The sequence below is a fragment of the Bradyrhizobium sp. genome (genome assembly GCF_035652035.1).
GTDB lineage: Bacteria > Pseudomonadota > Alphaproteobacteria > Rhizobiales > Xanthobacteraceae > Bradyrhizobium.
This window is the reverse complement of the sequence record NZ_DASREO010000015.1, coordinates 115,343-196,772: the sequence shown is the minus strand read 5'-3', so window position 1 is coordinate 196,772 and position 81,430 is coordinate 115,343. Positions and strand designations below refer to the sequence as shown.

At 63.9% G+C, this 81,430-nt stretch carries 75 protein-coding genes; 40 read left to right on the top strand and 35 right to left on the bottom strand.

Going from position 1 to position 81,430, the window contains the following annotated elements:
• The 4 genes from VFB05_RS05830 to phnG form a co-directional block, all read right to left on the bottom strand.
• Nucleotides 1–904: alpha-D-ribose 1-methylphosphonate 5-phosphate C-P-lyase PhnJ (locus VFB05_RS05830; protein WP_325009789.1), on the bottom strand; the 904-nt coding region annotated here is incomplete at its 3' end.
• Nucleotides 901–2,016, bottom strand: a complete 1,116-nt coding sequence (locus VFB05_RS05825; protein ID WP_325009786.1) for a carbon-phosphorus lyase complex subunit PhnI — start codon at nt 2,014–2,016, stop codon at nt 901–903. The genes VFB05_RS05830 and VFB05_RS05825, both read right to left, overlap by 4 nt.
• 3 nt (nt 2,017–2,019) lie before the next feature.
• Nucleotides 2,020–2,628, bottom strand: coding sequence for a phosphonate C-P lyase system protein PhnH (gene phnH / locus VFB05_RS05820; RefSeq protein WP_325009784.1), 609 nt, complete (start codon nt 2,626–2,628; stop codon nt 2,020–2,022).
• 5 nt (nt 2,629–2,633) lie between these two features.
• Nucleotides 2,634–3,110 (bottom strand): phosphonate C-P lyase system protein PhnG, encoded by a 477-nt coding sequence (phnG, locus tag VFB05_RS05815; protein ID WP_325009782.1) that lies wholly within the window; start codon nt 3,108–3,110, stop codon nt 2,634–2,636.
• A gap of 134 nt (nt 3,111–3,244) precedes the next feature.
• Between phnG and phnF the strand changes: the two genes are divergently transcribed.
• Nucleotides 3,245–3,970: a phosphonate metabolism transcriptional regulator PhnF gene (gene phnF / locus VFB05_RS05810; RefSeq protein WP_325009780.1), complete on the top strand. Its 726-nt coding sequence runs from the start codon at nt 3,245–3,247 to the stop codon at nt 3,968–3,970.
• A 656-nt stretch (nt 3,971–4,626) separates the two neighbouring features.
• On the opposite strand, the gene phnE (VFB05_RS05805) is transcribed toward phnF, so the two are convergent.
• The 4 genes from phnE (VFB05_RS05805) to phnC form a co-directional block, all read right to left on the bottom strand.
• Nucleotides 4,627–5,484 (bottom strand): phosphonate ABC transporter, permease protein PhnE, encoded by an 858-nt coding sequence (phnE, locus tag VFB05_RS05805; protein ID WP_325009778.1) that lies wholly within the window; start codon nt 5,482–5,484, stop codon nt 4,627–4,629.
• A complete protein-coding gene (phnE, locus tag VFB05_RS05800) occupies nt 5,481–6,365 on the bottom strand; it encodes a phosphonate ABC transporter, permease protein PhnE (RefSeq protein WP_325009776.1) in 885 nt (294 codons plus the stop codon). The genes phnE (VFB05_RS05805) and phnE (VFB05_RS05800) overlap by 4 nt, the downstream gene beginning before the upstream one ends.
• 64 nt (nt 6,366–6,429) lie before the next feature.
• Complete coding sequence (phnD, locus tag VFB05_RS05795; protein ID WP_325009774.1) at nt 6,430–7,341, bottom strand: phosphonate ABC transporter substrate-binding protein; 912 nt, start codon at nt 7,339–7,341, stop codon at nt 6,430–6,432.
• Between the two features lie 73 nt (nt 7,342–7,414).
• Nucleotides 7,415–8,230: a phosphonate ABC transporter ATP-binding protein gene (gene phnC, locus VFB05_RS05790; protein WP_414643153.1), complete on the bottom strand. Its 816-nt coding sequence runs from the start codon at nt 8,228–8,230 to the stop codon at nt 7,415–7,417.
• Nucleotides 8,231–8,419: 189 nt separating this feature from the next.
• Here phnC and VFB05_RS05785 point away from each other — a divergent pair, with 189 nt between their 5' ends.
• The 5 genes from VFB05_RS05785 to VFB05_RS05765 all read left to right on the top strand — a co-directional run bounded on the left by VFB05_RS05785 (nt 8,420) and on the right by VFB05_RS05765 (nt 15,972).
• Complete coding sequence (locus tag VFB05_RS05785; protein ID WP_325009772.1) at nt 8,420–9,070, top strand: chloramphenicol acetyltransferase; 651 nt, start codon at nt 8,420–8,422, stop codon at nt 9,068–9,070.
• A gap of 2 nt (nt 9,071–9,072) precedes the next feature.
• Nucleotides 9,073–10,266, top strand: coding sequence for an alpha-D-ribose 1-methylphosphonate 5-triphosphate diphosphatase (locus VFB05_RS05780; RefSeq protein WP_325009769.1), 1,194 nt, complete (start codon nt 9,073–9,075; stop codon nt 10,264–10,266).
• A 20-nt stretch (nt 10,267–10,286) separates the two neighbouring features.
• Nucleotides 10,287–10,991: a DUF1045 domain-containing protein gene (locus VFB05_RS05775; RefSeq protein ID WP_325009767.1), complete on the top strand. Its 705-nt coding sequence runs from the start codon at nt 10,287–10,289 to the stop codon at nt 10,989–10,991.
• Nucleotides 10,992–11,143: 152 nt separating this feature from the next.
• Nucleotides 11,144–12,466: a dicarboxylate/amino acid:cation symporter gene (locus VFB05_RS05770; protein ID WP_325009765.1), complete on the top strand. Its 1,323-nt coding sequence runs from the start codon at nt 11,144–11,146 to the stop codon at nt 12,464–12,466.
• 107 nt (nt 12,467–12,573) lie between these two features.
• Nucleotides 12,574–15,972 (top strand): Hint domain-containing protein, encoded by a 3,399-nt coding sequence (locus tag VFB05_RS05765; RefSeq protein WP_325009763.1) that lies wholly within the window; start codon nt 12,574–12,576, stop codon nt 15,970–15,972.
• A gap of 90 nt (nt 15,973–16,062) precedes the next feature.
• Here VFB05_RS05765 and VFB05_RS05760 read toward each other — a convergent pair whose 3' ends face one another.
• Entirely contained in the window at nt 16,063–17,343 is a 1,281-nt protein-coding gene (locus VFB05_RS05760; RefSeq protein WP_325009761.1) for an allantoate amidohydrolase, read from the bottom strand.
• A 390-nt stretch (nt 17,344–17,733) separates the two neighbouring features.
• Here VFB05_RS05760 and VFB05_RS05755 point away from each other — a divergent pair, with 390 nt between their 5' ends.
• The 9 genes from VFB05_RS05755 (at nt 17,734) to VFB05_RS05715 (ending at nt 27,294) form a co-directional block, all read left to right on the top strand.
• A complete protein-coding gene (locus VFB05_RS05755; protein ID WP_325009759.1) occupies nt 17,734–18,843 on the top strand; it encodes a BMP family ABC transporter substrate-binding protein in 1,110 nt (369 codons plus the stop codon).
• Nucleotides 18,840–19,949, top strand: coding sequence for an ABC transporter permease (locus tag VFB05_RS05750; RefSeq protein WP_325009757.1), 1,110 nt, complete (start codon nt 18,840–18,842; stop codon nt 19,947–19,949). The genes VFB05_RS05755 and VFB05_RS05750 overlap by 4 nt, the downstream gene beginning before the upstream one ends.
• A 2-nt stretch (nt 19,950–19,951) precedes the next feature.
• Nucleotides 19,952–20,878 carry an ABC transporter permease gene (locus VFB05_RS05745; protein WP_325009755.1) on the top strand — a complete coding sequence of 309 codons (927 nt, stop codon included), beginning with the start codon at nt 19,952–19,954 and terminating at the stop codon, nt 20,876–20,878.
• A gap of 28 nt (nt 20,879–20,906) precedes the next feature.
• Entirely contained in the window at nt 20,907–21,590 is a 684-nt protein-coding gene (locus VFB05_RS05740; protein ID WP_325009753.1) for an isochorismatase family cysteine hydrolase, read from the top strand.
• On the top strand, nt 21,587–23,119 hold the full coding sequence (locus tag VFB05_RS05735) for an ABC transporter ATP-binding protein (protein ID WP_325009751.1): 1,533 nt from the start codon (nt 21,587–21,589) through the stop codon (nt 23,117–23,119). The genes VFB05_RS05740 and VFB05_RS05735 overlap by 4 nt, the downstream gene beginning before the upstream one ends.
• Entirely contained in the window at nt 23,119–23,604 is a 486-nt protein-coding gene (locus tag VFB05_RS05730; RefSeq protein ID WP_325009749.1) for a nucleoside deaminase, read from the top strand. The genes VFB05_RS05735 and VFB05_RS05730 overlap by 1 nt, the downstream gene beginning before the upstream one ends.
• A gap of 382 nt (nt 23,605–23,986) precedes the next feature.
• The gene (locus tag VFB05_RS05725) at nt 23,987–25,489 is read left to right on the top strand and encodes a hypothetical protein (RefSeq protein WP_325009747.1); all 1,503 of its coding nucleotides are present in this window, start codon (nt 23,987–23,989) and stop codon (nt 25,487–25,489) included.
• 120 nt (nt 25,490–25,609) lie between these two features.
• The gene (locus VFB05_RS05720) at nt 25,610–26,599 is read left to right on the top strand and encodes a glycosyltransferase family 2 protein (RefSeq protein ID WP_325009745.1); all 990 of its coding nucleotides are present in this window, start codon (nt 25,610–25,612) and stop codon (nt 26,597–26,599) included.
• Nucleotides 26,600–26,610: 11 nt separating this feature from the next.
• Nucleotides 26,611–27,294: a class I SAM-dependent methyltransferase gene (locus VFB05_RS05715; protein ID WP_325009743.1), complete on the top strand. Its 684-nt coding sequence runs from the start codon at nt 26,611–26,613 to the stop codon at nt 27,292–27,294.
• Nucleotides 27,295–27,296: 2 nt separating this feature from the next.
• Here VFB05_RS05715 and VFB05_RS05710 read toward each other — a convergent pair whose 3' ends face one another.
• Nucleotides 27,297–28,796: a hypothetical protein gene (locus VFB05_RS05710; RefSeq protein WP_325009741.1), complete on the bottom strand. Its 1,500-nt coding sequence runs from the start codon at nt 28,794–28,796 to the stop codon at nt 27,297–27,299.
• A 124-nt stretch (nt 28,797–28,920) separates the two neighbouring features.
• Nucleotides 28,921–30,030: a hypothetical protein gene (locus VFB05_RS05705; RefSeq protein WP_325009739.1), complete on the bottom strand. Its 1,110-nt coding sequence runs from the start codon at nt 30,028–30,030 to the stop codon at nt 28,921–28,923.
• A 552-nt stretch (nt 30,031–30,582) separates the two neighbouring features.
• Between VFB05_RS05705 and VFB05_RS05700 the strand changes: the two genes are divergently transcribed.
• From VFB05_RS05700 to VFB05_RS05685, 4 genes are all read left to right on the top strand, one after another.
• Nucleotides 30,583–32,154 (top strand): ABC transporter ATP-binding protein, encoded by a 1,572-nt coding sequence (locus VFB05_RS05700; RefSeq protein WP_325009736.1) that lies wholly within the window; start codon nt 30,583–30,585, stop codon nt 32,152–32,154.
• A complete protein-coding gene (locus VFB05_RS05695) occupies nt 32,138–33,229 on the top strand; it encodes an ABC transporter permease (protein WP_325009734.1) in 1,092 nt (363 codons plus the stop codon). The genes VFB05_RS05700 and VFB05_RS05695 overlap by 17 nt, the downstream gene beginning before the upstream one ends.
• Complete coding sequence (locus VFB05_RS05690) at nt 33,216–34,133, top strand: ABC transporter permease (RefSeq protein WP_325009731.1); 918 nt, start codon at nt 33,216–33,218, stop codon at nt 34,131–34,133. Before VFB05_RS05695 ends, VFB05_RS05690 begins: the two co-directional genes overlap by 14 nt.
• A 79-nt stretch (nt 34,134–34,212) precedes the next feature.
• A complete protein-coding gene (locus VFB05_RS05685; RefSeq protein WP_325009729.1) occupies nt 34,213–35,289 on the top strand; it encodes a BMP family ABC transporter substrate-binding protein in 1,077 nt (358 codons plus the stop codon).
• Nucleotides 35,290–35,373: 84 nt separating this feature from the next.
• Here VFB05_RS05685 and VFB05_RS05680 read toward each other — a convergent pair whose 3' ends face one another.
• A complete protein-coding gene (locus VFB05_RS05680; RefSeq protein WP_325009727.1) occupies nt 35,374–36,723 on the bottom strand; it encodes an 8-oxoguanine deaminase in 1,350 nt (449 codons plus the stop codon).
• Nucleotides 36,724–36,955: 232 nt separating this feature from the next.
• Here VFB05_RS05680 and VFB05_RS05675 point away from each other — a divergent pair, with 232 nt between their 5' ends.
• The gene (locus tag VFB05_RS05675) at nt 36,956–37,786 is read left to right on the top strand and encodes an FAD binding domain-containing protein (RefSeq protein ID WP_325009725.1); all 831 of its coding nucleotides are present in this window, start codon (nt 36,956–36,958) and stop codon (nt 37,784–37,786) included.
• A complete protein-coding gene (locus VFB05_RS05670) occupies nt 37,783–40,512 on the top strand; it encodes a molybdopterin-dependent oxidoreductase (protein WP_325009723.1) in 2,730 nt (909 codons plus the stop codon). The genes VFB05_RS05675 and VFB05_RS05670 overlap by 4 nt, the downstream gene beginning before the upstream one ends.
• A gap of 177 nt (nt 40,513–40,689) precedes the next feature.
• Here the strand turns inward: VFB05_RS05670 and uraD are convergent, their stop codons facing one another.
• The 4 genes from uraD to VFB05_RS05650 all read right to left on the bottom strand — a co-directional run bounded on the left by uraD (nt 40,690) and on the right by VFB05_RS05650 (nt 43,308).
• On the bottom strand, nt 40,690–41,577 hold the full coding sequence (uraD, locus tag VFB05_RS05665) for a 2-oxo-4-hydroxy-4-carboxy-5-ureidoimidazoline decarboxylase (RefSeq protein ID WP_325009720.1): 888 nt from the start codon (nt 41,575–41,577) through the stop codon (nt 40,690–40,692).
• Between the two features lie 3 nt (nt 41,578–41,580).
• Nucleotides 41,581–42,516, bottom strand: a complete 936-nt coding sequence (puuE, locus tag VFB05_RS05660) for an allantoinase PuuE (RefSeq protein WP_325009718.1) — start codon at nt 42,514–42,516, stop codon at nt 41,581–41,583.
• Nucleotides 42,516–42,929: a DUF3830 family protein gene (locus tag VFB05_RS05655; RefSeq protein ID WP_325009716.1), complete on the bottom strand. Its 414-nt coding sequence runs from the start codon at nt 42,927–42,929 to the stop codon at nt 42,516–42,518. The genes puuE and VFB05_RS05655 overlap by 1 nt, the downstream gene beginning before the upstream one ends.
• A gap of 112 nt (nt 42,930–43,041) precedes the next feature.
• Complete coding sequence (locus VFB05_RS05650; RefSeq protein WP_325009714.1) at nt 43,042–43,308, bottom strand: hypothetical protein; 267 nt, start codon at nt 43,306–43,308, stop codon at nt 43,042–43,044.
• Between VFB05_RS05650 and VFB05_RS05645 the strand changes: the two genes are divergently transcribed.
• The 3 genes from VFB05_RS05645 to VFB05_RS05635 all read left to right on the top strand — a co-directional run bounded on the left by VFB05_RS05645 (nt 43,307) and on the right by VFB05_RS05635 (nt 45,549).
• Nucleotides 43,307–43,462, top strand: a complete 156-nt coding sequence (locus tag VFB05_RS05645) for a hypothetical protein (protein WP_325009712.1) — start codon at nt 43,307–43,309, stop codon at nt 43,460–43,462. The genes VFB05_RS05650 and VFB05_RS05645 overlap by 2 nt on opposite strands.
• Before the next feature lie 143 nt (nt 43,463–43,605).
• A complete protein-coding gene (locus VFB05_RS05640) occupies nt 43,606–43,854 on the top strand; it encodes a hypothetical protein (RefSeq protein ID WP_325009710.1) in 249 nt (82 codons plus the stop codon).
• A 189-nt stretch (nt 43,855–44,043) separates the two neighbouring features.
• Nucleotides 44,044–45,549 (top strand): ATP-binding protein, encoded by a 1,506-nt coding sequence (locus VFB05_RS05635; protein WP_325009708.1) that lies wholly within the window; start codon nt 44,044–44,046, stop codon nt 45,547–45,549.
• A gap of 129 nt (nt 45,550–45,678) precedes the next feature.
• On the opposite strand, the gene VFB05_RS05630 is transcribed toward VFB05_RS05635, so the two are convergent.
• Together VFB05_RS05630 and bluB are read right to left on the bottom strand one after the other, a co-directional pair.
• The gene (locus VFB05_RS05630; protein WP_325009706.1) at nt 45,679–47,259 is read right to left on the bottom strand and encodes an alkaline phosphatase family protein; all 1,581 of its coding nucleotides are present in this window, start codon (nt 47,257–47,259) and stop codon (nt 45,679–45,681) included.
• A gap of 190 nt (nt 47,260–47,449) precedes the next feature.
• A complete protein-coding gene (bluB, locus tag VFB05_RS05625) occupies nt 47,450–48,106 on the bottom strand; it encodes a 5,6-dimethylbenzimidazole synthase (RefSeq protein WP_325009704.1) in 657 nt (218 codons plus the stop codon).
• Between the two features lie 211 nt (nt 48,107–48,317).
• Between bluB and VFB05_RS05620 the strand changes: the two genes are divergently transcribed.
• From VFB05_RS05620 to VFB05_RS05605, 4 genes are read left to right on the top strand one after another with little or no spacing between them, the layout of a single operon-like run.
• Nucleotides 48,318–49,934, top strand: coding sequence for an ABC transporter substrate-binding protein (locus VFB05_RS05620; RefSeq protein ID WP_325009702.1), 1,617 nt, complete (start codon nt 48,318–48,320; stop codon nt 49,932–49,934).
• A 24-nt stretch (nt 49,935–49,958) separates the two neighbouring features.
• Complete coding sequence (locus VFB05_RS05615) at nt 49,959–50,936, top strand: ABC transporter permease (protein ID WP_325009700.1); 978 nt, start codon at nt 49,959–49,961, stop codon at nt 50,934–50,936.
• Nucleotides 50,937–50,940: 4 nt separating this feature from the next.
• Nucleotides 50,941–51,771 (top strand): ABC transporter permease, encoded by an 831-nt coding sequence (locus VFB05_RS05610; RefSeq protein WP_325009698.1) that lies wholly within the window; start codon nt 50,941–50,943, stop codon nt 51,769–51,771.
• Nucleotides 51,768–53,399, top strand: a complete 1,632-nt coding sequence (locus VFB05_RS05605; protein ID WP_325009696.1) for an ABC transporter ATP-binding protein — start codon at nt 51,768–51,770, stop codon at nt 53,397–53,399. The genes VFB05_RS05610 and VFB05_RS05605 overlap by 4 nt, the downstream gene beginning before the upstream one ends.
• Here VFB05_RS05605 and VFB05_RS05600 read toward each other — a convergent pair.
• Complete coding sequence (locus VFB05_RS05600; RefSeq protein ID WP_325009693.1) at nt 53,396–54,700, bottom strand: FAD-dependent oxidoreductase; 1,305 nt, start codon at nt 54,698–54,700, stop codon at nt 53,396–53,398. The two genes, VFB05_RS05605 and VFB05_RS05600, sit on opposite strands and share 4 nt — an antisense overlap.
• Before the next feature lie 118 nt (nt 54,701–54,818).
• Between VFB05_RS05600 and VFB05_RS05595 the strand changes: the two genes are divergently transcribed.
• Nucleotides 54,819–55,670, top strand: coding sequence for a VOC family protein (locus VFB05_RS05595; RefSeq protein WP_325009691.1), 852 nt, complete (start codon nt 54,819–54,821; stop codon nt 55,668–55,670).
• Between the two features lie 9 nt (nt 55,671–55,679).
• On the opposite strand, the gene VFB05_RS05590 is transcribed toward VFB05_RS05595, so the two are convergent.
• Nucleotides 55,680–57,152 carry a GH1 family beta-glucosidase gene (locus VFB05_RS05590; RefSeq protein WP_325009689.1) on the bottom strand — a complete coding sequence of 491 codons (1,473 nt, stop codon included), beginning with the start codon at nt 57,150–57,152 and terminating at the stop codon, nt 55,680–55,682.
• Nucleotides 57,153–57,381: 229 nt separating this feature from the next.
• On the opposite strand from VFB05_RS05590, the gene VFB05_RS05585 reads away from it, so the two are divergent.
• The 3 genes from VFB05_RS05585 to VFB05_RS05575 all read left to right on the top strand — a co-directional run bounded on the left by VFB05_RS05585 (nt 57,382) and on the right by VFB05_RS05575 (nt 61,832).
• Nucleotides 57,382–58,056, top strand: a complete 675-nt coding sequence (locus VFB05_RS05585) for an RraA family protein (RefSeq protein ID WP_325009687.1) — start codon at nt 57,382–57,384, stop codon at nt 58,054–58,056.
• A gap of 153 nt (nt 58,057–58,209) precedes the next feature.
• Entirely contained in the window at nt 58,210–59,265 is a 1,056-nt protein-coding gene (locus tag VFB05_RS05580; RefSeq protein WP_325009803.1) for an amidohydrolase family protein, read from the top strand.
• Nucleotides 59,266–59,519: 254 nt separating this feature from the next.
• The gene (locus tag VFB05_RS05575; protein ID WP_325009685.1) at nt 59,520–61,832 is read left to right on the top strand and encodes a molybdopterin-dependent oxidoreductase; all 2,313 of its coding nucleotides are present in this window, start codon (nt 59,520–59,522) and stop codon (nt 61,830–61,832) included.
• 12 nt (nt 61,833–61,844) lie between these two features.
• Here VFB05_RS05575 and VFB05_RS05570 read toward each other — a convergent pair whose 3' ends face one another.
• Complete coding sequence (locus tag VFB05_RS05570) at nt 61,845–62,048, bottom strand: hypothetical protein (protein ID WP_325009683.1); 204 nt, start codon at nt 62,046–62,048, stop codon at nt 61,845–61,847.
• 246 nt (nt 62,049–62,294) lie between these two features.
• On the opposite strand from VFB05_RS05570, the gene VFB05_RS05565 reads away from it, so the two are divergent.
• Nucleotides 62,295–62,465 (top strand): hypothetical protein, encoded by a 171-nt coding sequence (locus tag VFB05_RS05565; RefSeq protein WP_325009681.1) that lies wholly within the window; start codon nt 62,295–62,297, stop codon nt 62,463–62,465.
• 116 nt (nt 62,466–62,581) lie between these two features.
• Nucleotides 62,582–62,833, top strand: coding sequence for a hypothetical protein (locus tag VFB05_RS05560; protein ID WP_325009679.1), 252 nt, complete (start codon nt 62,582–62,584; stop codon nt 62,831–62,833).
• A gap of 55 nt (nt 62,834–62,888) precedes the next feature.
• Here the strand turns inward: VFB05_RS05560 and VFB05_RS05555 are convergent, their stop codons facing one another.
• Nucleotides 62,889–63,251, bottom strand: a complete 363-nt coding sequence (locus VFB05_RS05555; protein WP_325009677.1) for a PRC-barrel domain-containing protein — start codon at nt 63,249–63,251, stop codon at nt 62,889–62,891.
• A gap of 148 nt (nt 63,252–63,399) precedes the next feature.
• On the opposite strand from VFB05_RS05555, the gene VFB05_RS05550 reads away from it, so the two are divergent.
• The gene (locus tag VFB05_RS05550) at nt 63,400–63,657 is read left to right on the top strand and encodes a hypothetical protein (RefSeq protein ID WP_325009675.1); all 258 of its coding nucleotides are present in this window, start codon (nt 63,400–63,402) and stop codon (nt 63,655–63,657) included.
• Between the two features lie 17 nt (nt 63,658–63,674).
• Here VFB05_RS05550 and VFB05_RS05545 read toward each other — a convergent pair whose 3' ends face one another.
• From VFB05_RS05545 to VFB05_RS05535, 3 genes are all read right to left on the bottom strand, one after another.
• Nucleotides 63,675–63,893, bottom strand: coding sequence for a DUF6894 family protein (locus VFB05_RS05545; protein ID WP_325009673.1), 219 nt, complete (start codon nt 63,891–63,893; stop codon nt 63,675–63,677).
• 32 nt (nt 63,894–63,925) lie between these two features.
• Complete coding sequence (locus VFB05_RS05540) at nt 63,926–64,231, bottom strand: hypothetical protein (protein WP_325009671.1); 306 nt, start codon at nt 64,229–64,231, stop codon at nt 63,926–63,928.
• A gap of 77 nt (nt 64,232–64,308) precedes the next feature.
• A complete protein-coding gene (locus VFB05_RS05535; RefSeq protein ID WP_325009669.1) occupies nt 64,309–64,515 on the bottom strand; it encodes a hypothetical protein in 207 nt (68 codons plus the stop codon).
• A gap of 158 nt (nt 64,516–64,673) precedes the next feature.
• On the opposite strand from VFB05_RS05535, the gene VFB05_RS05530 reads away from it, so the two are divergent.
• Nucleotides 64,674–64,925: a hypothetical protein gene (locus VFB05_RS05530; RefSeq protein WP_325009667.1), complete on the top strand. Its 252-nt coding sequence runs from the start codon at nt 64,674–64,676 to the stop codon at nt 64,923–64,925.
• Between the two features lie 205 nt (nt 64,926–65,130).
• Here the strand turns inward: VFB05_RS05530 and VFB05_RS05525 are convergent, their stop codons facing one another.
• The 8 genes from VFB05_RS05525 to VFB05_RS05490 all read right to left on the bottom strand — a co-directional run bounded on the left by VFB05_RS05525 (nt 65,131) and on the right by VFB05_RS05490 (nt 72,416).
• Complete coding sequence (locus VFB05_RS05525) at nt 65,131–65,319, bottom strand: hypothetical protein (RefSeq protein ID WP_325009665.1); 189 nt, start codon at nt 65,317–65,319, stop codon at nt 65,131–65,133.
• 81 nt (nt 65,320–65,400) lie between these two features.
• A complete protein-coding gene (locus VFB05_RS05520) occupies nt 65,401–66,510 on the bottom strand; it encodes a hypothetical protein (RefSeq protein ID WP_325009663.1) in 1,110 nt (369 codons plus the stop codon).
• Nucleotides 66,511–66,524: 14 nt separating this feature from the next.
• Entirely contained in the window at nt 66,525–67,532 is a 1,008-nt protein-coding gene (locus tag VFB05_RS05515) for a hypothetical protein (RefSeq protein ID WP_325009661.1), read from the bottom strand.
• Between the two features lie 6 nt (nt 67,533–67,538).
• Nucleotides 67,539–68,375 (bottom strand): hypothetical protein, encoded by an 837-nt coding sequence (locus VFB05_RS05510; RefSeq protein WP_325009659.1) that lies wholly within the window; start codon nt 68,373–68,375, stop codon nt 67,539–67,541.
• Nucleotides 68,368–69,858, bottom strand: coding sequence for a hypothetical protein (locus tag VFB05_RS05505; RefSeq protein ID WP_325009657.1), 1,491 nt, complete (start codon nt 69,856–69,858; stop codon nt 68,368–68,370). Before VFB05_RS05505 ends, VFB05_RS05510 begins: the two co-directional genes overlap by 8 nt.
• A 263-nt stretch (nt 69,859–70,121) precedes the next feature.
• Nucleotides 70,122–70,655, bottom strand: a complete 534-nt coding sequence (locus VFB05_RS05500) for a DUF3617 domain-containing protein (RefSeq protein WP_325009655.1) — start codon at nt 70,653–70,655, stop codon at nt 70,122–70,124.
• Nucleotides 70,656–70,664: 9 nt separating this feature from the next.
• Nucleotides 70,665–70,925: a hypothetical protein gene (locus tag VFB05_RS05495; protein ID WP_325009652.1), complete on the bottom strand. Its 261-nt coding sequence runs from the start codon at nt 70,923–70,925 to the stop codon at nt 70,665–70,667.
• A 120-nt stretch (nt 70,926–71,045) separates the two neighbouring features.
• The gene (locus tag VFB05_RS05490; protein ID WP_325009650.1) at nt 71,046–72,416 is read right to left on the bottom strand and encodes a globin-coupled sensor protein; all 1,371 of its coding nucleotides are present in this window, start codon (nt 72,414–72,416) and stop codon (nt 71,046–71,048) included.
• Between the two features lie 581 nt (nt 72,417–72,997).
• Here VFB05_RS05490 and VFB05_RS05485 point away from each other — a divergent pair.
• Entirely contained in the window at nt 72,998–73,711 is a 714-nt protein-coding gene (locus tag VFB05_RS05485) for a Crp/Fnr family transcriptional regulator (RefSeq protein WP_325009648.1), read from the top strand.
• 13 nt (nt 73,712–73,724) lie between these two features.
• On the opposite strand, the gene VFB05_RS05480 is transcribed toward VFB05_RS05485, so the two are convergent.
• Nucleotides 73,725–75,983 carry a putative bifunctional diguanylate cyclase/phosphodiesterase gene (locus VFB05_RS05480; protein WP_325009646.1) on the bottom strand — a complete coding sequence of 753 codons (2,259 nt, stop codon included), beginning with the start codon at nt 75,981–75,983 and terminating at the stop codon, nt 73,725–73,727.
• A gap of 360 nt (nt 75,984–76,343) precedes the next feature.
• On the opposite strand from VFB05_RS05480, the gene pgm reads away from it, so the two are divergent.
• On the top strand, nt 76,344–77,984 hold the full coding sequence (gene pgm, locus VFB05_RS05475; RefSeq protein ID WP_325009644.1) for a phosphoglucomutase (alpha-D-glucose-1,6-bisphosphate-dependent): 1,641 nt from the start codon (nt 76,344–76,346) through the stop codon (nt 77,982–77,984).
• A gap of 46 nt (nt 77,985–78,030) precedes the next feature.
• On the opposite strand, the gene ccoG is transcribed toward pgm, so the two are convergent.
• Complete coding sequence (gene ccoG / locus VFB05_RS05470; RefSeq protein WP_325009643.1) at nt 78,031–79,458, bottom strand: cytochrome c oxidase accessory protein CcoG; 1,428 nt, start codon at nt 79,456–79,458, stop codon at nt 78,031–78,033.
• Nucleotides 79,459–79,685: 227 nt separating this feature from the next.
• Between ccoG and VFB05_RS05465 the strand changes: the two genes are divergently transcribed.
• Nucleotides 79,686–79,883: a hypothetical protein gene (locus tag VFB05_RS05465; RefSeq protein WP_325009641.1), complete on the top strand. Its 198-nt coding sequence runs from the start codon at nt 79,686–79,688 to the stop codon at nt 79,881–79,883.
• 15 nt (nt 79,884–79,898) lie between these two features.
• A complete protein-coding gene (gene hemN, locus VFB05_RS05460; RefSeq protein ID WP_325009639.1) occupies nt 79,899–81,254 on the top strand; it encodes an oxygen-independent coproporphyrinogen III oxidase in 1,356 nt (451 codons plus the stop codon).
• Nucleotides 81,255–81,430 lie beyond the last annotated feature (176 nt).

Genomic DNA, 81,430 nt, shown 5'->3' with positions numbered 1-81,430 from the left:
CTTGGGCTTCTGCTTGTGCCTCTCCTTGCGCCTTGTCCTTGTACGGCGCAGCACTCAGGGCGCCGTGATGGCCGGAGGCCTGACGGCCCTCGCAATAATCGGTGTCCGAACAGACGAACATGCGGCTGCCCTTGTCGTCGGTGACGATCTCGTCGAGGTAGGAATTTTCGGCGCCGCACAGCGCGCAAGGCGCGTTGAAACGATAAGGCTCGAACGGGTGATCCTCGAAATCGAGCGAGACGACCTGGGTATAGGGCGGGATCGCATAGATGCGCTTCTCGCGGCCGGCGCCGAACAATTGCAGTGCCGGGCAATTGTCCATCTTGGGATTATCGAATTTCGGCGTCGGCGACGGATCCATCACGTAGCGCCCGTTCACCTTCACGGGATAGGCGTAGGCGGTCGCGATATGGCCGAAGCGGGCAATGTCCTCATAGAGCTTCACATGCATCAGCCCGTATTCGGCGAGCGCATGCATGCGCCGCGTCTCGGTCTCGCGCGGCTCCAGATAACGCAAGGGCTCGGGGATCGGCACCTGATAGACCAGCACCTGCCCGGCATGGAGCGCGGTTTCGGGAATGCGGTGACGCGTCTGGATCACGGTCGCGTCCGCAGTCGAGGTCGTGGCCGAGACGCCCGCGGTCTTTTCGAAGAATTTCCGGATCGAGATTGCGTTGGTGGTGTCGTCGGAGCCCTGGTCGATCACCTTCAGGACGTCGTCGGGGCCGAGGATCGCGGCGGTCACCTGCACGCCGCCGGTGCCCCAGCCATAGGGCATCGGCATTTCGCGGCTGGCGAACGGCACCTGATAGCCGGGAATGGCGATCGCCTTCAGGATGGCGCGCCGGATCATCCGCTTGGTCTGCTCGTCGAGATAGGCGAAGTTGTATCCGGCCGCACTCATTCCGCGGCCTCCCGCAATTCGACCTCGCCTGCGGCTTGCGCGAACTCCTTGCGGAGCTTGCGCAAGAGGCCAAGCTCGGACTGGAAGTCGACATAATGCGGTAGCTTCAGATGCTCCACAAAGCCGGTCGCCTGCACATTGTCCGAGTGCGACATCACGAACTCCTCGTCCTGCGCCGGCGCGCGCACCTCCTCGCAGAGCTCGCGCGCGCGAAGTGCGCGGTCGACCAGCGCCATCGACATGCTCTTGCGCTCGCTCTGCCCGAAGGCAAGGCCATAGCCGCGGGTGAAGCACGGCGCTTCCGTGGCCGATCCCTTGAACTGGTTGACCATCTGGCATTCCGTCAGCTCGATTGATCCCAGTGGGACCGCAAAGCCTGTGTCCTCGGCGAAAAATTCGACCTCGACTTCTCCGAACCGGATCTCGCCGACAAAGGGATGGTTGCGGCCATAGCCGCGCTGGGTGGAATAGCCGAGCGCAAGCAGGAAGCCTTCGTCGGCACGTGCGAGATTCTGCAGCCGCAGATCGCGATCCGCCGGGAAGCTCAGGGGCTCGCGGGTGAGATCGCCGACCACTTGATCGGCTTCGGCCTGCGGGGAGGATTCGATCAGTCCGTCCTGCCTGAGGATATCCGTCACACGCGGCATCGCGCCGTCTGATACTGCAGCCGCCGCTACAGCATTCTTGGGCTCCTCGGGAACGAACCCCTCGGCAAGTTGCGGATCGAGCAGACGATGGGTGTAGTCGAAGGTGGGCCCGAGAATCTGGCCGCCGGGAATGTCCTTGAAGGTCGCGGAGATCCGCCGTTGCACGGCCATCCGTCCGGTATCGACCGGCTCGGTCGCGCCGAACCGCGGCAGCGTCGCGCGGAAGGCGCGCACCAGGAAGATCGCCTCGATCATGTCGCCGCGCGCCTGCTTGATGGCGAGCGCCGCGAGTTCGCGGTCATAGAGCGAGCCTTCGCTCATGACGCGATCGACGGCGAGCGCCATCTGCTCGGAGATCTGCGGCAGCGTGACCTCGGGCACATCCTTGTCGCCCCGCCGCTCATGCGCTAGCAGGCGATGAGCGTTCTCGATCGCACGCTCGCCTCCCTTGACGGCAACATACATTCCCTAACCTCCGTAACCGACACAGCGCGTCGTGCGCGGGATCGCGACAATCGCATCATCGGCGACCAGCACGACATCGATGCCGCGCGGAAACAGCGCGGCATTGATGGCGAGCCGTTCGAACAGATCATTCGGCTTGAACGAAGCCTGCAGGATCGCGTGGCCGTCGATCCCGGGCCCGCTCAATTCGTATTGTGCGCCTCTCGCGAGGCTGTCCACCTGCAGGATGACGGTGGTCGACCGATCGGGATATTCGCTGCTGCCGAACGCGAAGCGGTCGAGCTCCGGCAGCATGTCGCCTTCACTGACCAGCGCGAAACTTGCAATGGACGAGTCGGTCACGACCGGCGCGCCGCTGTGGAACTTGAGCCACTTCTTCACTTCGGTGGTTTCGGCGAGCAGCGGGTCGAGCCAGACCGGCGTGTCGTGATCGAACAGCGTCAGCGCAATCGCCGCCGTGCCGCGCATCAGATGCGGCGGCGTGCCGACGGAGGCGATCACGCGCTGCACGGAGCCGGGCCGCGCCATCGCCTCCATCACCGAGCGGAACGTCGTCTGCGCCGACAACACCTTGTCGGCAAAGCCTGCGGGCAGTTCGGCGATCGTCGTCATCACACTCACCCCTCACCGCGAACCATTGTGTAAAAATCGACCTTGGTGGCCGCCGTCCGCGCGGCCTGTTGCTGCCGATCGGCTGTCAGCGCCGCACGCAACGGCGCGATCACCCTGTCCTCGACGACCTCGGCGAGCTCGCTCGACTGCACAAGCGCGTCGCACAGCGCAATCATCAGCGCCTTCTCGCTGTCACGGCCGAGCGCGTAGCCGAAGCCGACCTCGCCGGTCGCGAGCCGCACCGCCGCCCGCGACACCGTGGCCTCGCCGAGGTTGAAGGGCGCACCGTCGCCGCCGACGCGGCCGCGCACCATGACCAGGCCGCTCTCCGCCTCGCGCAATTTCTCATAGGCCGGCAACGCGACACCTTCGAGACAGGCCCGGATCTCAGCCGCTGCGGCATGCGCCAGCACGGCCATGGCGGCCTTGCGCCGGGCAATATCGCGGGTTTCGTCGCGCTGCATGTGATCCTGAACGCTCATCATCGGTCCCGATGCCTGTCTACCCCGGCCGGCCTCAAGTTGTCTATCATACTAGACAACTTGATAATGAAACGCCATGACTGTTCGGTGACAAAAGCGTGATTTTCGCGACACAGCGTGATAGACCTCGCGCCATGAGCTTGCAGGACATGGCGTCCGGCGTCGCCCTGTGGCGCCAGGTCGCAGACGGGATCGAACGCGGCATTGCCGAGGGCCGTTATGCGGCCGGCGAACGGCTGCCGGGCGAGACCGAGATCGCCGAAATCTATCGGGTCAACCGCCACACCGTGCGGCGGGCGCTGGCTGCGCTGGCCGAGCGCGGGCTGGTGCGCGCCGAGCGCGGCAGCGGCACCTATGTCGAGGCGCCGCGGCTTGCCTATCCGTTGCGCTCGCGAACGCGGTTCTCCGAGATCGTCGGCGCCGGCGGCCGCGAGCCGCGTGGGCAGTTCATCGAGGCCGCTGAGGAGCCGGCCACGCGCGAGCTGGCGCGCCAGCTCGGCCTGAAGACCGGCGCGCCCCTTATCCGCATCGAATCGGTGCGGCTCGCCGACCGCGCGCCGATCTGCGTCAGCACCACCTGGCTTTCGGCCGAGCAGTTCCCGGACGCGGGCCGCGTGTTTGCCAATGTGCGTTCCATGACCAAGCTGCTCGACCATTACGGTGTGCGCGACTATCGCCGCGGCTGGACCAGGATCACGGCGGCGATCGCGGAGGCGACCGACGCCGCGCGGCTTGACCTTGCGCTCGGCCGCCCGGTGCTGGTGGTGGATGCGACCGATGTCGACGCTGACGGCAAACCGCTGGTGACCAAACGCTCGCGGTTTGCGGCGGAACGGGTGGAGTTCGTGGTGGAGAGCTGAGGCGCATTCACCTTCGCCAACCATTCCGCTGTCATCGTCCGGCTTGACCGGACGATCCAGTATTCCAGAGACGTCCATGCTCTGCCGAAGCCTCTGGAAGACTGGATGCCCGCCTTCGCGGGGCATGACACCGAGTGAATATACGTTCGCCTTCTCGCGACGGAGTTCGCCCGAGCTATGCCTCGTTCGTCGCCCTCGAGAAGTCACAAGGGCGCAGGGAAGACCGGGTGGCCGCATGCACCCGGGGCTCTCGCGCAAAAAATTGCGCAAAGAGCGCGAAAACCTAGGGTACAGGCGGTGATCACACCGGCCTTCCCTGCGCGATGGTTTTACGGCTTATAGCGCGCTCTCCTCGGTGAACCTTCTCGTTTGCCACCGTCGCAGCCCACGATGCGCCAGCACCGTCGGCAACTTGACGCCAAAGCTTTGGGGCGCCAGGACCACACGATTTCGCCGTACGCAAATAGTCGCCGCTCGTCGGGCAGCGCCTTCACGTCCACCGCATCCCCGCCTCACGTGTCGTGACGACCGCGATACGTCCCTCTGTAAGCGAGGCGGGATAGCGGGAAAGCTACTTCTGATTTGCCGAACATGACAAGCCAGGCAGGCTGCGACAGATTAACGCGACGGGCAGTCACGCTCGCGTCACGCTTTGCTCACCCCACCGCCCGGCGGCCGATGATGGCAAAGCGCAGCTTGCCCGAGATCACATCGATGACGGCGACCGTGACCAGGATCATGATGACCGCGAAGGCGACCTGATCGAAATCATAGGTCCTGATCTGCTCTGACAGCTGCAGCCCGATGCCGCCGGCGCCGACGATGCCGATGATCGTCGCCGAACGGACGTTGGACTCGAAGTAGTAGAGGATCTGGCCGGCAATGATCGGCAGCACCTGGGGCAGCAGGCCGAAGCGGACCGCCAGCAGCTGCGTTCCGCCGCTGGCCAGCACCGACTCGCGGCCGCGGGCGTCGGTCGATTCGATCGCCTCGGAGAACAATTTGCCGAGCGCGCCGGTGTCGGATACCGCAATCGCCAGGATGCCGGCAAACGGCCCCAGGCCCACCACGCCGACGAAGACCAGCGCCCAGATCAGGGCGTCGACGCTTCGGATCGTATCCAGCGCGCGGCGGACCAGAAAGCGGACCAGCGGATGGGGCGTGGTGTTGCTGGCGGCGAAAAAGCTGATCGGAAAGGCCATCACGGTCGCGATCAGCGTTCCCAGGAAGGCGATCGCCAGCGTCTCCTCCATGGCCTTGACCAGCAGTGCAAGATGGCCCCCTGTCGACGGCGGGAACATCAGCGCGACGAATTTCGCCAGCGAGGACAATCCGGTGAGGATCTGGCTGAATGGAATCTCCAGCCACCAGATTGCGAAGGCCGTCAGGAGCGCAAGGGCGACCGGAATTGCGAGAGACGACGCACGCTGCAGCGGCGAGCGCTGCAGCAGGGTTTGGTGACGCGCGAGCACCTCGCCCGGGTCGGTTGGACAAAGCGAGGGACGGCCGCTCATCGATTCTCGCTCCCGCCGGACAGCTTGTGCCGAATCTGCTCGGTCAGGAGATCGATCGCAGCGACGCAAACGATGATCATCAGCAGGATCGCGCTGACGTCGGTGTAGTAGAATTTGCGGATCGCGACGAACAGGTCCTGGCCGATGCCGCCGGCGCCGACCATGCCGACCACCGAACCCGACCTCACATTGATCTCGAAGCGCAGCAAGGTGTAACTCGCAAAGGTCGAGATCACCTGCGGCAGCGCGGCGAAACGCACGATATCGACGAAGCGGCTGCCGGTAGAGCGCACGCCTTCCACCGGCTTCATGTCGATATTCTCGATCGCCTCGGTGAACAGCTTGCCGAGCGTGCCGAAGGTGTGAATGGAAATCGCGAGAATCCCTGCAAGCGGCCCGAGACCAAAGGCGCTCACGAACATTAGCGCGAACACGAGGTCGGGCACGGTGCGGCAGAACTCGAACAGCCGCTTGATGCACCATCGCAGCCAGCTCGAGGGCGCCAGATTCGCAGCCGCCAGAAACGACATCACGAACGCGCCGCCGGCGCCGATCAGCGTCGCCAGATAGGCGATCAGCACGGTGTCGAGCAACAGCTTGAGCCAGCCGGTGATGTTCCAGTACCAATCGGCGACATCGGCGCCAAACGTCTCGGTCCTGATCCTGGGAAGGATGCGGCTGAAATAGCTCGTGAAGTTCGAGATATTGTCGATCAGATTGGCCGGGCTGACCTCGCCGACCTTGCCGGCGACCGCGATCAGGACGGCGAGAATGGCGAGCGCCAGCAGCGATTGCCAGCGCCTGCGCGCAATCTTGCGTTGATAGTCTGATACCAGAACCTCGAGCCGCGCCGGGGATAAGCTCAGGATGCGTGAGGTCATGATCTCTTCGGTCAAAAGCGGAAAGGGAGCTGCGACACCATCGCAGCTCCCCCGCACGGAACGATCAGGAGCGCTTCTTGCGCATGTCGTTGACGAACTGGATCATCTCGACGGTGGTCTCGTAATCCTTGTGGGTGACCGGAACAAACTCTAGGTCCTTGCCATCGGAGAGGCGGTCAAACGCCGCCTTGTCCTTGGTTGGCGCCTCGACGAAGGCTTTTTGAATGGCCTGCTTCAATTCAGGCGGAAGGTCGGACAGGTAGGCGTAGGGCGAGCCGGCGAGCAGTCCCGACTTGAAGATGACCCGGAAGTCCTCCTTCTTGACCATGCCCTTGTTGACCATGCGGGTCAGGTTGGAGTCGGTGTCGGAATTCCACCAGTCGGCGGCGCAGTCGACCGTGCCCTTGTCGAGCGCGATCACGCCGTTCTCGTGGCTGCCGGTGATGACCGACTTGCCGAAGAAGCTGTCGGCATCGAGGCCGATCTTGTGCAGGAAGAAGCGCGGCGCGTTGTAGCCGGAAGTCGAGTTCGGGTCGACAAAGCCGATGGTCTTGCCCTTGAGGTCGTGGATGTCCTTGTAGGGACTGTCGGCCTTCACATAGATCACCGAGTAATAGCCGACGGAGCCGTCATGGTTACGGGTGGTGACGAAGGGCTCGAGCTTGACGCCAGTCATGTAGGCCGTGGAGTACGAGGCCGGTCCGTAATAGGCGATCTGGATGTTGCCGGCGCGCTGGCCCTCGATCACGGCTGCGTAGTCGTTGGCGATGCGCAGCTTGACGGGAACGCCGAGCTCCTTGCTCAGATAATCCATGAAGGGCGCATAGCGATCGGACACGCCGGAGGCGTTTTCCGCCGGGATCACGGCGAAGGTCAGCTCCTTGTATTTCGATTTCCAGTCGTCGGCATGGGCTGCGGTCGCGCTCATGGCGAGCACCGCAACGGTGGCAGACAAGAAATAACGGCGATTGAGCATTGAGATCTCTCCTGGCAGGTTGAGGTTTTTTTTGGCGGCAAAGGCCGCAAGGATGATGATATTCGCCGCCGGCTTAGGCGACGGCAGCCACGCCGAGCACGGACGCGTCGACAACCGTGCCGTTCAGATTGGCCGGTTGCCCGGCCCTTCCATCGGCATCGAGGCCGTAGAGGCGTCCCGATTCCGAATTCGTCAGCTGCTCCGGCGTGCCCTCGAACACGATCTTGCCTGCGGCCATGCCGATCAGGCGGTCGCAATAGCCCTTCGCCAGTTCGAGAGAATGCAGGTTGCACAGCACAGTAATGCCGAAATCCCTGTTGATGCGCTTGAGAGAGTCCATCACCACGCGCGTGTTGTGCGGATCGAGCGAGGCGATCGGCTCATCGGCCAGAATGAGCTCGGGTTCCTGAACCAGCGCGCGTGCGATCGCGACACGCTGCTGCTGGCCGCCCGACAGCTGGTCGGCCCGCTGCGCCGCGAGCGGGGCGATTTCGAACTGCTCGAGTGCGGACAAGGCGATCGCCTTGTCGGTATCCGGCCACAGCTTGATCAGTGCGCGCAGCTGCGAGACGCTCGCGAGCCGTCCCATCAGCACATTGGTCAGGACGTCGAGCCGGCCGACCAGGTTGAACTGCTGGAAGATCATGGCCGAGCGCGCCCGCCACTGCCGCAGCTCCTTGCCGCGCAGCGCCGTGACGTCGACGCCGTCATAAAGAATGCGGCCTTCGGTCGCGGGCGCGAGGCGGTTGATGGTTCGCAACAGGGTGGACTTGCCGGCGCCGGAGCGGCCGATCACGCCGACGAAGCTACCAGGGGCGACCGAAAAGGACGCGTTGTCGACTGCGGCTTTTGCGCCGAAACGGCACGTCAAACCTTCCACCACCAACATGCGCTGCTGCTCCGGTCCGCATCCGTTGGGCCACCGCTAGCGCTCGTGTTCTACAGTTTTGTGACAGGCGCCGCGGCGCGAGGCGCGCGGCGCACATGCCGCGAGACGACCGTCACGAAATTGTCATTCGTCCGTCAAGTTGTCTAATACTATAGACAACTTGATTTCGGCCAAAGCGGGATTTTTCGGATGGCAGGCAAGGCACTCTCGATCGAACCGACCATCGATCCTACTGCTAAAGTCCAAGAGGGAAAATTCGGCATCTATTGCGAGGTCGGCGCGCGCACGATGCTGCTCGACGTCGAGATGGGCGACTATTCCTATGTCGTGAACGATTCGCAGATGACCTACACCACGGTCGGCAAGTTCTGCTCCATCGCCGCGATGACGCGGATCAATCCGGGCAATCATCCCATGCAGCGCGCGACGCAGGCGCATTTCACCTATCGCGCCAGCGCATATTTCGCAGGCGAGGCTGACGATGCCGAGTTCTTCGCCTGGCGCAAAAGCCATCGCGTCCATATCGGCCACGATGTCTGGATCGGCCACGGCGCGATCGTGCTGCCAGGACGGCGCATCGGCAACGGCGCGGTGATCGCAGGGGGCGCCGTCGTCACCAAGGATGTGCCCGATTATACCATCGTGGCAGGCAATCCGGCGCGACCGATCCGGCGGCGGTTTTCGGAAAGCATCGCCGAGCGCCTGGTGCGGCTCACCTGGTGGGACTGGGAGCACGAGCGCCTGCGCATGGCGCTACCCGATTTCCGGAAATTGACCATCGAGGACTTTCTCGACAAATACGAGGCGCAACTTTCGTCTCTGCAAAAGCAAAGTGCCTGACCGTGAAAGACATCCTGATTGAGGGCGGCCGCGCCCTTGTGGACGGCGACATCACCGAGACCTCGCTGCGCATCGGCGGCGGCAAGATCCGCGAGGTCGGCGCTTCGCCCGGCCGCAGCGCGATGACCATCGATGCGCGCGATCTGCTGGTGCTGCCGGGCATCGTCGACTTGCATGGCGATGCCTTCGAGCGGCAGATGATGCCGCGCGCCGGCGTCGACTTCCCGATCGACGTGGCGCTGTTCGATTCGGATCACCAGGCGATCGCCAACGGCATCACCACGGTGTTTCACGCCACCACCTGGTCTTGGGAGCCGGGCCTGCGCTCCGGCGCCAACGCCGCGCGGTTGTGCGCGGCGATCGAGAGCCTGCGGCCACGGCTCAAGGCGGATACGCGCTTCCACCTGCGCCACGAGACTTACAATCTCGATGCAGAAGAGGAGATCATGCAATGGCTGCGCGACGGCCGCGTCGACCTCTTGGCGTTCAATGACCACATGGACGGCACGGTCGCCGACCTCGCCAAGCCACGCAAGCGCAACCGCATGGTCGAGCGCACCGGGCTTGCAAGCGAGGAGTTTGATCGCCTGGTCGCGCGCATCATCGCGCGCGCCGAGGCGGTGCCGGGCTCGATTGCGCGGCTCGCCGAGGCGGCGAGACAGGCCGGCGTGCGCATGCTCTCGCATGACGACAACAGCCCGGCGATGCGGCAGGACTATCGTGCAAAGGGCGTCGCGATCGCCGAATTTCCGGTGAACGAGGAGACCGCGCGCGAGGCTGCGACCGGTGGCGATGCCATCGTCTTTGGCGCGCCCAATGTCGTGCGCGGCGGCAGCCACACCGGCTGGACCAAGGCCTCCGACATGATCGAGAAAGGCCTCTGCTCGGTGCTGGCGTCCGACTACTACTATCCCGCGCCGCTGCTCGCCGCGTTCCGGCTCGCGGCGGATGGCATACGGCCGCTGCCGCAGGCCTGGGAGCTGATCTCGGCCGCGCCTGCGCGCGCCACCGGGCTTGTCGATCGCGGCGAGATCGCGGTAAGCGCCCGCGCCGATCTTCTCCTGGTGGACGACGCGGATGCTTTGCGGCCGCGCATCGTCGCCGTGATCGCCGCCGGCCGGCCGGTTCACCTGACGGAAGCGGATCGCATCAGCACATTGTCCACCGTCGCGCACCAAGCGGTTGCGGCCGAGTAAGACGACCCTATGCTCAACGCATGACCGGATTTCCCCGCTACGCCATCTACTACGCAGCCGAGCGCGGCTCGACGCTGGACCGCTTCGGCGCGGAGCTATTGGGCTATGACGCCTGGACCGGCGAAGACCTGCCGTTTCCGCAAGGCGCAACGGAAGCGGTGCCGGACTGGCGCGAGCTGACCAGCGATCCCCGCAAATACGGCTTCCATGCCACGCTGAAAGCCCCCTTTGCGCTTGCCGATGGAAAACCCGAAGCGGAGCTCCTCGCGGCTTGCGCCGCCTTCGCGGCCGAGCCGCGCGCGATCCCCGCATTCCGGCCGGTGGTCGATTCCATCAGCGGCTTCATCGCCGTGATCCCGGGGCAGCGATCGGAGCCGCTTGAACGGCTCGCCGCCGACTGCGTCGCCGCGTTCGATTCGTTCCGTGCCGAATTGACCGCGCGTGATCGCGCGCGGCGCAACCCGGACAGGCTGAGCGCGCGGCAGCGCGCTCATCTCGACCGCTGGGGCTATCCCTATGTGATGGAGGAATTCCGCTTTCACATGACCCTGACTGGCCGTCTGGAGGACGCGCGCCGCCGGGACGTGCTCGCCATGCTGCGCCAGCGCTTTGCAGCCACCGGCATTGATAGCCTCTCCGTCGACCGGATCGCGCTGTTTCGGCAGGACGCAGCCGAGGCACGCTTCCGCATCATCGGCGACTGGGCGCTGCGGCCGGCGAGCTAAACCCGGACCCGCCGGGCGCCGCCTGCCCCCGAAAGGCCGGCCGAAATCCAGCCGATCCCCTGATTTCAGCATCCGATGGATCGCGCCGCGGCCCAAAAACTGGCACGCTTGTTGCTGCTAGGGAGGGGATCAACCCCCGGGGAAAGCGAGCTATGGCAACCATCACAACCACCACCACGACATCCGAGCGAAAGCCGCTCTACACCTCCCTCTTCGTCCAGGTGCTGGCGGCGCTGGTGCTCGGGATCGTGCTCGGCATGGCCACGCCCGATTTCGCCGTGAGCCTGAAGATCCTCAGCGACGCCTTCCTGAAGCTGATTTCCATGATCGTCGCGCCGATCGTGTTCTGCGTCGTGGTGCACGGCATTGCCGGCGCCGGCGACCTCAAGAAGGTCGGCCGCGTCGGCGTCAAGGCGCTGGTCTATTTCGAGGTGATGACCACCGTCGCCCTGGTCGTGGGCCTGCTGCTCGCCTTCGCCTTCGGGCCCGGCCATGGCATGAACATCGACCCCTCGACACTCGATGCCAAGGCGCTCTCGACTTATGCCGGCAATGCCCAGAAGCTGAAGGGCGAAGGCATCGGCACTTTCCTCCTCAACATCATCCCGACCACCTCCTTCGACGCGCTCTCGCGCAACGACGTGCTGCAGGTGCTGTTCTTCGCGATCCTGTTCGGCGTCAGCCTCGCGCTGGTCGGCGGGGAGAAGGGCGAGAAGGTCGCCGGCATGATCGATGCGGTCTCGACCGTGCTGTTCCGGACCATGGGCCTGATCGTGCGCGTGGCGCCGCTCGGCGTGCTCGGCGCGGTCGCCTATACGGTCGGCAAATATGGCGTCGGCTCCTTGAAGCAGCTGGTCTCGCTGGTGATGCTGTTCTACGTCTCGGTCGCGATCTTCGTGCTCGGCGTGCTCGGCGGCGTGATGGCGCTGGCCGGATTGAACATCCTCAAATTCCTCTCTTACCTTCGCGAGGAGCTGACCATCGTGCTGGCGACCGCCTCGTCGGACGCGGTGCTGCCGCAGATCATGCGAAAGCTCGAGCGGATGGGCGTAAAGGACTCCGTGGTCGGCCTCGTGATCCCCACCGGCTATTCCTTCAATCTCGACGCCTTCTCGATCTATCTCACGCTCGCTGTGGTGTTCATCGCGCAGGCCACCAACACCCCGCTCTCGCTCGGCGACCTCTTGCTGGTGCTCGGCGTTTCACTGATCACGTCAAAAGGCGCGCACGGCGTGCCCGGCTCGGCGATCGTGATCCTGGCCGCGACCTTGAACGCAGTGCCAAGCATCCCGGCCATCGGCCTCGTGCTGGTGCTGTCGGTCGACTGGTTCATCGGCATGGCCCGCGCGGTCGGCAACCTCATCGGCAATTGCGTGGCGACGGTGGTGGTTGCGTCCTGGGAGGGCGATCTCGATCGGGCCAAGGCGCAGAAGGTGCTGGATGGCGGGGAGGTTGTCGACGTGACGGCGGGATGAAAGGCGATCCCTCCCTGGTTGCTCTTCATTTATGTTCAACTTGGCCGGTTGACTGAAGCTTAGCTTTCAGCAAAGTTCCAGGGTCGAATGTATGTGGAGTTGCACGCATGACCACCTTCACCTGGAAGGATGGCGCAAAGGGTAACTGGTACGACGCCGGCAATTGGTCCGGCGTAAGTGGCAACCAACCCTATCCGGTGCCAGGTGATAGCGCGACGATCGGCTCCGGCACGGTGACGCTCGATCCGGCGGATTATGTCTCAGTCAACGGCAGCACGCCGTCTGAAAACGGCATTTTCGATGGCTTGAGCATTGTTCTTGGCGACAGCGCCAACGATCCGGCAGAACTGATCCTCCGCGGCACTGGCAGTCCGGACGGAGGATTGGCCAATGCCGATATCGGCTCGTTCACCTCCATTACAACCGCTGGTTCGGCGTCGATCATCTCGGATGGGCTATCCACGATCTATGGTGGAATTGTCGACGAGGTGGCGGGCTCGACGCTGACCGTCGGGAGCGATATTGCAGATGATCCAAACAGCAGGCTGGAGTTTCGCAGCTCCGGCTTCAAGTTCGCCAACACCAGCGAGACGGTTGTCCTCACCGGCAACATCACATTCCTCGCCGCGCCCTTCCGTTCAGGGGCGAATGTCTCTGTTGTCAACGATGCCCAGGTCGACGTCATCGGTCAGACCAGCGGCGGGAGTTCGCTGCCGAGCGTGAATATTGCCGGTCCCGTGACCGGCACGGGTTCGTGGAATCTTGGGCCCACCATCGTCGAATTCCAGGGCAGTGTCGCTGCAACGCAGACTGTTCATTTCAGCAGTCCGATTGCCAATTCGGTGCTTGAAATCCAAAGCCCGTCCAGCTTCCACGCTGCCATCACAGGGTTCGGGCTGGGTGATGCGATCGACTTCACCGCGCTGAATTATGTCGCCTCCGACACGGTCTCCCTCACCAACGGCGAGCTCACGCTCGCGACCTCGACCGGCACCGTCCTCGCCACGCTGCAAAATGTCGGCGAGGCGTCCAACATTGTTGCGGGCCAGAACGACACGCTCGAGCTCGTCTCGGACAGCAGCACCGGAACAGATGTGGTGTTTGCCGCGGCGCAGAACGCCAATGCCGCCAGCGCCAGTTCCGTGATTGCCGCCGCCGACCTTACCTATAGTGACGAACGCGCAGCCGATCCTGCTACCTATCAGTTGATCACCGCCGGCGCCGTCGCGATTGGGGCAACGGTTGCGAAACTTGCACCGCTGCAGGGCAGTCTTCACGGGCCGATCGATGGGGCCGGCGTCAAGGTCGGCATCATCTCCGACTCTTTCGATGTCAATGACGCCACTGGCTCGGAGCTCCAGGCCGCCATTGCACAGGGCTATCTGCCTGCCGACTTCACCGCGAACAACATTCTGCGGGAAGGTCCAGCGGGGGCAGAGAATGAAGGCCAGGCGATGGCCGAGTTGGTGCATGCGGTCGCACCCGGGGCCGACATCTATTTCGCGTCCGCCGAGCAAGGAGGCACGTCAAACCAGGCGGACTATGCGGCGGCGATCCAGACGCTGCAGGCCGAGGGCTGTCAGGTCATCGTTTCGGACTGGACCGTTTCAGCCATGCCGATGTATGCCGACGATGGTCCGGTGGATGCCGCTGTCACCAATGCGTTGAATGCGAATACCAACATATTCGTGGCCGCAAGCAATTTCGGCGAAGCGTTCCTGCAGCAGAGCTTCAGCGGCGCACCGACGGTCAGTTATACGCCGCATAACGCCACCCAATCGGTGGCCGCCCATGTCTGGAGCAACGGCACCGACGAAGAGGCGTTCGTCATCAAGGCGGGGCTTGTCGGCTCGATCCATGTGCAATGGACTGCGCCCTATGAAGGGGTCAACAATGCCGGCGCACCGGACGCGCTCAGCTTTCAGGTCTACACCAGCACGGGCGCCTATGTCGGGACATCGTCACAGACCGATGTCCTCCAGAGCACCGCACCTGGTGCACCTTCGATTTTTGCGGCCGATGCCAGCCTGTCGATCGCCAACCGGGGATCGACCGACGCCACCTACGAGATCGTTGTCTATCTGAACAATGGCCAGGTCGCGCCCGCGGATTTCAATATTGTCATCGGTGGTTCGCCCGCGGCCGCCGAAGACCCGCCGGGCTATATCATCGATCCAGAAACGGGAACCGGGCCCGGCAATCTGCGGGGGGACGAGTTGGTCCCGGGTGTCAACACCGTGGGCGGCACGTTCTATGGAGACAGTAACGCCTACGGCCAGCCCCCGGACCAGACTGAATATTATTCGGACTCCGGCCCTGGCGAGATTCTTTACGACAGCAATGGAGATCCCTACACCGGCGCGCAGCCCGGCGGTGTTGCCTTCACCGCACCCACCGGAGTGCAGACGGATGTTTCGGGATTCAACCCGTTCTTCGGTACCTCCTCCGCCTCGCCTGAGGCCGGTGCCGCCGCGGCACTGATGCTGCAGGTGGACCCGCATCTCACCAACACGCAGATAACCGATATTCTCGAGAAGACCGCAACGCCGCTCTCAGGCGTGTCCAGCAACCAGGGTGGTGCGGGCGAGATCAACGTTGCCGCGGCGATCCAGTACATCGAGAACGACATCGCCTGCTATTGCCGCGGAACACTGATCCTGACCGACCAGGGCGAGGTCGCGGTCGAGGACCTCATGATCGGAGACAAGATCACGACGCTGTCGGGTGAACTCAGGCCGATCAAATGGATTGGGCGCCGCAGCTACGCCGGCCGCTTCATCATGGGGCGCAGCGACATCTTGCCGATCTGCTTCAAAGCCGGCGCTCTCGCCGACGACGTTCCCCGACGCGATCTCTGGATCTCTCCACATCATGCCATGTATCTGGAGGGCGTGCTGATCGAAGCCAGGTACCTGGTCAACGGTGCATCCGTCACCCAGGCAGATGCAGCCGAGATGGTCGAGTACTTCCATATCGAACTCGACAGCCACGACATTGTCGTCGCGGAAGGCGCTTGGTCGGAGACCTTCGTCGATGACGATGGCCGCAACATGTTTCACAATGCACATGAGTATGCCGAACTTTACCCGGAGACCGAGCGCGTTCCGGCCATTTATTGCAGACCTCGCCTCGATTGCGGTTATGAGGTCGAGGCGGCAAGACGCGTCATCGACACGCGGGCCGGCCTGCGATCACGACGGGCGGACCAGCCTCTGTGCGGCTTCGTCGATGTTGTTTCCCCAACCCAGATCCTCGGCTGGGCACAAAATCCGGATCGTCCGGAAGTGCCGGTCTGCCTGGACATTCTGGTCGATGGAAAGATGATCGGCCGGACGCTCGCCAACATCTATCGCGAAGACCTGGCCCATGCGGGCCTTGGCAGTGGCTGCCACAGCTTCGCCTTCACCATGCAAACCGCGATCGACCCGAAGCGCCAGAGCGTCAGCGTACAGCGATCACTGGATGGCGTTGCGCTGCAGACGAGCGGCTGGTCTTGCGCAGCATGAGGCTAGCGGACACGGCATTCGACCCCTGGCTGGACTGACAGCGCCTGTCTCCGCAGGCAAGGATCGTGGGTTTCGCTTCGCTCTAGCCCCCTACGTCTTCGCTGTTTCTGCCGCCTTGAAATTCTCCACCACCCGCAGCAGCACCCGGGCGCCGGCGTCGGCATCGGCCAGCTCCACATGCTCGTCCGGGTGATGGCTGATGCCGCGGCGGCAGCGGACGAAGATCATGCCGACGTCGGCGATGTCGATCATGGCCATGCCGTCATGGCCCGCCCCGCTCGGCAACTCGAACACGCGGAAACCTTCCGCAGCGATGGCGTCGGCGATCTGTGCCTTCAGCCAGGGCGCGCAGGGTGCGGTGCGGTTCTCATGGGTGACGTCGATCTGCAAGGCAAGCTCGCGTCGCCCGGCGATGGCTTCGATCTGCCGGACGACGTCGGCAACGGCGCGCCGGCGGTGCATGTCGGTCGGCGCGCGCATGTCGATGGTGAAGGAGACCTGGCCCGGAATGACATTGGTCGCGCCGGGCCTGGCATCGATATAGCCGACCGTGCCGACCAGACCGGCCTCATCGGAACGGCAAAACTGCTCGATCGCGCCGATGCATTCGGCTGCGCCCGTGAGTGCATCGTGCCGCAGCCGCATCGGTACGGTGCCGGCATGTCCGGCCATTCCGGTCAGCCGCGCCGCAAGCCGCGTCGCGCCGGCAATCGCGGTGACCACGCCTACGGCGAGATTCTCCTGCTCGAGCACAGGGCCCTGTTCGATATGCAGTTCGATATAGCCCAAAAGTTCGCCGCGGATGCGCGCCGCCTTGCCGATATGATCGGGATCGAGCCCGAACGTGGTGATCGCCTCGCGCAGCGACACGCCATCGCGATCGCGCGCGCCGAGCACGCTCTCGTCAAAGGTACCGGCAATCGCGCGGCTGCCGAGCAGAGTTGAGGCAAAGCGTACACCCTCCTCATCGGCAAAGCCGACGACCTCGATCGCAAACGGCAATCTGAGGCCGCGCCTGTTCAGATCGGCGACGCAGGCGATCGCGGTGATCACCCCGAGCGGTCCGTCCCAGCGGCCGGCATCGCGCACGGTGTCGTAATGCGAGCCCAGCATCAGCGCCGGCAGGCCTGGGCGGTCGCCCTCGTAGCGGCCGCAGACATTCCCAATCGCGTCCATCTGCGCGGCCATCCCGGCCTGTCGCATCCAGCCGAGGATCAGGTCGGCCGCCGTGCGATGCTGAGGCGTGAGAAAAAGGCGGGTGATGTTGGCGGGGTCTTCCGAGATGCCGGCAAGCGCGTTGATCCGCTCGACGATCTCGCGCCCCAGCGACAGATCTTCACGCCCAGCGGCGCCAGCGTCCAATTTGCTCATCTTTGAATTCGCGTCCCGCCATCGATACAAATTCGGTGCCGGCTGAAGCGAAATCGAATCCGAAAGGTCCGCCGCGACACCTGCCCGACTGGTAGCAGCCTGAATGGCATTGGCCAGCGCTAATTGCCGCAGGCCGCGCCCGGCGCCTTCGGCCACCCCCTCGGGGCTGCTCAACTCGCTTGCATACAATTCAAAAATATCGCCTATTTTTTAGTCGGAAAGCATCTGCTCAAGATTTGTACGAGGAACAAAGCTAATTAGTTTCAGATAGTTACCTCATCGGCCCAGCAAAGCGGCCGTGGCACGAAGCTTGCGACATCCGCCTCGGGCTCCGCCGATCCGGCGAAGCGGCGAGATAAGCGGCGGTTTGGCCGCCAGAGGGAGCAGGCAATGGATTTTGGCAGGATTTCACGACGTCATCTTTTGCAGGGGAGCGCGGCACTCACTCTTGGCTCGGCGCTGGGCGTGCGATCGGCTTTTGCCGCCGACACCACCATCGGCTTCATCTATGTCGGCTCGCGCGATGACTACGGCTACAACCAGGCCCATGCGCAAGGTGCCGCGGCCTTGAAGAAGCTGCCGGGCATCAAGGTGGTCGAGGAGGAGAAAGTCCCCGAGACCGACGCAGTCGAGAAGACCATGGAGTCCATGATCAATCTCGATGGCGCGACGCTGCTGTTCCCGACCTCGTTCGGCTACTACAACCCGCACATGATCAAGATGGCGCAGAAGTACCCGAAGCTCCACTTCGAGCACTGCGGCGGCCTCTGGACTGACAAGGACCCGAAGAACGCCGGCAGCTATTTCGGCTATATCGACGAGGCGCAGTACATCTCCGGCATCGTCGCCGGCTATACGACCAAGAGCGGCAAGCTCGGTTTTGTCGCGGCAAAACCGATCCCGCAGGTCTTGCGCAACATCAACGCCTTCACCCTCGGCGCCAGGCTCGCCAACCCGAAGGCGACCACGCAGGTGATCTTCACCGGCGACTGGTCGATGCCGGTCAAGGAAGCCGAGGCCACCAACAGCCTGATCGACCAGGGCGTGGATGTGCTGACCTGCCATGTCGACGGTCCGAAGACGGTGGTGGAGAACGCCGCACGGCGCGGCGCCTTCGTCTGCGGCTACCATGTCAACCAGTCGCCGCTCGCGCCGAAGGCCTATCTGACCGGCGCCGAGTGGAATTGGGAGGCGCTCTATCCGAAATTCGTCAAGATGATTACCTCCGGCGAAGGCATCCCGAACTTCTATCGCGGCGGCCTGAAGGAGGAGATCGTCAAGGTCTCGCCTTACGGTGAAGCGGTCTCGGCCGAAGCCCGCAAGCACGCCGACGACATCAAGGCCAAGCTCACCGAGGGCAGCTACACCATTTTCAAGGGCCCGATCAGCGACAACAAGGGCAAGGTGGTGATTGCCTCCGGCGTCGAGCGCGGCCAGAAGGATCCCGAGCTCGAGAAGATGGATTACCTGGTCGAGGGCGTGATCGGAGCCACTTCATGACCACGGACGTGGCGGACGGCGCAGAGGCGGTCGCCGTTGCGCCGGCCGCCGATCCGGGCTTTCTGCAGCGCCACGGCGGCACCATCGAGTATGTCTTGATCCCGGGCGCGGCGCTGGTCGGCGCGCTCATCGTCTTCGGCGCCTTCGTCGCGGTGTCGGGCAAGAATCCGCTCGATCTGTATTTCTACATGTACTACGGCGCGTTCGGCACCTGGTTCTCCTGGCAGAACACGCTGACACGCGCCGCGCCGCTGATCCTGACCGCGCTGTGTACGGCGTTGCCGGCGCAGCTCGGCATGGTCATCATCGGCGGCGAAGGCGCGCTTCTGATCGGCGCGCTGACGGCGACGTCCGCCGCGCTCGCGCTGCAGTCGATGCCGCCGCTGGTGGTGCAGCTCGCCATGGCCGCAGCCGGCATGATCGGCGGCGGATTGTGGATCTCGCTCTCGGGCGGCTTGCGGCAGTACCGCGGCGTCAACGAGACCATCTCCAGCCTGCTCCTGGTCTACATCGCGCTTGCCATCCTCAACCATCTGGTCGAGGGCCCGATGCGCGATCCCGCGAGCCTCAACAAGCCTTCGACGCGCGAGATCGGTGCCGCCAACATGATCGGCAGCATACCCGGCACGGAGGTGCATTGGGGCCTGGTGTTCGGGCTGATCGCCGCTGTTGCCTCCTACATCCTGATCTATCACACCACCTTCGGCTTTGCCGCGCGGGTCGCGGGCGGCAACATTCGCGCCGCGAAAATCGTCGGCCTCTCCGTCGGCAAGCTGATCATGACCATCTGCTTCCTCGCCGGCAGCTGCGCCGGCCTTGCGGGCATGGTCGAGGTCGCCGCCGTGCAGGGCCGCACCAATGCCAACCTCGCCGCCGGCTATGGCTTCACCGGCATTCTCGTGGCGTTCCTGGCGCGGCAGAACCCGCTCGCCATCATTCCCGTGGCGATCCTGCTTGGCGGCATCAGTGCGAGCGGCGGGCTGTTGCAGCGCCGGCTTGGCCTGCCCGATGCGTCGGTGCTGGTGCTGCAGGGGATCATCTTCGTGTTCGTGCTGGCGAGCGACGCGCTCTATGGGCGGATCGGCTTTCTGAAAGGGAAATCTTAGGGATGGCGGACGCTGGAATCGGACTCTGGACCGTGCCGCTCGCCGTGTTCGGCGGGGCCATTCGCGTCTCCACGCCCTTCCTGTTCGTGAGCCTGGGCGAATGCATCACCGAGCGCTCGGGGCGCATCAATCTCGGCCTCGAGGGCACGCTGGTGATGGGGGCGATGAGCGCCTATGGCATCTCCTATCTCACGGGCTCGCCCTGGCTCGGCGTGCTCGCGGCCGGCATCACCGGCGCCTTGATGGGCGCGCTGCATGCCGGCATCTGCTCGCTGCCGCGGGTCAACGACATCGCGGTCGGCATTGCGCTGATGCTTTTCGGCACCGGGCTCGCCTTCTATCTCGGCAAGCCGTTGATCGAGCCGACCGCGGCGCGATTGCCCGCGATCGACTTCGGCTGGTGGAGCGGTATCCCGCAGCTGCAGGCGGCGCTGCGCATCAATGTCCTGTTCCTGATCGGCGTGGCGCTGGCGCCCCTGCTGCATTGGGCGTTCCGCACCACGCGCTGGGGCCTCCTGATCCGCACCGCAGGCGAGAGCGCAGACGCCGCGCGCGCCATGGGCCATTCGGTGCTCGCAATCCGCCTGCGCGCCACCATGGTCGGCGGCTTCCTCGCCGGCATCGGCGGCTCGTTCCTGTCGCTGTTCTATCCCGGCAGCTGGAACGAGGGCCTCTCTTCCGGCCAGGGCATCACCGCAGTTGCGCTCGTGATCTTCGCGCGCTGGGACCCGATGCTGTGCCTGTGGGCCTCGCTCGCCTTCGGCGGCGCCGCCGCGCTGGGCCCGGCGCTGCAGTCTGTCGGCGTGACCTCGGGCTATCATCTGTTCAACGCCGCGCCCTACATCCTGACGCTTCTGATCATGATCATCACCTGCTCGCCCAAGCGCACGCTATCAGGTGCGCCGGCCGAGCTATCGATCACACGATGACGACAGTGCCAATAAAAGCGAGACGCACATGAGCGAGCGCTATATCAAGTCCGAGCCCTATGCCTGGCCCTATAATGGCGACCTGCGGCCTGAGAACACGGCGCTGATCATCATCGACATGCAGACCGATTTCTGCGGCATCGGCGGCTATGTCGACAAGATGGGCTACGACATTTCGATGACCCGGGCGCCGATCGAGCCGATCAAGCGGCTGCTCGCGACCATGCGCGACAAGGGCTATCACATCATCCACACCCGCGAGGGCCATCGCCCCGATCTCACTGATCTTCCCGCCAACAAGCGCTGGCGCTCGCGCCAGATCGGCGCCGGGATCGGCGACCCCGGCCCATGCGGGCGCGTCCTGGTGCGCGGCGAGCCCGGCTGGGAGATCATTCCGGAGCTGGCCCCCCTTCCCGGCGAGCCGATCATCGACAAGCCCGGCAAGGGCTCGTTCTGCGCCACCGACCTTGAATTGATGCTGCGGCTGCGGGCTATCCAGAACATCGTGCTGACGGGCATCACCACCGATGTCTGCGTCCACACCACCATGCGCGAGGCCAATGACCGCGGCTTTGAATGCGTGCTGGTCGCGGACTGCTGCGCGGCGACCGACAAGGATAATCACGATCATGCGCTGAAGATGATCAAGATGCAGGGCGGCGTGTTCGGCGCGGTCACGACATCAGGCGACCTGATCGGGGCCATCGCGTGATCATCGGCGAGATACCGCATCCCGAAGGCACCTTCGGTGTCGACGCCATCGCCATGACCATGCGCTTTGGCGACTTCCTGGCGCTCGACAATGTCGAGCTCAAGGTCCGTCCCGCCACCTTCCATGCGCTGCTAGGGGAGAACGGCGCGGGCAAGTCGACGCTGGTCAAATGCATCATGGGCTATTACCACGCCACCCAAGGCGACGTGCTGGTCGCAGGGCGCGAGCAGATCATCGCCAACCCGAAACAGGCGCACGCGCTCGGGCTCGGCATGGTCTACCAGCATTTTACGCTGGTCCCGGCCATGACGGTCGCCGAGAATCTGGTGCTGGCGCGTGATGACGTGCCGGCGGTTGTCGACTGGGGCAAGGAGACAAGGGAGCTCGAGGCGTTCCTGTCGCGGATGCCGTTCCGCGTGCCGCTTAACGCCAAGGTCTCGGGCATCTCCGCCGGCGAGCGGCAGAAATGCGAGATTCTCAAGCAGCTCTATCTCAAGCGACGCTTCCTCATCCTGGACGAGCCGACCTCGGTGCTGACGCCAGGCGAGGCCGACGAAGTCCTCGGCATGCTGCGCGCCATGGTGGTCAAGGGCGAGCTGACCATCCTGATGATCACCCACAAATTCCGCGAGGTGATGGCCTTCGCCGACGAGGTGACGATCCTGCGGCGAGGCAAGCTCGCAGGCAAGGGCAAGGTCTCCGAGCTCACGCCCGACGACATGGCGCGCACCATGATCGGCGCGGAGGAATTGACCATCCAGCCCGCGCGCACCGGCGAGGTCGGCGCTGCGCGGCTCGAATTGGACGGACTGGTCGCCCTTGATGATGCCGGCGCCATTGCCGTCAACAACGTCTCGCTCGCGGTCCGCGCAGGCGAGATCGTCGGCATTGCCGGCGTGTCCGGCAACGGCCAGCGCCAGCTGGTCGAGGTGCTCGCCGGCCAGCGCGAGGCGGAAAGCGGCGACGTCCGTGTCGCGGGCGATCCCTACCACGCGGCGCGCGAGGAGATGCGGCGGCACCGGATGTCGCTGCTGCCGGAGGAGCCGCTGAAGAACGCCTGCGTCGGCGGCATGAGCGTCGCCGACAACATCGCGTTCCGCGAGTTCGACCGCGCGCCCTTTGCCAGCGGCGGCTGGTGGCTGAAGAAGTCGGCCTTTCGCGAGGATGCCAAGAAGAAGATCGCGCGATATAAAATCAAAACCCGAACGCCCGACACGCCGATCGCGGCATTGTCGGGCGGCAATGTGCAGCGCGCGGTGCTGGCGCGCGAGCTTGGCGGCGATGTCGAGGTGCTGATCGCCGCCAATCCCTGCTTCGGTCTTGATTTCGCGGCGGTTGCGCAGATCCATGCTGAGATCATGGCCGCGCGAAACCGCGGCGCTGCCGTGCTCTTGGTCAGCGAGGATCTGGACGAGCTCTTGGAATTGTCGGATCGTCTGGTCGTGATGTTCCACGGCCAGTTGGTCTATGAGGCGCGCGCCAGCGAAGCCGATTTGACCGAGATTGGCCGCCATATGGCAGGCCATTGATGTCCGAGCTGAGCGAGCGCGACGCGCATTTCTTGAGGCGGTCCTTCGACGTCGCCCGCCGCTCCATGACCCATGGCAACCATCCATTCGGCGCCATCCTCGTCGACAGCGACGGCAAGGTGCTGCTGGAGAGCGAGAACGGCTATATGCCCGCGCACGACGGCACCGCGCATGCGGAGCGGCTGCTGGCCACGGAAGCCTGCCGGACCTTGTCAAAGGACGTGCTGGCTCAGTCGACACTCTATTCCTCCGCCGAACCCTGCGCGATGTGCGCGGGCGCCATGTACTGGGCCGGCATCGGCCGCCTGGTCTATGGCCTGAGCGAGCATCGGCTGCGCGGCATCACCGGCAACCATCCGGAAAACCCGACGCTCGACCTGCCATGCCGGGAGGTCTTCAAGAGCGGACAGCGGCCGACGGAGGTGGTGGGGCCGTTGCTGGAGGATGAAGCGGCGGCGTTGCATGACGGGGTGTGGAAGAAATAACGCTGTGAGTTCGACGCGGGACATCTCACCACCGCTCTGTCCAGCGTCCCGACAAAGCCAGAGTCGGGCTCGTAACACGCCATACCGCCGTTGCGCGATTGCCGACGATAGCCGCCTTGCCTGCCGGTCGATTCCGACCATGAGCGTCGGGCTGATACCGCCGCGGGCAGTCAAGAGCCGATAGCCCGCTTCTCCGAATCGTGAGAAAGTGTACCGCTGCCGACTCCCCGGCATTCTCGTGCAGGTGGAGCAGCCGCTCCGCAGCATCCGAAGCGACATGGAATCGCTTCGGCAATAACGCCCAAAATCAACCGTCCATGAGATGAATTCCCCTGATTTGCAGATCAAAGCAGCCTGGAAGCCGTCTGGCTCAGATCGGTCGATGGCGATTGCTGTTTTTGCATTGCTGACGGCTGCCTCGCTACTCCCGGTTTTTCTCACCCCCATTCCGGCGATGGTAGATTATCCGAACCATCTCGCCCGCATGTATATTCTCAGCCATGCCGGTGCTGCCGATGCCAACCCGTATTACGAGGTGACCTGGGCGCTCTATCCCAATCTGGCGATGGATTTGCTGGTCCCGCAGCTGGCGCGACTGACGGGCGTGGAAGATGCCACCCGGCTGTTTCTGCTATTCAGTCAGCTCCTGATCGTCGGCGGCGCACTTGCGCTTGAACGAGTCATCAAGGGGCGTGTCCATATCGCCGGCTTCGCGGCACTCATGTTCCTCTACAGTTTGCCGTTCAGCTGGGGCTTTGTGAATTTTGAATTTGGTCTGGGCCTGGCGCTCTGGGGCATCGCAACCAACCTGCTGGTTAAGGAACGTGCATGGCCGATTCGTCTCGTCGTCAACGCGGTTTTCGTTACGGCGCTGTTTGCTGCGCACTTCTTTTCGCTCGGCATCTATGGCGCGACGCTTGGACTGTATGAGCTCTGGCGTGCCTACGATCGAGGCGCGCCGTACCGCGACGCCATCTTGCGGCTCGTACTGCTCGCGGTACCGGCCGTAGCGCTGCTCGAACTCATGCGACTGACCGCTGGCTCAATCGGAAGTGAGGGCACGACCTGGTTCTTCGCATTGAAGCCGCTCTGGCTGTTTCGCATCATGAACGGCTACAATTTGACCGTTTCGGCAGCAAGTGCGTTGGCGCTGGCGGCCTCATTGTATGTTGCAGTCAAGCGTGACGTTCTGAAGTTCGAGCCGGCGGGGATCTGGCTCGCGATCGGCTTTGGGCTTTTATATCTTGCAATCCCCTCGAAGCTGCTCGGCACGTCATTTGTCGACCTCCGCGTGATCCCCGCGGCGGCTTTGATCCTGCCGGCCTTCTGCTCACTGTCGCTGCCCAGCAGGCGATGGACCGTTGCGGCACTCACCGCTGTCACCGGCATCACGGTTGCCAACCTGGCGATCACATACGTGGTCTGGCTCCCCCATCGCGCGGACTATGCGGCCATCATCTCGTCATTCCGCAAGATCGAGCGCGGTTCGCGGGTGCTCGTCGGCGGCACCGGCAAAGGAGAGGACCCGCCATTTAACGACCTCACGCAGTATCCGATGTTCTACGCGCCGACTCTGGCGGTTCACTACGCCGGCGCCTTTGTGCCGAACCTGTTCACTGCGGTAGGAAAGCAACCCGTGCAGGCGCGCGCCGCTGTCCGGCGCCTCGCGATCCCCTATGGCGGGCCGATGCCGATAGGCGTGCTTGCCGAAATCGCCACGGGCCAGGCGCCGCCCGACGCTCCGCCTTTCATCCGCACCTGGTATCGGGATTACGACTACCTCTACGTGCTTGGCCCCCATGTGGCGAACCCGCTGCCGGACCTGCTGGAGGAATTGGACACGTCCACGCGCTTTGTTCTGTATAAAATCCGGCGCACGCACTAGCTCGCCATCATAGAAACCGGCGAAAAAGCGAAGAACCCGAACGTCCTTAACGGTTGCCGCAAGGCCGCCTTAACTATCCCTGTCTAGACTTCCGCCCATTCAATGGGTGGCACCTCTCAGATGTCCGAGCCGATCAGCTACAGCATCGTTATACCCGTGTTCAACGAGGAAGCTGTGCTGCCGGTGCTGCTGCGCCGCCTCGAGCAACTGCTCAGCCGATTCCAGCGGCCGGCGGAGGTGATTTTTGTCGATGATGGCAGTCGCGATTCCGGGCCTATCGTGCTGCAAGCACTCGCCAAGCGCGACCCGCGCTTCCGTTATATCGGCCTGTCGCGCAATTTCGGCCACCAGATCGCCATTACAGCCGGCATGGACGCGGCGCAAGGCAAGGCGATCATCGTCATGGACGCCGACCTGCAGGATCCCCCTGAGGTCGTCGAGCAAATGATTGCAAAATGGCAGGAAGGTTACGACGTCGTCTATGCGCGCCGTCTGTCTCGGGCCGGCGAAAGCCGGTTCAAGCGCTCCACCGCCCATTTGTTCTATCGGCTGCTCGGCATCATGACCTCGGTCGCAATCCCGGTCGACGTCGGTGACTTCCGGCTCATCGACCGCAAGGTACTCGACGTGCTCCGCCGCATGCCGGAGCAGGACCGCTTCGTGCGCGGCATGATCGCCTGGCTGGGCTTCCGGCAAACCGAAGTGGCCTTCCATCGCCTCGAACGCGCCGCCGGCGAAACCAAATATCCGCTGTTCAAGATGACACGGCTGGCTGTGAACGGCGTGCTCGGCTTTTCTGACGCGCCGTTACGCCTGGCGATCTGGTGCGGCCTCGCGGTGAGCGGCCTGGCAGTCCTCTACGGTTGCTGGGTGCTGGTGTTGTGGATGAGCAATGACAGCCGTCTTGTCGCCGGCTGGTCCTCGACCATTGTCATCATTTCGCTGCTCTGCGGCATGAATATGCTGATGACCGGCATCGTCGGACTTTATGTCGGCCGCATCCACGCCGAGGCGAAGCGCCGTCCGCTCTATGTCGTGCAGCAGCGGGAAGGCTTTGAGCGCGACCAAGCAGTGGTACCGCACGGCGCGCTTCATGCCTTGCACGAATAAGGTACGACGGCATGGCTGAATTGTTCGACAACTACCGCGACAACTACCGGGACGTGGTCCAGTCCTCGATCGATTTCTCCGGCCTGTCGCACAGTTTCTTCATGCGCGCCAAGGCCGACCTGTTGCGCGAGTTGATCGCGGGGCGTCTCGGAGCGGAAAAGCCTGCAATGCTCGACGTCGGCTGCGGCGTCGGCAGCCTGCATCCCATGCTGCGCGGCATCGTCGGCCGCCTGAGCGGGATTGATGTCTCCCTGGAAAGCATTCTGCAGGCGCGCGCCGACAACCCCGACGGCGACTACCGCGCCTTCGACGGCAACAGCTTTCCTTTCGACGACGCCAGCTTCGATCTGGTGACGGCGATCTGCGTGCTGCACCATGTCGCCCCCACAGCACGGGGGCGTCTCGTCAATGAGATGCGGCGCGTTGCGCGGCCCGGAGGGCTCGTCTGCATCATTGAGCACAATCCGTTCAATCCGCTGACGCGTCTTGCCGTTGCGCGATGCGAATTTGACCGCGATGCCATCCTGCTCGGCGCCGGCAATGCGCGGAGATTGCTGGCGGGCAGCGGCTTGCGCGAGACCGGCGCAAGCCACTTCCTGTTGCTGCCCTGGGCGACGAAGCCCGCGCGCCGCATCGAAGGCGCCTTGAGCAAGATCCCGCTCGGGGCGCAATACGCCGCTTTCGGGACCGCCTGAGCTTAGTGCTTCGGAGCAGCCAGCCGCTTGTGCACGACGGCCACGTCATCGCCGTAGACGCGCTGCCAGTCAGGCAGGCGATCGAGCAGCGCCACCGCCGGCGTGCTTGGCTGAAGCAGCGTCGCCTCGATCTTGTACTGGTCCAGCAGCCGAAGAAAATCGTTCAGGTCGGCCAGCGATACGTCGAGATTGTAGCGCTCGATGAACGGTCCGCCAAAGAGTTCACCGCGGCCGTCAATGAATGTCGGAATACCGGCGAAGATCAGATAGCCGCCGAACGTATAATCGTTGAGCACGGGTCCCGCATTGGCAAGACCGGCAGCGGCGATCGCCGTCTCCGGGGTATTGCGCCGGTCAGGGCGCATATCGCGCACCTGCGCCAAAGCGGTCGCCGCGATCATCACGGCCAACACGGCCAGCTTCAATCCGCGCGCCGGGCCGGCAGCGTCATCCCTGGTCGCAGCGCCGAACTGCCGCGCCAGCGGCGCCGCCAGGTAAAGCGGCGCCAGCATCGCCAGCAGATCAATATTGCGCGCCTGGGCCAGCGCAAAATGCAGCAGCCCGAGCACCACCAGCACCCGCACCGCCGGTAACCTCACCCCGCGTGACAAGCCGAGCAGGCCCGCCAACAGCAGCAACTCGAAGGCGCTGACATGGCTGAAGTCCTGCGGCCGCCATTCCTGGATCCAGTTGAGCCCACGGCCAAGACCGAGCGTCGTAAACGGCATCAGCAACGTCTCCGCCCCGTAGGGCGTCAGGCAACACGCTGCAATTGCCAAAGCCGTGAACGGCAGCCAGCGCATCAGCACGCGGGGCCATTCGTTGCGGGTTTCGGCCAGCACCTGTTCGAGGACGGCCGGTCCGATCAGCCCGAGTCCCAACACAACGCTGCCGTGCAGATTGGCCCATAGCACCAGCAGCGGGAGCGCCCAATAGGGCGGCGGCGCACGCCGGTCCATGCAGTCCACAAGCGCGGCCGTCCAGATGACCATGACCGGTAATGTCAACACGTGCGGCCGCGCCAGCATGTGCGGCGCCAATAGAACGATTGCCGCTACGACAATGAGCAGTGCCGGCATCGGCGGGAGTTTTCGCAGCAGGACATGCATCTGCAGACCGAGCGCAAGCGCGATCATCGCCGACGCCAGCGTCACGGTACCGCCCCAGCCGGACAACGCATACACCGCCGCGTAGATGACTTCCGACAGCCATTCGAAGGCGATCCAGGGCGCGCCGTGCATGGAGAAGGAAAACAGGTCGCTGGTCGGCAGGCTGCCGTGCGCCAATATCCAGCTGCCGACCGCGACGTGAGAATAACTGTCCGGATCGTTTAATAGACGCGGCCCGAGTGTCAGCAGCAGGCCATAGACCGCCGCGCCCACGAGCCAAGGCAGCAACGCTTGCGCCGGAAACGGCTTGGCCGCGCTATCGATGGCCTCATCGCTCATGGCAGCAAAGTAAGGCGGCAGGATTAAACCTTTGTTACCATTCGCGGTGCCCATACGGAGGGACTCGGTGTTGGAATCGCAATGACTTGGTTGCGTCGGCGAGTTGATTGCCTCGCGCATCATCCCAAAAAAATGGCGCCGCGATTGCTCGCGGCGCCATCACTGATGGTCCAACCGATCAGAACTTCACGGTGACGCCGGTGTAGACCGTCGACTCGGTACAGGTGTGGTTGCTCACGCCGGGCGCAACGTTGCAGGCGGTGCTGGCGGAATGATCGAGGCCGAACTTGTTCTGCCAGTAACGATAGGCGACCCAGACGTCGACGAAGTGGGTGAACTTCGGACCCCAGATCGCCTTTGAGGCATCGAAGGTCAGGCGGATCGGCTCGGAGTTGAACTCCACGGCGGTGGACGTGCTCGGAAGCGGAGCGTTCTCGCCACCCTTCTTGCCGTACCAGGCCGCGCGGCCGCTGATCGACCAGAACTGCATGTTCTCGGGCAGGAAGCCGAGGTCCATGTAGTAGTTGGTTTCGACCGCCCAGGTCGGGTCGAATCTGCGGTTGCCGTCGACCAGGCAGTTCACGCCGGGCACGGCTGCTGCGGGCAATTGCCAGCCGGCGCCGCACTGGGTGAAGGCGTTGCGATTGGCGAACTCGTAGTACATCAAAGGCGCGACGTTGAAGAAGCCCTTGTACGGCAGGTCGAACTGGAACTGCAGACCGGCGACGAAGTCACGCTTGGCCGGCGACAAATAATTGTTCTCGGTGTTGCCGTCCATGCCGACTTCGAACGAAATGTTGTGCAGCGGACCCATGGTGAACTGCTTGGTGCCGAACAGTTCGTTCCAGCCGAAGGTCGAGCGGAACAGGCCGTAGATCTCGGTTGCGCCTTCGCAGGACGCCGAGACCGTGGCGAAGCCGGCCAGCGGCGAGGTGATCGAGCCGGCGTTGGTGCACGGATTGGCCGGATCGTTGTGATCCGACTTGAACATCGAGATGGTGAAGAAGTTGGTGCCGTACTGCCAGATATCGAAGTGCGTGAACGAGTAGACCTGCTTTGCGGTCGCACCGTTGATCGAGCCGTCCGGACGCACCGAGAAGACACCGGGATCGGTGCCCTTCGGCATCCAGGAGAAGCTGACGCGGTCATCGATCAGGATGAACCAGGGAAGATCGGGCGCCTTCTTCACCGCCTTGACCGGCAAGTCCGCGGCCTTGGCGAGCCCGGTGGAAGCAAGCGCCGCCAGTGACAGCGCCGCGGCTGCAATGGCTGTTTTAACGAAAGACATAAGAGATACCCCCAAGTTGACGAGCGGACGATCACGGCCCTGAATGTGACACTTGCGCCGTTCGTCGCACTGGAGAAGCCTGATCTTTCTCCAGCCGCTGCCACGAGTTTCAGCAAAGACACGGCCTCGTATACGCGTGCGGGCTTGGCGGGGCCCGGTTTGCGGCAGCGAATTCAAGCCGGGTGCGAAACATTGCCGGCTGGAAATATTCTGATTTTGCTCAACATTTTTCTCGGACCCATTCTGGGGCGAGCGCGAAGGCGGATCGAAAAATCACTTTTCGATGGGTTCGCGAACAATTGAAAACTGTTGCTCAGGTGTTGAGCAGCGCTGATTTGGCGGTTCCGATTTGCGCCGAACGTCACAATTCTGCAACAGCCGGTGCAGTGGCGAGGAGCCGCCAAGTACCCTCAGAGCACACCAGCGCCTCCCTTCGAATTGGCCGGTGAACGCTGCCAAAGATTTGGGCAACGCTGGCGCTTTTTCGTTAGTTACAGCACGCTCCAAACTAGCCCAGTATTCGGGCACTCATCTCTCGTTCATGTGATCGCGATGCTCGATTCCACGTCCGGCCGGCTTGATTCAGGCGAAATTCCGCTGCTGCAAACCAAGCGGCTGACCAAGCGCTACGGCGATTTTCTCGCCAATGACGCCGTCGATATCGAGATCCGCCCGCACGAGATTCACGCCCTTCTCGGCGAGAACGGCGCCGGCAAGTCGACGCTGGTGAAAATGATCTACGGGCTGATCCAGCCGAGCGATGGCGAGATGCTCTGGCAGGGCGACAAGATGATACTGGCGGGCCCGTCGGACGCCCGCAGGCGCGGCATCGGCATGGTGTTCCAGCACTTCTCGCTGTTCGAGAATCTGACTGTTGCGGAGAACGTGGCGCTCGGTCTCGACGGCCGGGAATCGTTCAAGGAGATGTCGAAACGACTGACGCAGGTATCCGCCGATTACGGACTGCCGCTCGATCCGAGGCGCGAGGTCTGGCAGCTCTCAGTCGGCGAACGCCAGCGCATCGAGATCGTGCGCGCACTGATGCAGAACCCGAAATTCCTGATCCTGGACGAGCCGACCGCGGTGCTGACGCCGCAGGAGGCCGATCAGCTGTTCGTCGTGCTCAACCGGTTGAAGGAGGAAGGCCGCGCCATCCTCTATATCAGCCACAAGCTCGAGGAGGTGAAGCGGCTGTGCGACACCGCGACCATCCTGCGCGGCGGCAGGAAGATCGCGACCTGCAACCCGAAGCTCGAGACGGCATCTTCGCTGGCGCGCATGATGGTCGGCAGCGAGATCAAGGAGGTCAAGGCGCCGGCGGGACGGAAGACCACCATCCCGCGCCTTGTCGCCATGGACCTCAATCTCGAGCCGGACGATCCCCACGGTGTGCGGCTGAAGAACATCTCGTTCGAGCTGAAGGGCGGCGAGATCCTCGGCATCGCCGGCGTCGCCGGCAACGGGCAGGATGAGCTGTTCGCCGCCCTGTCGGGCGAGCGGCGAGCCAGGGATCCCGGCAATGTCGTGATCGAGGGCATTGCCGCGGGGCATATGACGATCACCCAGCGCCGCAAGCTCGGCGCGGCCTTCGTGCCGGAGGAGCGGCTCGGCCACGGCACCGCGCCGCGCATGAAGCTGTCGGAAAATGCCCTCCTCACGGGCCACGCGGCCAGCGGCATGGTCAAGCGCGGTTTCGTCAACACCGCAGCGACGCTTGCAACCGTGGACCGCGCTACCGAGACCTTCGATGTGCGCAAAGCCAAGCGCGATCCGGAGGCTGCGAGCCTCTCCGGCGGCAATTTGCAGAAATTCGTCGTGGGACGTGAGATCCTGCGCAATCCGGGCGTGCTGGTGGTGAGCCAGCCGACCTGGGGCGTCGACGCCGGCGCCGCCGCCGTAATCCGCCAGGCGCTGCTCGATCTCGCAGCTCAAGGGGCCGCGGTGCTGGTCACGAGCCAGGACCTCGACGAACTCACCGAGATCGCCGACCGCATCGCCGTGATGTTTCACGGCACACTGTCGGCCCCACTCGCGACGCGTGAGGCCACGCGCGAAAAACTCGGCCTTCTAATGGGCGGCAGCAGCCTGGAACAAAAGGACTCCGCGCATGCACTTGGTGCTTGAGAAGCGCGCCGAGCGATCGAGGACGATCGCGCTGGTCTCGCCCCTGATCGCGATCGGGCTTACCATCGTCACCATGAGCATCCTGTTCGCGATGCTCGGCAAGAACCCGCTGTCCGCGCTTGCGGTCTACTTCATCGATCCCCTGACCGACAGCTATTCGCTGCAGGAAATCGCGGTGAAGGCAACCCCGCTGGTGATGATCGCGATCGGCTTGGCGCTGTGTTATCTCGCCAATGCCTGGAACATCGGCGCCGAGGGCCAGTTCCTGATCGGCGCCGTCGCCGGCAGCTGGATCGCGGTGAAAACCCAAGGCACCGACGCGGGCGCCTGGGTATTACCAGCGATGCTGCTACTCGGCGCGGGCGCGGGCGCGCTCTATGCGCTGATCCCCGCGATCTGCAAGGTGAGGTTCGGCGCGAGCGAGATCCTGACCAGCCTGATGCTCGTCTATGTCGCCGACCTCTTCCTTGACTATCTCGTCCGCGGCCCCTGGCGCGATCCGAACGGCTTCAATTTTCCGACCACCGCCGACTTCGACTCCGTCGCAACCGTGCCGGTGCTGATCCAGGGCGGGCGCCTGCATCTCGGCGCTATCATTGCCCTCGTCGTCGTCGCAGCAGCCGCCGTGCTGCTCGGGCGCACCATCAAGGGCTTCGAGATCCGCGTGGTTGGCGCGGCCCCGCGCGCAGCGCGGTTCGGCGGCTTCAATGCCAATCAGCTGATCCTTTTGACCTTCGCCGTGTCGGGCGCGCTCGCGGGGCTTGCAGGGATCATCGAGGTGGCGGGACCGGTCGGCCATCTGCAGCCGGGCATCTCGCCGGGCTACGGATTTACCGCAATCATTGTTGCATTCCTCGGCCGGCTCAACCCGATTGGAATATTAATTGCAGGGCTTTTCCTCGCACTCACTTTCATCGGCGGCGAACAGGCCCAGATTGCAATGAAGATCCCGCTGGATGTCACCAAGGTATTTCAGGGCATTCTGCTGTTCTACGTACTCGCCTGCGACAGCCTCATTCTCTACCGCTTCCGGCTCGTCTCCACATCGCGACAGGTGGCAAGTGGAACTCGTTGAGGCCATCATCCTGTCGGTGCTGGCAGCATCGACGCCGCTATTGATCGCGGCCACCGGCGAATTGGTGACCGAGCGCTCCGGCGTGCTCAATCTCGGGGTCGAGGGCATGATGATCATGGGCGCGGCCTGCGGCTTCGCCGGCGCCTGGCTCTCCGGCTCCATCATCATCGGCGCGCTCTGCGGCATCATCGCCGGCGTTTTGATGTCGCTGATCTTTGCCGCGATGACGCTTGGGCTCGCCGTCAACCAGGTCGCAACGGGGCTTGCACTCACCATTCTCGGCGTCGGACTATCAGGCCTGATCGGCGCCGGCTTTGTTGGCGAGCGGATCACGCCCGCACCGCACCTCTATCTCCCCATGCTGACAGATATGCCCCTGATCGGGCGCATCCTGTTCGGCGAGGATGGATTCGTGTATCTCTCGCTCGCGCTGGTCCTTGGCGTATCCTGGTTCCTGTACCGGACTCGCGCGGGGCTCGTGCTGCGCGCCTGCGGCGACAATCACATCTCGGCGCATGCGCTCGGCTATCCCGTGCTGCGCATCCGCCTGCTCGCGGTGATGTTTGGTGGCGCCTGCGCAGGCCTTGCCGGCGCCTATCTGCCGCTTGCGTACACACCCTTCTTCATTCCCGGGATGACCGCGGGCCGCGGCTGGATCGCGCTCGCGCTTGTCGTGTTCGCGTCCTGGCTGCCGGGGCGGCTGGTGATCGGCGCCTATCTGTTCGGCGCGGTTTCGATCCTGCAATTGCATGCGCAGGGGGCCGGCATCGGCATCCCCTCGCAATTCATGTCGGCGCTGCCCTATCTGGCGACCGTCATCGTGCTGGTGCTGCTTTCGCGCGCCCGCACCGGCGGCTCGACCGCGCCCGCCGCGCTCGGGACCGTTTTCGTGCCGGACCGCTGACCACCGTTTTCCGGACCTGCGCGATGGGGGCGCCATGTCCGGAGCTAAAAGGTTCACCCCGAACGTTTGGAGATTGATCATGAGGAAAACAATTTTTGCGGCCGCAGCTGCGCTTCTGCTTGCGGGCAGTATTGGCGCGGCTCACGCCGCCGACAAGCTGAAGGTCGGCTTCATCTATCTCGGCCCGGTCGGCGATCTCGGCTGGACCTACCAGCACGAGCTGGCGCGGCAGGCGCTGGTGAAGGAGCTCGGCGACAAGATCGAAACCACGTATCTGGAAAACGTGCCCGAAGGTCCCGACGCCGAACGCGCCATCGAGCAGCTCGTCCGCGCCGGCAACAAGCTGATCTTCACGACGTCGTTCGGCTACATGGATCCGACGCTGAAGGTGGCGAAGAAATATCCCAACGTGCATTTCGAGCACGCCACCGGCTATAAGCGCGAAGCCAACATGGCGACCTATTCGTCGAAATGGTACCAGGGCCGCTACATCCAGGGCATCATCGCGGCGAAGATGTCCAAGACCGGCGTGCTCGGCTATATCGGCTCGTTCCCGATCCCGGAAGTGATCTCCGGCATCAACGCCACCATGCTGGGCGCACAGACGATCAACCCGAACATCAAGGTGAAGATCATCTGGGCGAACTCCTGGTTCGACCCGGGCAAGGAAGCGGATGCGGCCAAGGCGCTGCTTGATCAGGGCGCCGACATCATCATGCAGCACACCGACTCACCGGCGCCGATGCAGGTCGCAGCCGAGCGCGGCAAGCTCGCCTTCGGCCAGGACTCGGAGATGATCAAGTTCGGCCCGAAAGCGCAGCTGACGTCGATCATGGACACCTGGGCCCCCTACTACATCGCCCGCGTCAAGGCCGAGCTCGACGGCACCTGGAAATCAACGGACACCTGGGGCGGGCTCGACAGCAAGATGTTCGAGATGGCGCCCTATACCAACATGCCCGACGACGTGAAGAAGCTCGCCGAGGACACCCAGGCCGCGATCACCGCCGGCAAGCTCAATCCCTTCAAGTGCCCGATCAAGGCGCAGGACGGCTCGGATGTGGAATGCAAGGGCGGCGATCATCTGGCCGATGGTCAGATCCTCGGCATGAATTTCTATGTCAAGGGTATCGACGACAAGATTCCGGGCAAGTAAGCTGGACCATCAGCGCGGTTCTCCTCCAAGAGCAAAGGCCCGGACGGCAACGTCCGGGCCTTTCGCTTGTGCCGCTCCTCGCCGTCAGCCCGCCTGCATCGCCCGCGCCGCGGCGCTGTGGCGACGGATCAGCTCGGGGACATCGAGCCCGGGAATGGCGCCGTCGATCACGGCCCATTTGCCCGCCACCATCACCCGGTCGGCGCGATGCGCGCCGCACAGCACCACCGCGGCTACGGGATCGCCATGGCCGGAGAACCGCAAATCGTCGAGCTTGTAGAGCGCGAGGTCCGCGGCCTTGCCGACGGCGATCTCGCCAAGTTCGGGTCGGCCGACGCAGGCCGCCGAGCCGCGGGTCACCCAGCGCAGCGCGTCCTTGTGGCTGACCTTGAGCACGCCGTAACGCGCCCGCTGCAGCAGGAAGGCCGCGCGCACCTCCTGCATCAGATTGGACGCGTCGTTTGAGGCGGAGCCGTCGACACCAAGCCCGATGCCGACGCCCGCCTCCTCCATCTCACAGACCGGGCAGCAGCCGGACGCCAGCAGCTGGTTGCTGCAGGCGCAATGACTGATGGTCGTCCCCGCCCGCCCAAGCCGCTTCATCTCCGCGGCATTGAAGAAGATGCCATGCGCGAGCCAAGTGCGGGAATTGAGCCAGCCGCATTGCTCGAGATAATCGAGCGGCCGGCAATTGTGGATCTGCTCACAGAATTTGTTCTCGTCCTCGGTCTCCGCGAGATGGGTATGCAGCCGGACGTCGAGCTTTTCGGCAAGCTCGGCGGTCTTGCGCATCAACGAGGTCGTCACCGAAAATGGCGAGCATGGCGCCAGCGCGATCTGCACCATTGCCTCCTCGCCGCGCTGGTGATGTTTTGCTACGACACGCGCACTATCGGCGAGGATGGTATCTTCGTCCTGCACGACACTGTCAGGCGGCAAGCCGCCGTCCCGCTGCGAGCGGTTCATCGAGCCGCGCGTCAACAAGACGCGCATGCCGAGCCGTTTTGCTACCGCAACCTCGATGTCGACGGCATCCTCGAGGCCGGACGGGAAGACATAGTGATGATCGGTCGTGGTGGTGCAGCCGGACAGGAGCAATTCGGACATGGCCACGGTGACGCCAAGCTCCAGCCGTTCCGGCGTCAGCCGCGCCCAAACCGGATAGAGCGCCTGCAGCCAGGGAAACAATTCGCGATCCATCGCCGCCGGCAGCGCGCGCGTCAGCGTCTGGTAGAAGTGGTGATGGGTGTTGATGAGCCCGGGCAGCACCACATGCTGGCTGGCGTCAAATGTCGCCATGCCCGCAGCTGTGGGCGTGCCGCCGGCCGGGACCAGCTCGACGATCTTGCCGCCCTTCACCACAACGCCGCGCTCGGCGCCGTCGGCAAAAATGCCGACGGGGTCCTTGATCCAGATCGCTTGCGTTTGGTTCATCACGCGAGATCCTTTTTCCTCAAGCCCAACCAGCACCGTCATTCCGGGGCGGTCCGAAGGACCGAACCCGGAATCTCGAGAGTCCGGGTTCGCCTCTTCGAGGCGCCCCGGAATGACGGCGCTGCTCGCTATGGTTCGTTACACCTGCAATTCAAGGACCAGCCTCGAATTGGCGCCGGTCTTGCAAGACTGTTACAAGCAGAAGCATCAGGTTGAAAGCACTGAACTATCCATGGATTTGAACACGATCAAGGCGGTCGCGCGACCGCGGGCGCGGGGCGAGCTGCCCGTTTGGACGGCAGGCGACGCGTGGCTGGCCGGCGGGACCTGGCTGTTCTCGGAGCCACAGGCCCATTTGACCCGGCTGATCGACCTCGCCGACCTGAAATGGCCGCCGCTTTCGATCACCGCCGAGGGCCTGTCGATCGCCGCAACCTGCACCATCGCGCAGCTCGATGCGCTGGCCTGCCCGCCTGATTGGCTGGCGGCCCCGCTGATCAACCAATGCTGCCGGGCCTTCCTCGCCTCCTTCAAGATCTGGAAGACGGCAACCGTCGGGGGCAATCTCTGCATGTCGCTGCCGGCCGGCCCGATGATCTCGCTGACATCGGCGCTCGACGGCGTCTGCACCATCTGGGGCACTGACGGCAGCGAGCGCAAGGTCGCCGTGCTCGACTTCGTCACCGGCAACCAGCGCAATGTGCTCGCGAGAGGCGAGCTGCTGAGGCAGATCGACATCCCGCTCGCCGCATTGAAGCGGCGCTCGGCGTTCCGCCAGATCTCGCTCACGCCGGTCGGCCGCTCGGCCGCGCTGTTGATCGGCAGCGTCACCGCCGAGGGCGGCCTGCTGCTGACGGTGACCGCATCCACCAAGCGGCCGGTGCGCCTCGCATTCGGCACGATGCCCGGACCGCACGAATTGCGCGAGGCGATCCTGCAAGGGATTGGCGAGGCCGACTACCACGACGACATCCATGGCAAGCCGTTCTGGCGCAAGCATATGACGCTGCGGCTCGCCGAAGAGATCCGGTCCGAGATCTCCAGCGCGGGAGCGCGGCCATGAGTTTTGAGATCAACGGCAAGGCGTTTTCGCAAACACCGCGCGCGGGCCAATGCCTGCGCACCTTCCTGCGCGAACTCGGCCATTTCGGCGTGAAGAAGGGCTGCGACGCCGGCGATTGCGGCGCCTGCACCGTGCTGCTCGATGGCGAGCCGGTGCACAGCTGTCTCATTCCGGCGTTTCGCGCCGAAGGGCATGCGGTGACGACCATCGAGGGCCTTGGCTCCGATGGCAAAGTGCATCCGATGCAGCAGGCGTTCCTCGACGCGCAGGGCTTCCAGTGCGGCTTCTGCACGGCCGGCATGATCCTGACCTGCGCGTCGCTGAACCAGGCGCAGCGCCAGGATCTCGGCGCAGCGCTGAAGGGCAACATCTGCCGCTGCACCGGCTATCGCGCGATCGAGGATGCGCTCGACGGCAAGACCAATATCGAGGAGGTCGCAGCCGGCGAAGCATTCGGCCGCAGCCTCCCCGCGCCTGCCGGCCCGCTGGTGGTGCGAGGGGCAGCGCGCTACACCTTCGACACCGATATCGATGGCCTGCTTCATATCAAGCTCGCGCGCTCGCCGCATCCGCATGCCAGGATCAAGTCGATCGACAAGACGGCCGCGCTGAGCGTCCCCGGTGTCGTCGCGGTGCTGACTTACGAGGACTCCCCTAGCCGTCTGTTCTCCACCGCGCGACATGAGAAGGCCTGGATGGACCCGGACGATACGCTCGTGCTGGATCGCGTCGTCCGCTTCATCGGGCAGCGGATCGCGGCCGTGCTCGCGGAGACCGAAGCGGCAGCGGAGGAAGCCGTCCGCAAGCTGGACATCGATTACGAGATCCTGCCTGCCGTATTCGATCCTGCGCAGGCTGTCGCGCCGGGCGCGCCGGTGATCCATCCCGCCCGGACCACGGAGCAACGTGTCGCCAACGCGGCGCGCAACATCGTGGCCGAAGCGCATGGCGAGTTCGGCGACGTCGCGACGGCGCTCGCCAATTCCGCGGCGACGTTCGAGGGCACCTTCACCACCCAGCGCGTCCAGCACGCCGCGCTGGAGACGCATGGCGGCCTCGCCTGGGTCGGCGACGACGGCGTCCTGACCGTGCGCTCGAGCACGCAGGTCCCGTTCCTGACCCGGCGCGCGCTCACCGAAATCTTTGGTCTCGCGCCCGAAAAAGTGCGCGTATTCTGCGAGCGCGTCGGCGGCGGGTTCGGCGGCAAGCAGGAGATGTTCGTCGAGGACATTCTGGCGCTGGCCGCGCTGAAGACGGGCCGACCGGTGAAGCTCGAATTGACCCGCGAAGAGCAGTTCATCGCGACCTCGACGCGGCATCCGATGCGCGTCACCGTCAAGGCCGGTGCCGACAAGGACGGCAAGCTAACCGCGCTCCATCTCGACGTGCTCTCCAATACCGGCGCGTACGGCAATCATGCCGGCCCCGTGCTGTTCCACGCCTGCGGCGAAAGCATCGGCGTGTACAACTGCCCGAACAAGAAGGTCGATGCCGTCGTCGCCTACACCAACACGGTGCCGTCAGGCGCCTTCCGCGGCTACGGGCTGCCGCAAACCTTGTTCGCGGTCGAAGCTGCGATCGACGAACTGGCGAAACAGCTCGGCATCAGCCCTTATGACATGCGCCGGCGCAACGTGGTGAAGCCCGGCGATGCCATGCTGTCGCCGCAAGGCTATGGCGAGAGCGATGTGCTCTACGGCTCCTATGGCCTCGACCAGTGCCTCGACCTGGTCGAGCGCGCGATGCAGGCGGAGACGCCGAATGCCGATCTCCCGCCGGACTGGCTGATCGGCGAAGGCATTGCGCTCACCATGATCGACACCGTGCCGCCGGACGGACATATCGCGGACACGACCATAGCACTCAACGACGACGGCACCTTCGATCTCGTGGTCGGCACGGCGGAGTTCGGCAATGGCACCAGCACGGTGCATCGCCAGATCGCGGCGTCGGCGCTGGCGACGACCGTCGATCACATCCGCCTGCGGCAGTCCGACACGGCCAATGGCGGCCATGACACCGGCGCCTACGGCTCGACCGGCACTTTCGTCGCTGGGCTTGCGACCCAGCACGCGGCGGAGATGCTGGCTAGCGAATTGAAGGCGTTTGCTGCGGCAGCAGTGGGAGCCGATGTTGCGACCTGCAAGCTCGAGACCGAATCCGCGGTCTGCGGCGCCAAGCGGCTCACCTATGCTGCGCTGGCGGCAATCGCACGCCAGCAGGGCGTGAGGCTTGCGGCCACCGGCAATTCCGGCGGCACGCCGCGTTCGGTTGCCTTCAATGTGCAGGGGTTTCGCGTCGCGGTGAACAAGGGCACCGGACAGCTCAGGATTCTCAAGAGCGTGCAGGCGGCCGATGCCGGCCGCGTCGCCAATCCCATGCAGTGCCGCGGCCAGGTCGAGGGCGGCGTGGCGCAGTCGCTTGGGGCTGCGCTGTACGAGGAGATGATCGTCGACCAGGGCGGCCGGATCATCAACCCGCGCTTCCGCGACTATCACCTGCCGCAATTTGCCGACGTGCCGCGCACCGAGGTGCTGTTCGCCGACACCTACGATACGATCGGGCCGATGGGCGCGAAGTCGATGAGCGAGAGCCCGTACAATCCGGTTGCTGCCGCACTCGGCAATGCCATCGCCAATGCCACCGGCATTCGCTTCACAGAGGTGCCGTTCAAGCCGGACCGGCTGTTTCCGCAGCTCAAGGAGAAGTTCGGCGAGACGACGTGATCATGACGGTCGTGGCCGCATGTTTCACCTCTCCCGAAGGGAGAGGTGGGAGCGCATCGAAAGATGCGATCCGGGTGAGGGGTTATGGTCCCTCGTGAGACCTGCAGCCCCTCACCCGGATTGCGCTCCGCGCAATCCGACCTCTCCCCGCTGGGGAGAGGTGTAGGAAGCACGATCTCAGCTCCCCCGATATGTCGCGTAGCTCCAGGGGGTGACGAGCAGCGGCACATGGAGATGGCCTTCCGGCTCGCTCACGGCAAAGCGCAGCGGGATGTCGTCGAGGAAAGGTGGATCGGCCATCGGCACGCCGCGGGACGCGAAGTACTTGCCGACGGAAAATCTCAGCTCATAGCGGCCGATCGGCACTGGCCGGCCGCCGATCAGGGGCGCATCGGTGCGGCCGTCGGAATTGGTGATCGCGCGCGTGACCACGCGGGAAAGGCCGAGCTCGGACAATTCCGTCAGGACGAGCTCGATGCCGGGCGCCGGCTTGCCGTTGTGATTGTCGAGCACATGGGTCGAGAGCCGGCCGTGCACCTTCAAGCGGTCGTCGGCGCCCACCAGCTGGTCGAGGCGCAGCGCGGCAATGCGGAAGATCTCGTCGATCGAGCGCTGCATCTCGGTCCCGGTATCGTTCGGCAGGCGGAGCTCGAAATCGCGCAGGATGGATTCCTTGGTCTGGCGGCGCACGCAGACAATATAGGGGAAGCCGAACTTGGCGCGGTAGGCATTGTTGACGCGCTCGAACGCCTCATACTCGGCGTCCGACAGGCGATCGAGGCCTGCGCTGTTCTGCTCGGCGCTGGATTCCGCAGTGAGCCCCGCCGCGCGCTGGGTCTTGTCGGCGAGATCGGGATGGGCCTTGATCAGTGCGAGCTTGAGCTCCGGCGGCGCGTGATCAACGGCTGCCTTCATAGCATCGAACAGCTGCACGATGCCGGCAAACGGCCTGAAGGAGGCGGCCTGCTCGGCAATCCACGGCGAATATTCGAAGACGTTGGCTAGCTTCGCGACGAAATCGGTCTTGCCGGCGGCGTTCAATTCCGAAAGCGGGATCTGCGACATGAGCTATCCGATATCGAATGCGCCTTCGGCAAGATGGGCGAGCTTTGCGTGCCAGTGCTCGGCGATTTGTAGCCGCGTCGGCACCCAGACCCGGTCGTGCTTGCCGATGTAATCGAGAAAGCGCATCAGCGATGCGGCACGGCCGGGTCGGCCGACCACGCGGCAATGCAGACCGACCGACATCATCTTGGGCTGGGTCTCGCCCTCGGCGTAGAGCACGTCAAAGCTGTCCTTCAGATAGGTGAAGAACTCGTCGCCCCCGCCGAACCCTTGTGCGTTGATGAAGCGCATGTCGTTGGCATCGAGCGTATAGGGGATGATCAGCTGCGGCGCGGTCGGGCCCTTGATCCAGTAGGGCAGATCGTCGGCATAGGAATCGCAGAGATACATCAGACCGCCGGCCTCCATCAGCAGGCGATTGGTGTTGATAGTGGAACGGCCGGTGTACCAGCCGCGCGGGCGCTCGCCGGTCGCCTCGGTGTGGACGCGGATGGCCTCGGCAATCTCCGCGCGCTCGCGCGCTTCCGACATGTCCTTGTGCTCGATCCATTTCAGGCCGTGGCTGGCGATGTCCCAGGAAGCCTCCTTCATCGCGGCCACGACTTCGGGATTGCGCTTCAGCGCGGTCGCCACACCAAACACGGTCGTCGGAAGCCCGCGCTCGGTGAAGATCCGCCACAATCGCCAGAAGCCTGCGCGCGAGCCGTATTCGAACATCGACTCGATATTGGCATGGCGCTTTCCCGGCCAAGGCTGCGTGCCCAGCACGTCGGACAGGAAGGCCTCCGACGCCGCATCGCCATGCAGGATGTTGTTCTCGCCGCCTTCCTCGAAATTCACCACGAACTGCACGGCGACGCGGGCGCTGCCGGGCCAGTGCGGATGCGGCGGATTGCGGCCGTAGCCGCGCAGGTCGCGAGGATACGGGGCGTCCGCCATCACACCATCTCGAAGCGGATCTTCTGCGCGCCCTGCCACAGCACGGTCTTGCCCAGCGCGGGAAGATTCTCCAGCCCCGAGGTCAGCGTGATGAAATGATTGCCGGCGAGCTGGCCCATCTTGCTGGCGAAATGCACGCCGCCATAGGCGAGCAGGATCTCGGTCTCACTGATGCCGCCGGGATAGAGGATGATCTGGCCCGGCGCGGGATAGCTGGTGTGGTTCTCGTAGGTGACGCCGAAATCGAGGTCGCCGAGCGGCATCCACACGCCCTCGCCGCTCCAGCGCACATGGATCACCTGGCTCTCGAACGGCATGTGCTTCTTGAAAGCGGCGCAGGTCTTGGGCGCCAGCTGCTCCTCAAAGCGGGCATCGAAGGTGAAATCGCCGGCGCGGATAATCATTTGGCTCATGGATCGCTCTGTTAGCTCGTTCTCGTGGTCGACAATGTCAACTGCGGTATCCATTGCAGCGCTTCCTCAGCGGACGCAAGGACCCATTCCGGGCAGTCTCTGTTGGCAGCTCCTATTGATCCTGCCGTCGGTCGAAGGACCAGCCGAAAAGCCCGGTGCGCTGGGTCTCCTGCTCCGGCGGGGGTGCCGCCGGCGCGGGCTTGGCTTCGGCCTGCGGAGGTGTGGCTGCCGGTGGCGGTGGCGCGGGGATGTTGTCGCACTTCATGGAATAGACAAGCTCGCCATTGGCGGTGCGGCCGATCGGCGCGCAATTGTCGACGCGGGCAGCCGTGGCTGCTTTGGGCGTCAATCTCGTCTGCGCCGAGGCTGGAACGGCCATGGTCAAAGATGTCATCAGCAGCAGTGCCAGCGGCAATTTCTTCATTGATTTCGCCCACAAATCCAAGTTCCCGGCATTGAACCGGATCGCGCCAGCGAAGTCCATCAGCAGGCGCGCCCTGAATGCCGAATATTTAACCGAAATGGGTGCCTGACCAACAAATTTGCTCGCCGCTTCGTGATGCAGGATGGCGTGAGATTCGTCAGTGCGTGTCCCCATCTCCCACTCAAGCGCATGCTCATCCGCGCCCGTCTTCCAGACCCGCGGATCGCGCGCGCGAATCCGGGAGAACACACAATGAAGAAGACCGTACTGACAGTTCTGGCCTCTGTCGTGCTGGCCGGCGCGACCACAGCTGCGGCAACCGCACATGAGCGGTATCATGTCCGCACGTATCGCACCGCGCCGGTCGCGACCGAGCCGTTTGCCGATCCTTACGCCTATCGTGCCCTTGACTCCTATGCCTGGTCCTCCCCGTACCAGGACTACAGCTATTGGGCCTCGCGCCTCGAAGGCGGCGCGATCTCCGCACCGGCGGGGCAATAGACTGAGCGCGGCCTCAGCCGCTGTCGGCAATGTCGTCCCGGCCGCAGAGCCGGGACGACGGGATGTTTCGATGGAACTGCAGCCGTGGACAGGGCCGTGGATAATCCGCAATTCCTTCTCCGGCGCGTAGATTGGCTGCGATCAGATTGCTAAGCCCTGCCCCGCAAAGTGAGAAGTTTGAGTCGGGCGATGGCCGTTGCGATCGAGATGGGACACACGACGGCAGGCGGCCCGGCGGTTCTCGACCTTGAGGAATTGCTGGCAACCCGCTTGCTCGTGCAGGGCAATTCGGGAAGCGGCAAATCCCATTTGTTGCGGCGACTGCTGGAGCAGAGCGCCAGTTGGGTGCAGCAGGCGATCATCGATCCCGAGGGCGACTTCGTCACCCTGGCCGAGCGTTTCGGCCATCTTGTCATTGATGCCGAGGACCACACCGAGCGTAGCCTGCAGGTCGCGGGCGAGCGGGCGCGCATCCATCGCGTCTCCACGGTGCTTAATCTCGAGGGGCTCGACGCCGAGAACCAGATGCGGCGGGCGGCCGCCTTCCTGGGCGGCTTGTTCGAGGTCGGCCGCGACCACTGGTATCCGATGCTGGTGGTGGTGGACGAGGCGCAGCTGTTCGCGCCGGCGGTCGCGGGCGACGTTTCCGACGAGGCACGCAAGCTCTCACTTGGCGCCATGACCAACCTGATGTGCCGCGGCCGCAAGCGTGGCCTTGCGGGCGTGATCGCAACCCAGCGGCTGGCGAAGCTCGCCAAGAATGTCGCCGCCGAGGCGTCGAACTTCCTGATGGGCCGCACCTTCCTGGATATCGACATGGCCCGCGCCGCCGATCTGCTCGGCATGGAGCGGCGCCAGGCGGATGCCTTCCGCGACCTGGAACGGGGGCAATTCATGGCGCTGGGCCCTGCTCTCTCCCGCCGTCCGCTCGGCTTGCGCATCGGTCCGACCGATACCACTCCGCGCAATGCGATCCCACGACTTCTGCCGTTGCCGGAAGCAAGCCCGGAGGACGCCCGCGCCATCATCCTGGCAGCGCCGCCACCCGAGACGCCGCGCCCTGCCCGCCGGCCGTCGCCTGATCTCCTCAACCAGCTCATGGCGGCGAAGTCGGCGGCGCTGGAGACCGGCCCTGATCCGGCCGAGCCGCCGCCGAGCGCCGAGCAGCTCGCGGAGCGGCGTGAGCGCATGGACCGTGTGCTGCGCGCCGTCATGGCAGAACCCGACGCGAGCTTCCGCGCCATCGGCGTGCTCTATCAGGAGTTCGTGGTCCGCTGCCGCATCGAAGGTTTTGGCGCGGCGGTGCCTGATCTCGGCGAGTTCCGTCGCATGCTGACGCACGCCCGCGCCGGGCTTGGCTCGGATCTCGCGGTGGATGACGCCTGGCAGGAGGTCTCCGTCCGTGCCTCGATCCTGCCTGAGGATATGCAGGGCGTCTTCATGATGATCGCGCGTGCGGCCAAGGAAGGCTGGCCGTGCCCGGGCGATGCGGCGATCGCCCGCGCCTATGGCTCACATTCGCTTCGCCGTGCGCAGCGTCTGCTCAACTATATCGAGGAGCAGGGCCTGATCGTATGCCAGCTCGACCGCGCGGGCCGCAGGATCGTGACCTTGGTCGAACTCGCCTGGGCGACCGCGCCGGGCGATCCCAATGCCGAGGACCTGGGCGCCGAGCAAAGTCAGGGCGCAGCCTAGAGTCGATTCTTGATTTGGCGCGTTTTCTTCACGCGAACTGGCCTCCGCTTCGCTCGAAAACGCTCAAAAGAAACGGCGCCCGGATGGATCCGGGCGCCGTCGGCAAGTTTCTTCGTGAGCGCTGCGAGCTTAGTGCTCGAAACCGGGCAGCGGCATGGTGCCTTCGGCCTGAGCGCCCTTCAGCTTGGTGGCGTCAAGGCCGAGTGCGCGCAGGATCGTCGGCGCGACCTGCTTGTTCTGCACCTCATCGCTGATCACGCCGCCTTCGATGCCAGGGTTGGAGGCGACCAGCAGGACGTGGGTGTCGTCGTTGCTGAAGCCGCCATGCTCTGCGACCTTGCTGGAGCTCTTGCTGTAGATCGTGCCATGGATCGGCTGGATGATGATGTCAGGCGTGCGGCCCTGGGCCGGGTTGCCGAACTGCTGCTTCAGCGCGGCGCCGGAGTAGATCGTCTGGATCCGGGCCTGGTTGTTGAGAACCTTGTCGTTCTCGAGGATGATGACGGCCTTCTGGACCTGGGTCTGATCCGCAAGCCAGATCAGCGAAACGTCGTCGGCAGTTTCCTGCGCCACGGTGACGCCGCCGGCGGTCAACAGATCGACCGGATCGACAACATCGGCATGGCCGGGCAACAGCCGCGGATTGGTGCTGCCCTTCAGCATGTGGAGCTGGCTCACGTCGATCGGCGACTGGCCATGCTTGGCGCCGACGATGACCAGCGTGCTGTGCAACAGACCGTGCTTTTGCAGCTCGGTCAGCATCTTGCCAAGGGAGTTGTCGACGAAGTCGAGCGACTTCTCCAGCTCCGCGCTCGGCGTGGCGTTGGCATCCGTATAGCCGTCCGCCGTGACCTTCTCTCCGACGCTGACGGCCTGGAAGTTCATGCCGAAGATCGCGGGCACGCCGACCGTCGTCGTGCCGGTGTGATCAAAGCCGTCGATCCAGTTCAGGACAGCGGTGACCTTGAGATTGTCATAGAAGCGCGTGTAGACCGGATTCACGGTCCAATCGTCGCCCGCCTGGGGCGTCGGGACCAGTTGAGGCGCGACCGATAGCACAGTGGTGGAATTGATCTCGGGCGCATAGAGCTCATCGAGACCCTTGCCGGAGGGGCCGCTGATGATCTCATAGGCCGGGTGCTTGTCAGACCACGCCGTGCGCATGCCGGCCGCATGGATGACTTCCATGATGCTCGTGGTGTCGTTCTTCAGGTATTGGTGCGGATACACCACATCGCAGCGGCCGTTGGTCAGGCGCATCGGCAGGTTCGCGGGATCGATGTGATCGGAGCCGGCAGGTCCGCCGCCGTCGAGCTTGTTCAGATCATAATCGAGCGCCTCGAAATAGGTCGCCTCGGTGCCGGGGTTGCCGACGCAGTTGCTGCCGGGCGGAAACAGGGTGTGGTCGTAGGTATCGTCATAGAACACGCCATGCGTCTTCGGCGAAGCGCCGGTCATGAACGCCAGCAGCCCTGGAAAGGAATCGGAGGGGAGAGAGGTATGAGCATTGGTGTAATTCAAACCGTGCTTGACCAGGTAGGCGAAGGTCGAGCTCGGGTGGCCCTTGACATAACGCTGCAGGTCGACCTCATGCATGCCGTCGACGCTGATCAGAAGGACGTGCTTGAAAACTTCCTTCGCCTGCGCCGCGGGGTTGAGCGCAGTCGAGGCCAGCAGCGCTGCGATTGCGAGTTTGCCAAATTTTATCATTATCGAAGCCCTCCAAATTGAAACAGGGCCTCTCCCATACCGCGGCCAGCGCGACGGTCATGTGAACGCGCGATGATGCTGCGATGATGGTGTCATGACCGCCCCGGCCCGCTCAGGACATCGTCGATTTGACGAGGCGACAACAGGAGCTTGCTGCAAACAAGATAAGCCTTGCGCAAATGGAGGCCGTCTATCGCTTGAGCGGCTCCACGGGACCTTCACAACGCTCCTGCCAGCCATGACGCTCGAGCTCGGGATCGTCGTGCTCCTCTTCCGGCCAGCCCAGGCAGAGATAGGCAATGAAGGTCCACTCCGGCGGCAGGTCGAGGGCTGATCTCACTGCGTCAGGATCGAGGATCGAAATCCACCCCAAACCGAGCCCCTCGGCACGCGCGGCAAGCCACAAGGTCTGGATGGCGGCGACCACCGAATAGCGGATCGTTTCCGGCATGGTCTGCCGCCCGAGGCCGTGTCCTTGCCCCGTGGTCTCGTCCGCGCAGACCGCGAGATGGATCGGCGCCTGCGCCAATCCCTCCAGCTTGAGCTTGGCATAGCGCGCCTGCCGCTCGCTGCCATAACCTTCGAGCGCCGCTTTATTGGCTTGCGAAAAGTTGTCGCGGATCGCAAGCCGTCGCGCCGGGCTTTCGACCAGCACGAAGCGCCAGGGCTCGCTCAAGCCGACCGATGGCGCACAAGCAGCGAGCGCGAGCAGCCTCTCCAGCAACGTCGAGTCGACCGGGTCGGCGCGAAACCGACGCACGTCGCGCCGCCAGCGTACGAGCTCGGCGAATTGCGCCCGGAAGGCCGCATCGAACTCCGGCGGCCGCGATTTGCTTTGGCGCGTCATGGCCTGCGTATTAGCACAATGGACTTGGCACCCAACAGCAAAAGCGCCCTCCAACCGGCCGATTGGAAGCAAATTTTGGCGCCTTGCCGAGAATAAGAAAATGACTCGATTTTCTGTCCATCGTACATTGCGCCGGACGACCTGCGCGAAGGCCCGCTGCCGGCCGCACGTTGCTGTCCACACGCCCTGCCAAGAGAGGTTACAAAACTCCATGGATTTGACGCGCCTCGAAATCAGCCGCCGCACGGCGCTCCTCACCTCGGCCGCGATTGCCGCCAACGTCGTCAATCCCATGCGCGCGTTCGCGCAGGAAGCGCCGCGCAAGGGCGGCGTGTTCAACGTGCACTATGGTGCCGAACAGCGGCAGCTCAATCCGAGCCTGCAAGCCTCGACCGGCGTCTACATCATCGGCGGCAAGATCCAGGAGAACCTGGTCGATCTCGATGCCGACGGCAAGCCGGTGGGCGTGCTCGCCGAGAGCTGGGAAGCCTCGCTCGATGGCAAGACCATCACCTTCAAGCTGCGCAAGGGCATCAGCTGGCACGACGGCAAGCCCTTCACCTCGGCGGACGTCGAGTTCACCGCCATGAACATGTGGAAGAAGATCCTCAATTACGGCTCGACGCTGCAGTTGTTCCTGACCGCCGTCGACACGCCCGATGCGCAGACCGCGATCTTCCGCTACGAGCGGCCGATGCCGCTGAACCTTCTGCTGCGCGCGCTGCCCGACCTCGGCTATATCTCGGCGAAGCACATCTACGAGAGCGGTGACATCAGGCAGAACCCGGCCAATCTCGCCCCGGTCGGCACCGGCCCGTTCAAATTCGTCAAGTATGAGCGCGGGCAATATGTGATCGCCGACCGCAATCCCGACTACTGGCGGAGCGGCGCGCCCTATCTCGACCGCATCGTCTGGCGTGTGATCACCGACCGTGCGGCGGCTGCGGCGCAGATGGAAGCAGGCGAGTTGCACTACAGCCCGTTCTCGGGCCTGACCATCTCGGACATGGCCCGGCTTGGCAAGGACAAGCGCTTCATCGTCACCACCAAGGGCAATGAAGGCAACGCGCGCACCAATACCGTCGAGTTCAACTTCCGCCGCAAGGAACTGGCGGACATCCGGGTTCGCCGCGCAATTGCGCACGCGATTAACGCGCCCTTCTTCATCGACAACTTCCTGGGCGATTTCGCCAAGATCGGCACCGGGCCGATTCCTTCGACCTCGACCGATTTCTATCCGGGACCGGACACGCCGCAATATCCCTACGACAAGGGCAAGGCGGTGGCGCTGTTGGACGAGGCCGGCTTCAAGCGCGGTGCCGACGGCACGCGCTTCTCGCTAAAATTGTTGCCGGCGCCCTGGGGCGAGGACATCTCGCTGTGGTCGACCTTCATTCAGCAGTCGCTCTCGGAGGTGGGGATCACGATCGACATCGTCCGCAACGATGGCGGCGGCTTCCTCAAGCAGGTCTATGCCGACCACGCCTTCGATCTCGCCACCGGCTGGCACCAGTATCGCAACGATCCCGCGATCTCGACCACGGTATGGTATCGCTCCGGCCAGCCCGCGGGCGCGCCCTGGACCAATCAATGGGGCTGGGAGGACACCAAGGTCGACAAGACCATCGACGATGCCGCGACCGAAATCGACCCCGTGAAGCGCAAGGCGCTTTACGCCGAGTTCGTCAAGGAGGTGAATACGGAGCTGCCGGTCTGGATGCCGATCGAGCAGATCTTCGTCACCGTGATCACCGCCAAGGCGCGCAACCATTCCAACACCCCACGCTGGGGCTCCTCGAGCTGGCACGATCTTTGGCTTTCCGCGTGACGCCAGATCAGCCAAGATGAGGCCATGCGCATCTTGAGCCTTGCGGGGCGGCGGCTCGCTGCCTCGATACCGACCTTGTTCCTGATCCTGATCGGCGTGTTCCTGCTGCTGCAGTTCGCGCCGGGCGACACCGTCGATGCCATGATGGCGCAGATGGGCGGCGGCGATGCCGCGACCGCGCAGGCGCTGCGCCATTTCTACGGGCTTGATCTCTCGATTCCGGTGCAACTCGGCAATTACCTGTGGCGGCTGGTGCGGCTCGATCTCGGCTTCTCCGCCATCTACGGCAAGCCGGTGGCGACCGTGATCCTGGAGCGGCTGCCGCCGACGCTGCTGCTCATGACATCGGCGTTGTCGTTCGCGTTCTTCTTCGGCCTGGTGTTCGGCGTGATCGCCGCGCGCGGCGTCAATAAATGGCCTGACACCCTGATCTCGACGCTTGGCCTGATCTGCTATGCCACGCCCTCGTTCTGGTTCGGCCTGATGGCGATCGTGGTGTTCTCGATCTATCTGCAATGGCTGCCGCCGGGCGGCTTCGAGGATATCGGCAATGTCCAGACCGGCATCTGGCACGTGCTCGACATTGCGCGCCATCTCATCCTGCCCGCACTGACGCTCGGGCTGATCTTCCTTGCCATCTATCTCCGCATCATGCGCGCCTCGATGCTGGAGGTGCTCAATCTCGACTATGTCCGCACCGCGCGCGCCAAGGGCCTTGACGAGACCGGCGTGATCATCCGCCATGTGCTGCGCAATGCGCTGCTGCCCATGGTGACGCTGATCGGCCTGCAGGCTGGCACGATGCTGGGCGGCTCGGTCGTGGTCGAAAGCGTATTCTCGCTGCCGGGGCTTGGACGGCTCGCCTATGAATCGGTCGTGCAGCGTGACCTCAACACGCTGCTTGGCATCGTCTTCGTTTCCGCGCTCCTGGTCATCGCCGTAAACTTCATCGTCGATCTCATCTATGCGCGGCTCGATCCGCGCATCAGCGTAGAGAGCTGACGGCATGGACGCGATCAAGCGCTATTTTCGCAGTCCCGCCGCGGTCGCCGGATTGATCCTGCTGCTGGTCGTGATCGCGATGGCGATCAGCGCAAGCTTCCTTTACCCGCGCGATCCGCTGGCGCTTGCCGGCCGTCCGCTGCTCTGGCCGTTTTCGAATCCGCACTTCCCGCTCGGCACCGACAATTCCGGCCGCGACATCGCCGCGCAGATCTTCCATGGCGCGCGGATCTCGCTGCTGATCGGCGGCGTCGCCACGGCGATCGCGATCCTGATCGGCATTGTCGTCGGCGCGTTCGCCGGCTTCTATGGCGGCTGGGTCGACAACGTGCTGATGCGGATCACCGAGGCGTTCCAGACCCTGCCCAATTTCCTGCTGCTGCTGGTGCTGGTCGCCGTGTTCGGGTCGACACTCACCACCGTCACGATCGCGGTCGGCGTGGTGTCGTGGCCGGCGCCCGCGCGCCTGACGCGTGCCGAATTCCTCTCGCTGCGCAACCGCGAATTCGTCCAGGCCGGACGCACGCTCGGCATGAAGGACCTGCAGCTGATCCTCGGCGAAATCCTGCCGAACGCGCTGCCGCCTGTCATCGTCTACGCCAGCGTGGTGATGGCGGTCGCGATCCTCCTGGAGAGCGCGCTGGCGTTCCTGCACCTGTCCGACCCGAACGTCGCCTCCTGGGGCAATCTGATTGGCCTCGGCCGCGACGTGCTGCGCGTGCAATGGTACGTCTCGGCGATTCCGGGCGTCGCCATCCTCGTCACTGTGCTCGCGGTGTCGCTGGTCGGCCAGGGCCTCAACGACGCGCTCAATCCGAGGCTGAAGCGGCGATGAGCGAGATAGCCGCGATCCTGTCGGTCGAAGGTCTCGGCGTACGGCTGCCCGCGGGCGCCGACCGCGCGTACGCGCTGACGGATGTCTCGCTGTCGGTTGCCTCGAACGAGATCCTCTGCATCGTTGGCGAATCCGGCTCCGGCAAATCGATGATGGCCAATGCCGTCATGCGCCTCCTGCCCAACGAGGTCAGGATCGAGGGCGGCCGCATGCTGTTCGAGGGGTGCGATCTCTGCGCAGCTCCAGAGGCCGAGATGCGAAGACTGCGCGGCGCCGAGATCGCCATGATCTTCCAGGAGCCTATGACCGCGCTCAATCCGCTGCGCACAATCGGCGATCAGATCGCAGAAGTGTTTTCGGTCCATACCGACCTCTCGCGCGCGGAGATCACGGGCCGGGTGCTGGCGCTCCTGGCCGACGTGCGGATCCCCGACCCGAACGGCGCCGCAAAGGCCTATCCGCATGAACTTTCGGGCGGCCAGCGCCAGCGCGCCATGATCGCGATGGCGCTGGCGCTCGACCCAAAGCTCCTGATTGCGGACGAGCCGACCACCGCGCTCGATGTGACGACGCAAGCACAGATCCTCAAGCTGATCCGCGAGTTGCAAGGACGCCGGAAGGCCGCGGTGATGTTCATCACCCATGATTTCGGCGTGGTCGCGGAGATCGCCGATCGTGTCGTGGTGATGCAGCAGGGCAGGATTGTCGAGCAGGGGCCCGCCGCGCAGGTGCTCGACAATCCGCAGCACGCCTACACTCGCCAGCTGATCGCGGCGGTCCCACCGCTGACCGCGCCGGCGCCGCGGAGGCTCTCGCAGGAGGACATTCTCACCATCTCCGGCATCTCCAAGACCTATCGGAGCGGCGGCTTTCTCGGCCGTGGCGTGCGCATCACCCGGGCCGTGAAGGACGTTTCGCTGAAGCTGCCCAAGGGGGCGACACTCGGCATTGTCGGCGAATCCGGTTCGGGCAAATCGACGCTGGCGCGCTGCCTGGTGCGGCTGATCGATCCCGACGCGGGATCGATCATGCTGCTCGGCAGGGATTTCGTCACCATGCCGCGCGCCAGATTGCGCGAGGAGACGCGGCATATCCAGATGGTGTTCCAGGACCCGTTCGCCTCGCTCAATCCGCGCCACAAGGCGGCCGAGCTGGTCGCGCAGGGTCCGATCGTCCACGGCACGCCGCGCGCGACCGCCCTGGCCGAAGCCAAGGAGCTGTTCGCGCTGGTCGGCCTCGACCCATCCGCCGCCGACCGCTTTCCGCATGAATTCTCCGGCGGGCAGCGCCAGCGCATCGGGCTCGCACGCGCCCTGGCGCTTAAGCCCGCCGTATTGGTTGCGGATGAGCCGGTGTCGGCGCTCGACGTCTCGGTGCAGGCACAGGTGTTGAAGCTGCTTGCCGACCTGCGGACGCGGCTTGGGCTCTCCATCGTGTTCATCACCCATGATCTGCGCGTCGCGGCGCAAATCTGCGATCTCGTCGCGGTCATGAAGGACGGCGCAATCGTCGAGCATGGGCTTGCCGGCGAGGTCTTCGCCAATCCGCAGCACGCCTACACCCAGGCGCTGCTCGCCTCCGTGCCCGGTGGCGCGTTCGCCCGGCAGCATGCGACCGAGCCTGCCTAAGCGATCTCCCGTGCGTCACGGCGGCGATAGACCAGGAGCATCAGCGGCGCGAGCTTGCGCAGGATGCCATGGAGCGGCAGCGGCGTGGGCGCCGTAAAGGGTAGCGCGAGCTCGCTTGCGGGGATGCCGCGCACCGCCTTGGCGAGCTCGTTGCCAAGCGGAATCGTCAGCGCCACCGCGCGGCCGTTGCAGCCGGTCCAGCCATAGGCATCCGGGCCGAGGCGATGGATGCGTGGCAGGAAGTCGGTGGTCATCCCGACATAGCCGTTCCAGACATGGTCGAATTTCACTTCGCCAATCTGCGGCCATAGACGCTGCAAACGCTCGCTCACCCGTGCTTTCAACCGCGCTGGCTTGTCGCCCGGTCCGATCACGGCGCCGCCGGTGATCAGCCGATCGCGTGCATCGTAGCGTGCGAAATAGAGCTCGCCATGGGTGTCCGACATCGCCTGTCGCGCGGGAATGATGGTCTTGCGAACATTGTCGGACAAGGGCTGCGTCGACATCTGCCAGGACAGGATCGGCACCACCTCGCGCGCGATGTCGGGCACGAGCGACGCCGAGAACTCGCCGCTATAGGCGTTGCTCGCAACCACCAGCGCGCGGCCGCTGATCTCGCCGCGAACCGTCTTCACGACCCAGCGATCGCCGCGGCGCTCGAAGCGTTGGACCGGGGAACGCGCATAGATCCGCCCACCCTGCGCCACCACCACGCGCGTAAGCTCGCGCGCCAGCGCGAGCGGATTGATATGGCCGCCGCTTCTGTTCCAAAAGCCGCCATACCAGGCCTCCGAGCCCAGCATGTCGCGCGCCTGCTCGCGCGACAACAACTCGACGGGCGCGCCGAGCTTGCCCCATTGCCGCACCCGCCGCTCCGCGATCCTGATCCGGCCGGGCGAATGCACCGGCTGCACCCAGCCGGCCTGCTCCTGCTCGGCATTGAGCTGGTAGCGCTTGACAACATCAAACAGCGCGGAGGCGCTGTCGCGCAGCATGGCGGCAAAGCGTTCTCCGGAAGCGCCATGCCGGGCAACGATCTCCTCGGGATCGACGCGCGACAAAGTCGGGATCACCTGTCCGTTGTTGCGTCCCGAGGCGCCCCAGCCCGGCTCCATCGCCTCGACGACGGCGACATCAACGCCCGCCTCGCGCAGATGCAGCGCCGTGGAGAGCCCGGTGAAGCCGCCGCCGATCACAATGACATCGGCTGTGTCGGCACCCGCAAGCTCGGGCAGCTCGGGGCCGGGTGGCGTCACGGCGGCCCACAGCGAATCGGGCCAGCGGACTTCGGGAGCGGTCATCGGGATCCTCTTCAAGCCATTTGCAAATGCATCGCACATGTGAGCGCCGCTTGCTTGCGGCACCATGCCCGATCTGATTAGCTGAGGCAGCAAGTTTTCGCTTGAAGGGACGTAACGCGTGGCACTCCAGAACGTCATCGGCATCGACCATGCGGTCGTCATGGTCCGGGATCTCGACCAGGCCGCGGCGACCTGGAAGAAGCTCGGCTTCACCATATCGCCCCGCGGCACGCACAGCGCGCATATGGGTTCAGGCAACTACACCATTATGCTCGACCCCGATTACATCGAGCTGCTCGGTGTGCTCGCGCCGACCGAACATAACGCGCCGGCCCGCGCCTTTCTCGACAAACGCGAGGGCATCGAGCGGATCGCCTTCACCGCGGTGGATTCGGCTGATGGCGCCGAAGAAATCCGCGCCCGCGGTTATCCGCCGATCGGGCCGACCGACTTCGAGCGTCCCGTGACCATGCCTGACGGAAAGCTGGCGGCGGCGAAATTCCGCACCTTCCAGTGGCCGGTCGCGGAAGCGCCTGGCGGGGTGCGAATCTTTGCCTGCCAGCACAAGACCCGCGAGACCGTGTGGATTCCCGAGCTGATGACGCATGCCAATGGCGCCAAGCGCCTGCGCGAGGTACTGCTTGTGGCGGAAGAGCCTGCCAAGGAAGCCGCGCATCTGTCGCGCATGATCGATCGCGATGCGCGCGAGGGCGCCGATGGCAGCGTGGTCGTTCCGTCCGGGGGGAATCGCGCCGACTTCGTTTTTCTGACCAAGGCGCAATTGGGCCGCCGCTATCCCGAGGTCCCGCTCGCCATTCTTCCCGAGCGCGGCGCCGCGGGCCTGGTCATTGCCGCCGATCTCGCTGCAGCGGAGCAGGCACTCGGCGCAACAGCTGTTCGGAGCGGAGGCTCAATTTGCGTTCCGCCTGCGCTGGCCAACGGCACACTCCTCGCCTTCGTCGGCGGTTAGCAGACGAGCTCAAGCATCGACCGAATTGCGTGCGATCACGTTGCGGTAGAACTCGACGCTGAGCTTGGGCTTGCGCGCGAGCGTATCGAAATCGACGTGATAGAGGCCGAAGCGCTGCTCGAAGCCGAAGATCCACTCAAAATTGTCCATCAGGCTCCAGAGAAAATAGCCGCGCACCGGCGCGCCGTCGGCAATGCTGCGCTGCAGCTGGGTCAGGTAATTGCGCAGGAACATGATCCGATCGAGATCGTAGATCTTGCCGTCGGGCATGACCTGGTCGGTGCTGGATGTGCCGTTTTCGGTGATGTAGATGGTGTCGAGCTTCCAGACCTTGGCGGCAAGCCGCGGCACCCAATAGGCCGTCTCCGGCCCGATCCTGAGCCAATCGGACTTCATGTGCGGGAAGGAGCTCGGGAACGGCAGCACGGAAAACCCGGGCACCTTGTCGCTCGCCACCACATAGAATTGCGGCGCGTAGATGTTGAGGCCGATGAAATCGTTGCGTGCGCCGATGATCTTCAATTCGTCCGCAGTGAAGGTCGGCGCGTTCGCGCCGGCATAGTCGAGGAAATGATCGGTGTATTTGCCCTCGATGATGACATTGAGAAATCCGGCATTCAGCTCGCGCGTCGCGATCTCGGCGGCGCGCACATTCTCGGGGGTGTCGATCGCCGGCAGGCACGCCGCGATGTTCTCGGCAGGGCCGACCTTCGTTCCCGCGCGCCCCTGCGCGCGGATCGCCTGCACCGCAAGCCCATGCGCCAGCGCCACGTGGTGGCGCGCCTGGTTGAGCTCCTTCGGCGGAAGCTTGAGCCCCGGCGCGTCGATGCCCCAGCCATAGCCGAAATTGAGGAAGCGCCCGACTTCGTTGAGCGTGAACAGAAACTTCACCCGGTCGGTGATGCGCTGTGCGACATAGCCGCAATAATCGGCGAAGGCTTTCGACGTCTCGCTGGATTGCCAGCCGCCGAAGCGGTCCTGCAGCGCCTGCGGCAGGTCCCAGTGATAGAGGGTGGCGTACGGCTCGATGCCATTGGCCAGCAATTCGTCCAGCAGGCGATCGTAGAAGTCGAGGCCCTTCGGATTGGGGGTGCCGGTCCCATCCGGAAACACCCGCGGCCAGGCGATCGAGAAGCGATAATGCTTGACACCGAGCTCCCTGATCAGGCCGACATCTTCCTTGTAGCGATGATAGTGATCGTTGGCGCGATCGGCGCTGGTGCCGTCGGCGATGTGCCCGGGCTGATGCGAGAACGTGTCCCAGATCGACGGTCCGCGACCATCTTCATTGACAGCACCTTCGACCTGGTAGGCCGAGGTCGCCGTGCCCCAGACGAAGCCGTTCGGGAAACCGCCGGGCGCGAGCTTGGGGCCCGGGGCTTCGGCGCGGGCTGGCTGCGCCGCCGCAGCCGACGACCCGATCCCAAACGAGGCCAGGCCTGCCAGCTTCGCAAACGTCCGGCGCGAGAATTTCTCCAGCACCTCTAGAGGCCCTCGGATGATCGTGTTACCGATGCAATCTGCTCGAAAAAGACCGGCCGGACAACCCGAACGCGGGGAATTGATGGCCCCGCCCCTCGCGCGCCAGGCCCAGGCCTCGCCTTGATCTCCATGCCGAGCTGGGGTTCACTGCGGCTCGCGCATTTGACCGCTCTCGCACGGGGCCGGGAAGCGAAAACGACAAGCAAAGAAGAGAGCTAAGGAGCAGGCCGTGATTGGATTTTCGATCCGCAAACGCGAGCGCAAGGTGGATGCGGCACTTGTTGCCCGCTTCCGCGAGCTGCCAGTCGCCAATATCAGCGATTCCATGTCGCGGATGACGGCAGCCGGCCCGCGACTGCGGCCGATCCACCGCGGCGGCGTCATGGCCGGTCCGGCCTTCACCGTCAAGACCCGCCCCGGCGACAATCTGATGGTGCACAAGGCGCTCGACATCGCCGAGCCCGGCGACATCATTGTGGTGGACGGCGGCGGCGATCTCACCAACTCCCTGATCGGCGAGATGATGGCCGCACATGCCGAAACCCGCGGGATCGGAGGTATCGTGATCTACGGCGCGATCCGCGACTACGACACGTTGCACGCCGCCGACTTCCCGGTGTTCGCCGCCGGCGTGACCCATCGCGGGCCCTACAAGGACGGCCCCGGCGAGATCAACGTGCCGATCGCGATCGAAGGCATGGTGATCGCGCCGGGCGACCTCATCGTCGGCGATAGCGACGGTGTCGTTTGCGTTCCCTACGAGGTCACCGCCGAGGTGCTCAAGGCCGCGGAGGCCAAGCACCAGGCCGAGGTCAAGCAGCTGGCCGCGATCAAGGCCGGCAAGAGCGACCGCGCCTGGGTTGATGCCACGCTGACAAAGCTCGGCTGCACCATCGAGAGCTGACAGGTCGCGCGTAGCACTGCAGGGAGGTTCATCATGCTCAACTATGCCGGAATGGCACGTCCCGCTGCCTGCACCTGCTGCGGCCCGCGCACCCCTGTTTGGCAGGCGGCAGCGGCCGGTGCGTCCATCCCACCGCCGACCAACATCGAGGCAATGGAAGGAAAGTCGCGCGCCGCTGCTGCCGGCGGTCGCATCATCGACTGCCACGGCCATTACACCACCGAGCCGCAGGAGATGCTGGACTGGCGCAAGCGCCAGGTCGCCGCGATCAACGATCCCGCGCAACGGCCGAGCGTGGATTCGCTTGAGCTGAGCGACGACCAGCTGCGCGCCTCGGTCGAGGGCGCCCAGCTCAAGCTGCAGCGCGAGCGCGGCACATCGCTCACGCTGTTCTCGCCCCGCGCCTCCGGCATGAGCCACCACATCGGCGACGCCTCGGTGAGCGAGGCCTGGTCGCGGCTGTCCAATACTGTCATCTATCGCTTGACAAAGCTTTATCCTGACAATTTCGCCGGCGTCTGCCAGCTGCCGCAATCGCCCGGCGTCGAGCCGAAGAACTGCATTGCGGAATTGAAGCGCTGCGTCGAGGAGCTCGGTTTTGTCGGCTGCAATCTCAACCCCGATCCAAGTGGCGGCTATTGGACCGATCCTCCGCTCAGCGACCGCTGGTGGTATCCGCTCTATGAGGCCATGGTCGAGCTCGATGTGCCCGCCATGATCCATGTGAGCCTCGCCGCCAACCCGGCCTTCCACACCACGGCGAGCCATTACATCAATGGCGACACCACCGCCTTCGTGCAGTTCCTGATGTCGGATCTGTTCAAGGATTTTCCGACATTGAAATTCATCATCCCGCATGGCGGGGGCGCCATTCCCTATCATTGGGGCCGCTATCGCGGGATTGCCCAGGACCAGAAGCGGCCGCCGCTGGCCGAGGGCATGCTCAAGAACGTGTTCTTCGACACCTGCGTCTATCATCAGGCCGGCATCGACCTGTTGACCCGCGTCATTCCTGCCGAGAACATCCTGTTCGCCTCCGAAATGGTCGGAGCCGTAAGGGGTGTCGACCCCGAGACCGGCTTCAACTATGACGATACGAGGCGGTACATCGATGGCTCGATATCGCTGAACGCGGACCAGAAGCGCGCGATTTTTGCCGGCAATGCGAGGCGGGTCTACAAGCGGCTGAGCGCCGACCTGTTCAATTAGACCCGCGACCACCCAGCTCTGACCGTCACCCTGAGGTGCCGTCGCGCAGCGGCGGCCTCGAAGGGCGACGACCCCCTCTGCCAGCAGCGGGGGCCGTTCGTCCTTCGAGGCTCGCTTTCGCGAGCGCCTCAGGATGACGGGTCGACATTTTCGCCTGCATTATGCGCGGAACCCCCGTTCGTCTTTTTCCATTGTTTATATGACGGTCATCCTGTAAATTGAGCCATAAGGTTGGAACCGCGGGAGGCTCGGCGATGTCGGCACAGGCTTGGCACAAGACGGCCTGCAATCTCTGCTACATCAATTGCGGCATCGAGGTCATGGTCGACGACGGCCGCATCGCCAAGGTGCGCGGCGATCGCGACAATCCGAAGTCGCAAGGCTATCTCTGCAACAAGGCCGCGCGCATCCCCTTCTATGCCCATCATCGCGACCGGCTGACGACGCCACTGCGCCGGCGGAGCGACGGCACGTTCGAGGCGATCGACTGGGATGTTGCGATTGCCGAGATCGCCGCCAAGCTGCGCGCCGTGGTCGAGCGTCATGGCGGCAAGAGCATCGCGCTCTATGGCGGCGGCGGCCAGGGCAACCATGCCGGGGGCGCCTATGTCAACGCGGTGCTGCGCGCGCTCGGCTCGCGCCACGTCTTCAATGCATTGTCGCAGGAGAAGACCGGCGATTTCTGGGTCAACGGCCATCTGTTCGGCAGCCAGACCTGCCACACCGCCGAGGACGTCCATCATTGCGACCTGCTGTTTGTGATCGGCGCCAATCCCTGGATCGCGCATGGCTTTCCCAATGCGCGCGACCAGCTCAACCAGATCAGAAAGGATCCCGACCGCAAGCTGATCGTGATCGACCCGCGCCGCACCGAGACTGCCGAGATGGCCGATCTGCATCTTGCCGTGCGCCCCGGCGCGGACGCCTTCCTGCTCGGCGCCATTCTCGCAACGCTCATCGAGCGCGACGCACTCGACCACGATTTCCTCGCGCTGCACACCGAAGGTTTTCCCGAGGTCGAGGCGGCTTTGCGCCGGATCCCGATTGAAGAATGGGCGAAGGCCGCGGACATTCCGCTTCCCGAGATCGACCGCTGCGCCGACATGATCATCGCCGCTAAGGCGATGACGGTCCGGGTCGAGCTCGGCATCCAGCAGGGGGTCAATTCGACGCTCAACTCCTATCTGGAAAAGCTGCTGATCATGCTGACCGGCAGTTTCGGCCGCAAAGGCACCAACCAGCTGCACAGCTGGCTGCAGCCATTGTGGGGCAACTCGCCCAACCAGACTTTCGCTCCCACCGACACCGAAGTGATCGCGGGGCTGCTGCCGCCGAATCTGTTTGCGCAGGCCGTGCTCGGCGACCACCCCGACCGCCTGCGCTGCGTCTGGGTCGACAGCTCCAATCCCGCAAACACGGCGGCGAATACCGCCGAGGTGGAAAAGGCGCTGCAGGCGCTGGAACTCTGCGTCGTCGTTGACGTCGCCATGACCGAGACCGCGCGCTTTGCCCATTATGTGCTGCCGGCCTCCTCGCAGTATGAGAAATGCGAATTCACGTTGTTCAATTTCGAATTCCCCACCAACTATTTCCATGTCCGGCCTGGGGTGGTGCCGCCGCTGCAAGGCACCCTGCCGGAGCCTGAGATCTACACCCGCCTTGCCCGCGCGCTCGGCCTGTTGCCGGGCGACAATGTGCTCGCGCCCCTGCGCGAGGCGGCGCTGCGCTCCCGCGCCGCCTTTGCCGCCGCGTTCCGCTCCTTCATGGCGGACAATCCCGCCGCGGCTCCGCTTGGCGCGCTGTTGCTCTACAACACCCTGGGCGAAAGCCTTCCCGCGGGCACAGCTGCGGCGGCGCCGCTTTGGGGCGCGGCGCTCGCCTGCGCCAAGCGCGCCCCTGAAGCCGTGCGGCGCGCGCTTGGCGCCGGCAGCGAGGTCTCGGACAAGGAGCTGGGCGATGCGCTATTCGACGCGATGGTCACGGCGCGCAGCGGCACGGCGATCACCTCGCATACTTACGAGGAGGTCTGGTCCTTGATCAGCCATCCCGACCGCAAGGTGCATCTCGCGATCCCCGCACTGCTGGAGTGGCTGGGCAAGCTCGATCCCGCAACCGCCGGCCCCGCCAAGGACTACCCCTTTATCCTCGCCGCCGGCCAGCGGCGGATGTTCAACGCCAATCAGATCTTCCGCGATCCAGCCTGGCGGCGCGACGATCCCGACGGGGCGCTGCTCGTCAACACCAAGGATCTGGCCTCACTCGGCGCGACCGATGGCGAATGGATCGTGGTGAAGTCGGCAGCCGGCCACATTGTCGCGCGTGCCAAGGCCGACGACAGCATGCGCGAGGGCCAGCTGGCGCTGCCTCACGGCTACGGGCAGTCCTATCCGACCAGGGATGGCGAACGCTTGAACAACGGCCCGCGCGTGAATGTGCTGACCGACAGCGACAACCGCGATCCGATCGCCGGCACGCCCTATCACAAGCATGTCGCGGTTCGGCTCGAGAAGTTGCCCGCCACGGAGGCCGCGGCGCTGGAGGCGATGTCACGGAGGATTCACGGGTAGGCGGCCACAGCCTCATCCCATCCAGCGCTTGGTAGTCTTGTCCTCGCCGGGCAAAGGGATGTGCAGGTCCTGGGCGCGGGCCTTGATGGTCCGCATCGGGCGGCGGAGCTTCACGGTCATCAGCGTGAGGCTCTTGCCGGCGGCGGCCATGGCGCGCAAAAGATTGTCGTCCTCTTCGGTCCAGAACCGACCGTGACGTTTGATCGAGGTGCTCATCGTGAGTGTCTGATAGCCCGGACGAGTCACGCCACCTGCGCGGCGAAACGTCGGGACCTTGCTAAAAAAATGATGTGCACGCGCGCAGTTTCAAGGACGTTCGTCTCATTCTCACAAGATCTTAATCTGACGACGGCGATCGCGGAGCTCTGCCGCCGGCGCAATCGCGACGCTGCCGCACGCTCTGGAACGCCTCGTGCACCGAGACATTAGCTACCGGGGCTGCGCAAGCGAATGGAGATTCTGATGGCCAGATATCGCGAGCCGAACGGCGTCGAGCCTCCCTTCTCTGAAGACGACATCCAGCGCGAGCAGTTCGGGCCACGCGGCGTTCCCGGTGCGCCGGATCCTGCGAAGATGACGCCGCAGCGCGAGAAGAAGACGCCGAAAAACGTCGACCCCGGTCACACCGCCTGATCCGCGACATCGGTTTTGTCCGCCGTTCCCTCGCTCATTGTGCCGTCGGTTCCGCGGGAACGATCCACTGGCTGCGCTGTTGGCAGACGGGCAATGAATTGGAGATGGAGGACAGCATGAAATTATTGACCAAGACCCTTGCAAGCGCTGCACTCGGTGCGGGCCTGCTGGCGGTCACCAGCGTGGGCGCGTCCGCGGCTATCGCCTGTAGCGGCGATGTCTGCTGGCACACCCAGGAGGTGTACCACTATCCGCCGGAATCAAGGGTGATCATCCATCACGATGATTGGAGAGCCGGTCCGCACTTTACGTTCCGCGAGCATGAGGGTCGCGGCTACTGGCGCGGCGACCGCTGGGAAACCTGGTAAGCTCGGCTCGAGCCGTTAAGAGGCCACCCTCCGGGGTGGCCTCTTTCGTTTCGCCTCATACGACGGGAACGCCGTAATAGTCGTCCACCGCACGATTGCCCGCCACGTCGGCCCAGTTCCATTCACTGCCCGCGCCAAATTTCGGCGCGCCGCGCAGTTGCTGCTCGGTAATCCCCGTGACATAGCCGCCAAGGCGCGTATCGTATTTGAGCGACTGCCAGGGCAAGGGATAAAGGTCGTTGCCGAGCCCCAGGAAGCCCCCGAAGCCGAGCACGGCATAGGACACCTTGCCGCTGATCTTGTCGATCATCACCCGTTCGATCCATCCGATCCTGGTCGCGTCGGCGCCGTAAACGGCGGTGCCCTCGACTTTGTCGCTTCCAATCAGGTTTCCGGTCTCTCTCACGTCGGTCGCCATTGCATTCTCCCTCGTGACGGCTCCTGCCAAGCAACCGCATCGGCGCAGGGCCAGTTCCGCGTCCAGCATGGGCTGAAGAAGTTTGGAACCACCCTCCCCGTCTGGCGTTCGCGCTGAGAGAGAGACGCTAATCCGGAAAGATCGACGCATGTCAGCCTGGTTCAGAGACGATCCGGCCTTACTGCTGGAAGAGGCGGTGCAGATCGCCTTCAATTTTCTGTCGCGCTCGGGCGAGGTGGAGGACCCGATGGAAACTGCCGGATTTCTCGCCGACAGGATCTTCCTCATGATGCGCCAGGGCCAGCGCAACCGGGTCGCACTCGCCAATCGGGCAATCGCCGCATACCAGCGCGACCGGAAGGCGCGCGCGAACGCGCATGCGGTCGTGTTCGACCGCGCCGGTTGACACGCGCTCGCGCGCTCTCAGTGAATGACCTCGAGCGGCAATCGAACGATCTCCTCGCCGTCCTCGTTGGTGACGAGAATGTAGTAGTGTCGGTTTTTCAGGTCAGGCCGCTCCTCCAGGATTCGCCGCGCAAGCATGTCGGCCGAATCCATCGCCTCGATATCGTCATCCAGGTCGGTGCCACCTTCGTCCTCGATGCTCTTGGTATTCACCAGCTCAAAACGATAGAATGGCATCACCGTCCTCCACTTTGCAATGCGCCGGACGATCAGCGCCCCACGGCGGGCTTGTTTTGTTTGTCGAGCGGGATGGTCGGACGGTTGGCGGTCTCGGGCATGGTATCCCGGCCCTGATCGCCGTTGGCGTCGCTACCGCCCGAGGTCGACGTACCGCTGCCGCTGCGACTAGGCTTCATGTCGCTGCCTGTTGTGGTCGGCGATGCCGAGGGATTTGCCGAGCTCGCGGCCGGGTCTCCGGTGGTCGAGCCGCGTCCACTCGGGATCTGTGACTGCGCATGCACAAGACCGCCGGCAAGAACCAACGCGGCGGCTATCATCATGGCTGTCGTTTTCATGGAGACTCCCTTCTCGCGGCTCCGCGCATTGCAGCAGCGGGCATGCGGTCGAGTTGCTCGCGGTGTGATCGGCGAACTCACTTTGGCAGCTCACTCGAGCCTGTCTTGCTGTTACCAGGCACGCTGAGATGCACCTCATGGCCCTCGCGGATGGCAAGCGAAGCCGCAGCCGCTGCGGATTCGAAGGCCGCTTCCTTGGTCTCGTATTCGCTCCTCGCCTCGCCATCGTGAAGCACGGTCCAGTGCTTGCCCATGGCTACGACCGCATATTGCGCAAGGCCCATGTTGCAACGCCTCTCTTCTTCTCGCTTGCCGCTTCTCGCTGGAATCAACGTGAGCAGCGATGGAGGGTTCCGCGAAAATGGCGCGGCAAGACCCGGCGTTCCCGGAAACAAAAGCGTCTCGTCGGCTTAGCTCAGGAGAGCATGAAGGACTTGTTCTGATGAGCAGAAAACGCCATTTTGCCGGCACTGATTTTCGCGACACGCGATCCGGCGCCTATGACGCCGTCAACGACGCCGGCCGCCGGATGCCGGATCAGGTGCGCGAGGCGACAACCCCGCACGAGGCGGCGCAGCAGGGCGCAGACGTGCGCCCCGAGCCGATGCCGAGTGAAGAAGACGTGCTGCCGGACGGACTGAGGCGGCAGCCGAAAGGACCGTACAACCCAAGGACCGGGCGGCGGTCCGCATAGCGGTACCTCAACTCCGCCTGCCGCTTGTTGATGGCGTCGGCGCGAAAGTGCTTCGCGCATGTTGGGCGCGACCGGTTGAGCCACATCAATGGCGTTCGGGCGAAGCTCTTGTATCATTATTTTATCGGGCAGCCTGGGGCCGCAACCGGGTTGCCCCGATCGCGAGGCCCGGAGTCCGTAGCTGCACGCCGGGCCTCGATTGCATTCAGCGCGAAGATCGCGGCGGATCCTGCGATAACGGTTGGCTCAGATTATCCACGCGTGGCAGCCGGACGAGTTCGTGCCAAGCCACCGCAATGCGCAACCACTTCAATCGTTCGGGTTCGCTGGTCGCCTTCGCGGCCAATTCCATGGCCATGGCAGCCTCTGCCCGGTAGTTGCTGTCAAACGTCATCTGACCGGCGGTCTCTGTTCGCAGCGATCAACCGTCTGCACGCCGATTGGTTGCTCCGTAGAAATACGGCCCCGCGGGCCCTTACCTCGCGATATCCGCCGGCTCGCGGGTCATGATCGAGTGCGGGAAGGCATCCACCGCCGGATCGCGCGGCATCGCCACCTCGTGAGGCACGGATTTGCGCAGGCGGATTTCGATGCGGCGGCGCTGCTGGATGTCCTCCGATGATCCGCCGAGCGCAAGCGTCTCATCGTTGTTGACGAGCTGCGCGCCCGACAGCGGTATGATCTTGTAGTTGGTCAGGAGCGGGCTTTGCCTGAGCACGCTCACGACGGAGACAGCGCGCGCAAGGCCGAGCCCGGCATTGTCGGCGGGACTGAGGCTGGCCACGCCTTCGGTGTTGTTGAGCACCGCGGTGAGATCGTGGTCGAGATTGGAGAATTGCCGGCCCTGAAGCGGGCGCTCGTCGGTGTGGCCGACCACCTCGATGACATCGACGTCGTATTTCCTGATGTAGTCGAGGATTTCGCGCGGCGTCACGTTGAGCAGCGTGTCGCGGAACGCCGGAGACAATTCCGCGCTTCTGGTCTTGAAATAATAGCCGTCGGCCTCGCTCATCCGAATGATCGGCGGCCATTGATGGCCCCCGGGGCCCGACGCATTCGTGCCGCGGTCAACGGCATCGAGAATCGCCTGCGTCGAGACCTGAGGTTGCCCCGGTTTTGCCATCGCGCGGTTGATGGCGTCGACGATCTGGGCGTCGCGGATCGCCTTGTCGAGATCAATCCCGTTGGCGTGGAGTACCGCGACATTGGCCAGCGTTTCGCGGAATTCCTTGAGCGGGATGCCGCTCTTCTCGATCTCGGCGACCACAGTGTGGGCATCCACCAGCTCCCGCCAATACTGGTCGATCGCCTGCGGATCGCTCAAGCCGGACCAGTTCTGCAGCTTCTCGCCGAGCGCGGCAGTCGGCTTGAGCTCGGCGAGCACGCTGCGCTCCTGCGCGTTCAGCTGTCGCTGCTCGCGCAGCTCCTGCTCGGCGACGACACGCCGGCTCTCCTCGCGCTTGAGGAACGTCGCCATCGCGATCAAGAGGCAGAACACCAGGAGGATCATGATCTCGGCCATGGTCAGGCCGAGAACCAGGCCCTGCCGGTAAGACGAGCGCTGCTGTACGATCTGACCGTCCATGGCTCAGCTCCGCTTCATGATCGTTCAGCCCCCCGCGCTCGCGGCGCAGACATCGCCGTCTCCGCGGCGCGCATTTCCTGCAGCACCTGGGCAATGGCGACGACGGCGTTCTGGGTGTGCTTGAGGTTGCTCTCGATGTTCTTGGCCTGCGTCTCGGTGCTCTCGCCAAGCGAGTTCACCGCCTGCGTCAGGCTTTGGATCATCGGCGCGAGCTTGCTTTCGGCAACGCGATCGGGCATTTGCAGCGCCGATAGCTTTGCCAGCATGAAGTCGATCGCCTTGACCACATTGGTCGTGCTGCGCGCAAGCTGCTCGCCCTCCTGCACCAATTGCTTGGAGACGTCGAGAATCAGCACCGTGCGCTCGTTGAGATGATCGAGCGTATCGGCCGATGCCTTGCTGGTCGCCTCGAGCGGCTGGCCTGCCGCTGCCGCAAGCCGCTCGACCTCGCCGGCAAACAGCCCGCGCACCTTGTCCATGGTTTCGCGCACCTCGTCCAGCGCATCGCCCATCGACTGCTGGGTGGTGCGGCGGAAATAGCCGAATTCCAGGATCGCGCTTTCGAGCTCCCGCTTTACCCGCCGCGAGGCCTCGGCCAACTCCAGCCGCGCGGTCGCCTCGACCTCGACCGGATCGCGCCGCATCTGGTTGAACAGGATGCGAAGCGCGATGCCCGATATGGTCGAGGCAATGGCGATGCCGAAATTCTGCACGATCTGCTCGGCCGAGCCTGCGGACGAAAACTGATACAACGAGACCGCAAGGCTCGTCAGCGTGAACAGGAAGCCCATGTAATAGAGATTGTCGCCGGCCTGGTCGTCGCGCAGCCGGAACAGGCGGGCGCCGAGCAGCACCGCGTAGCCGATCATGATCAGGACCGGAACGGCGGTGACGGCAAAGGCGCCGAAATCGTGCAGCTTGGAAAAGATGATGTAGCCGCTGCCGAACACCACGACGGCGAAGAACAGCAGCCCGTTCAACAGGCCGGGCGGCAGGCTCGGTGTCTCGTCATAGGCTGCCACGCTGCTTTATGCTCCCTGAAGCCGCTTGGCTCCGCCGAAAATGCCCCGGTTGTCCTCGATCCAGGCCTTCCAGAACTCGATATGCTTGGCGCTGTCGATCAGCGGTTGCCCGTTCACCTGCCTTGTCACGTACCGAATGATGACGGTTGCGCCATGCAGATCGGTGCGAAACTTCAGGTAGGCCGGCGACTGCTTGTAGCGCTGGTACGACAGATCGCCGGCACGGGCATATTGGCTGTAGTCGCGGGTGTGTTCAATCATATCGGAAATGACATACAGCGTTTTTCGCGCATCCTGGCTCTGAGCGCTGGAAAACTGGTCGATGGCGATGTCCTGGATCGCCGCCATGATCGGCGAGCTGTTGGCTTTTGCCGACGCGATACTGCTTTTCATCGCAGCCGCCGCGGGCTTGCGGAAATCCTCGATCCAGCGCAGCCGGGCGATGCGGGGGTTGTCGGTCCATTCGCTGAGGCCTGCGCCGTCGCCCGGGTTGCATTTCGAGAACAGCGAGCGGCTGCGTACGCCTGCGATATCGAGCACCCTGATGTCGAGGCGATAGTAAGGCGGCAGGGTGGTGATCATGTCATCCAGCTGGCCGAGAATTTCCCGTTGCGTGGTCTCGGGCAAATCGTCCGACGTGTCGACCAGGACGACGGTGACGCCTTGCGGGCCGTTGACCGGGCATAGCGTCTGCGCATCCAGCTGCGGCCGAGCGGGGGTCGAGAAATAGAAATAGGCCAGTGCGCCGCCGGAGGCGATGGCGAGCAGCAGCAGCAGGATCCCCCCGAAACCGGCCCAGCCGAGTCCCGCATCCTTGCGTTGTCGCGGACGCCGTCTAGCCACGCCTGGTCTCCGGCTTACCCACCAGCTTGCTCTCGGGCTTCTTCTCCGGCAGCAGCTCGTCGATCTCGCGATAGGTCTTCACCGCGCTGTCGAAGGCTTCGTGAATGGCCTTGATCTGTTGATTGAGCAGCTCCTGGGTATCGGCGATCATCTTGCGCAGATGCTCGCGCGCGCTGCTGTCCGGCTCGGCGGCCGTATAGGTGATGCGCTCCATGACATAGGCTTTGGCAAAATAGTCCGGCGCCGGCGTCGTCCGCGCCTTGCGGTTGGCTTCGCGATAGATCTCGAGCAGCGCGCGGGCGGCCTGCTCGATCTGGTTCTGGTGCTGGGCGAAGCGCTGCGCAAGGCGCTCCCGCCCCTGCAGCAGCGCGTCGTATTCGCTCCGCCGCACCGAGAGGTCTCGCGCGGCTTCGTTCATGGCTTCGGTAGCGTCCTCGCGGATATCGCGCAACCGTTCGATCAGCTCGCTCCTCGCATTGGCAAACAACCTGGTCGCCTCGATCCAGCGCCGCTCCAGTCCCGCATAGCCCATATAGGGATCGAAAAACATCAAGCCATCGGCCATCGCAATCAGGGAGAAGATGAAGCCGATGGAGAAGAACACCCAGGAATTGACATCGGTCAGCGCGTACGGCGCGGTGAGCAGCCGATGCAGCACCACCTGGCCGACATTGTCGGACAGGGCGATATTTGGCGGAATCTCGCGAAGATGTGAAAGGGTCAGGTTCAGCGTCACCGCGAACACAAGATAGGCGAGAAACGATACGATACCGATCAGTTTCAGAAAGAAATTGCGACGGTTGACCAGCCGGACCAGCACCATGCCCCAGAAGAAGCTGGCAATGATGTTCAGTGCCGCAAACGTGACCGCTTGCGCAGCGCCGCCGAGCAGGCCGCCGATATTGGCCTTGGCCAGAAAGCTGCCATTGATCACCACCTCGATGATGAAGAGGATGGCGAGCACGCCGATCTTGAGGATGATCTTGCCGGGGCTCGACAGCCGCGCCGGGCGTTCGATGCGGTGACGGGCGCGAAACCGCTCGCGCTCCATCTCGGATTCGTTGAGCCGGCGCCGCAGCACAAACAATTCGTCGCGGCCGACGGTCGCTTCCGCCCTGAAATCGCCGACCGCCTCCGGTGCGGCCTGCTGGATGGTCGCAAAGCGCTCCTCGAAGCTCAGCGCCGTGATCCGCTCGTCATAGGTGTGGAGGTGGTCGAGATAGATCGTGTGGGCATCCTGCTTGTGCGCCTCGATCCGTTCGACCACCCGGTGCTCGATATCATCCATGGTCTGGGCGTCCGAGGATGGCCGCCCCTCCGCGCCGCGCTCGCTGCCGCGGGCGACCAGCTCGAGCTGATCCGCCACCCGATCCACATTGAGATCGAGAAAGACCGTGGTCGCCGGACGATAATGGTGCGTCGGCTGGTTCAACAGCGCGCGAATGCGCGCGATGGGCGATTGGCGGGTTCCGGGAGCACTCATACCGGTTTCAGTCTATCCTATGGGGCCTGGACGGGCGAGGCGGCGGCTTGCAGCTTCGGCTCGTTGCTGTGGCAGGAATTGCGGTCGTGCACAGGCCTATCCGGACGGCAGCCGACATGCGGCTCGTCGGCCATACCTAGCGGGATTGCGCGGCGCGGCAAAGGGTCGATTACCGGATTTCGAGGCGAGTTTTGGGCGAACCGCGGCTTGGGCGCGCGATCACAATCGCGCTGGGTAGGCGCCCAACCCTTCACGTCCGAATGTTAATGCGGCGCCATCTGATCGATGGTCGAGGGCGCGCGCTTCTGCAGATCGGGAATGTTGATCTTCACGCCATTGGCCATGATGATGTCGCCGGGCCGCTGGTCGGCAGCGCAGGGCCCCAACCACTTGCCGACCATGGTCATCCCCATCTTGCCGCCGGGAAGCAAAGCCCCCTCCGCCGTGACCTTCATTGTATAGGCGCTGTCGAAACTGCCGGTGATGACGGCGTGCGCGCTGGCGGGCTTGCCCGCGATGCTGCAGGTGGACTCCACATTGACCGCATCGGCCGAGCGCTCGACCTTGCGATCCGGGCAGACGGCGGCGCTGAACGGGCCCGCGATCGATTGGGACAATTCATCAGTCGCGGCGTCAATGCATTGCTTGACCAGGCGGGGCGGCGCGCTGGAATTGTCGATTGTGGTCGTGACCTCCCACAGCCCCGGCTTGCGCGACAGCTGCTCGGCTGCTGGCGCGGAGCCAGCCTGAGCGAGAATGAGAGCAGCGCCGCACAGGCGAATGATGTGGTCACGCATATCCCAACACTATATTTTGGTAGCCATGTCCGGCTGATGCAAACCTTGCTCGGGTGCGGAGCCAGGCTCCATGGGCACGCGGCTGGATCTGCGGAGCAACCCAAGCAGTCCCCGGCCCGCCTCGCGCCATCGGCTCTCGCGCAGGATAGTGATCCCAAAGGCTATCACGCCGCGCAACGACAGCGTCAGCACCACCTCGTGATGCCGCAGTCCCTTGCCGCCCTTGACCAGGCCGAGATCACGGATCAGGCAATACTGTCCGCTGCTCATGCGCGCCCAGCGTGTCTGCGCAAATCGCCCCATGTGCGCGAGCAATGCACCGTGAGAGGCGCCAGTCAACCCTTGACAAGCTGATTCGCGCGACGCCGGTGCAGGGCAGCAGCGGAATTGCTACGCGGCCCTGATCGCGGAGAAGAACCCCTCCACCTCGGACCGCAGCTCGGTCGCCTGCTTCGACAGGTCGTTGGATGCCTGCAGCAATGTCGACGCCGTCTGGCCCGTCTTGATCGCGGCCTGACTGACGCCCGCAATGTTGCTCGAGACGTCATGGGTGCCGCGCGCCGCCTCCTGGACGTTGCGCGCGATTTCGACCGTGGCCGTTCCCTGTTCCTCAACGGCGGCCGCAATCGCGGTGGCGATCTCGTTGACCGAGGCGATGGTCGAACCGATCTGGTGGATCGCCCCGACCGACTCCTTGGTCGCTTCCTGTATCGACAAAATCTGCTGGGCGATCTCGCCGGTGGCTTTCGCCGTCTGCTCCGCGAGCGCCTTCACCTCGGAAGCGACCACGGCAAAGCCGCGGCCGGCCTCGCCGGCGCGCGCGGCCTCGATGGTGGCATTGAGGGCCAACAGATTGGTTTGTCCGGCGATGCTGTTGATCAATTCGATGACCGCGCCGATGCGCTGCGTTGCCAGGGCAAGCCCCTCGATCGAGTTCCCCGATCGCTTCGCCTGATCGACCGCCGTCGCCGTGATCCTGGTCGAGTCGGAAACCTGGCGGCCGATCTCGTTGATGGACGAGCTCAGCTCCTCCGTCGAAGCCGCGACCGCCTGCACATTGGTGGACGCCTCCTCCGAGGCCGCCGCCACCGCTTGCGACTGCTGCTTCGATTGTTCAGCATTGGCCGCAAGTGCGTTGGCTGCCGCCTGCAGCTCCGTCGCCGAGCCGCCCACGGCTTCGAGCGCCCGCTTCATCCGACCATCGAAGCCCGAAATCGCAGCATCGACCTTCTCCTGGCGCTCAAGCCGCTCGGCAAGCATGGCCTCCTGATAGACCGATATCGCGATGTCCATGTCGAGCAGAACGGCGCCCTCGACCGCGATGAGAACTTTGGACAAGCGCGCCGACCGCCATCGATAGGTCTCGACGGCAAGCGCGGCGAGCCGGCCCAGCACAAAATTGTAGCCGCCGATGTACCAGCGCGGCTCGAGCCCGATCTTGTTGTGCATCAACCCGATCATCCGCGCGCCCTGGATGTAGTCGTGGTCGAAGCGTCCGTTGAACAGCCGCGCCCAATGCGAGCCCTGAGCCCGCTTCAGGCGCGGGATATCGTTGCCGATCAATTTCACGAGCTTCGGCTCGCTGGAGACGTGCCGATAAAAACCCTCCAGGATGTCCGGCAACGCGCCGTCCACGACTTTCCAGAAGTCACGCAACAGCTCGCCCGTTTCGGCATCGATGCGCATGAAGCGCATGCGTGCCTCGCGATCCTGCCCATTGTCGATCGGCGGTGCATGCATTGTCGCTGGTTGCGGTTTCATAATTGCCCCTGAAATGAAGATGTCGAAAACGTCGCTGGAAAGCCCGGCAGAATCGCGTGGGTAACCTGCCGCGACAAAGCGTCTCAATTCGACGTTAACAACAAGGCAGCCCAATTTGATGCAGATGGGCCGCGCTTGATGCAGGTCAACAATCTGGATCAAGCCGCTCGTCCAGCGTCAATCACGCGAGGGGCATAGCGAGATCGACGCGTCAACATACCTGGTTTCCACCCGTTGACGTTCCGCAGACGAGAACCATATGTAAACTACACGGTTTAGTACATTTACGGAACAACAATGTCAACTCTCTATCGACCGCAGGCGCCTGGCCCTTTTCAATGCAGTTCCGTGCCGAGGAAAGTTTGTCGCGAGCAATCACTCGACGGGCGGCGCTTGATCCAGATTAACAACCCACATCAAGCAGTCGCGAGCCGGGCGCGAGGTGAGCGGCGCGAATGGCATCCAACTTGCTCGCGCTTGTATACATTGATGTTGACTATGCACCTGTGTTCGTGATCATGGCGGAAGAAAACTTCCCACACCGCAATGAGCGGGCATTCGAACCTCGAACCAAACAATCGATGAACAGTGCCTCGCCTTGCGCGACCTGCCCGAAGCACGACTCCGGATTTTGTGGCGCAATCCTCGGAAACTCGCAGACAGGCTCGAACGACACCTCGGATTGGCAGAATCATTTCGTCGTTGCGGCCGGCAGGCAGGCCCTCGCCTCGCAGCAGGCGACGCCGGACGTCTACGTTCTCTGCCATGGCTGGGCATTCCGTTTCCTGCAATTGCCGGACGGCCGCCGGCAGATCCTGCACTTCCTCCTGCCCGGGGACCTGTTCTCGATCAGCTTGCTCTTTCGCGACCGCGTCCATTTCTCGGTGAAGGCGCTGACGCCGATCCAGGTCAGCGCGATGAAGCGCACTGAGGTGCAGTCAAAGATCATGCGCAATCCCGCGACCGCGCTACCTGCCCTGGCGCAAAGCTGCGCCGGGCAAACCGAGACCCTTGAGAAGGTGATCGCAGCGCTGGGGCTGTGCTCGGCCGAAGAGCGGATCGCCTCGCTGTTTCTGTATTTGATGAAGCGGATCGCGGATCAAACAGTCATACGCGAGAACCGCTATCCCTTTCCCCTGCGGCAACAGGACATCGCGGACGCTGTCGGCCTCACCGCGGTCCATGTCAGCCGGATTCTCGGGACCTTCCGCGAGCGCGGCATCACGGATCTGTCCAACGGCGTGCTTGAGGTACTGAACATACGTGAGCTGCAGCGGCTCTCGCCACTGAACTAGACCGTATCACGTCTCATATTGCGCCCAGCGCGGCGCGTCCGCCACGCCGGCGCCCCTCGTCCAACATGCCGCCGGCAGGAGCATCCGCCCAGCCTTGCGATGCCGCGAGTTCTTCAAGCGGCACGGGGCGACTGAACAGGTAGCCTTGGGCGAAGTCGACTCCCATTGATCGCAGCAAGCCAAACTGTTCCTCGGTTTCGATTCCTTCCGCCGTGATGGTGATGCCCAGTCCCTTCGCCAGCGCAACGGCCGATGCAATCACGGCCGAGCACTCCCGCCTGTGAACGCCTTGAACGAACGACCGGTCGATCTTGATCTTGTCGAAGGGAAAATCCGTCACGTAGTTGACCGAGGAATATCCCGTCCCGAAATCGTCGAGAACGAGCGCAACACCGAGATTCTTCAGCTTGCGGAACATATGCAACTGCTCGGCCTGGTGCTCCAGCAAGGCCGTCTCGGTCACCTCGAGCTGCAGCCTGTGCGGGCTCAAGCCCGACTGCAGCAGCGCGCGCATGACGAGGTCGAACAGATTGCCGCGCTTGAACTGGATGGCGGAAACGTTGACGGCGAGCTGCATGCCGGCCGGCCACGACGCCGCATCCCGGCACGCGTGCTCGATGATCCACTCGCTCAGTGGCAGGATGAGCCCGGTGTGCTCCGCCACGGGAATGAAATCGGCGGGCGGGATCAAACCGTCCGCAGGATGACGCCAGCGCACAAGCGCTTCGGCGGCACGGGTCGATCGCGTCGCGACGTCAAGAATAGGCTGGTAATGCAGCTCGAACTCGCCGCGCGCAAGGGCCGTCCTCAGCTTGGCCTCAACGGCCTTTTCCGCCTCGACCGCCTCGAGCATCCTCGGCTGATACAGACGGTAGCCGTTACGCCCCGCCGCCTTGACGTCATACAGGGCAAGATCGGCTTTCTTCAGCAGGTCTTCCGGGGTTGAGCCCTGATTGGGGTAGAGCGCGATTCCAATGCTGGCACTGATGTTGACCTTGTGGTGATCCACCTCGAACGGCTCCGTCATGGCCTCCACGATGAGATGCCCGATGCCCATCGTAGATGCCGACGCCGCGACGCCTGCCGGACTGATGATGGCAAATTCGTCGCCGCCGAGTCGCGCCACCAGATCTGCGTCGCCCGCGAGCGAGCGCAGTCGGGAGGCGACCTGCTTCAGGAGATCGTCCCCGGCGTTGTGCCCCAGCGTGTCGTTGATGCCCTTGAAACCGTCGAGATCGAGCAGGTGAACACTGAAGCAGCCGGCCTGCGCATCCGCCTGCCAGGCTGCCTTGGCCTCAGCCACCAGCGCTGACCGGTTCAACAGGCCGGTCAGGGCGTCATGTCTGGCCGCAAAGGAGAGCTTCGCCTCCGCCTCCTTTCGCGCGGTGATGTCGACGCGAATCGCCATGTATGAGATCGGCTTGCCCTCCGCGCCAAGCTGAGGGGTGATGACGGTGTCGACCCAGTAGAGGCGACCAGACTTCGAGCGGTTGCATATTTCGCCGCGCCATACATGGCCGTTGGCAAGGCAGCGATACATGTCCTGAAACAGCTCTTTGCCATGCGCACCGGATTTCAGGAGACGATGGTTTTGCCCGATCAGCTCCTCGCGCGCGTACTCACTGATCTTGCAGAAATTGTCGTTTGCATAGGTGATAATACCCTTGACGTCAGTGATCGCGACTATCACTGCCTGGTCGATCGCATATTGCTTCTCGAGCAACGCCTGCATGGCAAGATTGGCGCGTTCCTCCGCCAGCCGTTCGTTGGTGATGTCCCTGTGAATCTCGACCAGGCCGCCGCCGGCCATCGCATGCCGCGACACGGAAATGATGCGGCCGTCGCACAGTTCGTGCACGGCGGGGTCCGGACCGACACGGTCGGTCCGGACAAAATCGTCGATGTAGTCCAGCCGTTGCAGGGCGCCGAATGAGGTGAGCCCGTTGCCGAGGATGTCCCGAAAGGTGCTGCCGGGCCGAACCTGGGCTCCGGTCAAACCATACATGGCTGCGAACTGCTCATTGCTGGTGATGACACGCAGATTGGAATCGAACAGGCAGAGCCCGACCGGGGTGCTGCCGATCGCGCGATTGAGTAGCTCCCTCCAATCCGGGCGGCGGGCCGCCCCGGCGCCGGTCACAATCGCTGCCGCGAGCGCAAGCACAGCTGCTGACAGGCTGATGCCCGCCTGAAGGCCCAGGACGGCTGCAAGCACAAGCAAGCCTAACGCAATGGCAACTGAACATTCTCTGACGCGATCAAATGTCTTCATCGGAAATACCTCGACTGCCCCGATGCGAACACGCCGCGTCTGAAATATGAATTAAATTGCCGGGGCTTTCGGTCGCCCGGCAGACAACACGCAGTTTTGGGGTAAATGCCCCTTGTGGCCGCCTTGATCAGCGTTCTTAACCTGGATCAAGCAGCCGTGCTTGGGCGCGGGAACCAAGTGGCCGAATGCCCTCCTGCAACCATGTCTTGATTAGCGGCCGGGCCGCGGATGCCGGCGCGCATTCGCCGATCGTGCAGCCCGTCGGGGTCGAAAGGCTTCCGTTGCTGGGTTGAACTGGGAACGTGGATATATGCTAGGGTTTGCGCGTTAGAATTGCTCATTCGTCCCAAGGGAGTCCTCGTGCCCGCTCTCGATCCCACCGCAGGCAAGCCGGTTACGGCGGATGCACTCGCCAATATTCCAAAGCTGGTCACCGCCTATTTCGCGGCCAAGCCGGACCCCGCCAAGCCAGCCGAGCGCGTCGCGTTCGGCACGTCGGGGCATCGCGGATCGTCCTTGCGAAACTCCTTCAACGAGGATCATATACTGGCGACGACCCAGGCCATCTGCGATTATCGTCGCGAGGCCGGGCTGACCGGCCCACTGTTCATCGGGATCGACACCCATGCGCTTGCCGAGCCCGCTCTGGTCAGTGCGCTCGAGGTGTTCGCCGCCAACGGCGTCGACACCATGGTCGACGATCGCGGCGGCTACACGCCGACCCCGGTGATCTCGCACGCCATCCTGACCTATAACCGGGGGCGAACGGCGGCGCTGGCGGATGGCGTGGTGATCACGCCATCGCACAATCCCCCTGATGATGGCGGCTACAAATACAACCCGCCGCATGGCGGGCCGGCCGACACCGACGCCACCGCAATCATCGAGAAGAATGCCAATCGCTATCTCGAGGCGGGCCTTACGGGCGTGAACCGCATCAGCTATGCGCGCGCAAGAACTTCGCAATTCGTTCATGCCCACGACTATCTCGGCCCTTATGTGGCTGACCTCAACAATGTCGTGGACATGGACCTCATCAAGTCGTCCGGCATCGACGTCGGCATCGATCCGCTGGGCGGTGCGGCCGTGCATTTCTGGCCTGTGATCGTCGAGCGCTATGGCATCAAGGCTGAGATCGTCAACGATGTGGTCGATCCGACGTTTCGCTTCATGACTGCGGACTGGGACGGCAAGATCCGCATGGACTGCTCCTCGCCCTATGCCATGGCGAGCCTGATTGCGATGCGCAGCCGCTTCGATGTCGCCTTCGCCAATGATACCGATGCCGACCGGCATGGCATCGTGACTCGATCCGGCGGCTTGATGAACCCGAACCATTTTCTCGCAACCGCCATCGCCTATCTGTTCGCCCATCGTCCGCAATGGGCGGCGCACGCGGCGATCGGCAAGACGGTGGTGTCAAGCTCGATCATCGACCGCGTCGCCAGAAAGCTCGGCCGCAAGCTGGTGGAGACGCCGGTCGGCTTCAAATGGTTCGTCGACGGATTAGGGACCGGGTCATTCGGCTTTGCCGGCGAAGAGAGCGCCGGCGCCTCGTTCCTGCGGCGCGACGGCTCGGTCTGGACCACGGACAAGGACGGCATCATCCTCGGGCTTCTCGCCGCGGAAATCCTGGCCAAGACCAAACGCGACCCGAGCGAGCTGTTCAGCGAGCTGACAGCCGAACTCGGCGTTCCCTTCTATGAGCGGATCGACGTGCCGGCGAACGCGCAACAGAAGAATGCCCTGAAGTCGGCAAGCCCGGAACGACTGAACATCAAGGAGCTCGCCGGCGATTCCGTCCGCGCGACAAGGACCACCGCTCCGGGCAATGGCCAGCCATTCGGCGGCATCAAGGTCGAGACCGACATGGGCTGGTTCGCCGCGCGGCCGTCCGGCACCGAAGACGTCTACAAGATCTATGCCGAGAGCTTCCGCGACCAAGCGCATCTGAAGCGAATCCAGGGCGAGGCGCAAAGCGCGTTGGCGACGCTGTTTTGAGGTCGCGTGGTGTATGGACGTCGCAGGCTGGACGACGGCTCACCCCTCATCTTTCGACGAACCTGTCCTTCGCGGTGAGTGCGACCTGTCCGGTCTCGTCACGTGCGGTGAACACCACGTCCGCCTCTTCGGGCTTTGTCATGGTCAGCGTGACGCGGATGGTTTCGGATCCTTCTGCCTGCACCTCGATCGGATCCTGGTGTTCGTTGCCGATGATGGCCATCGCAGCCTCCAAGCCACTGACGCTGAGCCTGTAGGCATGCGGCGCCGGCGACTTGTTCAAGATCTTCACCGTATAGGCGTTGCGCACCGCGCCCTCCGACAGCCTGACGGCAAGCGGATCGCGATCGTGCTGGACGGAGAGCGTGGCGCTCGTCTTGGTGATGAAGGACACAGTGATGACTGCGGCCAGCACCATGCACCCCGCGGCGAGACCGACGGTCTTCGGACGGATCAGGCGCGAGGTGCGTCGCTCGTTGCGCCGGCCACGCTCGATATTCCGCCACGTTTCGTAGTCGATCAGTCCGCGCGTCCGTCCAAGCTTTGACATCACGCTATCGCAGGCATCGACGCAGAGGCCGCAATTGGTGCAGGCGAAGTTCGGCCCCTTCCTGATATCGATGCCGATCGGGCAGACTGCGACGCACTGACCGCAATCGACACAGTCGCCCGCAGGCTTGCCGTGCAGCCGGAGCTCAGCGGCCTTTTTCGCGGAGATGCGCTGCTCGCCGCGATAGTCCCGATAGTTGACGATGAACGCCTCGGGATCCCAGATCGCGCCCTGCAGGCGCGGCCAGGGGCACATGAAGGTACAGACCTGTTCGCGCGCGAAGCCAGCGAGACCATAGGTCGTTCCGGTGAAGACCGCGATCCAGGTGAGCGCGTTCGCCGAGAGCTCACCGTGCGCCAGTCCGCGCAACAGGCCAGGTGCGTCGGTGAAATAGAAAATCAGCGTGCCGCCGGTCGCGAGCGAGATCATGAGCCATAAGGCATGTTTCATGGCGATCTGGGCGGCTCGCTTCACCGTTATGGGCGCGCCGATGTTCTTCAGGCGCAGGCGCCGGTCGCCCTCGATGACGCGTTCGACCAGAAGGAACAGGTCAGTCCAGACCGTCTGCGGACAGGCGAAGCCGCACCACAGCCGCCCCGCCAATGCGTTGGTCAGGATCAGGATCGCCGAGGAAAGGACAAGCAGCCCGGTCACCAGATAAAGGTCCTGCGGCCAGATTTCGATGAAGAAGGCGTAGAGCCGCCCATTTGCGAAATCGAGCAGCACAGCCTGGTCCGGGGCTCCCGGGCCACGATCCCAGCGTAGAAACGGGGTGACGTAGTAGATTGAAAGCGTGAGCAGGACGACGACCCATTTGATCCGTCGAATCGGCCCCCTGACGGACTGCGGCACCACAGGTTGGCCAGCTGCGGCGACGGCCTTGGCGCGCGCGCGGGCGTGGTCGATCTCGATGGTGACGGCCACGTCGTTCCTCTCAGTTGCTGTTGGCGAAGGCGGGCTCGCGGCGGGCTCGGTTCATCATCAGGGCGCGTTTTCAGGATGGTTCGATTAACTGTAATAACCGCTCGCAGAAAGGCCGTCTTTGTCGTAGCGCAAACAGCACCGCCACCCACCGTGGTGTTTGATCCAGGACAATAAGCCGAAGCATCTTGCTCCTATCTTTCAGTCCGTCAGCCAGACGGAGGAACCGGATGCGGATTTTCGAGAGATTGCGGGCGCGTGGCAGGAGGGGAGCCAGCGTCGAACGAAGGCTGTTCGAGGCGATCATCGCCGATCTCGCAAGCAAGCTCGATGAACCCAACCTCTTTGAGCCGATGACGGCTCCGGTCATCTCGGAGAACAAGCTCGCATGGATTTCCCGTCGCGCGAGCGACGACACGTCTCACTAGGATCCGGACTCCCCGATGCATACCGATCCGCTGGCAAAATATCGGGATGAACGTCTCCCGCGATATACCAGCTACCCCACTGCCCCGCACTTTTCGCCGCAAGTTTCCGCCCCGCAATATGGCGCCTGGCTTGCATCGCTGCCCGACACGGCATCCTGCGGCTCGCTTTACCTGCACATTCCGTTCTGCCGGTCGATGTGCTGGTACTGCGGTTGCCACACCACAATCACCAAGCACGATCAGCCCATCCTGGACTACCTCACCGTGATGCGGTGGGAGATCGAGACGGTCGCGGCCCTAATCGGCCGTCCGCTTCCGGTGAGCCATATCCATTTCGGCGGTGGCACGCCGACCATCATGAAGCCCGATGAATTGGCCTCGTTTGTCGGGCTGCTAGCGGACCGCTTTGCGCTGCAGCCGGACGCCGAGATCGCGGTCGAGATCGATCCTCGGACGCTCACGCCGACAATGATGGCCACGCTCGGCCGCGTCGGCGTAACCCGAGCCAGTCTCGGCGTGCAATCCTTCGATCCCGTCGTGCAGCGGGCGATCAACCGTGTGCAGACCGTGGAGCAGACCGCCAACGCAGTGAACGGACTTCGCGCGGCGGGCGTGGCCGGCATCAATTTCGACCTGATCTACGGGTTGCCGCATCAGACCATCCAGTCCTGCACCGACACCGTCGCGGCCTGCATCGAGATGGCGCCGGACCGCTTCGCGGTGTTCGGCTATGCCCATATTCCCTCGTTCAAGAAGCACCAGCGCATGATCGCCGAAGGCACGCTGCCCGAGGGCGACGAGAGGTTCGCCCAGGCTGAAGCGATCGGGGCTGCGCTGCAGGCGGCAGGCTATCGGCGCATCGGACTCGATCACTACGCACGGGCGTCGGATCCGATCGTCGACGCCCAACGCCAGCGGAGGTTGCGGCGGAATTTCCAAGGCTATACGACCGATACGGCCGAGGCGCTGATCGGCTTTGGTGCGTCGGCCATCGGTCGCCTGCCGCAGGGTTATGTCCAGAATGCAGTCGCCCTCGGCGATTACGCGGCAAGGGTTTCGGCGGGCGAGCTTGCAACCACCAAAGGCTACGTTCTTACGGCCGATGATCGGTTCAGAGCCGATCTGATCGAACGCGTGATGTGCGACTTCGCCGTCGATGTTGGATCGGTTGCGCGTCGGCATGCGGTCGATCCTGCAACAATCTTCCGGCGGCTACCGCGTCTTGCGACGCTCCAGGCGGACGGAATCGTGGAGCAATGTGATCAAGAGATCCGCATCACGCCGAACGCGCGACACCTTGTAAGAACGGTCGCAGCTGCGTTCGACGCTTACCTGGAAGCGCCGACGCGGACGTTCAGCCGCGCCGTCTAGCCTCAGCAGTGCGCCACGGCTCCTATTGCGTGAGCTGCCGGTACAGCCCCGGCAGCGCGGCCGGCAGCCGACGGATGCTTCCCACGATGGCACGGCTTGCCGTCGGTGAGAACGATCAGGAGCTTCTTCGAATTGCGCCACTCGACCCAATGAGCAAAGGTCCCGAACAGACAATC

Excerpts from the sequence above, each read along its gene's own strand:
- VFB05_RS05760 (WP_325009761.1), bottom strand. The coding sequence starts at position 17,343 with ATGAGCAAATTGGACGCTGGCGCCGCTGGGCGTGAAGATCTGTCGCTG.
- VFB05_RS05700 (WP_325009736.1), top strand. The coding sequence starts at position 30,583 with ATGCTCGATTCCACGTCCGGCCGGCTTGATTCAGGCGAAATTCCGCTG.
- VFB05_RS05610 (WP_325009698.1), top strand. The coding sequence starts at position 50,941 with ATGGACGCGATCAAGCGCTATTTTCGCAGTCCCGCCGCGGTCGCCGGA.
- VFB05_RS05575 (WP_325009685.1), top strand. The coding sequence starts at position 59,520 with ATGTCGGCACAGGCTTGGCACAAGACGGCCTGCAATCTCTGCTACATC.
- VFB05_RS05555 (WP_325009677.1), bottom strand. The coding sequence starts at position 63,251 with ATGGCGACCGACGTGAGAGAGACCGGAAACCTGATTGGAAGCGACAAA.
- VFB05_RS05720 (WP_325009745.1), top strand. The coding sequence starts at position 25,610 with ATGTCCGAGCCGATCAGCTACAGCATCGTTATACCCGTGTTCAACGAG.
- VFB05_RS05655 (WP_325009716.1), bottom strand. The coding sequence starts at position 42,929 with ATGAGCCAAATGATTATCCGCGCCGGCGATTTCACCTTCGATGCCCGC.
- VFB05_RS05645 (WP_325009712.1), top strand. The coding sequence starts at position 43,307 with ATGGTCAAAGATGTCATCAGCAGCAGTGCCAGCGGCAATTTCTTCATT.
- VFB05_RS05505 (WP_325009657.1), bottom strand. The coding sequence starts at position 69,858 with ATGAGTGCTCCCGGAACCCGCCAATCGCCCATCGCGCGCATTCGCGCG.
- VFB05_RS05640 (WP_325009710.1), top strand. The coding sequence starts at position 43,606 with ATGAAGAAGACCGTACTGACAGTTCTGGCCTCTGTCGTGCTGGCCGGC.
- VFB05_RS05675 (WP_325009725.1), top strand. The coding sequence starts at position 36,956 with ATGGATTTGAACACGATCAAGGCGGTCGCGCGACCGCGGGCGCGGGGC.
- VFB05_RS05715 (WP_325009743.1), top strand. The coding sequence starts at position 26,611 with ATGGCTGAATTGTTCGACAACTACCGCGACAACTACCGGGACGTGGTC.
- phnE (WP_325009776.1), bottom strand. The coding sequence starts at position 6,365 with ATGACCTCACGCATCCTGAGCTTATCCCCGGCGCGGCTCGAGGTTCTG.
- VFB05_RS05530 (WP_325009667.1), top strand. The coding sequence starts at position 64,674 with ATGAGCAGAAAACGCCATTTTGCCGGCACTGATTTTCGCGACACGCGA.
- VFB05_RS05565 (WP_325009681.1), top strand. The coding sequence starts at position 62,295 with ATGGCCAGATATCGCGAGCCGAACGGCGTCGAGCCTCCCTTCTCTGAA.
- VFB05_RS05600 (WP_325009693.1), bottom strand. The coding sequence starts at position 54,700 with ATGACCGCTCCCGAAGTCCGCTGGCCCGATTCGCTGTGGGCCGCCGTG.
- hemN (WP_325009639.1), top strand. The coding sequence starts at position 79,899 with ATGCATACCGATCCGCTGGCAAAATATCGGGATGAACGTCTCCCGCGA.
- VFB05_RS05765 (WP_325009763.1), top strand. The coding sequence starts at position 12,574 with ATGACCACCTTCACCTGGAAGGATGGCGCAAAGGGTAACTGGTACGAC.
- VFB05_RS05535 (WP_325009669.1), bottom strand. The coding sequence starts at position 64,515 with ATGGGCCTTGCGCAATATGCGGTCGTAGCCATGGGCAAGCACTGGACC.
- VFB05_RS05685 (WP_325009729.1), top strand. The coding sequence starts at position 34,213 with ATGAGGAAAACAATTTTTGCGGCCGCAGCTGCGCTTCTGCTTGCGGGC.
- VFB05_RS05650 (WP_325009714.1), bottom strand. The coding sequence starts at position 43,308 with ATGGCCGTTCCAGCCTCGGCGCAGACGAGATTGACGCCCAAAGCAGCC.
- VFB05_RS05540 (WP_325009671.1), bottom strand. The coding sequence starts at position 64,231 with ATGAAAACGACAGCCATGATGATAGCCGCCGCGTTGGTTCTTGCCGGC.
- VFB05_RS05635 (WP_325009708.1), top strand. The coding sequence starts at position 44,044 with ATGGCCGTTGCGATCGAGATGGGACACACGACGGCAGGCGGCCCGGCG.
- phnC (WP_414643153.1), bottom strand. The coding sequence starts at position 8,230 with ATGTTGGTGGTGGAAGGTTTGACGTGCCGTTTCGGCGCAAAAGCCGCA.
- VFB05_RS05785 (WP_325009772.1), top strand. The coding sequence starts at position 8,420 with ATGGCAGGCAAGGCACTCTCGATCGAACCGACCATCGATCCTACTGCT.
- phnG (WP_325009782.1), bottom strand. The coding sequence starts at position 3,110 with ATGAGCGTTCAGGATCACATGCAGCGCGACGAAACCCGCGATATTGCC.
- VFB05_RS05480 (WP_325009646.1), bottom strand. The coding sequence starts at position 75,983 with ATGAAGACATTTGATCGCGTCAGAGAATGTTCAGTTGCCATTGCGTTA.
- VFB05_RS05615 (WP_325009700.1), top strand. The coding sequence starts at position 49,959 with ATGCGCATCTTGAGCCTTGCGGGGCGGCGGCTCGCTGCCTCGATACCG.
- VFB05_RS05500 (WP_325009655.1), bottom strand. The coding sequence starts at position 70,655 with ATGCGTGACCACATCATTCGCCTGTGCGGCGCTGCTCTCATTCTCGCT.
- VFB05_RS05825 (WP_325009786.1), bottom strand. The coding sequence starts at position 2,016 with ATGTATGTTGCCGTCAAGGGAGGCGAGCGTGCGATCGAGAACGCTCAT.
- VFB05_RS05465 (WP_325009641.1), top strand. The coding sequence starts at position 79,686 with ATGCGGATTTTCGAGAGATTGCGGGCGCGTGGCAGGAGGGGAGCCAGC.
- VFB05_RS05605 (WP_325009696.1), top strand. The coding sequence starts at position 51,768 with ATGAGCGAGATAGCCGCGATCCTGTCGGTCGAAGGTCTCGGCGTACGG.
- VFB05_RS05495 (WP_325009652.1), bottom strand. The coding sequence starts at position 70,925 with ATGAGCAGCGGACAGTATTGCCTGATCCGTGATCTCGGCCTGGTCAAG.
- VFB05_RS05580 (WP_325009803.1), top strand. The coding sequence starts at position 58,210 with ATGGAAGGAAAGTCGCGCGCCGCTGCTGCCGGCGGTCGCATCATCGAC.
- VFB05_RS05750 (WP_325009757.1), top strand. The coding sequence starts at position 18,840 with ATGACCACGGACGTGGCGGACGGCGCAGAGGCGGTCGCCGTTGCGCCG.
- VFB05_RS05705 (WP_325009739.1), bottom strand. The coding sequence starts at position 30,030 with ATGTCTTTCGTTAAAACAGCCATTGCAGCCGCGGCGCTGTCACTGGCG.
- VFB05_RS05670 (WP_325009723.1), top strand. The coding sequence starts at position 37,783 with ATGAGTTTTGAGATCAACGGCAAGGCGTTTTCGCAAACACCGCGCGCG.
- VFB05_RS05620 (WP_325009702.1), top strand. The coding sequence starts at position 48,318 with ATGGATTTGACGCGCCTCGAAATCAGCCGCCGCACGGCGCTCCTCACC.
- VFB05_RS05745 (WP_325009755.1), top strand. The coding sequence starts at position 19,952 with ATGGCGGACGCTGGAATCGGACTCTGGACCGTGCCGCTCGCCGTGTTC.
- VFB05_RS05485 (WP_325009648.1), top strand. The coding sequence starts at position 72,998 with ATGAACAGTGCCTCGCCTTGCGCGACCTGCCCGAAGCACGACTCCGGA.
- VFB05_RS05730 (WP_325009749.1), top strand. The coding sequence starts at position 23,119 with ATGTCCGAGCTGAGCGAGCGCGACGCGCATTTCTTGAGGCGGTCCTTC.
- VFB05_RS05520 (WP_325009663.1), bottom strand. The coding sequence starts at position 66,510 with ATGGACGGTCAGATCGTACAGCAGCGCTCGTCTTACCGGCAGGGCCTG.
- phnD (WP_325009774.1), bottom strand. The coding sequence starts at position 7,341 with ATGCTCAATCGCCGTTATTTCTTGTCTGCCACCGTTGCGGTGCTCGCC.
- uraD (WP_325009720.1), bottom strand. The coding sequence starts at position 41,577 with ATGTCGCAGATCCCGCTTTCGGAATTGAACGCCGCCGGCAAGACCGAT.
- bluB (WP_325009704.1), bottom strand. The coding sequence starts at position 48,106 with ATGACGCGCCAAAGCAAATCGCGGCCGCCGGAGTTCGATGCGGCCTTC.
- VFB05_RS05725 (WP_325009747.1), top strand. The coding sequence starts at position 23,987 with ATGGCGATTGCTGTTTTTGCATTGCTGACGGCTGCCTCGCTACTCCCG.
- puuE (WP_325009718.1), bottom strand. The coding sequence starts at position 42,516 with ATGGCGGACGCCCCGTATCCTCGCGACCTGCGCGGCTACGGCCGCAAT.
- phnH (WP_325009784.1), bottom strand. The coding sequence starts at position 2,628 with ATGACGACGATCGCCGAACTGCCCGCAGGCTTTGCCGACAAGGTGTTG.
- phnE (WP_325009778.1), bottom strand. The coding sequence starts at position 5,484 with ATGAGCGGCCGTCCCTCGCTTTGTCCAACCGACCCGGGCGAGGTGCTC.
- VFB05_RS05710 (WP_325009741.1), bottom strand. The coding sequence starts at position 28,796 with ATGGGCACCGCGAATGGTAACAAAGGTTTAATCCTGCCGCCTTACTTT.
- VFB05_RS05770 (WP_325009765.1), top strand. The coding sequence starts at position 11,144 with ATGGCAACCATCACAACCACCACCACGACATCCGAGCGAAAGCCGCTC.
- phnF (WP_325009780.1), top strand. The coding sequence starts at position 3,245 with ATGAGCTTGCAGGACATGGCGTCCGGCGTCGCCCTGTGGCGCCAGGTC.
- VFB05_RS05550 (WP_325009675.1), top strand. The coding sequence starts at position 63,400 with ATGTCAGCCTGGTTCAGAGACGATCCGGCCTTACTGCTGGAAGAGGCG.
- VFB05_RS05775 (WP_325009767.1), top strand. The coding sequence starts at position 10,287 with ATGACCGGATTTCCCCGCTACGCCATCTACTACGCAGCCGAGCGCGGC.
- VFB05_RS05680 (WP_325009727.1), bottom strand. The coding sequence starts at position 36,723 with ATGAACCAAACGCAAGCGATCTGGATCAAGGACCCCGTCGGCATTTTT.
- VFB05_RS05545 (WP_325009673.1), bottom strand. The coding sequence starts at position 63,893 with ATGCCATTCTATCGTTTTGAGCTGGTGAATACCAAGAGCATCGAGGAC.
- VFB05_RS05490 (WP_325009650.1), bottom strand. The coding sequence starts at position 72,416 with ATGAAACCGCAACCAGCGACAATGCATGCACCGCCGATCGACAATGGG.
- VFB05_RS05525 (WP_325009665.1), bottom strand. The coding sequence starts at position 65,319 with ATGACGTTTGACAGCAACTACCGGGCAGAGGCTGCCATGGCCATGGAA.
- VFB05_RS05560 (WP_325009679.1), top strand. The coding sequence starts at position 62,582 with ATGAAATTATTGACCAAGACCCTTGCAAGCGCTGCACTCGGTGCGGGC.
- VFB05_RS05755 (WP_325009759.1), top strand. The coding sequence starts at position 17,734 with ATGGATTTTGGCAGGATTTCACGACGTCATCTTTTGCAGGGGAGCGCG.
- VFB05_RS05570 (WP_325009683.1), bottom strand. The coding sequence starts at position 62,048 with ATGAGCACCTCGATCAAACGTCACGGTCGGTTCTGGACCGAAGAGGAC.
- VFB05_RS05740 (WP_325009753.1), top strand. The coding sequence starts at position 20,907 with ATGAGCGAGCGCTATATCAAGTCCGAGCCCTATGCCTGGCCCTATAAT.
- VFB05_RS05630 (WP_325009706.1), bottom strand. The coding sequence starts at position 47,259 with ATGATAAAATTTGGCAAACTCGCAATCGCAGCGCTGCTGGCCTCGACT.
- VFB05_RS05695 (WP_325009734.1), top strand. The coding sequence starts at position 32,138 with ATGCACTTGGTGCTTGAGAAGCGCGCCGAGCGATCGAGGACGATCGCG.